The 112,305-nt window shown below is 58.6% G+C and carries 108 protein-coding genes, 1 tRNA gene, 5 pseudogenes and 1 riboswitch (1 of these 115 only partly in view); of the genes and pseudogenes, 56 read left to right on the forward strand and 58 right to left on the reverse strand.

Annotated elements, in window-relative coordinates; all coding sequences use genetic code 11:
• Positions 1-361 precede the first annotated feature (361 nt).
• Together NE547_RS01860 and NE547_RS01865 are read right to left on the reverse strand one after the other, a co-directional pair.
• Positions 362-1,474 carry a PT domain-containing protein gene (locus NE547_RS01860; protein ID WP_256174586.1) on the reverse strand — a complete coding sequence of 371 codons (1,113 nt, stop codon included), beginning with the start codon at positions 1,472-1,474 and terminating at the stop codon, positions 362-364.
• Positions 1,475-1,729: 255 nt separating this feature from the next.
• Positions 1,730-2,722 carry a lipoate--protein ligase gene (locus NE547_RS01865; RefSeq protein WP_256174587.1) on the reverse strand — a complete coding sequence of 331 codons (993 nt, stop codon included), beginning with the start codon at positions 2,720-2,722 and terminating at the stop codon, positions 1,730-1,732.
• Positions 2,723-2,879: 157 nt separating this feature from the next.
• On the opposite strand from NE547_RS01865, the gene NE547_RS01870 reads away from it, so the two are divergent.
• Complete coding sequence (locus NE547_RS01870; RefSeq protein WP_256174588.1) at positions 2,880-3,131, forward strand: hypothetical protein; 252 nt, start codon at positions 2,880-2,882, stop codon at positions 3,129-3,131.
• A 25-nt stretch (positions 3,132-3,156) separates the two neighbouring features.
• Positions 3,157-3,282 carry a hypothetical protein gene (locus tag NE547_RS01875; RefSeq protein ID WP_256174589.1) on the forward strand — a complete coding sequence of 42 codons (126 nt, stop codon included), beginning with the start codon at positions 3,157-3,159 and terminating at the stop codon, positions 3,280-3,282.
• Positions 3,283-3,659: 377 nt separating this feature from the next.
• Here the strand turns inward: NE547_RS01875 and NE547_RS01880 are convergent, their stop codons facing one another.
• From NE547_RS01880 to NE547_RS01925, 11 genes and pseudogenes are all read right to left on the reverse strand, one after another.
• Entirely contained in the window at positions 3,660-4,316 is a 657-nt protein-coding gene (locus NE547_RS01880; protein ID WP_256174590.1) for a M15 family metallopeptidase, read from the reverse strand.
• Positions 4,309-4,674, reverse strand: coding sequence for a hypothetical protein (locus NE547_RS01885; RefSeq protein WP_186906672.1), 366 nt, complete (start codon positions 4,672-4,674; stop codon positions 4,309-4,311). The genes NE547_RS01880 and NE547_RS01885 overlap by 8 nt, the downstream gene beginning before the upstream one ends.
• 356 nt (positions 4,675-5,030) lie before the next feature.
• The gene (locus tag NE547_RS01890; RefSeq protein WP_186906673.1) at positions 5,031-5,273 is read right to left on the reverse strand and encodes an RNA-binding S4 domain-containing protein; all 243 of its coding nucleotides are present in this window, start codon (positions 5,271-5,273) and stop codon (positions 5,031-5,033) included.
• 109 nt (positions 5,274-5,382) lie between these two features.
• Positions 5,383-5,658, reverse strand: coding sequence for an HU family DNA-binding protein (locus NE547_RS01895; RefSeq protein ID WP_186906674.1), 276 nt, complete (start codon positions 5,656-5,658; stop codon positions 5,383-5,385).
• Positions 5,659-5,725: 67 nt separating this feature from the next.
• A complete protein-coding gene (mazG, locus tag NE547_RS01900) occupies positions 5,726-6,514 on the reverse strand; it encodes a nucleoside triphosphate pyrophosphohydrolase (RefSeq protein WP_186906675.1) in 789 nt (262 codons plus the stop codon).
• A 37-nt stretch (positions 6,515-6,551) separates the two neighbouring features.
• Positions 6,552-8,309, reverse strand: a complete 1,758-nt coding sequence (locus NE547_RS01905; protein WP_186906676.1) for a polysaccharide biosynthesis protein — start codon at positions 8,307-8,309, stop codon at positions 6,552-6,554.
• 13 nt (positions 8,310-8,322) lie between these two features.
• Positions 8,323-9,624, reverse strand: a complete 1,302-nt coding sequence (locus tag NE547_RS01910; RefSeq protein ID WP_256174591.1) for an amidohydrolase family protein — start codon at positions 9,622-9,624, stop codon at positions 8,323-8,325.
• Positions 9,625-9,644: 20 nt separating this feature from the next.
• Positions 9,645-10,472 (reverse strand): purine-nucleoside phosphorylase, encoded by an 828-nt coding sequence (locus NE547_RS01915; RefSeq protein WP_256174592.1) that lies wholly within the window; start codon positions 10,470-10,472, stop codon positions 9,645-9,647.
• A gap of 31 nt (positions 10,473-10,503) precedes the next feature.
• On the reverse strand, positions 10,504-10,896 hold the full coding sequence (locus NE547_RS01920) for a zinc ribbon domain-containing protein (RefSeq protein WP_186906679.1): 393 nt from the start codon (positions 10,894-10,896) through the stop codon (positions 10,504-10,506).
• Positions 10,897-11,114: 218 nt separating this feature from the next.
• Positions 11,115-11,189, reverse strand: a pseudogene (gene rpsI / locus NE547_RS18505) (30S ribosomal protein S9); the annotation flags it as partial.
• An 85-nt stretch (positions 11,190-11,274) separates the two neighbouring features.
• On the reverse strand, positions 11,275-13,068 hold the full coding sequence (locus NE547_RS01925) for a WG repeat-containing protein (protein WP_256174593.1): 1,794 nt from the start codon (positions 13,066-13,068) through the stop codon (positions 11,275-11,277).
• A gap of 150 nt (positions 13,069-13,218) precedes the next feature.
• Between NE547_RS01925 and NE547_RS01930 the strand changes: the two genes are divergently transcribed.
• On the forward strand, positions 13,219-13,830 hold the full coding sequence (locus NE547_RS01930; protein WP_256174594.1) for a hypothetical protein: 612 nt from the start codon (positions 13,219-13,221) through the stop codon (positions 13,828-13,830).
• A 19-nt stretch (positions 13,831-13,849) separates the two neighbouring features.
• Here NE547_RS01930 and NE547_RS01935 read toward each other — a convergent pair whose 3' ends face one another.
• A complete protein-coding gene (locus NE547_RS01935; RefSeq protein WP_256174595.1) occupies positions 13,850-14,941 on the reverse strand; it encodes a hypothetical protein in 1,092 nt (363 codons plus the stop codon).
• 86 nt (positions 14,942-15,027) lie between these two features.
• Between NE547_RS01935 and NE547_RS01940 the strand changes: the two genes are divergently transcribed.
• Complete coding sequence (locus NE547_RS01940; RefSeq protein WP_256174596.1) at positions 15,028-16,233, forward strand: MBL fold metallo-hydrolase; 1,206 nt, start codon at positions 15,028-15,030, stop codon at positions 16,231-16,233.
• A 151-nt stretch (positions 16,234-16,384) separates the two neighbouring features.
• On the opposite strand, the gene NE547_RS01945 is transcribed toward NE547_RS01940, so the two are convergent.
• Entirely contained in the window at positions 16,385-17,584 is a 1,200-nt protein-coding gene (locus NE547_RS01945; protein ID WP_256174597.1) for a site-specific integrase, read from the reverse strand.
• Between the two features lie 456 nt (positions 17,585-18,040).
• Between NE547_RS01945 and NE547_RS01950 the strand changes: the two genes are divergently transcribed.
• The gene (locus NE547_RS01950; RefSeq protein ID WP_256174598.1) at positions 18,041-18,643 is read left to right on the forward strand and encodes a sensor histidine kinase; all 603 of its coding nucleotides are present in this window, start codon (positions 18,041-18,043) and stop codon (positions 18,641-18,643) included.
• Positions 18,644-19,428: 785 nt separating this feature from the next.
• Here NE547_RS01950 and NE547_RS01955 read toward each other — a convergent pair.
• Positions 19,429-19,680, reverse strand: a complete 252-nt coding sequence (locus NE547_RS01955) for a hypothetical protein (RefSeq protein WP_256174599.1) — start codon at positions 19,678-19,680, stop codon at positions 19,429-19,431.
• Positions 19,681-19,816: 136 nt separating this feature from the next.
• Positions 19,817-19,922: riboswitch (TPP riboswitch) on the forward strand.
• A gap of 215 nt (positions 19,923-20,137) precedes the next feature.
• Here NE547_RS01955 and thiW point away from each other — a divergent pair.
• From thiW to thiC, 5 genes and pseudogenes are all read left to right on the forward strand, one after another.
• Positions 20,138-20,659 (forward strand): annotated as a pseudogene (gene thiW / locus NE547_RS01960) (energy coupling factor transporter S component ThiW); the annotation flags it as partial.
• Between the two features lie 202 nt (positions 20,660-20,861).
• The gene (gene thiM, locus NE547_RS01965) at positions 20,862-21,674 is read left to right on the forward strand and encodes a hydroxyethylthiazole kinase (RefSeq protein WP_256174600.1); all 813 of its coding nucleotides are present in this window, start codon (positions 20,862-20,864) and stop codon (positions 21,672-21,674) included.
• Positions 21,661-22,296, forward strand: a complete 636-nt coding sequence (thiE, locus tag NE547_RS01970) for a thiamine phosphate synthase (RefSeq protein ID WP_256174601.1) — start codon at positions 21,661-21,663, stop codon at positions 22,294-22,296. Before thiM ends, thiE begins: the two co-directional genes overlap by 14 nt.
• Before the next feature lie 78 nt (positions 22,297-22,374).
• On the forward strand, positions 22,375-23,187 hold the full coding sequence (gene thiD / locus NE547_RS01975) for a bifunctional hydroxymethylpyrimidine kinase/phosphomethylpyrimidine kinase (protein WP_256174602.1): 813 nt from the start codon (positions 22,375-22,377) through the stop codon (positions 23,185-23,187).
• A 14-nt stretch (positions 23,188-23,201) separates the two neighbouring features.
• Positions 23,202-24,383 (forward strand): annotated as a pseudogene (thiC, locus tag NE547_RS01980) (phosphomethylpyrimidine synthase ThiC); the annotation flags it as partial.
• Between the two features lie 155 nt (positions 24,384-24,538).
• Here thiC and NE547_RS01985 read toward each other — a convergent pair.
• The 5 genes from NE547_RS01985 to NE547_RS02000 form a co-directional block, all read right to left on the reverse strand.
• Positions 24,539-25,339 (reverse strand): AAA family ATPase, encoded by an 801-nt coding sequence (locus tag NE547_RS01985; protein WP_256174604.1) that lies wholly within the window; start codon positions 25,337-25,339, stop codon positions 24,539-24,541.
• A gap of 5 nt (positions 25,340-25,344) precedes the next feature.
• The gene (locus tag NE547_RS01990; protein WP_256174605.1) at positions 25,345-26,670 is read right to left on the reverse strand and encodes a DDE-type integrase/transposase/recombinase; all 1,326 of its coding nucleotides are present in this window, start codon (positions 26,668-26,670) and stop codon (positions 25,345-25,347) included.
• Positions 26,671-26,691: 21 nt separating this feature from the next.
• Complete coding sequence (locus tag NE547_RS18510) at positions 26,692-27,285, reverse strand: DUF6431 domain-containing protein (RefSeq protein WP_370866808.1); 594 nt, start codon at positions 27,283-27,285, stop codon at positions 26,692-26,694.
• Positions 27,286-27,372: 87 nt separating this feature from the next.
• Positions 27,373-27,768, reverse strand: coding sequence for a hypothetical protein (locus NE547_RS01995; protein ID WP_256174606.1), 396 nt, complete (start codon positions 27,766-27,768; stop codon positions 27,373-27,375).
• Between the two features lie 13 nt (positions 27,769-27,781).
• The gene (locus NE547_RS02000) at positions 27,782-28,615 is read right to left on the reverse strand and encodes a hypothetical protein (protein WP_256174607.1); all 834 of its coding nucleotides are present in this window, start codon (positions 28,613-28,615) and stop codon (positions 27,782-27,784) included.
• A gap of 321 nt (positions 28,616-28,936) precedes the next feature.
• Here NE547_RS02000 and NE547_RS18515 point away from each other — a divergent pair.
• Positions 28,937-29,065 (forward strand): annotated as a pseudogene (locus NE547_RS18515) (phosphomethylpyrimidine synthase ThiC); the annotation flags it as partial.
• A 615-nt stretch (positions 29,066-29,680) separates the two neighbouring features.
• Here the strand turns inward: NE547_RS18515 and NE547_RS02005 are convergent.
• The 15 genes from NE547_RS02005 to garD form a co-directional block, all read right to left on the reverse strand.
• Complete coding sequence (locus NE547_RS02005; protein ID WP_256174608.1) at positions 29,681-30,913, reverse strand: glycerate kinase; 1,233 nt, start codon at positions 30,911-30,913, stop codon at positions 29,681-29,683.
• Positions 30,914-30,948: 35 nt separating this feature from the next.
• On the reverse strand, positions 30,949-31,848 hold the full coding sequence (locus NE547_RS02010) for a dihydrodipicolinate synthase family protein (RefSeq protein WP_256174609.1): 900 nt from the start codon (positions 31,846-31,848) through the stop codon (positions 30,949-30,951).
• Between the two features lie 32 nt (positions 31,849-31,880).
• Positions 31,881-32,759, reverse strand: a complete 879-nt coding sequence (gene garR, locus NE547_RS02015; RefSeq protein ID WP_256174610.1) for a 2-hydroxy-3-oxopropionate reductase — start codon at positions 32,757-32,759, stop codon at positions 31,881-31,883.
• A gap of 220 nt (positions 32,760-32,979) precedes the next feature.
• Positions 32,980-34,098 (reverse strand): C45 family autoproteolytic acyltransferase/hydolase, encoded by a 1,119-nt coding sequence (locus NE547_RS02020; RefSeq protein ID WP_256174611.1) that lies wholly within the window; start codon positions 34,096-34,098, stop codon positions 32,980-32,982.
• Positions 34,099-34,126: 28 nt separating this feature from the next.
• Entirely contained in the window at positions 34,127-35,572 is a 1,446-nt protein-coding gene (locus NE547_RS02025) for an amidase (RefSeq protein ID WP_256174612.1), read from the reverse strand.
• 57 nt (positions 35,573-35,629) lie between these two features.
• Positions 35,630-36,664 (reverse strand): oligopeptide/dipeptide ABC transporter ATP-binding protein, encoded by a 1,035-nt coding sequence (locus NE547_RS02030; RefSeq protein ID WP_256174613.1) that lies wholly within the window; start codon positions 36,662-36,664, stop codon positions 35,630-35,632.
• Between the two features lie 2 nt (positions 36,665-36,666).
• Positions 36,667-37,683 carry an ABC transporter ATP-binding protein gene (locus NE547_RS02035; protein ID WP_256174614.1) on the reverse strand — a complete coding sequence of 339 codons (1,017 nt, stop codon included), beginning with the start codon at positions 37,681-37,683 and terminating at the stop codon, positions 36,667-36,669.
• A 15-nt stretch (positions 37,684-37,698) separates the two neighbouring features.
• A complete protein-coding gene (locus tag NE547_RS02040; RefSeq protein ID WP_256174615.1) occupies positions 37,699-38,550 on the reverse strand; it encodes an ABC transporter permease in 852 nt (283 codons plus the stop codon).
• A 13-nt stretch (positions 38,551-38,563) separates the two neighbouring features.
• Entirely contained in the window at positions 38,564-39,493 is a 930-nt protein-coding gene (locus NE547_RS02045; protein WP_256174616.1) for an ABC transporter permease, read from the reverse strand.
• A gap of 213 nt (positions 39,494-39,706) precedes the next feature.
• On the reverse strand, positions 39,707-41,305 hold the full coding sequence (locus NE547_RS02050; protein ID WP_256174617.1) for an ABC transporter substrate-binding protein: 1,599 nt from the start codon (positions 41,303-41,305) through the stop codon (positions 39,707-39,709).
• Positions 41,306-41,515: 210 nt separating this feature from the next.
• Positions 41,516-42,874: an enolase C-terminal domain-like protein gene (locus tag NE547_RS02055; RefSeq protein WP_256174618.1), complete on the reverse strand. Its 1,359-nt coding sequence runs from the start codon at positions 42,872-42,874 to the stop codon at positions 41,516-41,518.
• A 309-nt stretch (positions 42,875-43,183) separates the two neighbouring features.
• Entirely contained in the window at positions 43,184-45,067 is a 1,884-nt protein-coding gene (locus tag NE547_RS02060) for a PrpR N-terminal domain-containing protein (RefSeq protein ID WP_256174619.1), read from the reverse strand.
• A gap of 139 nt (positions 45,068-45,206) precedes the next feature.
• Positions 45,207-46,541: an enolase C-terminal domain-like protein gene (locus NE547_RS02065; RefSeq protein ID WP_256174620.1), complete on the reverse strand. Its 1,335-nt coding sequence runs from the start codon at positions 46,539-46,541 to the stop codon at positions 45,207-45,209.
• Positions 46,542-46,729: 188 nt separating this feature from the next.
• On the reverse strand, positions 46,730-48,064 hold the full coding sequence (locus tag NE547_RS02070) for a lactate racemase domain-containing protein (protein ID WP_256174621.1): 1,335 nt from the start codon (positions 48,062-48,064) through the stop codon (positions 46,730-46,732).
• Positions 48,065-48,082: 18 nt separating this feature from the next.
• Positions 48,083-49,603: a galactarate dehydratase gene (gene garD, locus NE547_RS02075; protein ID WP_256174622.1), complete on the reverse strand. Its 1,521-nt coding sequence runs from the start codon at positions 49,601-49,603 to the stop codon at positions 48,083-48,085.
• A gap of 229 nt (positions 49,604-49,832) precedes the next feature.
• On the opposite strand from garD, the gene NE547_RS02080 reads away from it, so the two are divergent.
• Positions 49,833-51,734, forward strand: a complete 1,902-nt coding sequence (locus NE547_RS02080) for a sigma 54-interacting transcriptional regulator (RefSeq protein WP_256174623.1) — start codon at positions 49,833-49,835, stop codon at positions 51,732-51,734.
• A 272-nt stretch (positions 51,735-52,006) separates the two neighbouring features.
• Here NE547_RS02080 and NE547_RS02085 read toward each other — a convergent pair whose 3' ends face one another.
• Positions 52,007-53,305, reverse strand: coding sequence for a nitrate/nitrite transporter (locus NE547_RS02085; RefSeq protein WP_256174624.1), 1,299 nt, complete (start codon positions 53,303-53,305; stop codon positions 52,007-52,009).
• Positions 53,306-53,841: 536 nt separating this feature from the next.
• Between NE547_RS02085 and NE547_RS02090 the strand changes: the two genes are divergently transcribed.
• The 5 genes from NE547_RS02090 to NE547_RS02110 all read left to right on the forward strand — a co-directional run bounded on the left by NE547_RS02090 (position 53,842) and on the right by NE547_RS02110 (position 57,036).
• Positions 53,842-54,678 carry a cyclase family protein gene (locus NE547_RS02090; protein ID WP_256174625.1) on the forward strand — a complete coding sequence of 279 codons (837 nt, stop codon included), beginning with the start codon at positions 53,842-53,844 and terminating at the stop codon, positions 54,676-54,678.
• Positions 54,679-54,827: 149 nt separating this feature from the next.
• On the forward strand, positions 54,828-55,280 hold the full coding sequence (locus NE547_RS02095) for a hypothetical protein (protein ID WP_256174626.1): 453 nt from the start codon (positions 54,828-54,830) through the stop codon (positions 55,278-55,280).
• Positions 55,281-55,458: 178 nt separating this feature from the next.
• Complete coding sequence (locus NE547_RS02100) at positions 55,459-55,788, forward strand: CpXC domain-containing protein (protein ID WP_256174627.1); 330 nt, start codon at positions 55,459-55,461, stop codon at positions 55,786-55,788.
• On the forward strand, positions 55,785-56,618 hold the full coding sequence (locus tag NE547_RS02105) for an NYN domain-containing protein (protein ID WP_256174628.1): 834 nt from the start codon (positions 55,785-55,787) through the stop codon (positions 56,616-56,618). The genes NE547_RS02100 and NE547_RS02105 overlap by 4 nt, the downstream gene beginning before the upstream one ends.
• Positions 56,619-56,646: 28 nt before the next feature.
• The gene (locus NE547_RS02110) at positions 56,647-57,036 is read left to right on the forward strand and encodes a hypothetical protein (RefSeq protein WP_256174629.1); all 390 of its coding nucleotides are present in this window, start codon (positions 56,647-56,649) and stop codon (positions 57,034-57,036) included.
• Positions 57,037-57,216: 180 nt separating this feature from the next.
• On the opposite strand, the gene NE547_RS02115 is transcribed toward NE547_RS02110, so the two are convergent.
• Positions 57,217-57,891 (reverse strand): helix-turn-helix domain-containing protein, encoded by a 675-nt coding sequence (locus NE547_RS02115; RefSeq protein ID WP_256174630.1) that lies wholly within the window; start codon positions 57,889-57,891, stop codon positions 57,217-57,219.
• A gap of 111 nt (positions 57,892-58,002) precedes the next feature.
• Here NE547_RS02115 and NE547_RS02120 point away from each other — a divergent pair, with 111 nt between their 5' ends.
• Positions 58,003-58,512 carry a hypothetical protein gene (locus NE547_RS02120; RefSeq protein ID WP_256174631.1) on the forward strand — a complete coding sequence of 170 codons (510 nt, stop codon included), beginning with the start codon at positions 58,003-58,005 and terminating at the stop codon, positions 58,510-58,512.
• A gap of 235 nt (positions 58,513-58,747) precedes the next feature.
• Here the strand turns inward: NE547_RS02120 and NE547_RS02125 are convergent, their stop codons facing one another.
• The 6 genes from NE547_RS02125 to rplM all read right to left on the reverse strand — a co-directional run bounded on the left by NE547_RS02125 (position 58,748) and on the right by rplM (position 62,377).
• Positions 58,748-59,050 (reverse strand): hypothetical protein, encoded by a 303-nt coding sequence (locus NE547_RS02125; RefSeq protein WP_256174632.1) that lies wholly within the window; start codon positions 59,048-59,050, stop codon positions 58,748-58,750.
• 11 nt (positions 59,051-59,061) lie between these two features.
• A complete protein-coding gene (locus NE547_RS02130; protein ID WP_256174633.1) occupies positions 59,062-59,700 on the reverse strand; it encodes a helix-turn-helix domain-containing protein in 639 nt (212 codons plus the stop codon).
• Positions 59,701-59,853: 153 nt separating this feature from the next.
• The gene (locus NE547_RS18520) at positions 59,854-60,063 is read right to left on the reverse strand and encodes a helix-turn-helix domain-containing protein (RefSeq protein WP_370866809.1); all 210 of its coding nucleotides are present in this window, start codon (positions 60,061-60,063) and stop codon (positions 59,854-59,856) included.
• Between the two features lie 590 nt (positions 60,064-60,653).
• Entirely contained in the window at positions 60,654-61,016 is a 363-nt protein-coding gene (locus tag NE547_RS02135) for a hypothetical protein (RefSeq protein WP_256174634.1), read from the reverse strand.
• Between the two features lie 507 nt (positions 61,017-61,523).
• Positions 61,524-61,928, reverse strand: coding sequence for a 30S ribosomal protein S9 (gene rpsI, locus NE547_RS02140; protein ID WP_186906680.1), 405 nt, complete (start codon positions 61,926-61,928; stop codon positions 61,524-61,526).
• Positions 61,929-61,945: 17 nt separating this feature from the next.
• The gene (gene rplM / locus NE547_RS02145; RefSeq protein WP_186906681.1) at positions 61,946-62,377 is read right to left on the reverse strand and encodes a 50S ribosomal protein L13; all 432 of its coding nucleotides are present in this window, start codon (positions 62,375-62,377) and stop codon (positions 61,946-61,948) included.
• 223 nt (positions 62,378-62,600) lie between these two features.
• Between rplM and NE547_RS02150 the strand changes: the two genes are divergently transcribed.
• A complete protein-coding gene (locus NE547_RS02150; protein WP_186906682.1) occupies positions 62,601-63,392 on the forward strand; it encodes an ATP-binding protein in 792 nt (263 codons plus the stop codon).
• Between the two features lie 68 nt (positions 63,393-63,460).
• The gene (locus NE547_RS02155) at positions 63,461-64,282 is read left to right on the forward strand and encodes a 4Fe-4S binding protein (RefSeq protein WP_256174635.1); all 822 of its coding nucleotides are present in this window, start codon (positions 63,461-63,463) and stop codon (positions 64,280-64,282) included.
• A 180-nt stretch (positions 64,283-64,462) separates the two neighbouring features.
• Here NE547_RS02155 and NE547_RS02160 read toward each other — a convergent pair whose 3' ends face one another.
• On the reverse strand, positions 64,463-64,651 hold the full coding sequence (locus NE547_RS02160) for a hypothetical protein (RefSeq protein WP_186906684.1): 189 nt from the start codon (positions 64,649-64,651) through the stop codon (positions 64,463-64,465).
• Positions 64,652-64,767: 116 nt separating this feature from the next.
• Here NE547_RS02160 and NE547_RS02165 point away from each other — a divergent pair.
• Positions 64,768-64,962 (forward strand): annotated as a pseudogene (locus NE547_RS02165) (helix-turn-helix domain-containing protein); the annotation flags it as partial.
• Positions 64,963-65,031: 69 nt separating this feature from the next.
• Here the strand turns inward: NE547_RS02165 and htpG are convergent.
• Positions 65,032-66,954, reverse strand: coding sequence for a molecular chaperone HtpG (gene htpG, locus NE547_RS02170; RefSeq protein ID WP_256174636.1), 1,923 nt, complete (start codon positions 66,952-66,954; stop codon positions 65,032-65,034).
• Positions 66,955-67,188: 234 nt separating this feature from the next.
• On the opposite strand from htpG, the gene NE547_RS02175 reads away from it, so the two are divergent.
• Positions 67,189-68,616, forward strand: coding sequence for an aspartate ammonia-lyase (locus NE547_RS02175; RefSeq protein WP_186906687.1), 1,428 nt, complete (start codon positions 67,189-67,191; stop codon positions 68,614-68,616).
• Between the two features lie 42 nt (positions 68,617-68,658).
• On the opposite strand, the gene NE547_RS02180 is transcribed toward NE547_RS02175, so the two are convergent.
• A complete protein-coding gene (locus NE547_RS02180) occupies positions 68,659-69,699 on the reverse strand; it encodes a hypothetical protein (RefSeq protein ID WP_256174637.1) in 1,041 nt (346 codons plus the stop codon).
• Between the two features lie 250 nt (positions 69,700-69,949).
• On the opposite strand from NE547_RS02180, the gene NE547_RS02185 reads away from it, so the two are divergent.
• The 13 genes from NE547_RS02185 (at position 69,950) to NE547_RS02245 (ending at position 80,153) form a co-directional block, all read left to right on the forward strand.
• Positions 69,950-71,689: an ABC transporter ATP-binding protein gene (locus NE547_RS02185; protein WP_256174678.1), complete on the forward strand. Its 1,740-nt coding sequence runs from the start codon at positions 69,950-69,952 to the stop codon at positions 71,687-71,689.
• 9 nt (positions 71,690-71,698) lie between these two features.
• The gene (locus NE547_RS02190) at positions 71,699-72,496 is read left to right on the forward strand and encodes an RNA-binding protein (protein WP_186906692.1); all 798 of its coding nucleotides are present in this window, start codon (positions 71,699-71,701) and stop codon (positions 72,494-72,496) included.
• The gene (locus tag NE547_RS02195) at positions 72,496-72,702 is read left to right on the forward strand and encodes a DUF896 domain-containing protein (protein WP_186906693.1); all 207 of its coding nucleotides are present in this window, start codon (positions 72,496-72,498) and stop codon (positions 72,700-72,702) included. The genes NE547_RS02190 and NE547_RS02195 overlap by 1 nt, the downstream gene beginning before the upstream one ends.
• Before the next feature lie 244 nt (positions 72,703-72,946).
• The gene (locus NE547_RS02200) at positions 72,947-73,423 is read left to right on the forward strand and encodes an LURP-one-related/scramblase family protein (protein ID WP_256174638.1); all 477 of its coding nucleotides are present in this window, start codon (positions 72,947-72,949) and stop codon (positions 73,421-73,423) included.
• Between the two features lie 227 nt (positions 73,424-73,650).
• Positions 73,651-74,427, forward strand: coding sequence for a zinc transporter ZupT (zupT, locus tag NE547_RS02205; RefSeq protein WP_186906695.1), 777 nt, complete (start codon positions 73,651-73,653; stop codon positions 74,425-74,427).
• A 15-nt stretch (positions 74,428-74,442) separates the two neighbouring features.
• Positions 74,443-75,213 carry a threonine/serine exporter family protein gene (locus tag NE547_RS02210; RefSeq protein ID WP_256174639.1) on the forward strand — a complete coding sequence of 257 codons (771 nt, stop codon included), beginning with the start codon at positions 74,443-74,445 and terminating at the stop codon, positions 75,211-75,213.
• Between the two features lie 3 nt (positions 75,214-75,216).
• On the forward strand, positions 75,217-75,669 hold the full coding sequence (locus NE547_RS02215; RefSeq protein ID WP_186906696.1) for a threonine/serine exporter family protein: 453 nt from the start codon (positions 75,217-75,219) through the stop codon (positions 75,667-75,669).
• A gap of 17 nt (positions 75,670-75,686) precedes the next feature.
• Entirely contained in the window at positions 75,687-76,400 is a 714-nt protein-coding gene (locus tag NE547_RS02220; protein ID WP_256174640.1) for a YjjG family noncanonical pyrimidine nucleotidase, read from the forward strand.
• A 10-nt stretch (positions 76,401-76,410) separates the two neighbouring features.
• On the forward strand, positions 76,411-77,367 hold the full coding sequence (locus tag NE547_RS02225; protein WP_186906698.1) for a GDSL-type esterase/lipase family protein: 957 nt from the start codon (positions 76,411-76,413) through the stop codon (positions 77,365-77,367).
• Positions 77,364-77,822, forward strand: a complete 459-nt coding sequence (locus NE547_RS02230; RefSeq protein WP_186906699.1) for a DUF4358 domain-containing protein — start codon at positions 77,364-77,366, stop codon at positions 77,820-77,822. Before NE547_RS02225 ends, NE547_RS02230 begins: the two co-directional genes overlap by 4 nt.
• A gap of 203 nt (positions 77,823-78,025) precedes the next feature.
• On the forward strand, positions 78,026-78,529 hold the full coding sequence (locus NE547_RS02235) for an RNA polymerase sigma factor (protein WP_186906700.1): 504 nt from the start codon (positions 78,026-78,028) through the stop codon (positions 78,527-78,529).
• Entirely contained in the window at positions 78,522-79,379 is an 858-nt protein-coding gene (locus tag NE547_RS02240; protein ID WP_186906701.1) for a DUF3298 and DUF4163 domain-containing protein, read from the forward strand. The genes NE547_RS02235 and NE547_RS02240 overlap by 8 nt, the downstream gene beginning before the upstream one ends.
• Before the next feature lie 288 nt (positions 79,380-79,667).
• A complete protein-coding gene (locus NE547_RS02245; RefSeq protein WP_186906702.1) occupies positions 79,668-80,153 on the forward strand; it encodes a pyridoxamine 5'-phosphate oxidase family protein in 486 nt (161 codons plus the stop codon).
• 212 nt (positions 80,154-80,365) lie between these two features.
• Here the strand turns inward: NE547_RS02245 and NE547_RS02250 are convergent, their stop codons facing one another.
• Both NE547_RS02250 and NE547_RS02255 read right to left on the reverse strand, forming a co-directional pair.
• Positions 80,366-82,990, reverse strand: a complete 2,625-nt coding sequence (locus NE547_RS02250; protein ID WP_186906703.1) for a cation-translocating P-type ATPase — start codon at positions 82,988-82,990, stop codon at positions 80,366-80,368.
• A 255-nt stretch (positions 82,991-83,245) separates the two neighbouring features.
• Entirely contained in the window at positions 83,246-83,506 is a 261-nt protein-coding gene (locus NE547_RS02255; protein ID WP_256174641.1) for a helix-turn-helix transcriptional regulator, read from the reverse strand.
• A gap of 337 nt (positions 83,507-83,843) precedes the next feature.
• Between NE547_RS02255 and NE547_RS02260 the strand changes: the two genes are divergently transcribed.
• The 12 genes from NE547_RS02260 (at position 83,844) to NE547_RS02315 (ending at position 94,151) form a co-directional block, all read left to right on the forward strand.
• On the forward strand, positions 83,844-85,052 hold the full coding sequence (locus NE547_RS02260; protein WP_256174642.1) for a BTAD domain-containing putative transcriptional regulator: 1,209 nt from the start codon (positions 83,844-83,846) through the stop codon (positions 85,050-85,052).
• A 20-nt stretch (positions 85,053-85,072) separates the two neighbouring features.
• The gene (locus tag NE547_RS02265; protein WP_256174643.1) at positions 85,073-85,825 is read left to right on the forward strand and encodes a sortase; all 753 of its coding nucleotides are present in this window, start codon (positions 85,073-85,075) and stop codon (positions 85,823-85,825) included.
• Positions 85,826-85,834: 9 nt separating this feature from the next.
• A complete protein-coding gene (locus NE547_RS02270; RefSeq protein WP_186906706.1) occupies positions 85,835-86,767 on the forward strand; it encodes a transglutaminase family protein in 933 nt (310 codons plus the stop codon).
• Between the two features lie 70 nt (positions 86,768-86,837).
• Positions 86,838-87,887: a type II secretion system F family protein gene (locus tag NE547_RS02275; RefSeq protein ID WP_256174644.1), complete on the forward strand. Its 1,050-nt coding sequence runs from the start codon at positions 86,838-86,840 to the stop codon at positions 87,885-87,887.
• A 3-nt stretch (positions 87,888-87,890) separates the two neighbouring features.
• Positions 87,891-88,202, forward strand: a complete 312-nt coding sequence (locus NE547_RS02280) for a hypothetical protein (protein ID WP_256174645.1) — start codon at positions 87,891-87,893, stop codon at positions 88,200-88,202.
• Between the two features lie 35 nt (positions 88,203-88,237).
• A complete protein-coding gene (locus tag NE547_RS02285; RefSeq protein ID WP_256174646.1) occupies positions 88,238-88,702 on the forward strand; it encodes a DUF4860 domain-containing protein in 465 nt (154 codons plus the stop codon).
• The gene (locus tag NE547_RS02290; protein WP_256174647.1) at positions 88,699-89,016 is read left to right on the forward strand and encodes a hypothetical protein; all 318 of its coding nucleotides are present in this window, start codon (positions 88,699-88,701) and stop codon (positions 89,014-89,016) included. Before NE547_RS02285 ends, NE547_RS02290 begins: the two co-directional genes overlap by 4 nt.
• Positions 89,009-89,509: a hypothetical protein gene (locus NE547_RS02295; RefSeq protein WP_186906711.1), complete on the forward strand. Its 501-nt coding sequence runs from the start codon at positions 89,009-89,011 to the stop codon at positions 89,507-89,509. The genes NE547_RS02290 and NE547_RS02295 overlap by 8 nt, the downstream gene beginning before the upstream one ends.
• Positions 89,424-90,488, forward strand: coding sequence for a PilT/PilU family type 4a pilus ATPase (locus NE547_RS02300; protein ID WP_256174648.1), 1,065 nt, complete (start codon positions 89,424-89,426; stop codon positions 90,486-90,488). Before NE547_RS02295 ends, NE547_RS02300 begins: the two co-directional genes overlap by 86 nt.
• A 15-nt stretch (positions 90,489-90,503) precedes the next feature.
• On the forward strand, positions 90,504-90,947 hold the full coding sequence (locus NE547_RS02305) for a hypothetical protein (RefSeq protein ID WP_186906713.1): 444 nt from the start codon (positions 90,504-90,506) through the stop codon (positions 90,945-90,947).
• A gap of 350 nt (positions 90,948-91,297) precedes the next feature.
• Complete coding sequence (mnmE, locus tag NE547_RS02310) at positions 91,298-92,668, forward strand: tRNA uridine-5-carboxymethylaminomethyl(34) synthesis GTPase MnmE (RefSeq protein WP_256174649.1); 1,371 nt, start codon at positions 91,298-91,300, stop codon at positions 92,666-92,668.
• A 127-nt stretch (positions 92,669-92,795) separates the two neighbouring features.
• Positions 92,796-94,151, forward strand: a complete 1,356-nt coding sequence (locus NE547_RS02315) for a short-chain fatty acid transporter (protein ID WP_186906715.1) — start codon at positions 92,796-92,798, stop codon at positions 94,149-94,151.
• Positions 94,152-94,207: 56 nt separating this feature from the next.
• Here NE547_RS02315 and NE547_RS02320 read toward each other — a convergent pair whose 3' ends face one another.
• Positions 94,208-94,603, reverse strand: coding sequence for a hypothetical protein (locus NE547_RS02320; RefSeq protein ID WP_256174650.1), 396 nt, complete (start codon positions 94,601-94,603; stop codon positions 94,208-94,210).
• A gap of 184 nt (positions 94,604-94,787) precedes the next feature.
• Here NE547_RS02320 and NE547_RS02325 point away from each other — a divergent pair, with 184 nt between their 5' ends.
• The gene (locus tag NE547_RS02325; RefSeq protein WP_186906717.1) at positions 94,788-95,285 is read left to right on the forward strand and encodes a deaminase; all 498 of its coding nucleotides are present in this window, start codon (positions 94,788-94,790) and stop codon (positions 95,283-95,285) included.
• A gap of 26 nt (positions 95,286-95,311) precedes the next feature.
• Here the strand turns inward: NE547_RS02325 and NE547_RS02330 are convergent, their stop codons facing one another.
• From NE547_RS02330 to NE547_RS02365, 8 genes are all read right to left on the reverse strand, one after another.
• Positions 95,312-96,976, reverse strand: a complete 1,665-nt coding sequence (locus NE547_RS02330; protein WP_256174651.1) for an acyl-CoA dehydratase activase — start codon at positions 96,974-96,976, stop codon at positions 95,312-95,314.
• Positions 96,973-98,247 (reverse strand): 2-hydroxyacyl-CoA dehydratase subunit D, encoded by a 1,275-nt coding sequence (locus NE547_RS02335; RefSeq protein WP_256174652.1) that lies wholly within the window; start codon positions 98,245-98,247, stop codon positions 96,973-96,975. The genes NE547_RS02330 and NE547_RS02335 overlap by 4 nt, the downstream gene beginning before the upstream one ends.
• 169 nt (positions 98,248-98,416) lie before the next feature.
• Positions 98,417-98,492: transfer RNA gene (locus NE547_RS02340), tRNA-Gly, on the reverse strand.
• Positions 98,493-98,530: 38 nt separating this feature from the next.
• A complete protein-coding gene (locus tag NE547_RS02345; RefSeq protein WP_256174653.1) occupies positions 98,531-99,649 on the reverse strand; it encodes a hypothetical protein in 1,119 nt (372 codons plus the stop codon).
• Positions 99,650-99,668: 19 nt separating this feature from the next.
• Positions 99,669-100,259, reverse strand: coding sequence for a lactate utilization protein (locus NE547_RS02350; protein WP_256174654.1), 591 nt, complete (start codon positions 100,257-100,259; stop codon positions 99,669-99,671).
• A 120-nt stretch (positions 100,260-100,379) separates the two neighbouring features.
• Positions 100,380-101,249: a YitT family protein gene (locus NE547_RS02355; protein ID WP_186906722.1), complete on the reverse strand. Its 870-nt coding sequence runs from the start codon at positions 101,247-101,249 to the stop codon at positions 100,380-100,382.
• A gap of 47 nt (positions 101,250-101,296) precedes the next feature.
• Positions 101,297-103,543 (reverse strand): DNA topoisomerase (ATP-hydrolyzing) subunit A, encoded by a 2,247-nt coding sequence (locus NE547_RS02360; protein ID WP_256174655.1) that lies wholly within the window; start codon positions 103,541-103,543, stop codon positions 101,297-101,299.
• Positions 103,544-103,796: 253 nt separating this feature from the next.
• On the reverse strand, positions 103,797-105,788 hold the full coding sequence (locus NE547_RS02365; RefSeq protein WP_256174656.1) for a type IIA DNA topoisomerase subunit B: 1,992 nt from the start codon (positions 105,786-105,788) through the stop codon (positions 103,797-103,799).
• A 447-nt stretch (positions 105,789-106,235) separates the two neighbouring features.
• Here NE547_RS02365 and NE547_RS02370 point away from each other — a divergent pair, with 447 nt between their 5' ends.
• The 8 genes from NE547_RS02370 to NE547_RS02405 form a co-directional block, all read left to right on the forward strand.
• Positions 106,236-106,493, forward strand: coding sequence for a DUF2508 family protein (locus NE547_RS02370; RefSeq protein ID WP_186906725.1), 258 nt, complete (start codon positions 106,236-106,238; stop codon positions 106,491-106,493).
• A gap of 57 nt (positions 106,494-106,550) precedes the next feature.
• Entirely contained in the window at positions 106,551-106,820 is a 270-nt protein-coding gene (locus tag NE547_RS02375; protein WP_186906726.1) for a pro-sigmaK processing inhibitor BofA family protein, read from the forward strand.
• A gap of 162 nt (positions 106,821-106,982) precedes the next feature.
• The gene (locus NE547_RS02380; protein WP_186906727.1) at positions 106,983-107,624 is read left to right on the forward strand and encodes an S-layer homology domain-containing protein; all 642 of its coding nucleotides are present in this window, start codon (positions 106,983-106,985) and stop codon (positions 107,622-107,624) included.
• Positions 107,625-107,645: 21 nt separating this feature from the next.
• Positions 107,646-108,080 carry a MarR family winged helix-turn-helix transcriptional regulator gene (locus NE547_RS02385; protein ID WP_256174657.1) on the forward strand — a complete coding sequence of 145 codons (435 nt, stop codon included), beginning with the start codon at positions 107,646-107,648 and terminating at the stop codon, positions 108,078-108,080.
• Between the two features lie 92 nt (positions 108,081-108,172).
• Positions 108,173-109,261, forward strand: coding sequence for a putative glycoside hydrolase (locus NE547_RS02390; RefSeq protein ID WP_256174658.1), 1,089 nt, complete (start codon positions 108,173-108,175; stop codon positions 109,259-109,261).
• Positions 109,262-109,668: 407 nt separating this feature from the next.
• Positions 109,669-109,983 carry a hypothetical protein gene (locus NE547_RS02395; RefSeq protein ID WP_186906730.1) on the forward strand — a complete coding sequence of 105 codons (315 nt, stop codon included), beginning with the start codon at positions 109,669-109,671 and terminating at the stop codon, positions 109,981-109,983.
• A complete protein-coding gene (locus tag NE547_RS02400) occupies positions 109,983-112,007 on the forward strand; it encodes a V-type ATP synthase subunit I (RefSeq protein ID WP_256174659.1) in 2,025 nt (674 codons plus the stop codon). Before NE547_RS02395 ends, NE547_RS02400 begins: the two co-directional genes overlap by 1 nt.
• Position 112,008: 1 nt before the next feature.
• Positions 112,009-112,305: the 5' portion of a V-type ATP synthase subunit K gene (locus NE547_RS02405; RefSeq protein ID WP_186906732.1), read on the forward strand. 198 nt of this gene lie beyond the right edge of the window; the window shows 297 of its 495 coding nt (coding positions 1-297); its start codon is at positions 112,009-112,011; its stop codon lies off the right edge, out of view.

Consider the following 112,305-nt stretch of genomic DNA (forward strand, 5'->3'; position numbering starts at 1 on the left):
ACCAGCGCATTCAATCAAAAACAAAACTGACGCCTCTGGAATTGCGCCGCCAGTTTGCTGCTTGAAAATCTCATAGTCCTATATTAGGGGCGTTTTTGTGCTGTCCGCACAATCGGGGGCGGTTCAATGCCGCAGGGCGCTTTGTTTGCTGCAAATAAAACGGGCAGCCTTGTTGTGCAGGAGACGGCCCGCGGTTGCGCGGGAGCATTTTGCATCCGCCCTCAGACGGGAGAGAACTCCGTGCCTCCAGTCCCGCGCCGCTGTGGACGCGAGAGGGGAACGCACGCCCGGGCCTTGATGGAATTATATGTTGGACCACGGGAAAAAGCCCGCTGCAACCGATCATTGCAGCGGGCTTTTTTTATTCAGCGTCGTCGTTCTTTTTGCCGGTGCGCTTAATCAGCAGACCAATGGCGGCCAGGCTGGCGGCAATGGCGGACAGGCCTGCGGTCACGGTGGGATCCGCCGGCGTCATCGCCGTACCGGTCTGAGGCAGGTCGCCCAGAGGAACGGTTTCCTCCTCAATCTCAATGGTCTCCTCGGGAAGGTCGGTCAGCGGGACCGGGGACTCCTCCAGAACGACTTCGGGCACGGGAGCCAGCGGAGTGGGGTCTTCCAGGATCTCAACCTCAGCAGAGGGCTCGGCGGAAGGCTCGGTGGAGGGCTCAGCGGAAGGCTCGGCGGAAGGCTCAGCGGAAGGCTCGGTGGAAGGCTCGGTGGAGGGCTCGGCGGAAGGCTCGGTGGAGGGCTCGGCGGAAGGCTCGGTGGAGGGCTCGGTGGAGGGCTCGGCGGAAGGCTCGGTGGAGGGCTGAGTGGAAGGCTCGGCGGAGGGCTGAGCGGAAGGCTCAGTGGAAGGCTCAGCGGAAGGCTGAGCGGAAGGCTCGGCGGAGGGCTGAGCGGAAGGCTGAGCGGAAGGCTCAGTGGAGGGCTCGGCGGAGGGCTGAGCGGAGGGCTGAGTGGAAGGCTCGGCGGAGGGCTGAGCGGAAGGCTCGGCGGAGGGCTGGGTGGAAGGCTCGGCGGAGGGCTGGGTGGAGGGGACTGGATTGGGCTTGACTTCACCCTTGAAGTTGTTCAGGCCCTTATCGTGTTCCGTTCCAATGTTGGCGCCGTTGCCCTCTTGGTGTTTGATGAGGATCGTACCGCTCCCGTTGGCAGTTTTATATCCGATCTCCAGGGACTCGTCCTTGCCAAAATCGAAGCCATTGTCGGTGCTGCCCATCTCAATGGTAAGTTTGTCACCCTTCAAGACGCCGGTATAAGACTTGTCGCCCACGGTGATGGTCACTTCGTCCTTGTTGCCGGCAATGTCCTTGACGCCGTGAATATGGACCGCCGTCTGACCCGCCCCGGTGGATCCCTTGTCCTTCCCGTTGTCTTTCCCGTTCCCGTTTGCCAGGGCGGAGGGAGTCAGGAGGGACAGGGTCAGAGCGGTTGCGCAGGACAGGGCGGCAATTTTCTGAAAACGTTTGTTCATGGGATGTTCCCCTCTCAACAAAAAATTTGAAGCTGATACCGGGCTGCAGCGGCCCGGTGTTCTCTTGTTGAGTATAGGTTACATCGCAACGGTTACAAATCGGTTATATTTTCAAAAAATTACTCACAAATAGTACAGCAAAGAAAAAGCTGGAATCGTCTGCCGCGGCACAAGCGGCATATGGCCTGTCGCACGCAGGGCGCTTGGGCTGTTTTCAGGGGGGCGGCCTGCCGCCGGGCGCCTGCGGGGGAAGCCTTATTGCAGGAGGATGGAAAGGAAGGTGTCCAAATCCAGGCGGCTGAAATAGCGCCCGATGGCGCAGCCGTCCAGTGCGGCGCGGAGCGCGCCCTCTTCCAGCGCGACCCCCAGCAGCCGTTGGACCAGCGCACCGCTGTCTTCCAGGGAAAAGTAGTCCCCGAAAAAGGCCAGCGCGGCGATGCATCCGTGCTCCACCTCCATGTGGACCTGGATCACGCCGCAGCCCTCCACCCGGCGCTCCTTGCGGATGCGGCAGGCGGGGGAGGCGCCATAATTCCATTCCCAGCGGCGGTACACATCCCGCCGCAGGCGCTCGACCGCGTCCAGGTCCGCCGGCGTGAGAGCATAGGCGGTCAGCGGATAAGCGCGGAACATAGAGCGGCGCAGGATCTCCCGGAAGCCGTCTACCGTCAGGGCCTGGTCTGTGACATAAGGGCGGATGTTGGTCACACGGCTGCGCACCGATTTCAGACCTTTGGATTCGATCTTGTCCGGCTTAACGTTCAGCGCCCGGCTGACCGCCTCCAGGTCGGAGTCATACATCAGGGTTCCATGGTGCATGATGCGGCCCTTCTTCATGTACTGCGCGTTTCCGGAAAATTTCCTGCCCTCGATGGTCATGTCGTTGCGGCCGTTGATCTCCGCGGGAACGCCGAGGCTGCGCAGCGCGTCCACCACGGGCCGGCAGAAGGTGGAAAAGTCAAATTCACTGCCGAAGCGGTTCTCCGCCACAAAGGTAAAATTGAGGTTTCCCAAATCGTGATAGACCGCTCCGCCGCCGGACAGGCGGCGTACCACCGTCACGCCGTGCTCCTTCACATAGTCGGTATTGATCTCCTCCAGTGTGTTCTGGTGCTTGCCCACCACGATGGTGTTGTCGTTCTGCCAGAGCATGAAACAGTCGTCCCGGGGGCCCAGCACGTCAAACACGTACTGTTCCAGCGCCAGGTTCCAGCTGGGGTCTGTCTTGGTGCTTTCCAAATAATACATAGGCGCTCCCTCGCTTGATCGGTATGCGCCGTGCGGCGCGGCACGGCATGCTTGTGCGGTGTTGCCTGAACGTTATCGTATCAGAAAAGGAGGTACGATACAAGCCCCGCCGCAGCGCCTTTTTTACGAGAAGTATATCAATCGTTTTGGACGGCACATGGTGGATCAGACGCCGGTCACCATACGCGATTGCTTTGACGCGCACGGCTACTCCACGGGAACCGGGCGGAGCGGCACCCGCAGCACCTACGGCGTGATCCGTACCATCTGCGGGGATGCGGGACATTATGGAGCTGTTGACAAAGTCTGTTTTCAAAAATATGGCCTTGCAAAAAGTTTATCAAATAGCATATATTTGATAGTAAATAACAACAAACAAGCAAGAAAAACCTATTTGCTTTTTCGATAAGGGACTTTGTCAACAGCCCCATTATGTGATCATGCTGGACCGCCGCCGGGGGTTCGTGCTGGACAAGTCCCGCTTCCTCAGCGGGGACCCGGAGGCGTTTGCCTCCTTTTTGGAGCGCTGTACGGGAAAGCGGATCCAAATGGCGCAATGAGCGTACCCCCCACTGGGTACAAACAGAACGGGCCGGACGTCTGCTCCATGACGTCCGGCCCGTTCTCAGGAAAGAGGATACAATGAAATGAAAAAGAAACTGTCTCTTGCAAGGATTAGAATACGCGGAAGATGTTAAGGGGAAAAGCGTAAGATGTTACGGGAAGATTAAATCTTGCGCAGAGTTTGTACGCTTATGGTAAATGCAGAACGCGGGCCCGCCGAAAACCGGCGGACCCGCGTTCCTGGTGTTTGAGAGGGAAAGAGAAGAGAGAGGAGGGGTGGTGTGTGTTGATCAGTCGCTTCATCCTGACGGGATTATCATAGCGCGTTTTGGAGCGCGGTTGGTGAACAAGATATGAACGGAGCGTGAAGGTTTTATGAAAGAAGGGCTTGGGAGGGTTCCGCCTCCAGCAGGCCCAGCCGGTCCAGCCATACGATGGTCTGCAGGCTGCACTCATAGACGTTCACGGCTCCGCTGTCCGCGTCGGCCTGGAGGATGCCCCGGCGGTACGCCTTCTCCGCGCTCCCCCTCGCCCAGTCCGGCATGTCCGAAAACCAGTGGTACAGCTTCATATCCTCGTCCTCCTCTTCGGCCGCCCCTGCGGTCTCCGCGGCACGGTACAGCGGCATGGCGGGCGGATACCGCCCGGCCAGGATCATGCTTCCGGTGTATTTCCCGCCGCCGCTCCATTGCAGATGCGGGCGGTCGGGAAAGGACTTCCACCGCCCGCCCCATTCGAAGCCGACCCGCTCCCCAAGCTCCCCGGCCCGCTGGAAAAACACCGGGTCGGAGTATTCCTGCCCCTTGACGTTCTTACAGAAATCGAAGGCCAGCCCCACGCCCTGGGCGTGGAAGGTAGGCACGCGCCCCTTGCTGGTCCCGTTCCGGTAGCAGTATTCCTGGTATGCCCGGTCCCGGACCGTGCCGGTGATGCAGACTGAAAGGCCCGCATCCCGGCACAGCTGCATCCAGACCCGGCAGTTGGCCGCCACGTCCGCGCGCAGGTCGTCGATGTCCCGGCTGTTAAGCATCGTCCGTGTCCGGCGTCACCAGAGCGGTCATCATCCGGCAGCGCAGGTTGAGGCTCTTGTCCCCGTCGCTCCACAGCTGGCACAGCTCCTGATAGTGCTCCTTCATGCGCTGGAGCCAGGCGTTGAATTCGGTGTTGACGGCCTGACGCTCCGCCTCGGTGCAGGCATCCCACAGGGCTTTGAGGGCCTTGTAATCCGGGGTGTACCCGGGGCCCAGCGCATAGGACCCGGCATGGACGCCCATGCCCGTGCGGATGTTGTGGAAAAGCAGGTCGGCGGCCACGCCGATGTCCTTGTCCTCCTGTGTTGCGATGCTGTAGCACACGGGGGTGAGCTCGCTCCAGTTGATGTGTTTCATATCGTTCCCTCCTGACTGTATTTGGGGGGCGGTGCGTCCCTCCCGTTGCTACCGGCAACGGGCGCTTTTGTTGCAGGAGCGGATACAACAAAGGGCGGCGCAGCCTTCGGAAAGGCTGTGCCGCCCCGGTCTGCCGAAAAACGCAAAACCCATACAAGAGGAGAACGGGTTCCGGTATGGGGCCGGCGCCCCCGGCAGGATTTCGCCGCCCGCAGGCGGCGAAATAAGATGAAATACCATTTCCAAGGACATGCGCCTTGGAAGAAACACCGCTCGGCCCGCAAGCGTATGAGCGCGGCGAGTGCGCGCCGGGCTGTATCGCGGCTCAAAAATGCCTGCCTTTTTGAGCCGCGGGGTCAGAGCAATTCCCGGTACAGCGCGGGGGCCTCGGCCTTGTTGGCGTGTTCGTCCACAGCCAGGACCTCCACCCGGACGGTGCGTTCGCCAAAGCGCAGTTCCAGCACATCCCCGGGCTTCACGTCGTAGCTGGCCTTGACCGGGCGGCCATTGGCGCTTACCCGGGCGTTGTCGCAGGCCTCGTTGGCCACCGTACGCCGCTTGATGAGTCGTGAGACCTTGAGCCATTTGTCCAATCGCATAAGCTGCCTCCGGAAAAGACGCGGCCCCGGGAGAGCCCGGAGCCGCATGGATTTCAGAAACGTTCCCCCTGCGCGCCCTTTCGCGTCCCGGGCGCTCGGCGCTCCTGTTTTACTTGGAGACGGTGTCCTTCAGGGCCTTGCCGGGCTTGAACACGGGCACCTTGGAGGCGGGGATCTTGATCTCCTCTTTGGTCTTGGGGTTGCGGCCGGTGCGCTCGGCACGGCTCTTGACCTCGAACGCGCCGAAGCCGACCAGCTGCACCTTGTCGCCGTCGGCCAGGGCGCCGGCAATCACATCGATGGTGGCGTTCACAACGGTCTCGGTATCCTTCTTGGACAGGCCGGCCTTCTCGGCGACGGCATTGATCAATTCAGCCTTGTTCATAGTACTTATTCCTCCTATGTTTTTGCGGCGCGGATGCGCCGCTGATATACTTAAAGCGTTGCCGCTTTTAAGTACGTTTGGCACGCTCCCACAGCTTGTCCAGCTCGTCCGGCGTCATGCCTTCCATGCTCCGCCCTTCTCGGACGGCCAGCGCTTCCACCTTGCGGAAGCGGGAGATAAATTTGTCGGTGGCGGCGTTCAGGGCCTGCTCCGGGTCGGCCTTGACAAAGCGGGAGACGTTCACGGCGGAGAAAAGCAGGTCTCCCAATTCCTCTTCCACATTGGTGCCTTGGGCCGCCGCGGCCTTCAGCTCCTCCAGCTCCTCAGACAGCTTGTCCAACGCGCCGGAGATGTCCGGCCAGTCAAAACCGGCCTTTTTCGCCTTTTTCTGCACCTTTTCCGCACGCCACAGGGCGGGCAGAGAGCGGGCCACCGCCTCCAGAGCGTCGGTGTTGGTCTCTTGGCCCTTTTCCACGCGCTTGAGGGCCTCCCAGTTGGACAAAACCTCGCCGGTGCCGGATACGCTCACGTCGCCGAACACATGCGGGTGGCGGTAGATCAGCTTTTTGCAGATGCCGTCGGCCACGCCGTCCAGATCGAAGCGGCCCTCCTCCTGCTCCATACGGGCATGAAGCGCCACCTGGAGCAGCACGTCGCCCAGCTCTTCCTGAAGGTGTTCGGAGCTGCCCTCGTCGATGGCCTCCACGGCCTCGTAGGCCTCCTCCAGGAAATTGCGGCGGATGGAGGCGTGTGTCTGTTCCGCATCCCATGGGCATCCGCCGGGGGCGCGGAGCAGGCGGACGATCTCCTCCAGATCCTTGACGCCATAAGCGTCCTTATACTGAAAATCTACCATATTTCAAGGCCTCCTGCAACCCATATTTCCAAAAAACTCAACGGATATGCAAAATTTTTGCGATTTTTTCACCCTTGGGCATCAGTTCCAGGTCCTCTCTGGAGATGACCCGCAAAGCCAGCACTAAAATTGCATATACCACTACGGCCGCCAGGATGGCGCCGCCCGTGGCCATGGCGTCTTTCAGGAAGCTGCCGCTGAGAAAACGGGCGAACAGCCCGTGGCAGGCCCAGGCCGCGACCGCCATGATGGCGGAGGCGACGAAGGGCTTGACGAAGACCCTGGTATACCGGGGCGGCTGGTGGACCATCCGCTTGATGATGCCCAGATTGAGGATGGAGATCACCGCAAAGCACAAAAGCGTGCCCACCGGCGCGCCGAAGATCATGATCTTCGGGTTGCCCACCAGCGTGTAGTTGGTGGCCAGCTTGATGACGCCGCCGATGACCATGGTGATAATGGGCAGATTCACAATGCCGTTGGCCTGCAGGATGGCGGCGGCCACCACCTGGATGCACACGAAGATGGAGGCAATGCCCAGGATCGAGAGCAGCGGTCCGGCGATGGAGGCGTCCACGTTGCCGACGGTCAGCAGCTGGATGATGGGGCCGCCCAGCGCGAACAGGCCGAAGCCGCAGGGCAGGGCAATGAGGGCGGAGATGCGCATGGCGGATTCGGTGACCCGCTGGGCGCCCAGCCGGTCCCGCCGGGCAAGGCACGCCGAGATGCCGGGCACGATACAGGCGGTGAAGGGCACCATCAGGTTAAAGGGCAGGTTATAGATGCTCATGGTTTTCTGATAGGCGCCGTAGAGGGAGCGGGTGGAATCCAGAACGGGGTTGAGCTCTGTCAGCGGGTTCAGCGCCGCAGCCTCCTGCCAGGCGGTCAGATTGTTCTGGAAGATCGTCACCGACTTGGGGAAGATGTCGAGAAAGCTGTTGGAGATCCCGGACAGGCCGCCCTGGATGGAGGTAAAGACGTTCTGGAGCTGGCCGTTGACCAGGTTGGTGTCGATGAGGGTGACCAGGGACATGGTACAGGAGCTCAAGGTGATGGGGATGGCCAGTTTGAGCAGCCGGGCCAGGATCGTGCTGCCCGGCTCCGGTACGTCGGCGGCGGTCTTCTGCCGCTGCCTGGTCCGCCTGTGGTTGAAAAAGAGGTAGATCACCGACAGGATGCTGCCGATGGACACGCCCAACAGGGCGCCCGCAGCGGAGAGCCGGTCGCGCAGATCCTCCGGCTGGATGGCGGAGCGGAGGATCAGCAGGGCCAGGCCCAGGCCCAGCAGCAGCTTGCACAGGGCCTCGATGATCTGGGAGATGCCGGTGGGCACCATGTTCATGTGGCCCTGGGCGTATCCCCGGAAGGCCGAACAGATGCAGGTGCACAGCACCGCCGGAGCCAGCGCCAGTACGGCATAGACGGCCTTCTCATTTTGCAGGACGTGGGTGGCCACGAACTGGCTGAATACCGACATGCAGATAAAGCTGAATACGCCCATGAACAAAAAGGCGCAGAAGGCCATCCGGAAGACCCGCTCCTTCTGGTTCTCCCGGCCCAGCGCGTTGCACTCGGATACGGTCTTGGACAGGGCCACGGGCAGCCCCGCCGTGGAGATGGTCAGAAAAAAGCTGTAGATATTGTATGCCGCGCCGAAATCGCCGTAGGCCTCGTCGGGCAGCAGGGCGGTCAGCGGGATCTTGTAGATGGCGCCGATGATCTTGACCACGATGGTGGTCACAGTCAGCAGAGCGGCCGCCCCATAAAAGGTGTTCTTTTTCGATTGGCTGGACAAGTGGCAGTCCCCCTTATTTCGTTCCGAAGAGCAGGGGCACGGCATAGTTTGCCACTTCCCGCTTTACTTGCTCGAGATCAATGGTGAGGAAGTCCCCATCCTTGTATATGACCCGGCCGCGGGCCATATTCATGCACACGTCGCCGCCGTGGGCGGCGTAGACCAGGTTGGAAACCGGGTCATGGCAGGGGAACAGGTTCAGGTGGGAGAAGTCCACCAGGATCAGGTCGGCGTCGTAGCCGGGTTCGATCCGCCCGGTCTTTCGGCCCAGCGCCGCCGCGCCGTTGACGGTGGCCATGCGCAGCGCATCCCAGCTTCCCAGGGCCAGAGGATCGCAGGCGGCGCCGTTGTGGAGGATGGCGGCCAGCTTCATCTCCTCGAACATGTCGTGGTTATTGTTGGAGGACACGCCGTCGGTACCCAGGCACACGTTCACGCCCGCCGCATTCATGGCGGGCACAGGGGCGATCCCGCTGCCCAGCTTCAGGTTGGAGCAGGGGTTGTGGACGGCGGAGACTCCCTTGGCGGCCAGAATGGCCCAATCCTCCGCCGTGGTATAGACGCAGTGGGCGGCAATGCCCCGCACGTCCCAGACGCCGTACCGGTCCAGCGTCTGCACGGGGGTCTTGCCGTGGCGCTGAATGCACTCGGCATGCTCCTTCCGGGTCTCGGAAATGTGTACATGCATGCCCAGGCCGTTGGCCTTGGCAAAATCCGCCGTCCACTTCCAAAGCTCGCTCCGGGACGTATACTCGGCATGGATGGAGGCGTCAAACCGGATCTGCCCGTCTCCGTAGCCGTGCCAGCGCTGGGCCAGGGCCTCCTGGGCCACGCAGTCGTGGCAGGTCTTGGGGTCGAAGACGGGGTCGAAGAGCACCCCGCCGCAGGACAGGTTGGCGCTCAGCCCCGCGGATACCACTTCCTGTGCCACCGCGTCGGTAAACATATACATATCGGCGATGCAGGTGGTGCCGGTGGCGATCATCTCCGCCAGGCCAAGGGCGGTGCAGCAGCGGATGGCCCGCTCGTCCCATCTGGCCTCCACCGGAAAGATATAGTGGTGCAGCCAGTCCTGAAGGTCGTGCCCGTCGCCGTAGCCGCGCATGGCGGTCATGGGCACATGGGTGTGGCAGTTGACCAGGCCCGGCAGCAGCACGTTGCCCTTCCCGTCGATCTGGCGGCCGGTAAAGCCCTGGGGCCGCTGGTCGCCCACGGAGACGATCTTGCTGCCCTCCACCAGAACATAGGCGTGGGGCAGCACGGTCCCGGCCTCGTCCATGCGCACGGCCGTGCAATTATAGATGAGTATAGCCATTTCATGCTCCTTTTATGATGTCAGTCGATCTTGCGCAGGCATGCCAGCACCAGCCGGGAGAACTTGTCCCGACAGCCCTCGGCGGCGTCCAGCACCTCCTGTTCGGTCAGCGGCTGGTCCAGGATGCCGGCGGCCATGTTGGACAGCAGCGTGAAGCCCAGCACCCGCATGCCGCAGTGTCCCGCCGCGATGACCTCCGGCGCGGTGGACATGCCCGCCGCGTCGGCTCCTAAAATACGCCCGGCACGGATCTCCGCCGGGGTCTCGTACTGGGGCCCGGGGAAATACATATACACGCCTTCCTTCAGATCGATGCCCAACTCGCCCGCGGTCTCCCGGGCCAGCGTGCGCAGGGCGGGGGTGTACAGGTGGGACGCGTCGGGGAAGCGCACGCCGAATTCCGGGATGTTCTCTCCGCGCAGCGGGGATTCCAGAAAGAATTTGATGTGGTCGGAAATGAGCATCAGCTCCCCGGCCTTCCAGGCGGTGTTGATGCACCCGGCGGCGTTGGTCACGATCAGAGTATCGCAGCCCAGCAGCCGCAGCACCCGCACGGCATAGGCGACCTCCTCGTAGGAGTACCCCTCGTAGTGGTGCATCCGTCCCTGCATCACGGCCACCGGCTGGCCCTCCAGCGTGCCGAAGACCAGCCGGCCCTTATGCCCGGGGGCGGTGGAGGTCTTGAAGTGCGGAATATCTCCGTAGGGGACCGCCGCCGCGTCTTCCACCAGGTCGCCCAGATAACCCAGGCCGGAACCCAGGATCATGGCGATCTTGGGGGAAAAGCCGCCCAGGCGCGCGCGGAGAAAGTCGGCGCTGTGCCGGTATTGTTCAAATGTGTAATTCATTGCGTCTGTCCTCCTGACCGCGGCGCTTTGCTCACAACGGGCGGCCGCACGCCTTGCAGAACTTGTCCTCCCGGCCGCAGGCGCACCCGCAGTCCGGGCAGGAACGGACGTTTTTCAAAAGACGGATGCGCTGCTTGAGCTGGGCGATGGCCTCGTGCTTTTCATCGATCTGGCTCAAAAGCGGGGCCAGGGAGGCGGCGTCGGGCTCCGCCCCCCGATGGGTGTCGTACACCATCCGGCCTATGGATTTGAGCAGGTCGTTGATTTCGCCGTTCAGGTCAAAGATGCGCATGTTCAGTTTGGCCACATCGACCATCTGACCGGCGCATTTCCCGGCGTAGCGCGCGGTGGTCCCGGCCGCCTCGCCTACCGTGACGGCGGTCTCGCGCACCCGCTCCAGCAGCTCTCTTACGCGTTCGTCCATGGCGTAAGCCCTCCTTAAATCCAGGATTTGCAGAGAATACAAGGTATTCTACACCTGTCATGCAAAAAAAGCAATTGAAATGCGGCAAATTGCGGCGCTTCGCGGCGCGGGGGGCCGGCAGGCCATGGGCGGGCGCCTGCCCGGTGCGGCAGCCCCAAAAGACACAAAAAATTGCCGCCCGAATCGGGCGGCAATTTTCGGAAACGGAAAACGTGGACTCAGCGCTTGGAGAACTGGGGCGCGCGGCGGGCGGCCTTGAGACCGTACTTTTTGCAGTCTGTCGTCTGAAACCCTTGAAAACACTGACTTTTTTCACTCGCAGCACTCAAATAACCTCAAATGTAACCTCAAAAATGGCGATACTCTGTTATCTTACACTTATTCAGACAGCCATTTCTGAAAGCGCAGTACCGTGCAGGCGGCATGATTGGCAAGTTCCCACGCATCCTTTAAGGGGACGGGCCGGGCGGTGAGCAGCCGGCCATCGCCGCAGGTGAGGGCGAACAATCCGTTTAGCTCCGCCAACAGATAGGTGCACACCCTCTCCGGCCCGGTCATGAAGCGGCTTTGGGCGCACCAGATAGACTGCGCACCCTCAAACACCGGCACTCCCCGGCAGAAAAAGGTCCAGAGACCGTCGGACATTTGGGCCAGACCGGATGCCTTGTCCATCGGGACAAACCGCTGAAAGGAGATGGGATATATCGCGATCCCTTTCAAATCCAACATACCCCAAAGGCCGTCTTTTTGGACCGTAATCCACTCCTTGGCAACCCGGAGTTCGTCATAGACAACAGGCAAAACAGTTTCTCCATCCAGGCCTACACAGCCAAACTGCTTTCCCCTGCGCACAACCGCCAGATTTGTTGCGGGGACGCCCAAATACCACAGTTCGTCATATTGAACGTCAATGACCAGGCGTCCGGACTTGTCGATACACCCCCACTTGCCGCGCTCCGGCAATACAAAGCCCGTTTCCTCCGCACTGACCGGCGCACAGCCAATGCAGACGCGGGCATAGCCGCCATGAAAGTCATCGGCATAGTCCCAGACTGCGGGAGAGATAATCTCACCCGTCAGGCGGTCCGCATAGCCCCACTTGTCCCCGGCACGGAACGCGATACACAGTTCGTCGGAGTCATATACCAGGTCTCTGCACTCCGAGATCGGCCGAGGCTCGTTGTCTTTCCCCAACACACGGATCACATGGCCTTCGACCGCAGCATCGAATATCATGTTCCGGCTCCTCAGGGGAATGGAATATTTACTCATTGTGACCTCCTTATTACCGGGCTGCACCGGCTGTTCCTGTACTCCGCCCTGGACCGGACAGCGGATCGCCGCCGTGCCTGTGGGAGAAAACTCCTCTCCGGGACACAGTGGGTCAGGGGGCAGAAAGACAACGCCTATTTCCTGCGCCGATTCGCAGGCGCGATAAAGATCGAGCCGGAGGTTGTCTGCCGCCTGCTCCGCGAAGAACAGCCTGCTCTGCTCATCCGCACGTGCTTTCCGGCAGACATCCAGCCCCTGCCCCATACGTTCAAAATCAAAACGGGACAGGTTTTGAGGAAGATTGAGATAGGCAGAAAAGAATTTCGCCGGAACGGTGCGGGCCGCATTGTCCGCATCCATGTAGTCGGCGGCCAGGATCCGCGCCTGGGCGAAGGATATGCCGCGCATTTGATGCAGCAGATCTGCCAGTTGCTCCAGAGTCAGCACCCCGCTGCGCAGAGCGGCGGTTTCCTCCGCCTCGGTAAGCGTCAGCGGGATGTGGCCTGCATATGACCAGGAGGCAGTAAGCGGAGTCTGAACGGCCGGGGCGTCACAAGCTTCCATCAAAGCGTAAAGCGCCGAACCGTAAATACGTAGCGGTGCACCACCTTGCTGGGTGGGATGCAGCACGAAGGCAGAGCCACGCATGGCATAACACTCGATCAGATCGTCGCCCGCAAGCTCATGAAGTGCCTTGGTAAGCCTGGGCTGGACCGTGTCGCTGACACGGATCCATGTGAGACCTGTAGGTTCCTGGCCATCCACAGGGCAATACCGGGAGATGCCAAGCTCCCAGCCAGTCTGCGTTCCCTCAAGGGAGGTGGTAAAACGGTGTTGACCCTCGCGGCACGTTTCGCAGAGGGCCCGCAAAACGCGATACTGCTCTTTGGGCTTTCCCATCTCTATCACTCCTATTTCTTCCGATTGCAGTTCCCAGTATAATAGATGCCGGCAAAATGAAAGACAAACTGCTGTCGTAAAAAATGACAGCAGTTTGTCTTGCAGCATTTAAGCTCCGTGCTATAATGAGGAAAAGAGGAGCGTGGAGCCATGAAATTTCCAAGGAAGCCAGAGGCGGAGAAGAGCGGCCTGTCAAAGCTGGAAACTCAGCTTCGGCTGTTTTACGCCCTTTATCTCAACGCCAGGCTTACCGCGTCGGAGGCGTGCATCCCTGAGAACGGCCGAGACCCCGGCGTACCGCTGAGGGACATACGGCGGTTTACCGATCGTTCCCGGCGCACATTGAGCCGGTATCTGCGGGAACTGTGTGATATTGACGCTATCAGACGCGTCTGCGTTCACACCGTGGGGCAGGAGCTGTACTACCGGGCGGAGGTGCCGCCGGATTATCTGGAGGCCCGACATGAATCCGCCTTTCGGGTCCGGTACGATCCGCAGGGAAGGAAGGATCCCTCGGATGTGCACCTGCTGCACCTGGAACGGATGGTGTGCCTGTTGCGCAAGTACCTTGAAGAGGACGATATTCCCGGATACAGTAGCGAGAGCAGCAGCACCAGCCGCTTCTTTCAAAGCCGCGCCGCCGCGAAGTTCTGGTATGAGAGCCAGTTTTATGACTCGTCAGGAGGCGGGGATGCTGCGCAGATCCGCATGATCCAGCGGGACGCCAAAACGGTGTGGGCAGTCCTGTCCGGCGCGGAATAGGGCATCTCACATTTATTCATCAATCAGGTTTTTCCGGCCAGTCGTGAAGTGTGCTGGTGAAATTCCGGAGTTGGTTGGGGTGCCCGTCGCCCGGGTCCACATCATCGAAGAAAATGGTGTGCAGCTCCACACAGTCGCCCTCCGGTTCCTGGGGGTCAAAGGGTACGGTAACGCCCCTGCCGCAAAGTCCATCCAGATTGTCCGACACGCCGGAAGTGCACTGGCGGGGCATGGCACTGGCAATGCGGATCACAAGCCTGTCGGGGATTTCTCCGCTGAATCCGAACAGTCGCCACCAGTATCCGGCGCCGGCTTCCCCGCTGCGCAGGAGCCTCCGGAGGAACACGGCGTATGCCGCAGCCTGACGCAGCGCCGCTTCAGGCGCTTCCAGGGATGTGTTCTGATCCTTGACCTCTATGACGGTCAGAAAAGTGCCTCGTCCGTTCCCTGTGCGGGCGAGGATGTCGATGCCGCCCCGGCCGGGGCGCGGATTTCCATGGTCACTGGCCGTGATCCCGGTGGTCATGGGGAAGCGACAGTTCAGACCGGGGAGCATGACGGGCCTTATGTACCGGACAGGCTTATTGCTTCCGCCGGCAAACGCGGCAATGAGCGCCGATTCCACGCGGTGCTCCTCATTTCCGGCCGAGGCGCCGCTGCGGCGGGGGTGCATTTTTCTGAAATAGCTGCGGAATTCGGAAGCGGAGCTACTGTCCCAAGGAGCCGTCAACGGCGCCGCAAGTATTTTCGACTCCGGACTGCCGTCACTGAAATCTCTCAGATTCTTGGCGGCCTTCACCGGCGTGATTTCCAAAGTCACTTCACCCGTGTCACCCACAAGGATAGTCCCCACTGACTGCCCCAGATAGCGGAGATCGAATGCCACATTGCCGGATGCCTTCTTTGCCTCTCCGATGGTGATGTAAACTTCAAACGGCGCCCAGCCGCGAAATTTTGCGCGGACCGCCCGCAGATGCGCGGCACGTTTGGGATTGCTGATTTTTGCAGCGTACGCCAGATAATCCTGAATGAACGACAGTTCAATATTCCTGTCTGCTTTATCAATCTCGCCGCGAATCGCCTGCGTGAGTTCGCTCTGTGTCAGCATCAAAGTTATCCCCCCATCCTGCTCGTCTTTTGGAATTGGACTTAATATAGCATATTTTCAATATAGACACAATCGGTCAGGAGGAAGATATGAAACTCACCATACACCGTGGTACCCATCAGATCGGCGGCTGCGCAACCGAAATCAGCACCGCTGACACCCGCATATTCATCGACTTTGGCAGCGAACTTCCCGGCCCGGACGGGGAGACACGGGAGGAGACGCTCTCCATTCCCGGACTGACCGTGGGAGCCCCCGACTGCGACGGCGTGTTCTTTACCCACACCCACGGCGACCACATTGGTAATATTCACCGGATCCTGCCGGAGGTACCGCTATACATGGGCGCAGCCTCCCGCGAAATTAGCAAGGTGCTGAATGAGGAACTGGCCCGGCGCTGCGACCGCAGCGCGGAGCTGGCTGCCATTGAGCGAGCGAGAATCTTTTCTCCCGGCGAGGCAATTCAGATTGGTGATGTCAAAATTACGCCGCTACGGGTGGACCACTCGGCGTTTGATGCCTATATGTTCCTTGTGGAGGCCGACGGCGTGCGCCTGCTCCACACCGGCGACTTCCGCGACCATGGATACACAGGCAGGAAGCTGGCTGGCGTTTTGGAGAAATATGCCGGTCAGGTGGACTGGCTGGTCACCGAGGGGACTATGCTCTCCCGCGACGGCGAGGGGGTCATGACCGAACAGGAGCTTGAAAAAAAGGCGCGGCGCATTATGGCGGAGAACGAGCGGGTGTTTGTCCTCTGTTCCTCCACCAACATTGACCGCATCCGGGCCTTTTACCGCGCAAAGCCCAAGTCGCGCCCGGCTGTCTGCGATCGCTACCAGAAGAAGGTGCTCAACACGGTGGAAGCCAATGCACCCGGATGGTTAAAGGGCTACGATTTCAGGTATGTAATCCCCAATACCCGGATGAACCATCTCCTCCACGACTGGATGGAAGAGCAGGGCTTTTTGATGTTTGTCCGTGTGAACCGCTATTTCCGGGAGTTTATGAGACCGTATCAGGGGAACTGCAAAGTGATCTACTCCATGTGGAGAGGCTATCTGGAAGGCCCGTGTAGGGACAGCCGCCTCGCCGATTTTCTCGCGGGATACGATGTTGAGTATCTCCACACCAGTGGTCATGCCACACGGAATGCTCTGCGCAAGGTCTATGAACTGGTACAGCCTCGCCAGGGTGTCATCCCCATGCACAGTGAGGCGCCGGAACAGTTCAAGGATCTTGTTCCGGAGAACCGACTCGTCTTCCTCCAGGATGGTCAGGCGTTCAAGTTGTAGGCCCCTGCCTGACCATACCGGACTTATCTTGGCTGACATTGTATCTCTTCTTTTCAAATAGTCGTGGGTGCCTATGGGACACCCAATGCAGAAAGACTGTCTTATGAAACGCTCTGCGTGTTCATAAGACAGTCTTTTTTGCTCAATCCGCTTACTGATTATTAGTGGGTTTAGGCGCAAAGACCATATTTATCTTTTCGAGGATATCTTCAGGGCGGTTGTATGTGAGGTGAGTATAGATATCGAGTGTAATTTTGGCGCGCTCATGGCCGGCGAGGTATTGGACAGTTTTTACATCTACACCCTTGAGCAGCAGGTTGGTGATGTAGGTATGCCTAAGAATATGGGGCGTCACCTCGAAGTCAATAGAATACACAACATCTGGATTATGCCTCGCGTGCTCACCTTTGACTGCCTCAAATGTTATCTTAGTTTTCTTTCCATTAGCATAGCGGACGTAAGTCCGTGTTCCCACAGTCCGCTTATCAATGTACTTCCACAAACGCTGAAACTGGGATTCCGCCAATGCTGTTCCATCTTCGTTTCCAATGACAAAGTCCGACTTGGATTCTTTTTTAGCCGCCATCAGGCATTCGACCAACTGCGGTGGAATCGGGATTATTCGCTTGCTTGCCTTTGTCTTCAACCGCTCTTCCACTACAGGCCGATTATGAACAAAGCGGCAGGCTCTCTTAACCATGATTGACGGCGTACCAGAGAGAGTAACACAGTCCCATTTCAGGCCAAGGATCTCCTCCCTCCGCAGCCCGGCATATATTCCAATCATGCAGAAGACATATGCTCTTGTACCCTTAACTGCATTTAGAAGCGTTTCGACTTGCTCGTCCGTCAATGCCTGCCTTTCTTTTGGTTCACGGCCACCGGCGTGCATTCGAGGACATGGATTCTCACAAATTACACCATTTTCAAAAGCATTCGTAAATATTTGCTTGGTGAGCATATAGGTTTTGTCATGTATCGATTTGCTAAAGGTTGCGACGCATTTCATCATACGTTTGATGTCATCTGGCCTCACGTCACGCATCCTGAGCCCTTCCATGGAAGGCTTTATGTGGCAATTGATGACGCTCTTGTAATCGACAAACGCACCGTAGGTCAGGTGGCCCTCTTGAAGGTCGATCCAGTAATCGGCATAGTCACAGACAAGGGGATTTTCTCGATTATCACCATAGACTCTCAAATCCTCCATGAACTCCTCAATCTTCGATTCAAGTTCCTGAGGAGTTTTTCCATAGAGTGCAGAATACTTCCCATCTCGCCCCTTGACCCTCTTGCGATAGAGCTGCTTGCTCTCTACAAATTCATAGATTGGTTTTTTAGGCCTTGCCATCTCAAGTCCTCCTTGTGTTTCGCTCCATTCTGGTGTACGGAGGAGCACAAGAAGTGACAACACCTGAGATGCGGAAAATATTTTGAAAAAATACAGCAAAGGGGGGCGAACAGCCCCCCCCCTTTTTCTCCATTCATTATGAGAGGCAAATTTCCGGGGGTTTTATACCGGCCCAACAAATACCTCTCCTACGCATGCCCCTATCCTCAGTGCCGGGGTCATCTGGTTTCTGGTTCGATTTCTGCGGCCACTGTTCCTCCAAGCTCTAATGGAACTGCGCCGGGGCTGGTGGCTCATGTGCCTGGTAATGGCGATATACTATGTCATCATCATATACCTGATTCCTGGCTATGTCGGTTTCGAGCGGAGCAGCACGATTCTTAAACCCGCCATTTCCCTGCTTATGGCAGGGGTCTATTCCATCCTGATGTTTCACTTCACCAGCATCAAAGGGAGATGGAGGCACGGCACAGCGCACAGCTGTCGGCCTTGCAGCTGTCCGCTCTTCAGAGCCGGATGGAAGCGGTGAAGGCAGCGGAGGACGCCATCCGTACGGAGCGCCACGACCTGCGCCACCGGCTTCAGGCCGTTACAGAACTGGTATCGCGTGGAGACAAGAAGTCCGCGCTGGAGTTTCTGGACGCTGCCCAAAAGCGGCTGGATGAGCACAAGGAGATCCGCTGGTGTCGCCCTCCCGTGCTGGACGCGGTGTTTTCCTCTTGCTTTGACCAGGCTCAAAATCAAGGGATCTCCGTGGAGGCAAAGCTTTCTCCGCCTAGCACCCTGCCGGTGGATGAGGGCGAATTGGCCATCGTCGTGGCAAATGCCCTGGAAAATGCCATTCACGCAAATCTCTCGTTGCCCCGAAAACAGCGAAAGATCCGGTGCAAGATGGTGGGGACGCCTGGTGTCATGCTGGAACTCACGAATCCTTGTACTGCCAATGTCACCTTTGACAGCAACGGTCTTCCGGTAGCACAAAAGGAGGGACACGGTCTGAGGTACATTCCATCTCTGCTTTTTGCCAGAAAAACGGAGCCGTCTGCCAGTTTGACCTGACAGACGGTTGGTTCCGGTTGAGGTTGGTGCTCTAATGTACAAAGTTTATGTTTATCATCTAATATCCTGTTTTTAGCTACGATGGGCATTTTGTCATTCTTTTTCTCGCCCGGCCAACCCGAACTGCGAGCAACTGGTGCAATTGAGCCAGATGCTCTCCGAGGACGAAGGCTATAGCACTACGCTGCCGCCTTTATATGTTCGGGGCTATTTCTGCTGCTTGGCATTCTCGTCGCGTTGCTGTCCCTGGAAGCCAGAGCAGCCATTGGAACGCAACAGCTCCGGATGCTGCGGCATCTCAGCGCACTGGTGGTGAATGTGTGGATGTCTATGGATTTGGCGGTGCTCTAGATGGTACATATCAGCGGCGCAATATGCATGTATTGGCCACGCCGCTTTTTATGGTCCAGTTCTAGCGCAGTATGATGGGCAGGGATAACCGTCTGCTGCAGATTCTAATAGCCTGGCCCCATTCCGAATTTGATCAGGAGACATGGCTGATGCCAGGCAGGTTTGGCGTACTTGACTTGCGATGTGTACTTTATTGTCCATCCCCTATCTTTGTCTACAGCGTACTAAAATCGCCTTCGTTCACTAGTTTTCCCAAATAGAAATCAGAGGGCATACGGCTTTCTAAGTTGACCCAGTTCACAATCCAGTTTGACAATTTCTTTGACCACACAGCCAGCCACAGACAGAGCTGGAACAACCGGAAAGTCTGTGCTTCAAACGCATCAAAAAGCAACCTAACTAAAAGAGAAACAGCTGTAAACCGCCAAAAAGTGTTAGAAAAAATCATTTTTCGATGTTGACGTGCGGGAGGTCACAGGTTCAAGTCCTGTATCGTCCACCAGAAAAGCCGCTGTTTCCAAAAGGAAACAGCGGCTTTTTGCTGTCTTTTCCCCCTCCGGCTCCCGGACCCTGAGGGACTTACTGCCCGAGACATTGGGTTGGATCTCGGCCCCAGGACCATCAAAACCGGCAGTTATATGCGCACTGGCGCCCTCAGCATCCGTGTTATCGGAAATAAAGGCCATGATATGCGGTTTCCTGTCTGATATTTTTCCCGCGTGGTATTTCCCCCTCAATTATGGATTCTGCTTTCCCGCTGAAATGCCGCGGCGAAAAAGCTTGCATTTTGCCGGAGAAGGGAATATACTGTACCCCAATAACAGAATAAAAAACGGGAGCTTGTGTGACAGGCTGAGAGTAAGGTATGACCTTAGACCGATAACCTGATTTGGGTAATGCCAACGTAGGGAAACAGCGGAATTCGCTTTATGGCGGGGATTATCCAGCGGGATAATCCCCGTTTTTTATGTGCTGAAAGGAGGGAAAGGGGTCGAAAAAACCGGCGGGTGGAAGGGGAGCGCCTTGCGCCTGAGAAATGCTGCGATGGGAACCCGTGTTTCGGGGTGAGAGGAGGCTAGGGAGCCTCGACCGTGCGAAAGCTGTCTACTTTCGTAATCTGATTTACGAAAAGAGTGTCAAGCCATGAACCAATCCAAAAAGATCTTCCGTATGGTATTTCTGGCCATGATGGTGGCCATCGGCGTGGTGATCTCCCCCATCCTCCGGGTGGAGGGGATGTGTCCCACCGCTCACCTCATCAACATCGTGTGCGCGGTGCTCATGGGGCCCTGGTACGCCCTGCTGTGCGCCACCCTCATCGGGATCATCCGCATGAGCACCATGGGTATACCGCCCCTGGCCCTCACAGGTGCGGTGTTCGGCGCCTTCCTGTCCGGCGTGCTCTACCGGGCGTCCAAGGGCAAGCTGATCTGTGCCGTCATCGGGGAGGTGGTGGGTACCGGTATCATCGGCGCCATCGTCTCCTATCCGGTGATGACCCTGCTGGTGCACCGGGAGGGACTGAGCTGGCTGTTCTACGTGCCCTCCTTCCTGTGCGGCACCCTCATCGGCGGCTCGGTGGCCTTCATATTCCTGCGGCAGCTGGCCCGGGCAGGGATGCTCCCCCGGTTCCAGCGGATGCTCTCCGACCGGAGCTTTGAGGAGGGGAGCAGCCCTCTGTCCAATGCCATTGCCATCGCCGCCCTGGGGGTGATCGGCTACCTCATCATCAAGATCCTCACCGGCATGGTGTTCCAGACCGCCGGCCCCCTGTGGAACTGGGCGGCCTGGGGTATGATCGCCATCTTCGTGGTCATGGCTCTGGTCTATTACCTGCTGTATGCCCAACGAAAGGGGGCGGAGGCCGGTGAGTGAGAGAATCTCCCAGATGCTCTGCACCCTGCGGGAGGCGGACCCGCTGATCCACGCCATCACCAATCCCATCTCCATTACCCAGTGCGCCAACGCCGTGCTGGCCCTGGGGGCCCGGCCCATTATGGCGGAGCACCCCCGGGAGGTGGAAGAGATCACCGCCACGGCTGCGGCCCTGCTGTTCAACCTGGGCAACATCACCGATGTGCGGATGGAGGCCATGGAGCGCTCCGCCGGAGCGGCCCGGAAGAACGGGGTGCCTGTGGTCCTGGACGCGGTGGGGGTGGCCTGCTCCCGGCTGCGCCGGGACTACGCCAACCGGCTGCTGGAGCACTTCCCGCCGGCGGTGCTCAAGGGCAACTACGCCGAGATCAACGCCCTGGCCCGGCCGGACTACACCGCCTCCGGCGTGGACGGAGACAAAGCCCTCACCCCGGCGGCGGCGGCCCGGGCCGCCGGTGAGCTGGCCCGCCGCTACGACTGCGTGGTGCTGGCCAGCGGCGCGGCCGACCTGGTGGCCGACGGGACGGGGACCACGGCCATACACAACGGCACCCCGCAGCTGGGGAGCGTCACCGGGACGGGCTGTATGCTGGGTGCCCTGTGCGCCTGCTTTCTGGCCGCCGCCTCCCCTTTGGAGGCGGCGAAGGCGGCCTGCGTCACCCTGGGGGTAGCGGGGGAAAAGGCGGCCACACCCAAGGGCAGCGGCACCTTTCTGGTGAACCTGCTGGACCAGCTCTCCACCCTGGATGGGGAGACCATCCAAGCCTGTGAACGGACGGAGGAATTTTGCAATGAAGAACCTTGATACCACCCTCTACCTGGTGACCGACAGCACCGGCCTGTCTGAGGCGGCATTTCTGGAAAAGGTGGAGCAGGCCCTCCAGGGGGGCGTGACCTTCCTGCAGCTGCGGGAGAAGGAGCGGTCCACCCGGGAGTATATCCATCTGGCCCGGAAGGTCCACGCCCTCGCCAGGCGCTACCAGGTGCCGCTGGTGGTGGACGACCGGGTGGACGTGGCCCTGGCGGCGGAGACGGACGGGGTCCATGTGGGCCAGTCCGACATGCCGGTGGAGCTGGCCCGAAAGCTCCTGGGGCCGGACAAGATTGTGGGGGCCACCGCCAAAACGGTGCCCCAGGCTCTGGAGGCCCTGGAGCAGGGGGCGGACTACCTGGGAGTGGGGGCCATCTACCCCACCACCACCAAGGTGGTCACCGTCATCACCTCCACCGAAACCCTGGGGGAGATCTGCAAAGCGGTGCCCATCCCGGTGAACGCCATCGGCGGGCTGAACCGGGACAACCTGGGGGTGCTGAAGGGCATCCCCATCGCAGGCATCTGCGTGGTCTCCGCCATCATGAAGTCTGCCGACCCCAGGGCGGCTGCGGCGGGGCTGCGGCAGGCCTTTGACGAGTTGAGAAAGGAATAACGTATCCAGCGGCACATTGGGGGCACCACCTTATGCCGCTTAACAAAACAATGCTGAACCACAAAGGAGGCCTATCCCATGAAAACAGCATTGACCATTGCAGGCAGCGACTGCAGCGGAGGCGCCGGAATTCAGGCTGATCTGAAAACCATGACCATGAACGGGGTGTACGGCATGAGCGCCATCACGGCGCTGACGGCCCAGAATACCACCGGCGTCACCGGGATCATGGAGGTCCCGCCCGATTTTCTCCGGCAGCAGCTGGACATGATCTTTTCGGATATCCGCCCCGACGCGGTGAAGATCGGCATGGTGTCCGGCGGGCCGCTCATCGAGGCCATCGCCCAAGCCCTGACGGACTGGAAGGCGGAGCATATCGTGGTGGACCCGGTGATGGTGGCCACCAGCGGCTCGGCCCTGATGGAGACGGAGGCTGTCTCCGTCCTGAAGGCCAGGCTGCTGCCCCTGGCCGACCTGGTCACCCCCAACATCCCGGAGGCGGAGGTACTGTCCGGGCTGACCATCCGGAGCCGGGGAGACATGGAGGCGGCGGCCAGGGCCATTTCTCAGGCCCACGGCTGCGCCGTCCTGGTGAAAGGCGGCCACAGCGTCAGCGATGCCGACGACCTGCTGTACGCCGATGGTCAGGCCAGATGGTTTCCGGGGAAGCGGATCGACAATCCCAACACCCACGGCACCGGCTGCACCCTGTCCTCCGCCATCGCGTCCAATCTGGCCAAGGGCTTTACCCTGGAGGAGTCCATCCAGAGAGCCAAGGACTACATCTCCGGCGCTCTGAGCGCCATGCTGGATCTGGGGAAGGGCAGCGGACCTATGGCCCATAACTTTGCTTTGCGCGGAATTTTTGCCGAAGAAAAAGAATCAGTCTGAAAGGAACGATCACTATGAGAGAATATGCCACACAGATGGAAGCGGCCCGGAAGGGGATCGTCACCCCTGAGATGAAGGCGGTGGCCGCCAAGGAGTACCGCACGGAGGAGGAGATCCGGGACCTGGTGGCCCGGGGCCAGGTGGCCATCTGCGCCAACAAGCTCCACACCTGCCTGGACCCCAACGGCGTGGGCTCCATGCTGCGCACCAAGATCAACGTGAACCTGGGTGTGTCCCGGGACTGCAAGGACTACGATGTGGAGATGGAGAAGGTCATGGCCGCCGTCCGCATGGGGGCGGAGGCCATCATGGACCTGTCCTCCCACGGCAACACCCAGCCCTTCCGCCAGAAGCTGGTCCGGGAGTGCCCGGCCATGATCGGCACCGTGCCGGTGTATGACAGCGTCATCCACTACCAGCGGGACCTGGCCACCCTGACCGCCCAGGACTTCATCGACGTGATCCGCCTCCACGCCCAGGACGGGGTGGACTTCATCACCCTCCACTGCGGCATCACCCGCAAGACCATCGACCAGATCAAGACCCACAAGCGGAAGATGAACATCGTCTCCCGGGGCGGCTCCCTGGTCTTTGCCTGGATGAGCATGACGGGGGAGGAGAACCCCTTCTACCAGTATTTTGACCAGATCCTGGACATCTGCCGGGAGTACGACGTGACCATCTCCCTGGGGGACGCCTGCCGGCCCGGCTGCCTGGCCGACGGCAGCGACGTGTGCCAGATCGAGGAGCTGGTGCGGCTGGGCGAGCTGACCAAACGGGCCTGGGCCAGGGACGTGCAGGTAATGGTGGAGGGTCCCGGCCATATGCCCATGGACCAGATCGAAGCCAACATGAAGCTCCAGCAGACCATCTGCATGGGGGCCCCCTTCTATGTGCTGGGCCCCATCGTCACCGACATCGCCCCGGGCTACGACCACATCACCTCCGCCATCGGCGGGGCCATCGCGGCGGCCTCCGGCGCGGCCTTCCTGTGCTACGTCACCCCGGCGGAGCACCTGGCCCTGCCCAACGTGGAGGACGTGAAGCAGGGCATCGTGGCCTCCAAGATCGCGGCCCACGCGGCGGATATCGCCAAAAAGATCCCCCACGCCCGGGACCTGGACGACGCCATGGCGGATGCCCGGCGGAGCTTCGACTGGGAGAAGCAGTGGGAGTGCTCCATTGACCCGGAGACTGTCGCCGCCGGGCTGTTCTGTCGTAAAATAGACGGGCTGTTTTGTCGGCCGTAGCCGGGCGGCGGTGTCCGGCGGCCGGTGCGTTTTGTTGCCGCCGGGCTGTTTTGTCGCATAAAAGAAGGGAGAGGCCGGAGCCACTCCCTTCTTTTCAGTATTCAGGAAACCTCGCCCTCCAAGACGAGCTGCACCATCCGGTCATCAATAATAGCCCGGCGGTTTTGGTATGCGTAGACAAGGGACTGGGTACAAGCCCGGTTAATCAGCCGTGGGATGCCGGAGGAAAAAGAGTGGACAGCTTTCATGGCGTCCTCGGAAAAGATTGCGTTGGGGTGTCCGGCATAGGCCAGTTGCTTCTCAATGTAGGCTTTTGTCTGGGAAAAGTCATACGGGATTAGGAAACACTGGATATCAACCCGGTGTAGAATAGCCCGGTATGCGTGCAGCTTCAGCTTTTCCCAGAGTTCAGTCTGCCCGGCCAAGATCAGCGCAAGGGGATTTTCAGAGTCCATCCGGTAGTTGAGCAGGAAGCGGATTTCCTCCAGCATCTCTTTGGAGAGAAGGTGGCCTTCATCCACAATCACCACCAGCTTCCTGTGCTCCACGCCCCGCATAATTTCAATCTGGTGGTGCAGCAGATTCCGGGCATCGCCCCGGTAAAACCTTGTTTCACACCCCAGTTGTTCCAGCAGTCCATTGTAGAAATGCCGTGGCGTGAGCTTGGATTCAGAGAGATACAGGACGGAGTATTCCTGCCCATCCAGAACACTTTTCAAGCGGCGCAGGGCGGTCGTTTTGCCTGTGCCTGGGTCTCCAATCACAAGGGCAAAAAGCTGGCGGCTGGCTGCGTAGAGAAGGCGGTTGTGGATTTCCTCGGTGTCCTGGTCCGTGTAGAGGTCGCCCACCGGGATGCCTCGTATAAACGGCGTCTTTTCCATCTCAAAAAATTCTTCGTACACGCAGCTCACCCTTTCTCAATTTCGGAAGTATAAGAAATAGCCCTCCTGCGCTGCTTTTCTCGGTGCTGCTCAGCGAGCGCGTCCAGAAGCCGGGAATGCTCAACAGGGATACGCTCAACCTCTTTTCTCTTTGGCCTGGGGGCCACATGCTCACCAACTACAATTTGGTGTACCTGGAACGGTGAGCAGGTCGAGCTTTCAATCGTGAGCACATCTGTGCAGGCCGGGTCGTAGACCACATCCACCTGCTGCCCGGCAAAGACTACGCCCAAATCATACCGCTTCCCGCCAAAACTAATCACGCCGCTCTTGTCTGCCTTGCGGGTTTCGCAGCGGAGGAAGGCCCTTGCCATGAGTGCCTTGTCCACAAAGCGGGGAGGCATGGAGTCAGACTTAAAAGCAATCTCCGGGGTCGTACCCAGGGCGCTGTGGGGCCTGGAATGGTAGCACTCGTTCAGCCATGCGTTAAACTGCGTATTCAGCTCCTGCAAGCTCTCGGGAGGGTGTAGAGCAGCCTCGGCCAAAAAGGCATCCAAAGTCTGGTTGAAACGCTCCTGCTTGCCCTTGCCCTGCGGGTTTCTGGGTTTCGCATATAGTAACCGGATACCAAGAAGTCCACAGGCTCGCTTCATCCAGTGGGTGCGGTACTGGGTGCCGTTGTCAAAGTAGAGCCGCCTGGGAAGCCCAAATTTGGTCATGGCCTTTTGCAACGTGTCCTCCACAATGCCCTGCTCCATGTTCCCATAGAACTCACCGTGGAGGATATACCGGGTGGCATCGTCAATCAGGCAGGAAAAATAGGTCTGCGTGGGCCTCCCTCCCAGGTTAAGGGTAAGGCCATACTTAATGTCCCCCTGCCATAAATCGTGCCGGTGAGTACGCTGGAAGCGTTGGGAAGCATAACCCTTGTCGTTGTAGAGGCTCATCATGGCCGCAGAATACCCGGCCCTGCTCAGGGCATCCTGCAAAGTGGTCCTCTTTAGAAAGCCGGGCTCCGCTTTCCCCTCCAGCTCCAGGATTTTAATAATAGTCGGGATGCTCCGGCTGGGGAGTTCTCTGCGGAGCTGTATGGCCTCGTCAAGCAACTCCTGCGGGATTTTGTATTTGTACTCGGCGCTCTTGCTCTGCGGTTTCAGGGCCTCAAATCCGCCTCTCAGGTAGGAAGACAGATAGCGTTCCAGCGTCCTGGGGGAGATTTGGTTTCGCTCACAGATTTCAGATCGGATTAGCCGTACACTGTCTTTGTCCAAGTTTTGGGACAAGAGGGGCGCAATCAGTGTCATCCGTTCCTCGGCAATCTCTGTGGCGAGCTTTTGGTCTTTCATATCCATACCGGCGTCGCCTCCTGTACTTTAGGATGGCATCAGTATAGACGGGATGTATTCCCTTGTCATGGCGGAACGATGCTGTTCCCAATTTCCGCTGTTTGCCACCAGCCGGACAAAACTCGCCGTCCGTCGGCGCAGGGAATGGCCGGGGTAAAATGTCGTTGGAACCTGTCCTGCTGCAATCAATCCTTCCATAATATTTTGGGCATACCAAAGAAACCACGCAAACCAGAAACGGGTGCGCAGCCAAGTCGAGGTTTCGCAAATGTGCTGGGTTTCTGTGGCCTCAGCAATCTCACAAAGGGAGTTCAGTCCATGCCGCTTGTACGGGACAATGCCTTCTGGTAACTCCCTGTGGGTCTTTCCACAACATCGGCACTCCATTACCCTCAGATGGTATTGGCGCGTATGGTCTCCATGCCGGACCTTGCGGGTACAAGTTCCATGGACCTTGAGCGGCCCTCCACAAACTGGACAGATACTGTCCTCTTTGCTAAAAATTTTAGTTTTGTCCCCATTGCGGGACATTTCAAATCGTGCTATGCTAATCATGTCTTTGGTAGACGAGAGGACGGCCCCCATAATGTCTATGAAGTGTTGCAACCACTTCATAGACATTATGGGGGCCGTCTTCACTTGTATCGGACTCAAATCAAAGAGAGCCAAGCCGTCTTCGGCCTGGCTCTCATATGAATTACTGTTTCATTAAATTGATTTCTTAGATTTTTTCCCCAAAGCAATTCCAATTAACAGGCCAATTGCAGAGGAAACAAGACCAATAAGAAAATCAAAAAATTCAGGGACAGACATAACCTCGGCAAGAAGGTATTGACTAAGTGAGAGGGTAAGTAGCCCGTAGAGTAGATATGCAACAGAAAAACAAACCGGCATCAACCAAACATATTTAGCTGGTAAATGCGCCCTACCTACAAAAATAGACGAGATAAGGGTCACAACTGGCATAACCACATATTGGACTACAATAACATGAAGCATCGCCATTTGAGAATTTTTGTAGAACAACCAGAAGGTAATTGCTGACAAGGCCCATATTATACCGTATAGCCCTACAGCTATACGCAAATGGCGATTAGCTTTCATATCTTATCACCCTTTATTCTACATCCCTGTAGGTAAGTTTGGAGCTGCTTGCAAGCTCATCCGGCATATAAAGATGGTTGGGAATGGTGCTACCATTCAAGTTAATACCTTCACTATAATACGCAGCCCATACCAACTCGGAGCAGTACCAATTGGGATTGTCTTCGTCGGCATTCAATTTAGACACTATGTTGAGATCAGGCCGCCAAGGCTTTCCAATCTGTCCAATGCAAAAGTCCACAGCCCCGCTTTTTTTCGTGCTGGATGCGTTGGTAACATAGTAGACATTGACGCCACGCTCGTCATACCGCTCATCGTCCAGCGCACCATGCGTAACCGTCGGCCAAGTAGCCTCAACAGTCCGGATATAATACAGCTTGTGAGTCGAGTCCCAATACTTACCTTCCACAATGGCGATATGGCCTACGATTGTAGCAATCCCGCCACTGGTTTCCTGAACAATGTCGCCCTTCTTCACAGTAGAGAGAATATTGTAGGTACTATAATCCGCTCTCTCAGAAGGCTCAGGGTCGGTTTCTCCAATGTTGTCGTACCACTCGCCACGGACGCTGGCACGAGTTTCAGGCTCGGGCGGGTTGGCTGCATAGAACTCTGCTGCAGCTCGTAGATTGGCATTTATTCCATCTTCCAGTTGAGGGGCAAGCTGAATTTCATACTCAACGAGTTCATCGACATACTCCTGGACGCTTTCACCAGCAAACGACTCGTACCCCGAAACAAAGTCTTCATAACAAGTCTGTACCGTAATGTCCATATCTGCCAGTTGCTCGGAGAAACCGATATAGGCATCGCTAAGGTCAGCCTCGTCCGGGCCAGAGGTAGCCATTGCGGGGAGGCTCAGGGATAAACAAAGGGAAGAGGAACTAATCTTTTCTTCATGCTCAATTTACACCCGTTCCTTTTTCGCAAGACCGATATTACCTGAACATGTTCATTTGTATAGGGTTGGGTCCCCCCCTCATGGCCAGTAAGGGGGCAACAGACAAAACCTCCAACTATACATAGAAATTATATCAGAAGATTGTGGAAATTGCAAATACAACTTATTGAGATTATGACATTTCAAATCGGCGGCACAGACAAAACACCCCGGCTGGCCGACAAAACAGCCCGGCTATTTCCCGTCAAGTTAGGTCGGCGCTAACAGGAGACCGCCAGGGCCATCCGGGCGGACCGGGCCCCGGAGCATGAGGACAGCTGCTCCATGTGCGGCAAGTTCTGCGCGGTGCGCAGCATGAACAAGGCCCTCAGCGGGGAGTATATTGATATCCTATAAAGCGTCAGCACTCAGCGTGCTTCCATGCAGGAGCCGCGGGAGCGGGGCAAGGCATATTGCTGACCGGTCCTTTTTGATAACAGTGTGCCAGAGGGCAATATCAGAAACGTCAAAATTCGGCCCTGACTTGCAAAGGGTCACAGGTCTAAGTCCTGTATCGTCTGCCAAAACAATCCCCCGAAGTCCTGCGGCTTCGGGGGATTGTTTTGCCCAAGGCCCGGATAGAGCCTCCAGTCAGTTGACAGCACAGACTTTCCGCTTGAATACCGCACATGTACACAGAACATTTTCTCCTGCAGTTCATATGCCTGAGCAGACACAACGGGCAGCCACTTTCGGCAGTTTGGCCTGGCAATCCGCTTGCTCGGCACTGGCAGCCTTATAAGATAAAACTGCACCCTGCCTGTTATTCGGAAAACGTTTCAACAAGCAGGGTGCAGATTTTTCGTTCTGTCTCTTGGGCTGTTTAAATCTCCTTTATAGCCGCATTGCACATGAAAGGGCCGTGACCTAGTTTAAGTGCGGCTTTCAGAGCGAATTTTCTCACTTTCTTATTGTCTGACCAAACTTACTATGGATTGCGGCCGGTCTTCGGAGTATCATAGAGGCGCTTTATTAACGGCGGATCAGGAGAACCGCCACGTCATTCACATTGGTTCCCGTCGCACCGGTATGCAGCAGGCCATCACATAACTTCAGGGCATGGTAGGAGTCATTATTTTTCAACACGTCAAAAATCTGTATCCCCTTTTTCCCCAAATCATCTTTTGTTTGCCCGGTTACGAATCCCCCCGCCGCATCGGTCGGACCATCTGTCCCATCGCTGCCTATAGAAAACACCGCCGTATCGCGCAGTCCAGCAATGCCCTCTGCAGCGGATAAGGCTAGTTCTTGGTTGCGCCCGCCCATACCGGAACCAGTCAGGTGAACCACCGTTTCCCCGCCGGCTAAAAATGCCAAAGAGCGATCAGTATTTTGGTGCGCCCGCGCAATGGCTGCCAAAAAGGCTCCTGCTTCTCTGGCTTCACAGTTTAAACTGTCTGTAAGAATATAGGGCATATAACCCAACGCATTACAGGCCTCCGCCGCTGCCGCACACAGTTCCCGTACACTGCCAGTAACTATTGTTTCCACATTCCCCAGGGTTTTGGGTGTCTCCATTCTAAAGCAGGCTTCAATTACAGGGGAAAGGGAAATGCTATACTTGCCGGCAATCGCTTTGGCATGACTGCTGGTGGACGAGTCAGGGTAGGTTGGGCCCGAGGCAATCATGTCCAGCGGATCTCCAAGAATATCAGACAAAACTATAGACAGCACAGAAGCCGGAGCGCAGTGCTTGGCAAAACGTCCGCCCTTAACGGCAGAAAGCCGTTTGCGAATGGTGTTTATCTCCACAATATCTGCTCCACAGGCCAGAAGTTGGCGAGTGATGTCCTGAAGCTCTCCCTGGGGCACTAAAGGAGCCTCAAATAGGGCCGAGCCCCCGCCTGACAAGAGGAAAAGCACCAAATCATCCTTGCTCAGTCCTTCGGTAAGGGCGAGAGCCTCCTCTGTGGCAGAGAAAGATTCCTCATCCGGTACGGGGTGCCCCGCCTCACGAATACGCAAGTTTCCGATAGGCCCGTGAGAATACCCATACTTGGTAATCACAATGCCTCCGCTTAACCGTGCTCCTATACAACTATAGGCCGTATAGGCCATGGACCACGCCGCTTTGCCCACTGCCACCAATATAACTCTCCCAGGCGGAAGTTTTCTCCCTGACAAAGCACGACGGACTGCAGCATCGGGCTGAACAGCAGCAATAGCCTGACGAACAATTTGGTCGCAGTCACTTCTCAGCCTCATATAATCTGTCTCCATTCTGTCCCACTGTTCAGTGTCTAAAGCAGCCCTGCAGAAGCCATGGAACGGCGGAATCCTTCTTTGACTGCCCCTTCTGGCGTGGGCAACGTGGGCCGATAGGGCAGACCCATGTCCCGCCCGCGCAGCATGGACATATCCTTGGCCGCAACAGGGAAGCTCGCCGGATCCATAGCAAGGCGAACCGGGTTAAGTTTAAACTGGGCCTCCAAGCTGCCTCTCAGATCACCGGCAATAAACTTGTTGTATACGTCCGTGATTAACTCCGGCATGAAATTAGCCGCAGTACATACCCCACCCACTGCACCGTAGCACAAGCTGGCATATAACAATGTATCCTTTCCGCCAAACACTTTGAATCCTGTATCCCTTGTTCGGCAGATAAATTCAGAGGTAAGCGTAATGTCTCCGCTGGTGTCCTTCATTCCCACAATATTGGATACCGTATGAGCCAGCTCATCCACTAAATCCGCAGTAAGTGTGTAACCCACCCGTCCTGGATTATTGTAAAGTAAAACCGGCACATCAGGCACACTCTCGGCAATGGTTTTAAAATGGAGATACAGTTCCTGATAAGTTGGTTTTAGAAACATAGGCTGGAGCACACTGATGCCGGCAGCAGCATTTGCTACCGCCATCCGGGCCAGATGGCAGCACTTCTTGGTGCTGATAGCGCCAATGCCGAAGTAAACCGGAACCCGCCCTGCAGCCTGGTCCACCATGATTTTCAGGCCTCGCTCCATCTCGTCTTCTTCCACCATGTAGAATTCTCCGTTACTGCCGAAGGCCAGGATGCCGGACACGCCGCCGTTAATAACGTAGTCCACTTGGTCCCGAAGTCTGGCCTCATCAATACGCTCCATTGCATCGATCGGGGTCAAAATGGGCACCACCACACCCTTGATAAAATCCGTATTCATGGCAGTTTCCTCCTGCTCCGCCGGGTCGGCCCTTACAAGGAGTCGATCCCGGTGAGCTTTTTATAGTACTTGATGATGGAACTGTGGTCATCCTGACCGCAGCCGTTATTATGGAGCCACTGAAAAATTTCCTGAACAGCAGCTGTCATAGGCAGCGGGGAGCCCACGGTATGGGCGCAATCCAGCGCATTGTTCAGGTCTTTGATGTGCAGATCGATCTTAAAGCCAGGCTTATCGTTGCCCTCAATCATCATCGGAGCTTTGGCGTTCATGACGGTGGACCCGGCTAATCCGCCTCTGATCGCTTCAAACACCAGCTGGGGCTCCACGCCGGCCATTTTGGCCAGAGTCATGGCCTCGGAAAGCGCTTGGATGTTGCAGGCAACAATAATTTGGTTGGCCAGTTTGGTGGTGTTTCCGGCGCCCACATCTCCACAGCGCACTACGGAAGCGCCCATGGCGCCCAGCAGACTTTTATACTGGTCAAAGACCTCCTGCTTGCCTCCCACCATAAAGGACAGCGTGCCGTCAATAGCCTTGGGCTCACCGCCTGAAACGGGAGCATCCAGCATTTCGATGTTCTTCTTGGCTAACTCGGCAGCAATTTCCTTAGAAGCTACAGGGTTGATGGAGCTCATGTCAATAAATACAGACCCAGGCTTCATATGGGCCGCTACCCCATCCTCGCCTAACATTATGGACTTTACCTGCGGGCTGTTTGGTACCATGGTAAGTACCACGTCACAATTCTCGCCGATCTGGGCATTGGTGGCGGATTTGGCACCAGCAGCTACAATTTCATCCACAGCGGCCTGGTTCAAATCACTGACAGTCAGGTCATATCCCGCCCTCAGCAAATTCTTTGCCATGGGCTTGCCCATAATACCAAGTCCGATTAGTCCTATTTTCATTATAATTCCTCCTTACCGTACTGCTGCAAATTGCTTGACAGGCCTGAAAACAAACTGCTTATTCCCTCATTGCGCACGTTTGGCTGCAGACGCTGCTCCGACCCTCCAGATATGGCGCCGGAATCACAGCCTTACCCATCAACTTCTCAGCAGGTATAGGTCAATACCCGCAGCACGTCTCCGTTCGGATCAGGCGTGCACTTCAGTGCAGTTAGCTTTTTTATTCTTCAAAAGGATGAACCGTAATGTAGCCCCCGCACGGATTCCCTACCGCTACATGCATTTCCTTGGTGTCGAGATCATTGACTGTAGAAAAATTGGTGGCACAATGGGGCAGATGCTGACAAACAGAAGCAGGATAATTGACTTCATGGTCGGACAGGATATTCATAATATCCTGGACGCCCAACGCATTACCCTGGAGATGTTCGGCCAGATAGTCCAGCCGGAAAGAACGCAGTTCATCCTGAGGATAGATATCCATTTGCCGATAAGGCGCACGGGGCATATGCGGGTGCTTATAATGATTGGCATGAGAAATAATCCCATCCTTCATGTAAAGCATGGCATAACTCTTATATTCCATCTCCAGACAGACCATCTCACCTTCCGTACTGCAGACCATCAAATTGTTGCAGGTGGCCACTCTGCTCATGGCAGCGGCCTCTACTGCAGCGGGGAAATTATCCTGGTCCATTATAGAACGGTAAACAAACTGAAGAGGCAGTCCGTCAAAATCGATGGGAGAATTGCAGAAGAGGGTATTTCCTCCCAACCCGATTCCGGCAGAATTTATACCTGCCATGCGGCAAATTAGTCCCGCTTCTCCAATCCAGGCAATACTGGGCTTATCAATTTGATGGGCAATAACAAAGACCATCGCATCTCTCTGCTCAGGGGGCGCATCCCAATTCTGCCCATAAATAGTTGTACCTGTGGCTGTGCGGGTATGGTTGATTCCAACCACAGAGCAGCCGCCGCCCAACCGCAAAGCGCGGCCAAGGTTCTCTCCCTGGCAGCGGCCAAATTGCTGGCCCAGTTCTGTGCGGCAGTTCAGCGTAAAGATATCCTCAAAGGTATGGCCGGAGCCATCTGCGATACCCTGAATTTCTTCCAGATAAGCAGGATAGCGGTCTTTTACCGCCGGAAGAAACGCTGCGGCTACTTTTACGCAGACATCCCACTCCTGACCTACAGTTGTTTTCACGCTGTTCTTTAAATTCTCCAGCATGATATTGATTTGTTTTTTGGCGCCTGACCCGTGGGCAAACCCAATTTCATAGTTTGAACCCTTGGCTCTAATAACCGGAATCTTTTCTTTGAGTTCTTTCAAAGACATGATTCATTCCTCCCTATATCTACCGTCATTATTCTCCAGCGTAAATCCTGGGGCGCCGGTCCATCCAAGGTTTTGCCCGCTCGAGCTGCGCCGCCAGGCACAATACCAAGCTGTCCTCTCCAACTCTGCCATCCAGTTCAATCCCGATCGGCAGTCCGCTCTCGCTTTGCTCCAGCGGGACGGTAATGGAAGGTTGTCCCGTTACGTTGCACATTGCTGTGTTCCCGGACCATCTTCTCCGCTCCAGAACCCAGTCATGCACAGACATATTGGGTCTGGAAAAAGGATTGTAAATGCCTGCCTGCAACGGAAGAATTCCCATTGTGGGGCTAACCAGGATATCATATCCTTCCATAAATCGTCCTACATCCCGCATAACCTTTGTCAGCTCATTCCTGGCAGACACGTATGCTTCAGCCGTTACGCCCTTGGCCTCCAGATAGGCCTTATAGACCAAGGGCTCCAGGGTCTTTTCATTGACAGGCAGGCCAGAGCCCCTTGCAATGCGCTCAATCCAGGCGTTGGTACCAACCGACTGAATGAGAATTCGCGCCTCATGGTAGTGAATATCCAGCGGAGGGTAATCCTCTATACAGGTGTGTCCCAGGCTTTCAAGCAGTCCTACAGCATCTTTGACCGCACGTACGCACTCTGGGTTCTCATACTCTTCCCCATATGGTGTGCGGGTCATATAGGCTATGCGCAGCTTGGGCGGGTCTCTTTGAATGACCTGGCTGTATGGTGTCTGCGGCCGGGGAGCAGTACCATACCAGCCAGGGTCGGGGCCCTCTACTGCGTCCAGCATAGTCGCCGTGTCCCGTACAGAACGAGTCATGACAAAATCCACCGCCTGGCCGGGATCACCGCCGTCCGGCCCAGTTGGAATACGGAAGCGCGTCGGCTTCAGCCCCACCAAGCCGCAGGCCGCTGCAGGCATACGGATTGAACCGCCCCCATCGCTTCCCTGGCCCATCGGCACTGCACCTGCCGCTACAATCGCTGCCGTTCCGCCGCTGGAGCCGCCGGAAGTCAGGTCCGGATTCCAAGGATTTCTTGTCACGCCATTCCGGATTGTCTCCGTGGCGTTATTCCAGCAGAATTCAGGACAAGCTGCAGTAGCAATCACAACCACACCAGATTTTTTTAGACGGGCGCCCAGTGTGCTGTCATGATCGGTCACAATACCATTGCCTGACAGACGAGTTCCCAGCGTACAGGGGATCTCTTTCATAAGTCCCCCTTCATCCTTGATCACAAAAGGCACGCCACAGAAGGGGGCCTCCAGGTCAATCCCTTTTTCCAGCTGTTTTTTTGCGAGTGCATAATTTCTTGTCACGATTGCGTTAAGTTGAGGGTTAACCTGTTCAACCGCCATAATCGCAGCATCCAGCGCTTCTTCTGGTGCAATCTCTTTTTTCCGAATAAGCTGGGCCAGGCCTGTAGCGTCCAGCTGTGCATATTCAGATACTTTCATACTCGTATCTACCTTTCTGCATAACAGGTATTTTCAAAAATTGAGTAACACTCAAGTTTAGCCGTCAATGCCAGTTACCGTTGCGTCTTTCATCCTTTCGCGGGATTTGTCAGCAAAATGGCACGCTACACAGTGGCCCGGAGATACCTCTTGCAGAGGCGGAGCCTCCTGGAAGCAAATCTCCTGGCTCATCCAGCACCTCGATGCAAAGCGGCAGACCGGTTTGGGATCAATAGGACTGGGAACATCGCCTTTGAGCACGATACGCTTCACCTTATGGTCCACATCCACCTTTGGAATCGCAGACAGCAATGCAATAGAGTATGGATGCCGGGTGTCGCTGAAAAGGTCTTCCTTGCTGGCCAGCTCCACAAGTTGTCCCAGATACATCACTGCGATACGATGAGAGATGTGCTTAACCACACTTAGATCATGGGAGATAAACAGGTAGGAGAGGTGCATCTGCTCCTGAAGGTCCATCAGAAGGTTGATAATTTTGGCCTGTACCGAAACATCCAAAGCAGAAACCGGTTCGTCACACACAATAAACTCCGGATGCAGGCTCAGTGCCCGGGCAATTCCTACAACCTGTCGTTTGCCCCCGTCCAGTTCATGGGGGTATTGCAACAACATATCCGTTGAAATACCCGTTGTCTCACAGAGTTGGTTGATGGTATCAGACAGTTGCTGACGGGTACAGGTTTTGTGGATTTTATATGACTCCGCCAAAATATCCTTGATCCGTTTCTTTGGGTTCAGCGAGGAATAGGGGTCCTGGAAAATAATTTGCATCCGCTTACGCAGTTCCATATCTTCGCTTCTGCCCCGGGTCTGAAAAATGTTTTTTCCATCCATCAGCACCTGTCCGCTGGTCGGGCGCTGCAAGCGCATCATAACTGTTCCAACAGTACTCTTTCCACAGCCGGATTCACCAACCAGCCCCAGGGTCTCACCATGTTTGACCGAAAAGCTCACGCCATCAATAGCATGAAGGAAGCTCTTATCTCCGACTTTGAAGTATTTTTTAAGATCTTTTACCTGAATGAGGTCGCTCTCCTGGCCTTCAGCGGCCTTCGTGCTGATCTGCTCCACGCCTATCCCTCCTTGTGACACCAGCAGGCAACGTAGTGATTTTCTGTAATCTTTGTCAGCGGAGGATAGCCATTTTCACATTTCTCGCAGCATCTATCACACCGCGGCCCAAAGCTGCACCCCTGCGGCAGATGGTAAGGGTCCGCCACCGCGCCGCGAATAGCCATCAGCCTGTCCTTGCTGTCCTCCAACGTGGGAATTGCCCCCAAAAGTCCTCTGGTGTATGGATGCAGCGGATTTTTAAATACCTCTTTTACGGAACCATATTCGATAATCGTGCCGGCATACATAACCGCTACGTTGCGGCACAACTCGGAAATAATACCCAGATTATGAGTAATCATCAGCAGCGAGGTATCATATTTCTGTTCCAATTCTTTTATTAGCTCCAATATCTGGGCCTGAATGGTTACATCCAGTGCTGTCGTAGGTTCGTCGGCAATCAGCAGTTCCGGGTTACAGGCCAGCCCAGCCGCAATACCAATGCGTTGGCGCATTCCGCCAGAAAACTGGTGAGGAAAATCTTTGATCCGGTCGGCTCGGATTCCGACCATTTCCATGAGCCTGCCCGCCTCCTGGAAAGCCTCCTTGTTCCGCATATGCTGATGCTTCCGCAGAACCAGTGCCAGTTGTTCGCCCACCGTAAAAACCGGATTAAGCGAGGTAAGCGGATTTTGAAAAATCATGGAGATATTGTTTCCCCGCAGATTTTGCATCTGTTTTTCGGAGTAGGTAGCCATATCTACGCCTTTGTAATAAATGCTGCCGGATACAACTTTCGACACTTTCGGCTGCAGAAGGCGGAGGATCGCCAAAGCCGTGCTGGTTTTTCCGGCCCCCGCTTCACCTACCAAGCCAAGGGCCTCGCCCTTGCGAATCGTCAGATTCAAATGATTGATCGCTTGTTTGACACCCAGCTCTGTCCAAAACTCAACGCTCAGGTCTTTGATGTCAAGCAAAATATCGTCAGACGCACTGTCTGCTGCCGGCGTTGGTGCAATTTTGTTGAGCTTCACCATTCCCGATACCTCCCCTTATCTCGCCTGTTTGGGGTCCAAAACATCGCGCAGACCATCGCCCAGGAAGTTGAAACCCATAACCGCCATCATCAGCGCCACGCCGGGTACAATGACCGTCCAGGGCGCCACCGCCATAAAGTCTTTTCCGGCTGCAATCATGTTACCCCAGGACGCTGTCGGAAGCTGCACACCCAAGTACAGGTAGCTCAGCGTAGACTCCGTAAGAATAACGCTGCCAAAGCAATTACTGGTACAGATAATCAGGGAAGTAGTAACATTGGGCAAGATCTGAGTGAACATAATGTGAAAATTGGTGGCACCCAGCGCGCGGGATGCCTGAACAAATTCCCGGTTGCGAATAGCCATAACTTCATTTCGGGCTACCCGGGAAAAATTCATCCAATAGCTGATAACCATAACAATCAGCAGATTGAGCATACTCGTTCCGAATATTGCCATAATGACCACACCCAAGGTCATTGTGGGTACTGCCATGGTTACTTCCGTACTTCGCATAATGATGGCGTCCAGGATTCCTCCTTTGAAGCCAGCTACAATTCCCAGAATTGTTCCAATCACAAGCGAAAGGAATGTACTGAGCAAGGCCACCTGCATGGAGGATTTGGCTCCAATGATCATGCGGGAAAGGATGTCTCTGCCCGTGGAATCTGTACCCAGTATGTAGCCCTCGGTTCCCCGAGAAAACCACTCCGGAGCCTGCAATCTGGCCTCTGAATATTCATTTGGATCATGGGGTGCGAGCTGGTCCGCAAAAATTGTTACAAAGCACAGGATCAAAACCAGCACTAGCCCCAGGATAAACTGTTTGCTGTGCAGGATTCGGCGCAGCATAATTTTTCCTTGCATAATAAGCGCCTCCTTACACTTCCCGAATTCGGGGGTCAATGAATGTAATGGCAATATCCACGATCAAATTGACCAGCGAGAACATAGCGGCAGTTACGACCAAGGTCGACTGGACAAGCGGATAATCCCGGTTGTTTACGGCGGTAACCAGCATGGTTCCAATTCCCGGAATCGAAAAAATCTGCTCAACAACCACCGCTCCAGACAGCATCGCCGCCACCTGAAGGCCATAGATGGTAATCACCGGGATCATGGAGTTGCGCAAAGCATACTTCGAGTAAACTTCCCGCTTGGAAAGTCCCCTGGCGTAAGCGCAGGTAATGTAATCCTCATTAAGCACGTCAATCATGCTGGAGCGGCCCATACGAGCTACTTGCGCACACATACGATAACCCATGGCAATAATCGGCATAATTAAGTAGGACGGTTTTGACAATCCGTAATAGCCCATAGAGGGAAGAATATCCAGCTTAATAACAAAAATCAGCAGAAGTAACACGCATACCCACACAACAGACATGGATTGCAGAATGACCACAAAGAACATCAGGGAGAAGTCCACCATACTTCCTCTTGTCACGCCGGAAAGCACACCGATGGGTACGCTGATCAGCAGTACAAATACTGCAGATATCAGAGAGACACAGATGGTTGCAGGCAGCCGTTGCGCAATGACATCTGCCACAGGCGAATTATATAGGGTCGAATGTCCCAGATCTCCTGTAAGCAGGCCGCCCAAATACCTGAAATACTGGACAACATAGGGCTGGTCCAGACCAAGCTGCTCATAGAGGGCTTGTCTCTGTTCTTCAGTCGCCGTATCCGGCAGCATTGTTGCCGTTGGATCACCTGGTGCGCAGCGCATCAGTACAAAGGACATAACGGATACGACCCAGACCACAATAAGCATATAAAGGATTCGCTTAAGTATGGATTTTAACATTGATCTTCCTCGCTTTCGTAAAACCCATTAGGGCTTGCCCCCCATCCGGCGGCAGTCTCGCCAGTACAGGCTTGGAGTTAAAACACGCCCTGGTCCTTAAATACAACGATGGGAAACAGAGCGGCCATATTCACGGAACATGGCCGCTCCGTTTTTCCTGCAAAGGCTTCCGCAAATGGTCAGGTTAACGGTAAATCAGCAGGCGGTACGCCATTATTTCCCCCAGACAGCCTCGTCCACTCGGGCATACCGGAAGTAGGGGCCAGCGCCCTTGGTTACCAGGACATTCTCCAGCCCTTCGCGGATAACGCAGTAGCTGTTGGTTGCATAGAGGCCCAGTACCGGCCCGCACTCATCATAAACGATGTGCGCCGCTTCTTTCAGCATGGCCTCCCGCTCATCGGGATCCACGGTAGTATAAGAAGTCATGATCAGATCATTGAGCTCATCATTCTGATAGTAGCTGTTGTGCGCATCATCCACAATGCGGGGAACAATGTACAGCGTATAGGGGTCTGCATCGAAAGCGCCGAGGTTGACAAAGAAGATATCATAAGCAGAGGGATCCTGACGGATTGTAACAAACTCCGCGCTGTCACAAATCTTGGTTGTAATGTTGAAGCCCACATCGGTCAGGTTCTGAATAAACACAGCCATAACATCTTCGATTGTTACAAGATCGTTGCGAGTGTACAGAACCAGTTCATGTCCGTCATAATCGGTTTTGGCCAGGTAGTCTTTTGCCAGTTCAGGGTCATAGTTGTAGCCAGGGATGGTCTCGTCATAGCCCAGCAGAGAGGGAAGGAACATACAGTTCATCTTTTCGCCGCCGCCGGCCAGGCTCAGTGCCGTATCCGTATCCAGAGCATACGCAACTGCCTTACGGGCATTGGGATCACTGAAAATCGAATCTTCAGCACAGTCAAACTGCATATAGTACATAACATCAGAGGTATAGTCGATGACCTCAACACCATCCAGCCCTTCCACCATAGGAAGCATATCGGAACGCAGGCTCTGGGCATAATCCAGGTCGCCGGAGGTAATGCCGGATACCTTAGCATTCTCCTGGTTGACAAACCAAACGTTCAGTGTGTCAATATTGGAGATAGAGTCCGGATCCCAGTAATTTTCATTGGGCGTATACCGGGCATACTGGCCATCCTGCCACTCCACAAACTTCCAGGGGCCGCTGCCGTTAATGACCCGCTCCGCAGACTGGAAGTCATCGCCATACTGCTCAATATCCTCATTGGAAAGAATCCAAGTATAAGTCAGAGAGTTCTCGAAGGTGGCAAAATACTCGGACAGGGTAATTTTACAGGTATTTTCATCAATAAGCTCTACACCTTCCAGGTTGACCCACACAGCGCTGGCCAGGCCCAGGGTATCCATGTTGCGGAGAATGAACTCAAACGTAGCAACTACATCCTCGGCATTCAGATCCGTACCGTCATGGAACTTGACGCCCTCTTTAATATGGAGTGTAGCCTCTGTACCGTCTTCATTGAGCTCATAGCTGGTGCAGATACAAGGACTGTTATTGCCCTGCCGATCTCCATAGTAAAGCGGGTCAAAGACCAGATCTGCATATAGGAACTCGCAGCTGTTGTTGTTAGCGTATACTTCCAGGTTGATCAGCGTGACGTTATCGCTTACGTTTACAACAATTTCACCGTCACTTGTAGTCGACGTACTGATACCGCCAGTCGCATCCGCGCCGGGATCTTCTTCACCGTTTCCACATGCGGTCATGCTTAGGGCCAACAGGCCCGCCAACAACCCGCTGGCTACCCTTTTAGACAGTTTCATCTTCTGCTCCCTCCTAATAATAAAATCTAGCGTTTTGCGTATGCAATGTCATTTTCAGAATGTCCGTCCCATCCGATTCACTATTTCTCTGCACACATATAAGCCGGATTTGTTCCGGTTCAGTCCAATCGGCAGGATCTGCAACATCTCATTTCCCCTGCGGCGAGCTACATGCGGTCAATTTATCACCTCACTCTCATCCGCAGATTGTCAGCGTACCAAGCAGGGGCGCTTGGAATCATAGACCCAGTTTGGAACCAGATATTGCATGGCTATCGCGTCATTCCGATCCCGAAAGCAAGATGGGATGGCGCAATAAAGCCGGTTTGCTTGCTCCACCGCTTCCAAATTTACCTCCACCCCTAAACCCGGCGCGCTCGGGACCTGAATAGACCCATTTTGTATAAGCAGGGGATTATGGGTAAGATATTGTCCATCTTGCCAAATGTAGTGGGTGTCAATGGCCGTAATCTTTCCCGGAGCGGCAGCAGCACACTGGACAAACGCAGCTAATGTAATATCAAAATGGTTGTTGGAATGGATTCCCCATGTCAATCCCCAGTCGCTAAGATCCTGTGCTACCCTCAGGCTTCCGCTCATGGTCCAAAAATGTGGATCCGCCAGGACAATGTCCACGCTTTTCTGAATCAGGCTATGGTATAACTGCCGGAAGTTTACCGAAAACATATTGGTAGCCACAGGAATTCCAGTAGCCATTTTAAACTCCGCATGAATTTCGCGGCTGGAAAAACCTGCTTCCGGGCCAACCGGATCTTCAGCGTAACTTAATGCCCATTTGGCCTCTAAACACGCATCAACAGCCTCTTGTAAGTTCCATGCTCCATTGGGGTCAATATTGATTCTCGCTTCGGGAAAGCGACGCTTCAGTTTTTTAACGGCTTCCAGTTCCTCCCGGCAAGGGAGAACGCCGCCCTTCAGTTTAAAGTCCCGAAACCCATACTTGGCCTGCAGGGTCTCAGCCTGCAGTACAATAGCCTCTGGTGTCAGGGCCTCTCTGCCACGCATACGGAACCAGGGATCGTCGCTGTTCTGCTCATCCCGGTAGGAGAATTGTTGTCTCGTCCTGGAACTATCCCCCACATAGAACAGGTACCCCAGCACCGGAATGGAGTTCCGCTGCTGACCATTCGCCAGAAGCGCACACATCGGCATTCCCAAAAACTTTCCAAGCAGGTCTAACAAAGCGATCTCAATAGCTCCTTCAGAGCGGACTACGTATTTTAAGTTGCTGATATTCAGTTTCTGGATGCCTTCTCCGTCACCCTCTGATTGTCTGCCCCGGTTAAAGCGGAATATATTCTGCAGAATGGCCCGGTACTTGACGATAGGCTGTCCCACCACAAGGGGAATGACCCGCTCCAGTTCCATACGGGTATGCTCTCCGCCATGAATTTCACCCACCCCTGAATTCCCGGAGCTATCGGTTAGCAAAACCAGATTTCTGGTAAAAAACGGTGCATGAGCCCCCGATAACGTCAAAAGCATACTGTCGTAGCCAGCTACCGGAATAACGCGCATCTCAGTAACAACCGGAGAATCTATTGGCATATCAGCTCACCTCGTTTCCCCTGACCTGTTGATATTCTATAGGAATCGGTCGCCCCTTTCTATTTGCAAAAAGCCTAAAAAAGCAAGGGGCAAATTCACAAAGATGTGATTGAACCAAATTGTGAAATAAATCATTTCAAATCAGGATGTCTCTGAAATATTTCGATAAAATAAGTCCGTATTTTCTGTAAAATTTTTCCTCTTTTTTGGCAGCATTGCACAAAATAGCGCTGTAAAATTCCAGCAAAACAGGTGTTCCCGAACAAGTAAGCCGGAAACACCCGTTTAATGCCTCAGCGCTGGGACTTCCTATACATCACCGTCTTTTTTGCCGGTCAACCCATATTTCCTCATCCGCCGCCACAGCGTGGTTTTGCTGATACCCAACTCAGCTGCAGCAGCAGTGCGGCTTCCCTTGTGGCGCTGCAAAACCGCTTCCAACGTAGATGCGTCTTCGGCAAGGCTCTCTGATTCCATACATGGCGGATCGGTTCTCGCAGACGCGGGGTAGAGCTGCTGCAACAGGTAACGCACATAACCGTCATGGACAGTCCGGGTTGACGCAGTGAGCGCCATCCGCTCGATGAATGCTCGGAGCTGAACGTAGTTCCCCGGCCACGGATATTCCAGTAAAACCCGCCGGGACTCTTTGGTAAGTACCACATACCTGTCCAGCCTGGTCACGCAATCGTCCAGGCACATATCAATGGCCTGCTCCAGATCCTCTCTCCGGGTGCGCAAAGGCGGTAATTCTAACAACATGGGTGAGAGCAAATAATAGAGATCCCATCGAAATAGCCCCATCTCCGTCAAAGGGAGAAGGCTGCCGTCCATTGAAACAATAACCCGCACAGACACCGAGACGGGCATTTCATCTATGCGCACCTGGACAACCGCGTTTTCCAGTATGTAGAGGAGAAGTTCCTGGCTTTCAGGCGTCAATGTGTTCACCGCGCTCAAATAGAGCGTTCCCCCATCTGCGTCCTTTGCCGCAGCAGCAAGGGCTTCTGTCTGGTTGTCCCAGCCTGCAGCACATCGAAACGTAACAAACGGCCCTTGGGCATACGCGCTGGAATTATGAATGCTCTGGGCAAAGAGAGACTTCCCGCTGCCCACTTCTCCCTGGAGTAAAATAGGTTGGCTTGTTTCTGCAAACAGGCGCGCCATGCGGACTACCTGCTGCATGGTACGGCTGGTATGACTGATGTCCTCAAAGCGGCCATGTGCCAGGTAGCGGTACAGGCGGTATCGCTCCCGCAGCGCCCGGGCTCCCTGCCGTTCCATTTTGTTCAATTCATAAAAGGAAAAAACTATCTCTCCCAGCGCATCTCCGCCAGGCACCGGGGCGGCATTAGCTACTACGTGAATTCCGCCTATTTCCAATAAAGAGTAGTAAAGCTCTTGTCTCTGGGAAAGAGCATCCCGCCATAGCTCCGCATCCTCAGGGGGCATCATATCAGTTAAGCAGCGCCCTACAAGGGATTCTTTGGACTGATCCAGTAATTTGCAGGCCATGTCGTTGGTTCGGACAATGACGCCTGTGCTGTCTAACTCAATGATTCCGTTAAATGAATAATCCAGCAGCACTTGCAAATGCGCAGTATTCCTGCGTTCCGTGTCAGCGGCAAACCCCATGCTTCTGGCGGTGTAAAGTGCCTCCCGGATGGATTCTTCCGTTCCGTCAAAGAACAGGGTGCGCTTACCAAGGCGGCGGCAATATGCATTGACAAGGTCGCCTCCCAGAATTACATCCATGCCATCTGCTACGGCCCTCTCCGCCCCGGACTCCATTTCTGCATTATCTTCTACAAAGTAGGTGTGCAGCTCAATTCCCAAAATTTCCTCAAAGTCCTGGATACGACCTACCATATTGGGAATGGTGACCACGCCTACTTTAGGCCGGCTTTTGTGAGGAACCAAGCCATGTGCCTTATAAAGCAGCCTTGCAATCTCTAAACCGGTCAGGCGAATTTCGACCACCGGAAAACTCGTATTTTCCTTGAGAATGCGAGCCTGCCGTCCCCGGGCCACAACAATATCTGCCCCCGCCCTCCTGGCGGCAGCGGCATCCTCTAGGATACGTTCAGCTGTGGTCAGCCGATTCAATATGACATCCATGCCCAATTCCCGGGCAATCCGGCCTGCCTGCTCCACCATTTCTTTCCGCGGAAAAAACAATGCAAACTTTGCCATATGACCTCCAGTTTTCACTTATCTGCATAAAAGTTTCTCTCTCGCTTTTCGGTGTATCGGTTGTTTATCTGGACCATACAGAGGAAAGGACCGAAGCAGTCTTGTTCCGCTCCAGCCCTTCTCTCAAATGTCATTCTTGTCACCGCACCAGACAGGGTCGCTTTGGATCAAATTCCCATCCGGGTATAAGGTACTGCATACCCGCCGCGTCATCGCGTCCGCCTAAACAGTTATCCAAATACAGCCGATTGGCTTCAAGCAATCTATTGCGATCAAGCTCCACGCCCAAGCCGGGGCGTTCCGGCAGACTAATGCAGCCATCTACAATCTGAAGCGGCGCCTTTGTAAGCTGTTCCAGCCCTTCCTGCCAAATCCAGTGGGTATCAATGCCATTGAGTTTGCCGGGTACCGCTGCAGCACACTGGGTCATCATGGCCAGGGAGATATCAAAGTGGTTGTTGGAATGGCAGCCCCACATCAAGCCAAAATCATTGCACATCTGGCCCACGCGAACAGACCCAGACATCGTCCAAAAGTGAGGGTCAGCAAGCGGGATATCTACACTGTGCAAAGCAATGCAGTGGCGCATCTCCCGCCAGTCAGTGTCAATCATGTTGGTAGCAGTCGGGATCCCGCTTTCCTGCCGGAATTCAGCCAAAATCTCCCGGCCGGAAAACCGGCCTTCTGCACCGCAGGGGTCCTCACAATATGCCAAAACTTTTTTTAGCTCAGGGGCCAAAGCCAATGCGTCTTTCAGCAGCCAACCGCCGTTTGGGTCCAACGTGATGCGCGCTTTGGGGTAAGTCTCTTTAAGCGCCTGGACCGCCTTCAGTTCCTCTTTCCCTTCCAATACGCCCCCTTTAAGTTTGAAATCCTCAAACCCATACTTGTCGTAGGTGGCTTTGGCAAGCGCCACAATAGCATCGGGGGTCAGTGCCTCCTCATGACGCAGTCGATACCAAGCGCACTGGGAATCGGGCTCAGCATAATATGGCAGGGCGGTTTTCTTCCGGTCGCCTATGTAAAACAGATAGCTTAAGAAACGTACCCGTTTCCGCTGAATACCGTCACCCAGCAGGGCCGCCATAGGCACCTCCAGATATTGCCCAAGCAAGTCCAAAAGAGGCGTTTCTACAGCAGTAATCACATGCACGCCTGTGCGCAGGTCAAAGGTTTGCTGGCCGCGAACATCATCTTTAATATTATCAGACAGCCATTCCTTAATGTTATGTAATGTCATCTTATAATCAGCAATCCTGGTATTCTCAACCAGGTGCTTGATACTTTCCAGTGCACGGGTGATCTTTTGGCCACCGGGTACTTCACCGATACCGGTGTTGCCTCTGTTATCAGTGAGTACCACCACGTTACGGGTAAAATAAGGGGCATGGGCGCCGGAAAGATTGAGCTCCATACAGTCTTTCCCTGCCACAGGGAATATCTCCATAGTAACCACTTGCGGAGTATTGGTCATGGAAATCAGCTCCTTTTCTGCTAAAATAGGCCGTTTGTCCAACCAGCCGAAGGTATCTGGATGTTGTATATTTTCTCAAAAAACACTTATTTTGCAAAAAGTTTACCACGAAGAATCATCAATATCAAATGGAATAAATTGAGATCCATTTAATGGAAATACAGCAGGTGCGTCATAGCGCCAGGGGATCAGGGCACGTGGTATGCCGATTGCGGGGGACTGCATGGCGTAATCAATGTCCCGTCAGCATCAAATATCAGGGGTTTCGGAACGGAACACGCCTCAATGCCAGCCCATCTCCCTTCCCTTACATCCTCATAATAGGCCTGACTCAGCATAATGTTTTCAATATGCAGGCTGTTGGAAATCCGGATAAGTCGGGGACTGGCCCGGTCAATGCCATTGCAAGTCCGAATGCACATCTGAATGGCTTCTCTATCGCTGGCAACCACACAAGGAATTCTGGCAGATGAGAGCACGGTGGAAGTAATGCAGTTGGGATACATCGTCTCTGGGTCAATTTTATGGTAAAGCCGCTTGGTAATTACATTGGCCAGGCCTACACCCAGAGCGTTGCCATGGCTGACCTGACTCAGGTCCAGGAAGCAGGTGCGCTGTACTTTTACACCGCCGTGAGCATATTCCGTAGAAAAAGTTCCGGTAATATTGGGATCTACCCCAGTGCCTGAATAGTTTTTCCCTATTTCATCTACGATAAGCACGTCTCCCTCCCCCACCAGGAGGGAGGGCATCCGGGCAAATGCTTCCTTCAGCAGTTCCGGTTCCCGCACAAGGATCTCATCTTTATCGATAGCCTCAAGTTTCCAGGTCTGATCACAGGCGTTCTCCAGGCAGGGAAGCGCAAACAGGATGGGCGCCTTTTCCAGCACCACCTTTGCCATAGAAAAAATATTCTGAGATATTTTTCCCATACCTGCAGCATGAACCCGCTCAGCTCCCTTTTGTTTGCCCAGGCCTACCGTCATCATCTTGCAGGGTCCGCTCTCATAAGTCCCGCGGAAGGCGTTGTGAGGCTTTAATCGGCAGGAGATAATAATTCCATCCGCATGGTAAGCGTTTTTATCCATATATACCGGCATTCCGGTATCGGATACGCCCAGTTTTACCACTTCCATACTGGATCGTATTTCACAACCCATGGTTTCGGGGGTAATACCGTAGCCCGCCAACACCGCCGACTGTCCTTCTGCAGTGGCCCCGCCGTGGCTGCCCATTGCAGGAACAATGAAGGGAGCGGCCCCCTTACACTTTACGAAATCGACTATCGTTTTAATTATGATATCTATGTTGGCAATCCCCCTGCTGCCCGCCGTAATGGCAATCTCCATACCGGGGCGGATTTTAGAACAAAAGGGTTCCTGCCGGAGCTTTTTTATGATTACAGATGGAATCTCTGACGGTGCAATATGTTCTGTATCAAATCTCTGCCTGGCATAAAACATTGGCGGCACGGATACGTCGGCTAATAGTTGCGAAACCGCACCGCCCGATTCAACCTTCATAGAGAAAAACCTCCCGCGTCAGGTAATAGGAGCAGGGTTAAAAATACATAGGTCATTGTGAAGCCCATACTGCTCAGAATAGGGTTTCTTTCTTCCGCTGGCCACGTCTAGAATAAAGTGAAACAGTTCTATACCTACTTGTGATACGGTCTTTTCTCCCGTAGCGATCGGTCCGGCGTTGATGTCAATAATATCAAACCAATGCTCTTTCATCTCATTGCGGGAACACACTTTGATAACAGGAGCAGCAGCCAAGCCATAGGGCGTTCCCCGTCCCGTCATAAATACCTGCAGTCCAATACCGCTAGCCAGCTGGCAAGGTCCGCAGACGATATCACTGGCGGGCGTAGCGGCATAAATAAGGCCATGCTTGGTAGGCTTTTCTGCCGGAGACAGCACTTCCTCGATGGGTGCACTGCCAGACTTAGCGATTGAACCCATGGCCTTTTCTACGATATTGGCCAGTCCGCCTTTCTTATTGCCAGGGGTGGGGTTGGCATCCCGGTCTACTCCTGCGGCCTCCAGGTAATCGTCATACCATTTCATTTCAGCCGCCAATCTATCCCGGCTCTCCCGGTTTCGACAGCGCGCCGCCAGCAGGTGGACCCCATCCCGCACCTCGGTGACCTCACTGAACAGAACAGTGGCGCCCCCTTTTACCAGCATATCAGAAGCATAACCGGCGCTTGGGTTGGCGGTAAGCCCGGAAAAAGCATCCGAACCGCCGCACTGCATCCCAATGAGCAGTTCGCTGAGAGGCAATTCTTCCCGCCGGCGTCGATTCAGATTCTGCAGTTTTTTGTCCGCCATTTCCATAAGTGCATCTATCATGGCGTTATAGCCTTTATAGTCCTGGAGCGTAATCGTATTCTCCGGGGTAATTTCGTCGGCAGACAGCACCATATCAAATGTGAGTTTTTCGCAGCCCAGAGCTACTACCATTAGTTCCCCGCCAAAATTGGGGTGCCGAATAAGATTGGATACCGCCCGGATAGGGATGCGGGCCTCTTTTGCCTGGATTGCCACACCACAGCCGTAAGGGTGGTTTACCGCTACCACTCCATCGACATTTGGATACTTTGGCAGCAGTTCCTTGTTGATGCGCTCTACCGCTACATTGACCACCCCGGCTGCACACTGGACAGCAGAAACAATTCCAAGCAAATTGCGAGTACCAGCCGGCCCTGTTTTGTTGCGATAACCCATCCAGGTAGTACGAGGCGGGTCTGGCAATTTCTCTTTGGGCACCAGGTTGGTCCCGTAGGGCATATCCGCAAGTCCGGGAGACTTGGGCAATTCCAGCATATGCTCGTTAATCCATGTACCTACAGGAATGTGAATTCTGGCATAGCCAAGCACCGTTCCATAACGTATCACCTCGCCGCCCGGCGGAATCTCTGCCAAGGAAATCTTGTGCGCCTGGGGAATGTCCTCTTTGGCGATAATTCCGGGCATGAGTTCCGTGCCCTTGGGGATAGCATGGACCGCAACAGCCACATTGTCACAATCTTTTACTTTAATATACTGAATCTCAGGCATGAGTCTCACATCCTTCCCTGTCTTATAGTTTGACCCATAATAGCAGACTTTTTCCCTGTCCGCTATGTTCAAAATACCTTAAATCTATTGTTCGAAATTGTAGCAGGTGTAATTTTTTCGTTAAATTAAATATTGATTTCATTTTTTGAAATGAATATTTCTTATTTAATGCTTATCCTTGATTTTAAGGGGAACACGCTGCTATAATAGCAAAAAGAGGTGCATAGAGATGGCAAAAGTGGCAATGCTTCTTCCCTTCCCTGAAATGTGCGAGACTGCCCGTACACTTGTGGGGCACTATCCTTACATCCGCACCATGTGTGTGGAACACCTGCCCACGCACGCAATCGCCGCTCGAGCCAGAGAACTAGAGCGGCAGGGCTGTGAGTTAATCATTGCACGAGGTGTACAGGCCCGGATCGTTAAGGAAAGTGTAAAAATTCCGCTGGTGGAAATGCAGGTTACGACCCAAGAATTAGGCCTGGTAATTTTAGCTTTAAAACAAGAGCTGGGTCTGGAGCGGCCTCAGATAGGGCTCATATCCACCAAAGGAGTCGTGGGAGATACTTCTCAGTTCGACGAACTGTTTGGTGTCCGGCTTCGCCGCTATTCCCTGTCCCATCAGTCTCAGCAGCCTGAATTCGTCGTGCGCGCAATAGAGGATGGGTGTCAGGCCGTCGTGGGCGGCGAATTGGTGTGCGAGCAAGCGCAGATGCGGGGACTGCCCTGCCGCTTTCTTCGTTCCGGCCGAGAGAGTATGAGCCGTGCCCTTGACGCCGCCGCCCGGGTTTGTTACGCCATCGACCTGGAAAAACATAACAGTGCAGAAATGGCCGCTATGCTGGATAATGCCTTTGGCGGTATCATGCAGTTGGACCCTGCCGGGATAATTCGCCGGGTCAATCGGGAGTCCTGCAGCCTATTGGAGCAAGCGCCTGCCGAGTTATTGGGGAAGCGGCTTTCCGAAGTAATGCCCGGCATAGCCAAGCAGGTTCTGGATGATGTATTTGTCCTCGGAAAGGAAGCCTACGCCTTTGTTATGGACATCCAGCATCGGGCAGTTGTAGCCAATTTAGCTCCCATTCGTATTGATGACACCCTGGAAGGAGCCATCCTCACTTTTCACGAAGGACAGCGCATTATTGAGATGGACAGTGAACTGCGGCGGGAACTTTATCAAAGAGGTTACATTGCCAAATTCAGTTTTGAAAAAATTATGAACCGCAGTAAAGATATTTCCGCTATACTGACCCTGGCCAAGCGCATTGCCAAATACCCCGCTCCCGTTCTGCTGTCTGGGGAACCGGGCAGCGGGAAAAGTATTATCGCTCAGTGCATTCACAACGAGAGCCTGGCCAGGCGCAATGCCTTCGTTTCTTTGGACTGCAGTGCCTGGCTGCCTGAAAATTTGGACAACATACTTTTCGGAAACTACAGCACCCGGAAAGACAGTCCTGCCTGTCTGGCCGAATTGGCTCAGGACGGCACTCTCTACCTCAGCCAGGTAGAGGCTTTGCCTATGGAAACCCAGTATAAACTGCTCAGTTTGATCCAGGGCAAGTTTTTCCACAACGGCTCCAACCGGCCGGTGGCTGCCAATGTGCGGGTGATTGCCGCCACTGAAACTAATTTGGCTTCCCGCGTCGCCCAGCAACGCTTTCGCGGAGATTTGCATTACGCTCTCAGCGCTCTCACTTTGGAGCTGCCGCCTCTCCGTCGTCGGAGGGAAGACATTCTGGGCTGGGTCAAATTTTACTTGGGAGAGTGGCAGCAGCGGTACAACCGCTATGTTCATTTAACCAACGGTGCCTGCCGTTTTTTGCGGGAATATGATTGGCCAGGCAATCTGGAACAGCTAAATAATATCTGTGAACGCATTGTACTGCTTACCGAAAAGCGCAATATTGACGAGTCCTTTGTCCGCAATCAGTTGGACCAGTCGGTTCCTCAGTCTCTGGAAGGTACGGAATCGTCAGCATCCTTTAAGGATCAAAAAGCGGCTGAGGTGGCAGCGGCACTTTGTCGTCACGCAGGAAACCGCAGCAAGGCAGCGGAGGAATTGGGAATCAGTAAAACCACTCTGTGGCGATATATGAAGAAATATAATATTAAAGCGGATTTTTCCTGCTAATACGCAACAGTACTCCTTTTAGAAATTTCTTAAGAAGATTTCTTCTTCCGTTTTTATTTCTCCTCACATTTTCACCCTTTATCAGGCGCATATGCCTGCAGCAGCCCCTGGCATCTGACCTCTCTTTCCTCGCCTGGGGATACCGGAAGATGCACAGTCTTTTGGTCTGAACTGCCCACAGGGTCCATCCACAACCCCCTGGAACCGAAAAAGCCTGGACGCAGAACTGCGTCCAGGCTTTTGTCTGACAGGGGATGTCGCTTGAGCAGAGGTTACTTCAGCAGCTCCTGCTCGGTAGCCACGTCCTTGTTGAACTTGGTGGGGTTGATGATCTTGGTGAGGACCATGTTGACGATCAGCAGGCCGATGTAGAAGATGTAGGCGCCCCGCAGGCTGCCGGTGACCCGCAGCGCAAAGGCGTTGACCTGGTAGTTGGTCATCAGCACGATCTGCATCAGGGGGAAGAACACGGAGTTGACCATGGTGAAGCCGTGGCGGCCGAACACCGAGGCGGGCAGGGAGACGATGAAGTTGGCGGCGGCGCCCACGGCGATGCCGATCATGGCCACGGACACATACACGCCCACGGTGGTGTCGGTGCAGTTGACGGCCAGGGCCACGCAGTACCACGCCAGGAAGAGGAGGATGGCCTTCTTGACGCCGAACTTCTGGTCAATGGCGCCGAAGAGGTAGGAGCCGCACACGCCGATGAGGGCGCACACGGTCATCAGGCCGGTGGCGGCTTCCTGGGTGAAGCCCAGGCCGGTGTTGCGCACCACCAGCTGGCTCATAACGCCGGTGGTCACCAGCTGGTTGATGCCGATGATGAGGGCGCACAGCCACAGCTCCCGGGTCTTGAGCAGCTTGCCCACGGTCCAGCCGCCGTTATTCTCGCTGCTGCCCTGGAAGTACTCCCGCTCGTAGACCTCCTTGGTCACGTTGTCGGGATACATACCGCACTCCTGGGGCGTATTGCGGATGAAGATCAAGCCGATGATGCCCAGCACAATGGCGCCCACCGCCACGTAGCTCATGCCGTTGGCAAAGCCGAAGGCGCCGATGGTAAAGCCGATGAGGGGCACGTAGAAGGCAGAGCCGCAGTTGTGGCCCATGGTGGTGAAGCCGTTGGCCAGGCCCTTCTTCTTGGGGAACCACTGGGCAATGAGGGTGTTGCCGGCAATGTAGGCCGCGCCGTTGATGAAGCAGGTCACCAGGGTCAGCCCGATGAAGTAGGTGGTCAGGGTGGTGCTGTGGCCCTGGTAGATGTAGGACAGGCCCGCGCCGATGAGACAGATGCCGCTGAGCAGCCGGGGACCAACCTTTACATTGATGCGGGCAATAAAGATGTAGGCCACCACGCCGATCATGCCGGCCCAGGTAGCCACGCCCAGCACCTGATCATAGGCAATGCCGGTGGTCTCGGAGAAGGCCGGCGCCACAATGTTCAGTCCGTCAATGGAGAAACCAATGAGGAAGAAGAACATGAGGGCCTGGTACAAAATGATGCCCCAGCCTTTGGAGAAGTTCATGCCCATGTTTTCGCTGGCAATCTGAGGATTTTTTTTGCTCATAAATCTCTCACTCCTTTTACTCTTTGCGGAGCCCCCCGGCGTCCCTCTGGGCGCCCGGACAACCCCGCAGGTGTTCACCGCGCAATTATTTATGCAAGCCCCATGCCAAATATTTTCTTATGTCTTTACAATATATTTTTATAGCTGACCCTGTGATTCGGGCCGGTTTATTGCGCTCCTGCAACGGATATGTGGGCAAATCGGCAATTTCCCCCCTTTTGTTGCAGCCGTGAATGTCAGAAACTGGGAGTTCCCTTTTTGCCCGCCTGCCGCCGTCCGTTGCGCCTGTGCAATCGTGTTGCACAGGCGCCGGTCCGGCGCGTATCTTTTCTGCAACGAAAGGGCCGCTTTGGGCCTTCCGGCGGCGGGGAGGGGAACATTTTCCCCCGGACGGGCCCTGCTTTCTCCGGCAGCCGGGGGAATTCCGGCTGATTTTTTTGCTTTTTCAAAATTGGCACGGGAATTGCTCTCTTGTTTTGCAAATTCTTCAGGCGAGGGATTTAATCAAAATTTTATTAAGAAAAGGAGTCATCATTATGAGCAAGACCGTTCTTGTCGACCTGTCTCACCCCTTCGGCCGCGGCAATCCTCTGTGGCCCTCCAACGGCGACTTCCACATTGACCGCGTGCAGCATATGCCCATGCACTATCGTCTGCTGCAGACCTTCAACGACTTCCACATGCACAACTCCACCCACGCCGACTCCCCCTCCCATGTAATTCCCGAGGGCGCCTTCACCCATGAGCTGCCCCTGGAGAACTACTACGGCCCCGCCGTCTGCCTGGACATTCCCAAGAAGCACTGGGAGCTGATCACCGTAGAGGACATCGAGAAGGCCGCCGCCAAGGTTGAGGGCGGCATCCAGGAGGGCGACTGGGTCCTGATCTGCACCGGCATGAACAAGCGCTGGGGCGAGAACGACGACTACTTCATGTACTCCCCCGGTATGTCCATCGAGGGCGCCCACTGGCTGGTGGACCACAAGGTGAAGGGCGTGGGCTTCGACCTGCAGGCTCTGGACCACATCCTGTACACCTATGCCGCCCAGCACGGCCCCGGGCCCTACGTGCCCCGCATCGTGGACGAGTACAAGAAGGAGTTCGGCCACGAGCCTCTGGAGGACTTCCCCGAGTGGGAGCCTGTCCACACCATCCTGCTGAGCAACAACGTCATGGGCATTGAGAACCTGGGCGGCGACATTGAGAAGGTCAAGGGTCAGCGCTTCACCTTCTGCGCCTTCCCCCTGCGCTGGTACATGGGCGACGGCACCATCGTCCGGGCCGTGGCCTTCATCGACGAGGACAAGATCAACAAGGACGTGCCCGACCGCGTTTACAAGTACGGCGTGTATTATGGCCATTCACAAGAGTGATGTGGACAAGCGCAATACCATCCTGTCCGATCGGATTGTGGCCTACTAAGTAGGTATTCGGACCAGATTCCCGAGTATAATTATGTTTTAGACGATGTCCTGGCCAAGGAGCCTGATGGCGTTGATATAATGCTGGAGGCAGGGCCCAAATGAAGATGAAAAACATATCTTTCCAGGGCTGTCTCTATAAACTTCAACTGACTGCAAGCGACATTGCATATGGCCCTTGCCCAGCTCCTGACGAAGAAGTTGAGCAGCGGCTTACCATCACACGCAATGGAATGGTATGGTTTTCGCGTTGGGCCTTCGGTTGCGGAATCAAGCCCTCTCTGATCTGCCGTGAACGGTTCCGCATTGATAGTGATGCTGTAGCGACACTGTTCGGGCAAGTGGAGGCCTTCTTTTCTGGGAGCTTGAACATGGTATTAGTTGTAGACACCGATGTGTGGAATTTGGAATTGACCAACACAGATAGGGCGGTATATCATTATTATGGATCTGTTTGCAGGTCCCTGGTTCCGGAGCTGGACATGATTTCTGACCAACTGAGGTTGTTAGTCGGTCGGAGCGGGCTAATTGCATTCAATGGCAGGCCAGAATAGGCCGAGCAATTCAGATATAAAACCACTTGGCAGCGAATCAGGGTTTGGAAAAGCGGAGAAAACTGAAGTGCTCCTTATGTCAGGAATCTATGTTACCATAGGACTTGACTATGGTGGGATCTGGCTCCGATGCAGCTGCGGATTTATTGCCACATAATGATTCATAGGGGGATTTCCTATGTCCATGCCAATGGAAGTGACGTTTTCTTGCCCCGCATGCAAGGCGACGATAAAGTCCACAGCCTGGCGTAGCATCAATACCGACTATCCGAATGCTGTGGAGTTGATTCTTTCCGGAAAACTCTTTGAAGCTAAATGCCCTAAGTGTGGTTTCGTCGCGCATTTGGCCTATGATCTGTTATTTAATGATATGATTCATGGGTTCTATATCTGGGTGGTCCACCCTGATGAAAAGTATGGCGCTAAGCTTGATAGTGTCCTGAACCAGGAAAACATTCTTGGATTTAGCACCCGAATAGTCAATAGCGTGGATATCAGGTCTACATGAACTGGTCTGCACCTGCTTCTGTGGGCAATATCCTGTTCAACGACAAAAAATTTGTACGACTTCTCTATGAACACCACGAGGACTACTTCACCGACATGAGCAAGGTCACGGACGCCGGGCTCATCGCCAAGAATGGAATCTACGACTTTCTGGAACGGAGCAATCGAACGGCGATTGTCGTGGACTGTGAGAATGCAGATCCCTATAAACTCTATGCTACACTGAACAATCTGGATCAGGCAGCACTTCTGGGAAAGATCGGTAAGATCATCCTCTACGACGATGTTCACACCACAACCGCATGGAGCATCCTGGAGAAGTTCACCCAGATCCCCATCGAGCACAACATGATCGAACGGATCAAGGAGAACAAATCTCTGGTGGATATTCGCCTTACCACCGGAACCTGCCGTGAATTCTTCCAGAATGACACAGACTCCTTCATCCTGGCCTCCAGCGACTCGGACTACTGGGGGCTAATCTCCGCCATGCCGGAAGCCCACTTCCTGGTTCTGGTGGAGTCGGACAAGTGTGGTCCAGATATTAAGCGTGCCATGATAGACGCCGGCATTACATACTGCTACATGGATGACTTCTGCACCGGGAACAGCGACGAGATTCGCATCCAGGCGGTGCTGAACGAAGTCAGAAAGAGCCTGGACGAAGCGGTCCATTTCAATATCCAGGAATTGTTTCAAGAGGCCATCCGTCGCACCAGGGCTGAGCTCACCACCGGTGAACAGGCTCAGTTTTACAATCGATATCTCAAGCCCATGCGGCTGAATGTAGACAAAGATGGCAATGTAGAGGTTCTGCTTGGTCCACTCTGAGGCAATCGCAGATTGGAGGAATGGTGACATGAGCACAGAATATCAGTTCTCAGATCTTAAGCTTACTGAAAAAAGCCGAAAATTTAATGAGGGTGTGCAGCAAATCTTCAAACAGTGCATCCAACAAGTGAAAGACCTCACAGATGACCCTGACCTGGAAAACGCCAAAGAGTTCATCTTATACAACCTCCAATGCCAAAATCCATTTGTCGCCTGGTATCCGGACGAAGAGAATTTGGTCATCGGAACCTGCACTATGAAAGAGTTCCACTGGCGTCGTGATAACGGTTTTTCCGACATAGACTCCGTGCAAGAATTCCAGGAAGAGCACCCTCATCTAACTTTGGTAGATGAATATGATCGACCAGTCACAATCGAAGAACTTGAGCAGTTGATCCAAAGCCGCAATCAGAAGTGAGCGATGTGTTTCCTGGATGAAAATTGCTGATTGGACTGATAGAAGGCAGATCAGACACCTCAGTGTGGGTGTTTGACCTGCCTTCTGCTGTATGAATGGAACCTGAATAGTATGCTACTGGACAACGCTTGCTTCAAACTGAATACACACATGGAATAGAAACGCGGGCTCTGATTTTCTTCATTGTATATTTCGAATCAACACCTCAAACGCCTCCCGCAACTCATAGCGTGCCACTTTTAGTGCATACTCTTGGTTTCGGCTTGCATCTATAGCGGATTCGATTTCACTGGAAATCTCTTGAAACTTTGGCTCTTTTGCCTCGAAATCGGAGATAGCATCACTCAAAGCACAGTAAATTGTGGCCCGATTGACGAGCTCCTCTCCATAACGACTGCGCAGTTCCTCATAGACATCATCGGAGCGCGTTTTTAGATCCTTGCTTATATTGACAGTCTCAACCAGACAGTCAATGAATCCTTGAAAATAGTGCGATTCAAAGAAGCTGTTTATGGCTTGCTGTCTCGCCTCAAGCTCTCTCGTCAACCCTTTATGTGTTGCGACACGAAGCGATTCAACGCTTCGGCTGGATAGTCCCAATGATTCACATACTGCGGTGGTCAATTTCGAACCATCTTTGTAGCTTTCCTCGCCGAGCAGATACCCGTATTCGCAATTAAACAGATCGGCCATTTTCAGCAAAATGTCTTGGGGCGGAAGCAATTTCCCGTTTTCATAATTTGATATTTGCTTTCCCGTAACGCCAAGTATTTTACCAAGTTTATCCTGCGTCCACGTAAGTTTATTTCGTTCCTGGCGGATTGTCTTACCTATTTTTTCGAGATCATACCGCATTTTATCACAACTCCTTACCCACAAAGTAAGTGATTCTGCAATAAATCTATTTACGATTCCTACACAGCAAAGTATAATATAGGCAAAGGCAAGGGTCAAGGAGGTTTTCATATGAGTCTGCCTATTTGTGATTTCCTTTCAGATAAACTTCCCTCCGCATACGAGATCAAAGAAAAGCTTACGGAGGCGGGCACCTGGGTCTGGGAACATAAAAAATGGATTATCATTGCTGCTTGTGCCACTGGAGGTTTAGTTTTAGTAGTAAATAAACGAAGTGATATGAGCAGGATCCTCGGCTCCTTTGTTCAGACATGTCCCGAAGGCGATCGGGTTTTAGAATCGGTGGCGGAAGAGAAGATTCCGCTTGTTCCCAATAGTATTCTGGAGCGCCGGACGGGCGTGATGCTTACCGCCACAAAACTCGGCAGCAAGGCGGGAGTGTCTAACCGTGAAATCAACAGGCGTTTGGTTGATGCTGGCCTGTGCACTCGTCTTCCCTGCGGTGACTATGTACTTACTGAAGAGGGAAAGCAATTAGGCAGTATTGACCTAGTGGTTAGGTCATGGGGAAAAACAGTTCCGCTTGTCCAGTGGGATAAGGTCGTGTTAGATATTAGGTAGACATACGGCATCATGGTAAAACAGTCCATCCGTACAACGGAAGAAAATCGCATGTGCATCCTTGTCTTCAATGATCTCCAGGACGCTAGTAGGTTTATAATTCTGGGTTTTTCTTAAAAGTATGCTCCCACTTTTTACTTTTTTAGCCTCTCTATAAGTCATGCGTGCGCCTCCAACGTCTTAGATCATAGTTTATGCGCGATCCAGACACTTTGCAGTCTCATAGGATCATCGTTTATTTGGATTTCCCAGCGTTTTTCCCTTTTGATATGACATCTAGGCCTTCCAACCAAATACCGTTATGGCTCACATGAGTATTTGATAAAGGCATACCAACGATTTTCGAAAGATTTGGCAACGCATCGTAATCGGAGAGGCTCAAGCATTCACCATCTGAATTGTCCGGATAGAAGTTAATTTTCCAGAAATACTGGTCCTTCACCTCAATGTCGAAATCTTCGCCATGAGTAAAGCAGCAGCGCCGTAACAGGTCTTCCATCTCTTCAAAAGTGTAAAACAAGGCATATATTTTTCTCATGAGCAATCGCCTTATGTCCGAATCACAGTAAAATCTGCGTGGGGTGGCTCAAGGCCAGAATAAATAGCAGGCGCACCAGCGATAGCATATTTATCCTCTTCCATTTTTTCGCACGGATACACATTGATGTCGCGCTTATCGAGCCCAAGTTCTTCAGACATTTCTTCACGGATGGCATCGGCGAGTTTATCATAAACATCGGCTATACTGGTACCATATTCAACAGTTATGATGTCCTTGCAATTCCCCTCTGCATCGGTTGTATAGAGCACGTACTTTTGGCAACTATTAGCCTGGACATGTCCACCGCAGTCCTCGTCGAAAACCATGCTCACATCAGTTGCTTGCTTGTGCGACTGAATTGTGCAGTAGTAGAAGGGATCGATTTTTAGAACATAGCAAATATTAAGACCAATCCGTAATGTTGTACTGTAGAAGCTGCGTTCACCGCTCTCGAATCTTTGGTACTGGCGGATGTTGATTCCAGCCTTATCAGCAACTTGCTGCTGTGTCATACCAAGAGCTTCGCGCTGCTTCTGTAACTCCTCGCCAGGAGCCAGAAGAGTTTCGAGAGGTCCTATCCCGGGCATTTCCTCTGTTTCCACATGAAATAAAAATCCGTATTCTTTCAAATAGTCATTGTATCCCATAAAAAGTTCCTCCTTTACGACCAGCTGGCCGTATTGACGATATTATACGGCCAGCTGGTCGTAATGTCAATCCTATATATGATATAAATAAAACAAGGCCAGAGAATTCAGCGGTGAGATTCTCTGGCCTTGTTGCGGAATCCTTAACTCCAATCATGTACCCCGCTTAACCGATGTTTTTGCGGGCCTTGGTGACTTTTCAATACGCTGTAAATACTTTTCTAAATGAGCCTCCGAGAACTGTACCTTGCCTCCTCGACAGCTTTGATAGTAGCCGATTAGACGCTGCGCCCGAATTTCATCAAGTTTTCGAACGGTGATACCGAGCATTGCGGCAGCCTGACTCCTTGTATATAATTCCAAACCATCTCACCTCCATTTATCTTGGGAAAACCCTCCTATAATAAATGGAGAAAAGCGCAGGGTGATTTCGCCCCCCAAAAGAAGCTACTCTTTGATTTCGAGCTATCTGGCTTAATCCTGGGAGTAGCCTGTTGCTCTTTTATGCTACTTTCTTGGTCCCATATGATGAAATCTAAATCAGATGCGGAGGCTTGGTTTCTCAGCTATTCTTCAATTATCGTTGTCATGCTTCATTTTGGGGCAAGAGTGTATAGTTGAGAAATGTGATGACTGTGTGTCCATTTTGAGCGCATCCAACATTCCTGCTTCTTCTCTCGTGGGATCAATAACAATGATTTCAGGTCTTTGTTCGGAACACCGTGACCAGAATTCCTCCATTGCTTCCGCTTTGCCACAAGATCCCGAGTTCTTCCCAATGGGAAAAGACAGGTGCAAATCTTTTCGGTGATTCATCTGACTATTGCCTCTTTACTCAAAAACTATTGATGCCTACATTTGCCTTTTCCACTATTCAAAAATCTCCGTGATTCCTCATATGTGCATGGAATTTTATCGGCTTAGTACAATGACACAGTGCCCGACGTTTTTTATTATTCGGAGAGAGAGACACCCAACCGCTCAGCAATTTCCTCCGGCTTCATTCCGCTTTTTTGCGCTTCCTTTAAGATCTCCTGAATCTTCTGCTTTTTCGTTTTACGAGGCTTGCGAGGCGGTTTCGGCGAAAGGATTTCCTGCTTTTTCGCCTCTAACCCCTTAATCCGCTCCTGGGCAGCAGCAATTTTTTCGTCAAAAGAGGCAGCCGCCGCATGCTTCTTTGCTTCAAGCTCCTCTATGCTCTGATTGACTGCTCCAATTTTAGCATCGATTTCGGCAATGCGTTCTTCGGGTGTGCGGCGAATACGCTTGGTCCCGTTTTCGGACATTAAAATCACCTTTCCTTTGTAGTCCATCATTCGTAACTTATTAACTTATAACTTAGTATAACACAGGCAATTTGAACCCTCAATAGTCTTTAGCTGCGCTCACACCTTCAAATCAAATATCCAGTAGAAAACCAAAGATGTTGTAAACGGGTACCACACACATCTTTGCGATTGGGATGGTATTTCTGGTGCCGTCCCACTCACCGTTATACGCTGCCATTACCAAACTGGAATGAGTCACCATCTTCTTGCGTTAGGCTATTTAGTTCATACCCAAAAGAATGATTATGCCGCAATTTATGAATGAAGCCGGCCACAAAATAGTCCATTATATGGGACAACCTGTAACCTCAAATGTAACCTCAAACGCACAAATAACCTCAAAGTAACCCCAAATATTGTGTCTAAAGTTCGTCTAAACCACTATATATTGCGTCTCATTTCAAAGGGGAATTCTTCATACCAAAAACCGTAAACAGAACTAATTAAAAGGAAAACCCCGGAAAACCGTAGTTTTCCGGGGTAAAATGCAACATTTTAACGCTTGGAGAACTGGGGCGCACGCCGCGCAGCTTTCAGGCCGTATTTCTTGCGCTCCTTCATGCGCGGATCGCGGGTCAGGTAGCCGGCGGCCTTGAGGGCGGCGCGGTACTCAGGATTGACCTCCAGCAGGGCGCGGGCCACACCGTGGCGGATGGCGCCGGCCTGGCCGGTGACGCCGCCGCCGGTGACGGTGGCGGCGATATCCACCTTGCCCAGCAGCTCGGTGGTGACCAGGGGCTGGCGGACGATGAGCTTCAGGGTCTCCAGGCCGAAGTAATCGTCGATGTCGCGGCCGTTAATGGTGATGGCGCCGGTCCCGTTGGGGAAGAGATGCACCCGGGCCACGGAGGACTTGCGGCGGCCGGTGCCGTACAGATAAGGCTTCTTGCTCTTATACATCAGTTCCTACCTCCTGCTTAGTTGGCGGCCCAGGCTTCGGGCTTCTGGGCGGTGTGGGGATGCTCGGCGCCGCGGTAAATATGCAGGCGGGTCAGAGAATCCTTGGTGACGATGTTACGGGGCATCATGCCGCGGACGGCCACGCGCATGGCCAGCTCGGGCTTCTGCTGCATCAGCAGGCGGTACTTGGTCTCCTTCAGGCCGCCCACCCAGCCGGAGTGGGTGCGGTAATACTTCTGCTCCAGCTTCTTGCCGGTCAGAACGGCCTTCTCGGCGTTGACGATGACGACAAAGTCGCCGCAGTCGGCATGGGGGGTGTACTCAGGCTTATGCTTGCCGCGCAGCAGGGTGGCCGCAGCGGCGGCAGTCTTGCCCAGGGGCTTGCCCGCCGCGTCGAGGATATACCACTTGCGGACGATGTTCCCCTTGTTGGCCATAAAAGTGGACATGGTGAAACCTCCAATTTCGCTTTCTATCTTCAAAAATTGCTTAAACACAATAGTCGCCCCAATCTGGACGATTGGAGCGTTTTGTATTATAATACGGTAGTTCCGGGGTGTCAACCTTCTTTTCGGAATTTTTAATTTAGAAAGATAAAATCTCTTGAAATCGCTGTTTTTCTCATCGATACGCTTGAATGCTCTCTTTCAATTTTTGAATTTTGAGGTGCCTATGAACAAGATCCTGAGCTATGTCCGCCGCTGTGTGGAGGATTACGACATGATCCAGGCCGGGGACCGGGTGGCCGTAGGGGTGTCCGGCGGGAAGGATTCCCTGACGCTGCTGGTGGCGCTGGCCAAACTGCGGGCGTTTTATCCCAAGCCCTTCACGGTGGAGGCCTTCACCCTGGACATGGGCCGTGTGGACGGGGGAGAGGGGATGGACTTCACCGGTGTGGCGCAGCTGTGCCGGACGCTGGACGTGCCCTTCACCCTGCTTCCCTCCGAGATCCATCACATCATTTTTGATCTCCGGAAGGAGAAAAATCCCTGCTCCATGTGCGCCAAAATGCGCCGGGGCGCCCTCCACAACGCGCTGGCCGAGCGGGGCATCCGGAAGATCGCCCTGGGCCACCACTTCGACGATGCGGTGGAGACCTTCTTCCTTTCCCTGATCTATGAGGGACGGCTGTCCTGTTTTCAGCCGGTGACCTATCTGGACCGCACCGGCATCACTCAGATCCGGCCCCTGCTCTACTGCGGGGAGGGAATGCTGCGCAACGCGGCAAAGCGCGGCCGCCTGCCGGTGGTCTTCAACCCCTGCCCGGCGGACGGGAACACCAAGCGGCAGGAGATCAAGGAGCTGATCCGGGCGCTGGACGGGCGCTATCCGGGCCTGAAAAACCGGGTCTTCGGCGCGATGCAGAACCTGCCGCTGCCCGAGTGGGGCCCGGTGGAGCACCGCCGGGTGCCGCTGCCGGAGGACCCTGCGGACGGGGAGGCTTGGCGCGGGGCGGCCCCTTAGCCGGCGCGGCCCGATTTTGTTTTATGCCGCGGCGCGGGACGCCCGCGGAAAAAAGGGAGGCGGTTTTCATGGAATGCAAGCAGGTGTGGGGCGTGTACTGGAGCGCCACCGGCAATACCCGCAGGGTGGTGGAGCGCCTTGCAGCGGGACTGGCGGACGGACTGGGGCAAAGCTGCCGCATGGTGGATCTCACGCCGCAGAACGCCCGCGCGCAGCCGCGGCGGTTCCGCGCAGGAGATCTGGTGGTCGTCGGGCTGCCCACTTATGCGGGCAAGCTGCCCAACAAGATCCTGCCCGATGTGCAGACGAAGCTGCAGGGCGGCGGCGCGCTGGCGGTGGGCGTGGTCACCTTCGGCAACCGCAGCTTTGACAACGCCCTGGCGGAGCTGTGCGTCACGCTGGAGACGGACGGGTTCCACACCGTGGCCGCCGCCGCCTTTGTCGGCCGCCATGCCTTTACCGACCGTCTGGCGGCCGGCCGGCCGGATGGGGACGACCTGCGGCAGGCGGACGCCTTTGCCCGATGTGTGGCGGAGCGGGTGCGCGCCCTGGCGGCGCCCCCCGCCCCGGCGGCCGTGCCCGGGGACGCCGCCGCTGCCTACTACGTGCCCAGGGGGACGGACGGCCAGCCGGCCAAGTTTCTCAAGGCCAAGCCACAGACCGATCCGGGCCGGTGCTGCGGCTGCGGGGTCTGTGCCCGGGTCTGTCCCATGGGGGCCATTAACCCGGCCGACGTCACGCAGGTCACGGGGACCTGCATCAAGTGCCAGGCCTGCGTGCGCCGCTGCACCCGCGGAGCCAAATACTTTGACGACGCGGCCTTTCGGTCCCATGTGGCCATGCTGGAGCAGAATTTTTCCAAACCCGCAGAAAACAGCGTTTTCCTGTAGCGGAAGACGCCCGCGCGGCTGCGGCGGCGCCGCCCCTTGCGGGGAAGGCTGCCAGGCGCTCTGCGGGAGCTTTTTCGACAAGCTGAGCCAAAGCAGGGGGCTGCCGCCCCCTGCTTTGAGTGTTTTATGGGGGTGGCGCCGAAAGGCGGGGCGGGGCCCGGCGTTCCGGCAGGCTTGCGTCTAGGTTCGGCCGGACGTAAGCAGGCCTTTGGAGGGGGCTGCGTCGTCCTCCGGATAGCATTGCTCGGTATGCCGCTGGGCGTCCTGGAGGGTATTGCGCATGGCGATCACGTCTCCGGCTGCCAGCAGCTCCAGCGCATCGGTGATGGCGTTGAACAGGCCGGAATATAAATGTTTGTAATTGACCATACGATTACCGCGTACCTATATATAGGTATATGCCTGTTTAACTATATCCATTAAGCGGAAGATTGCCAATAGCAAAATAGCCATTGTAAGATATATACCAATAAGAGGTGATTGCAATGGCGAAAACAGTCCGCCTGAAGCTGAACCGCTACTTGGATGAACGCAGGATCTCCCGATATGCGCTGGCAAAGATGTCGGGGATTAAGTATCAGACAATTGACCACTATTATAAAAATTGGGTGGTTCGCTATGACAGTGCGACCCTTGGTGAGATCATTACTGCCCTGGATTGCGGCATCGAGGATATCCTTGAGGTCGTAGAGGAAGAGGAGCCCGAAGAACCCGGAGGCCCGCGCCATATGGTGCGGGCCTCCGGGTTCTTATTTCATCAGTGCGCACACCAGCTCGGTGTATCCGGCGGGATCCTCCAGGGGCAGCCCGGCGATGAGCAGGGCCTGGTGATAGAGCAGCTCGGCATACTGCTTGGCCTTGTCCGGGTCGGTCTCCACCGCGTCGCGCAGGGCGGCGAACGCCCCGGAATCCGGGTTGAGCTCCAGCACCCGCTGGGCCTTCATATTTCGGGCGTTTTCCGGATCCACCTTCTGGAAGTACTTCTCCATTTCCAGGGTGATGGGGCCGTCGGCGGTCATGCACACCGCGCCGGATTTGAGCAGTTTGGATACCCGGGCTTCCTTGATCCTGTCCCCGAGGGTCTGCTTCACGAAGTCCAGCACATCCTTGTTCTCCTGGGACTTCTTCTCGATCTCGGCCTTCTCCTCGTCGCTCTCGGGCAGGGCGTCGTCAGAGTCCACCGACTTGAAGCTCTTGCCGCCCATCGCGCCCAGCGCGTCCACCACGAACTGGTCGGGCTCCTCGGTGAGGTAGAGGATCTCGTATCCCTTGTCCCGGATGCGCTCGGCCTGGGGCAGCTTCTCCAGCTTGCGGACGTCCTCGCCGCAGGCGTAGTAGATAAACTCCTGCCCTTCGGCCATCCGCGCCTGATACTCGGCCAGGGAGACCAGCTTGCCCTCCTTGGAGGACCAGAAGAGCAGCAGATCCTGCAAAAGCTCCTTGTGGGCGCCGTAGTCGCTGACCACGCCCACCTTGATCTGTGTGCCGAAGGCCTTCCAGAACGTCTCGTACTTCTCCCGCTCGTCCTTCTGCAGGCGCAGCAGCTCGCCCTTGATCTTCTTTTCCAGGTTGGCGGCGATGACCTTGAGCTGGCGGGTGTGCTGAAGCATCTCCCGGGAGATGTTCAGGGAAAAGTCCTGGGAATCCACCACGCCCTTGACGAAGCGGAAATGCTCCGGCAGCAGGTCGGCGCACTTGTCCATGATGAGCACGCCGGAGGAGTAGAGCTGCAGGCCCTTCTGGTACTCCCGGGAGTGGAAGTCGAAGGGCGCGTGGGCGGGAAGATAGAGCATGGCCTTATACTCCACGGTCCCCTCGGCGGAGACGTGGATCACGCTCAGGGGGTCCTCCCAGTCGCCGTACTTCTCCTTATAAAAGTCGTTGTACTCCTCGGTCTTGACCTCGCTCTTGGGGCGCTGCCACAGGGGCACCATGGAGTTGAGGGTCTCCCACTCCCGCACGGTCTCGTATTCCGGCTTGTAGTCCTCCCCTGCGTCCGCGGGGCGGGGCTTTTCGTGGGAGTGCTCCACCTCCATTTTAATGGGATAGTGGATATAGTCGGAGTACTTCTTGACCAGACGCTCCAGCGTGTACGTCTTCAGATACTGGGAATAGTCCTCCTCGTCGGCGTCGGGCTTGAGCTTCATGACGATCTCGGTGCCCACGTCGGCCTTTTCGCAGCTCGTCAGGGTGTACCCGTCCGCGCCGGAGGACTCCCAGCGCCACGCCTCGCCGCTGCCCCAGGCCCGGGAGGTGACGGTGACGGTGTCGGCCACCATAAAGGCGGAGTAGAAGCCCACGCCGAACTGGCCGATGATGTCGGTGTCGCTCTCGGGGATGCCCTCGGCCTGGGCCATGTCCTTCTTGAACTGGAGGGAGCCGCTTTTGGCGATGGTACCCAGGTTCTGCTCCAATTCCTCCTTCGTCATGCCCACGCCGTTGTCGCGGACGGTGAGGGTGCGCGCGGCCTCGTCGGGGATGAGGGTGATCTGAAGCGCGCTCCGGTCCAGCGCCGTGCCGCCCTCGGACAGGGCCTTGTAGGTCAGCTTGTCGATGGCGTCGCTGGCGTTGGAGATGATCTCACGGAGGAAGATCTCCTTGTGGGTGTAGATGGAGTTGATCATCAGATCCAACAGACGCTTGGACTCCGCCTTGAACTGCTTCTTTGCCATGTGGATGCCTCCTATATGAACTCATTTGTAATAACATAGCGTTAGCACTCCGAAGTTTTGAGTGCTAACGCTATGATAATCCTTCGTGCCCTTATTTTCAAGAGGTATTCATGGAAAGTTTACAAACAGCGGGCGTACGTGCAAAAATTCTTGCACGAGCGCTTGCATAATAGGGGCGGCAGTGGTACAATGCAGCTGTAATATGAAAGAAAACTTGCAAAGAGGTGCCGATCCATGTCCGATAAGCAGCAGCTTTACCGCTCCGAGCACGATTCCGTGGGGGAGCGGGCCGTTCCCAAAGACGTCTATTACGGGGTGCAGTCCCTGCGGGCGGCGGAGAACTTTCCCATCACCGGCCTGGCCATGCATCCGGAGCTCATCAACTCCATCGCGGAGATCAAGAAGGCTTCGGCCATCACCAATTACGAGATCGGCCTTCTGGAGAAGCGGGTGGCCGACGCCATCGTGGCCGCCTGTGAGGAGATCGCCGCGGGCAAGCTCCACGAGGCGTTCATCGTGGACCCGATCCAGGGCGGAGCAGGTACCAGCCTGAATATGAACGCCAACGAGGTCATCGCCAACCGGGCCATCGAATTGCTGGGGGGCGAGAAGGGGGACTACCGCCTAGTCAACCCCAACGACCACGTGAATTACGGCCAGTCCACCAACGACGTGTTCCCCTCCGCGGGCAAGCTGGCGGTGCTCAAGCTGCTGGTGCGGGCCCAGATCCAGCTGGAGCGGCTGTACCAGGCCCTGGTGGAAAAGGCGGAGGAGTTCGACGGCGTCATCAAGATGGGCCGCACCCAGATGCAGGACGCGGTGCCCATCCGCCTGGGTCAGGAATTCCGGGCCTACAGCGAGGCGGTGCGCCGGGATATCGCCCGCTTCGAGCGGGCCAAGGACGAGATGCGCTGCCTGAACATGGGCGGCACCGCCATCGGCACCGGCATCAACGCCGACGAGCAGTATCTGCGCCGCATCGTGCCCAATCTGTCCAAGGTCACCGGGCTGAGCCTGGTGCAGGCCTTCAATCTGATCGATGCCACCCAGAATCTGGATGAATTTGTGGCGGTCTCCGGCGCGGTGAAGACCTGCGCCGTCAACCTGTCCAAGATGTCCAACGACCTGCGGCTCATGTCCTCCGGACCCCGGTGCGGCTTTGGGGAGATCAACCTGCCGCCCCGGCAGAACGGTTCCTCCATCATGCCGGGCAAGGTCAACCCGGTCATCCCGGAGGTGGTCAATCAGGTGGCCTTCAACATCATCGGCAACGACATGACGGTGACCATGGCGGCCGAGGCGGGACAGCTGGAGCTCAACGCCTTTGAGCCCATCATCTTCTATAATCTCATCCAGAGCGTGGAGACCCTTACCTACGCGGTACATACCCTGGTGGATCACTGCATCGTCGGGATCACCGCCAACCGGGAGCGCTGCCGGGATATGGTGGAGCACAGCGTTGGCATCATCACCGCCCTCTGCCCCCATGTGGGCTATGAGAAGGCGGCCGAGATGGCCAAGCGGGCCATCGAGACCGGCGCCCCGGTGCGTCGGCTCATTTTGGAGGAAGGGCTGCTGGACGAGGCGTCCCTGGACAAGATCCTGGACCCCTATTCCATGACTGAACCCGGGATCTCGGCCAAAGAGCTGCTGGCACGGTGAACTTCAGCAGGCTGACGGCGGGCGGCGTATGGCCGCCCGCCGTCAGCGTTCATCCTGTTCCCAGTCGTACTCCCGGAAGACCAGCCGGAAGGAGGGGATGGCGTCGCCCCCCAGGTTGGAGCTTCTGACCGTAAAGCGCCAGGCCCGCTCCGTCAGCTTGGCGGTGACCACCGCGTCTTCCCCGTCCTGCCGGATGCTTACCTCCCGGAGGAAGTGGCTGTCCCGGCCCAGGCCGCCCTCCGGGAAGGCGTAGGGGTAGAGACCGTCGTATGCGCCCGTCCCGGCCCAGTCCAGATCCTCCTGACCGATCCCGCCGCTGGCCAGACTGGTGTTGTAAAGCCGCAGGGTGAACGCGCGGTCAGCCGGGTCGTATTGGGTGTCGAAGCAGGGGATGGTGGTGCAGGCGGGGAAAAAACTCTGGAAGCGCTCCGCACTGTCCCCGTTGGGGATAAATGAGAAGGAAAGCCCGTCGGCGTCGATGCGGGCGTCATAGAGCTGATACCAGCGCCCCCCGGGGGCGAGTCCGCCGTCGGACCAAAAGCCCATGCTCAGCGGCTGCTCCGGGTCCAGCCAGGCGGGCTCGGAAGTCTCCGCAAACTCAATAAAATGGGGGGATACCTGTCCGTTTTCGTCCCCCAGCACCAGGACGGCGCGGGTCTCCGGCAGGCCCTTCCAGGGCGTGCCCGCGTCCAGGCCGGAGGTGCTGTAGCGTACCTGGCCGGGTCCGGTGATCTCGTAAGAGGTAAATTCCGTCATGCCGCACAGCTGCACCCGGCGGCCGGTATTGCCGAACACCCAGCTCAGCAGCGTAAACGTCCCCGCCCCGTCGTTGGGGTCGTACTCCACCAGATAATCCTCCTCGAACGGGGTGATCCTGCGCACCTCATATCCCTCCCAGCCGTAGAGGGTGCGGATGCCCTCCTCCGTGACCGGCAGGACCTTGAAATCGTACCTTGCCGCCGGCTCGGGCGTGGCCGGAGGCGTTTCCGGGGCCTGGGATGGGGCTGGAGCCTGCCGTGTGCAGGCCCCCAGCCAGAGCAGCAACGCCAGGGCGCAAAGCAGCGGAAGCGATCGCGTTCTCATGAAAGACCCTCCTTTTGAGCGTTTGAGACGTCCTGCCCGACGGTACGGCGGCGTTCCGCCGCCCGAGCGGGTACGCCTTGATTCTATCACACGGTCCCGGCGAAGGGGTTAATAGGCGGTTCCAATCCGGTAACAGGAAGTTTCCGCAAACGGGCGCCGGCCGTTGACAAAGCCGGGGCGGGGGGCTATACTAAACTGCCGGATCGTCGATCTGTTTTTGAGAGGAGGCGTGGAGTTGACCACCCAACAGATGAAAAAGAGCGGATATCTGCGTATTTTCGTCTCCTATTACAAACCCCACTGGAAGCTGTTTGCGCTGGACATGGCGTGCGCCCTGTGCATTTGCATGGTGGACCTGGCGTTTCCCATCGTGTCCCGCAGCTCGATGCAGACCCTTTTGCCCCAGAAGCTCTTTTCCGCCTTTTTTGTGGTTATGGCGCTGCTGGCGGGGGCCTATGTGCTCAAGAGCGTCTTTTACTTCATCGTCACCTACTGGGGGCACCTGCTGGGCGTACGCATGGAGGCGGATATCCGGCGGGACCTGTTCCATCATATGCAGGATCTCTCCTTTTCCTTTTACGACAAGAACCGCACCGGCCAGCTCATGAGCCGGGTCACCGGCGACCTGTTTGAGATCACGGAGCTGGCCCACCATGGCCCGGAGGACCTGTTCATCTCCACCGTGACCATTCTGGGCGCGTTCTGCATCATGCTCACCATCCGCTGGCAGCTGGCCCTGGTGGTGTTTGCGGTGATCCCCGTTTTTGTGATCTTTACCGCCGTTTCCCGCAAGCGGATGATGGACGCCTCCACCGAGGTCAAGGCCAAGCTGGCGGGCATCAACGGAGAGGTGGAATCCTCCATCTCCGGCATGCGCACGGCCAAGGCCTTCGCAAACGAGGACGCGGAGAGCGCCAAGTTCAACGCCGCCAACGACCAGTTCCGGGGGGCCAAGCGGGGGTATTACAAGGCCATGGCCCGCTATCAGTCGGGGATGGAATTCTGCATGGGGATCCTGTCCGTGCTGGTCATTGCCTTCGGCGGCTTTCTCATCATGCGGGGGGAGATGGATTTTATCGATCTGACCACCTTTGCGCTGTACGTGACCGCCTTTATCACCCCCATCCGCAAGCTCTCCGCCTTTGTAGAGCAGTTTATGCAGGGCATGGCGGGCTTTCGGCGCTTTGTGGAGCTGATGCGTCTGGAGCCCGATATCCAGGACGCCCCCGACGCCCGGGACCTGACCGGTGTGAAGGGCGACATTCTGGTGGACGACGTGACGTTTCGCTATGAGAGCGCCGGGGAGAGCGTGCTGGAGCATGTGAAGCTGCATGTGCGGCCCGGGGAGACCGTGGCGGTGGTGGGTCCCTCCGGCGGCGGCAAGTCCACCCTGTGCCAGCTCATCCCCCGCTTTTACGACGTGACCGAGGGCCGCATCCTGGTGGACGGGCAGGACGTGCGGGAGCTTAAGCAGCACTCCCTGCGCGCCCAGATTGGCATCGTGCAGCAGGATGTGTTCCTCTTCGCGGGGACCATTTACGACAATATCCGCTACGGCAAGCCCGACGCCACCGAGGCTGAGATCGTGGAGGCCGCCCGGAGTGCGGAGATCTACGATGATATTCTGGAGATGCCCGACGGCTTCCAGACCCAGGTGGGCGAGCGGGGCGTCATGCTCTCCGGCGGACAGAAGCAGCGGGTGAGCATTGCCCGCATTTTCCTGAAGAATCCGCCCATCCTGATCCTGGATGAGGCCACTTCCGCTCTGGACAGCGTGACCGAGGCGCGGATCCAGAGCGCCTTTGACGAGCTGGCCAGGGGCCGCACCACGCTCATCATCGCCCACCGCCTGTCCACCATCCGTTCGGCCAGCCGCATCATCGTCATCGACGGCTGCGGCATCCGGGAGGAGGGCACCCACGAGCAGCTCATGGCGCGGGACGGGGCGTACGCCCAGCTCTATCGGGCCCAGCGGTCCACGGCGGTATAGAGGACGAAGATGACAAAGACGGAACTGTTGAACAAGGCCGCCCGGAACGGGGAGGAGCGGCTGCTGCTGGCCCGGGTGCTGGACAAGCTGGAGCTGGCCCGGCGGCGGAACATTCCCAGCCACACGGGCTTCCTCTCCCCCGGGGAGCGGGCCTGCGTGGAGGCGCTGCTGGCCGCGGCCGGACATCCCCGGCACCTGTTTTTCGGGGGCTACGAGGGAGCGCAGCGTAATATCTGCGTCTTCCTGCCCGACTGGCAGGAGCCGGAGGACTTCCAGACGGGCGGAGATTGTCCCGTCTGCGCGCTGCGGGCTTCCTTCCCGGCCGACGGGGCGCTGACACACCGGGATTTTCTGGGCAGCGTACTGGGCCTGGGACTGGACCGGGAAAAGGTGGGGGATCTGCTGGTGGGCGAGGGGGCGTGCGACCTGATCGTCCTGGAGGAGATCCGGGACTTTTTGCTGCTCCATCTGGAGCAGGCGGGGCGGGTACGCCTGCGGCTGGCTCCGGTGGCGCTGGAACGGCTCTCCCCGCCGCCGGTGCAGGGGAAGCTTATCCGGGATACGGTCTCCTCCCTGCGGTTGGACGCGGTGGCCGCCTCCGGCTTTTCCCTGGCCCGGAGCAAGGCCGCCGACCTCATTTCCTCGGGCCGCTTCCAGCTCAACTACCGGGAGTGCGTCAAACCCGACCGGGCGGTGGCCCAGGGGGACGTGATCTCCTGCCGGGGCCTGGGGAAATGCGTGGTGCAGGAAGTGGGCGGAACGTCCCGGAAAGGACGCATCCTACTGGTATTGGAGCGATATGTGTAATGGAACAGACGAAGATCGACCGGATCAACGCTTTGGCGAAAAAAGCAAAGAGCCCCGGGGGGCTCACCCCGGAAGAGATGGTGGAGCGGGACCTGCTGCGGCAGGAGTACGTGGCCGCCTACCGGGACAACCTGGTCGCCCAGCTGGAACACACGGTGATCGTGGAGCCGGACGGGACCAGGCACCGGCTGCCCCGGAAGCCGTAATACGAAGGCGGTACCCCTGCGGCGATGCACAGGGGCCCAAAAGCACCGGCCGCGGCCGGTGCTTTTTTGGGTTCGCGGCGTCCCGCTTCTGGACACAGGGCAAATTTCGTGATACGATAAGGTCCGCTGAACCGGCCGTATGGCTGAGAAACAAAGCGGCGCCGCTTTGCGGCGGATTTCGTAAAAAGACCGCAACTTTTCCCGCTTCTGCTCCGTCTGAGAGAGGACGGAGAAAGGAGGTCTTATGCAGCTTGTATTCAAGCAGCGGTTTTTCTCCTGGTTTGACAGCTATGATATCTACGATGGGGAAGGCCGCACGGTCTATACGGTGGAGGGCAGACTGGCCTGGGGCCACCGGCTGGAGATCTACGGTCCGGCGGGCGACCACCTGGGCACGGTAAAGGAGGAGCTGCTCACCCTGCTGCCCCGGTTCGCCCTCTATGCCGGAGGGGTGTGTTTGGGTTGTATTCGAAAGGAATTTACCCTGTTTCGCCCCCGCTTTACCCTGGACTGCAACGATTGGCAGGTAGAGGGCGACTTTCTGCAATGGGAGTACCGGGTCGCCGACGGGGCCGGGCGCACGGTCATGCAGGCGTCCAAGCAGCTGTTCCGCTGGACGGATACCTATGTGCTGGAGGTGGCGCGCGCGCAGGACGCCCTGCTCTGTCTGATGATCGTGCTGGCCATTGACGCGGCCAAATGCTCCGCCGGAAACGGCTGACCGGTGTCCAGGGCCCAAAGACCCGCCGGCCGGGCGCTTTCGCAAGTTTCCGGCAGGGACTAAAGCGCCGCTTTCGCGGCACACTACCCTATGGAACCAGAGACGGCCCGGCGGGGCCGTAAGCATCGGCGTGGCCCGCGGTTCAACGTTCCGGGCGGAGCCCCTCCAAAACGTATGGTTCCTGATCTGCGGGCCGTGCCCCATCCCAATCGAAGAGGTATGCATCTATGCTGGAACATCCTGCCGTCCGCGCCCTGCTGCTCTCCTTTGCAGCGGGCCTGTCCACCCTGCTGGGAGCGCTGGTGGTCTTTTTTACCAAAACGAAAAGCCAGAAGCTGCTGGCCATCTCGCTGGGCTTTGCCGCCGGGGTGATGCTCTCGGTGTCCTTCACCGATCTGTACCCTAACGCACGGGACCTGCTGGACCAGGCCCTTGGGGTGCGGCCGGGAACGCTGGCCGCGGTAGCGTCGCTGGCCGGGGGCGTATTGCTGGCCATGGCGCTGGATCACTTTGTGCCCCATGAGGGCTTTGATTCCGTCACCGGCGAGGCTCCCCACAAGGACCTGTTCCGGGTGGGGTTCGTGTCCACGCTGGCCATCGGGCTGCACAATTTTCCCGAGGGCGTGGCCACCTTCATGGCCGGGTACGAAGACGCGGCGCTGGGCGTGTCCATCGCCATTGCCATCGCCATGCACAATATCCCCGAGGGCATTTCCGTGGCCATGCCGATTTGGTACGCTACCGGGAGCCGCCGCCGGGCCTTTCAGTATACGCTGCTCTCCGGTATGGCCGAGCCGGTAGGGGCCCTGCTGGCCTTTTTGGTGCTGCGGCCTTTCATCAATGGGCTGGTGCTGGGGGTGCTCTTCGGGCTGGTGGCGGGCATCATGGCCTATATCACAGTGGAGGAGCTGATCCCCTCCTCCCGGCAGTACGGGCATGACCGCGCTGCCCTCTGGGCCACGCTGGCGGGGATCTGCGTCATGCCCCTGACGCATCTGCTGTGAACGGGGAGGCGCGTTGTGGAGCTGGATTACAACAAACTGCTCAGCCTGACGGCGGAGATGGGGCTTTGCCTGATGGAGAGCGGAGCGGAGACCTACCGGGTGGAGGAGTCCATGCACCGGCTGCTCTCGGCCTACGGCGTTGCCGGTGAAGTCTTCGCCATTCCGAACTGTATCATCGCCACCCTCACCTCCCCGGAGCGGCGTCCCCTGACCCAGATCCGCCGCGTGCCCGCCCATGGCACCGACATCGACCAGCTGGAGCGGTACAACGACCTGTGCCGCCGCCTGTGCCGGGAAGCGCCGGAATTGGACGCGGCCCTGGAGCAGGTGGCTCAGATCGGACGGGAGCGCCGCAGCTACCCCCTGTACATCCGCCTGGCCGGGTACTTCCTGGGCTGCGGCATGTTTTCTCTGTTTTACGGCGGCACGCTGCGGGACGGCCTTTGCGGCGGCGTATGCGGGGTCGCCATCGGGCTCTGCCTGGCCCTGACCGGCGCCTTTGGCGCCAACCTCTTTTTTAAAACGGTAGCCGGCGCGGCGGTATCCGCCCTGACGGCGCTGCTGCTGACGGCGGCGGGTCTGGGACAGAGCCTGGATAAGATCATCATCGGCGCCCTCATGGCCCTGGTGCCCGGCATCGCCATCACCAACGCCATGCGGGACATTATGGCCGGAGATATGGTGTCCGGCATCAGCAAGGGGGCCGAGGCTCTGCTCATCGGCGCGGCTATCGCGCTGGGTACCGCCATTGCCCTGGGGCTGGCGGCCCTTACCGCGGGAGGTTGAGCCATGGAACTGATCAGCGGTTACGTTTTGCCCTGCCTGTATGCCTTTCTGGCCTGCATCGGCTTCTGCTTCCTCTTCAACATCCACGGCATCGGCATGTTCATCTGTGCCGGAGGTGCGGGGCTGGGGTGGCTGTGCTATCTGCTGACCGCCCCGCTGGTGGGCAGCGATATCATCCAGGCCTTCCTGGCGGCCCTGGTGATCTCCGCCTGGTCCGAGATCATGGCGCGCCTGCGCCGGTGCCCGGTCACCAGCTATCTGCTGGTGGCGCTGTTCCCGCTGGTCCCGGGCGGCGGGATCTACTATACCATGGAGCACGCCGTGAGCGGCGAGGTAGACCTGTTTCTCTCCACGCTGCTGCATACCCTTGGCCTGGCTGGGGCTCTGGCAGTGGGGGCGCTGCTGGTGGCCTCCTTCGTGCGGCTGTTTCAAAAGCGGCGGGAACACCGGAGCTAGACGGGAAAGGAACCAATATGCCCAGATATGATGTCGTCCTCTTCGACGCCGACAATACATTGTTTGATTTTGACCGCTCCGAGCGGGAGGCGCTGGCGGGACTGCTCCGCGCCCACGGCCTGCCCGGCGGTGCGGCGGATGTGGCGCTGTACCATAAGATCAACCAGGGCCTCTGGGATCGGTTCGACCGGGGGGAGGTGCGGCGGGAATGGCTGGTGGTGGAGCGCTTTCGGGCCTTTTTGGAGGCGGCGGGACGCCAGGGCGATCCCCGGCAGCTCAACCGGGAGTACCTGCGCCGCCTGGGTGAGAGCGGGCACCTGCTGCCCGGCGCCTATGATCTGTGCCGCAGCCTGGCCCGTTGCTGCACCCTGGCTATCGTCACCAACGGCGTAGCCGTGGCCCAGCGGGGACGGTTCGAGCGTTCCCCCCTGAAGGAGCTGATCCCCTGGCTGTTCATCTCGGAGGAGGTGGGGGCCAGCAAGCCCGACCCGGCCTTTTTTGCGCCGGTGCTGGCAGCGCTGGGGGTGACCGACCGCAGCCGGGTGCTGATGGTGGGAGACAACCTGCTCACCGACATACAAGGCGGCGCCAACGCAGGGCTGGACACCGCGTGGTACCGCCCCGGCCATGCCCCCCGCACGGCGGGGATCGTCCCGACCTATGAAGCGGATTCCTATCGGGCCCTGGAGGCCCTGATTCTGAACCAGACCCCTGAATATCGAAATAAATGAGGTGTCCCCCGTGTCCCCATCTGTTTATGATTCCGTCCGGAACGACCGGCATTCCCGGCACCGGAAACAGCCGCCCCGCCGCTGGAAGCTCCCCTTGCTGCTGGCCGCCGGTGCGGTATGCCTGTGCCTGATCGTAGCGCCCACCCTGGGCAAGTCGCCCGCCCCCGGCACGCCGGCTGGGCAGGCGGCCCCGCCCCCGGCCACCCCGGACTTTGTGCCGACGCCGGAACCGACCCCTACCCCGGCCCCTACGCCCACGCCGGAACCCACGCCCACGCCCGTCCCGGCCTTTGACTTTTCCCAAAGCGCCCCCGAGCGCGAAACGGTGGAGATGGATTACTTCGCAGACGCCCTGTTTATCGGGGATTCCCGCACCGACGGGCTGCGGCTCTACAGCGGCGTCAAGGGCGCGGATTTTTACTGCTATAAGGGCCTGACCATCTTTGAGATGAACAGCCGCAAAGTGGCGGAGATCGACGGGACCAAATACAGCGTGCTGGACGCCCTGGGCCGGGGCAGGCAGTACGCCAAGATCTACATATCCCTGGGCATCAACGAACTGGGCTATTTCGACGACCAGGTCTTTGCGGACACGTTCGCCGCCTTCCTGACGCAGGTAAAGGCCCTTCAGCCCGGCGCGGTGATCTATCTGGAGAACCTGGCGCCGGTGAACCCCGGCAAATGCAAGGCCAACCGCCAGCCTTACTATGTGAACAACGACCGGGTGGCAGACTATAACGCCATCTTCCCCCGCCTGGCGGAGGAGCAGCAGGTGGTGCTGCTGGACGTGGCCGCCGCCCTGAGCGACGCGGACGGGGTCCTCCCCGCCGAGGCCACGGTGGACGGAGTACACTTTACCAAGGATTGGTACAAGACCTGGCTGGCCTATCTGATGGACCATACGGTGGATGCGGAGGAATACGCGGCGGGACAGACCGGCGCGGCGGAAGGAGAGAGCGGATCATGAAACGAGTGCTGTTACTGCTGCTGGCGGGGGTCCTGAGCGTGGGACTGGCTGCCTGCGGGGGCGGCTTTGCCGGGTATGACCCGGAAACGACCGCCCAGGCGCTGCTGGATTCCGGCGCATTTGAGGACGCCCTGGACACACTGGACGAGGAAAGCGCCTGTATGGTCTACGGCCTGGACCCGGAGCAGGTGGAGGACTGTGTGGTCTACGCCTCCATTACCGCCGGGGCGGAGGAGATCGCGGTGCTCCGCATGACCGATGAGGATGCCGCCAAAGCCGCCCTGGAGGCCCTGAAGGGCCGGGTGGAGGACCAGATCGCCGCTCTGAAGGATTATCAGCCGGAGGAAGTGGGCAAACTGGACGGAGCCATCCTGGACCGGCAGGGAACGACGGTGCTGCTGGCTGTGCCGGCCAGCCATGACCTGGCGCAGGCCGCGCTGGACGCGCTGCGGTGAACTGCTTAACCATCCCCGCATTTTTGCGGGGATGCCGTCCGCTGCACTTGTACGCTTCCCCGCAGGGGGAGCGCGGCGGCCATAAGGCGGCAGCGTAAAAAACCGGGCCGGGCCGCTGGGCCAGGCCCGGTTTTTTCACGCCGGCGGAAACTTTTTGCCGTCCCCGGCCGTCTCAGGAATCAGAAAAGGAGCGCTGTACAGCCTTGGAGCAGACCGAAGGGATCATCCACCGCCAGCTGGTGGACTATATCGTGGCGGGGCAGGGGGATTTTTACCGTCTGGCGTACAGCTATGTCCAAAACCGGGATGCGGCCCTGGATGTGGTGCAGGAGAGCATCGTCAAGGCCCTGTCCAAGTCGGACTCCCTGCGCCGTCCGGAGTATATGAAGAGCTGGTTCTACCGGATCCTGCTCAATGAGAGCATGAACCACTTCCGCCGGGGCAGAAGGCTGGTCCCGCTGGAGGATACCCTGGCCGACCGGGCCGCCCCCGAGACCGACCCGGGCCTGCGGCTGGACCTGTACGACGCGCTGGAGCGGCTGGACCTCAAAGAACAGACGGTGATCCGGCTGCGTTTTTTTGAAGATATGAAGCTGGAGGAGATCGCTCTGGCGACCCACACCAATCTGAATACCGTGAAATCCCGGCTCTACAAGGGCCTGCGGAAGCTGCGGGAACTGACGGGGGAGGAACTGAACGATGCATGAGGCATGGGAGCGCGCACGGGCGCGCTATCAGGCGGCCGCGCTGCCGGAGGAGCTGGCCTTTGCCGTGGCGGGCGCGGTGCGGCGCGGGGAACGTCAGCGGAAGGGGCGGCGGGCACTTCGGCGGGCGGCGGCCACCGCGCTGGCCGGCTGCGCCTGCTTCGCGCTGCTGCTCAACGTCAGCCCCACCTTTGCCGGGGCGGTATACCAGGTGCCGGTGCTGGGGCAGCTGGCCCGGGTGATCACCGTGAAGGAGTACTCCATCAACGACCGGGATCACCTGATCGACGTGCGCCTGCCCGCCCTGGAGCTGGCGGCCAATACCGATCTGGAGCAGCGCGTCAATACGGAGATCCGCACGCGCATCGACCAGGTGCTTCAGGAGGCGGAGGACCGGGCCCGCGAGACCCGGGAGGCCTATGTGGCCACCGGCGGTGCGCAGAGCGATTTTATTCCCATCATCATCACGGTGGACTACGAGATCAAGTGCCAGAACGGGCAGTACCTCTCCTTTGTGCTGACCAAAACCGAGACGCTGGCCAGCGCCTATACAGAGGTGTACACCTACAACATCGACCTTCCGGCCGGGCGGGAGGTCTCCCTGCGGGATTTGCTGGGGCCCAACTACAAACAGCTGGCCAACCAGGCGATCCGCGCGGAGATCGCCCGGCGGGAGGCGGAGGACCCGGACAACCGGTACTTCCACGGCGAGGACGGGGTGGAGGGCTTTACCTCCATTGCCGACGACCAGCGGTTCTATCTCAACGGGGACGGCGTACCCGTGGTGGTCTTTGAGAAATATGAAATTGCACCCGGCTACATGGGCGAGCAGGAATTTGAGATAATACCCTGAACCGCAGGCAAAGGGGGGCGCGGCTGCCTCCCGGGACGGCAGGGCCGCGGTATCGGCCGGCTGTCGAAACACGGCCCGTTCCGCCCGCCGGACGAGGGCGGCTCCCGCCGCGCGGGAACGCCGGAAACGGTATGCCCGGCTGGGCGTTTGGGAAAAGAACGCCAAGACGATCGCCTTTTATCAAAACCACGGTTTTTATCAGACCGGCGCCCGCTCCTTTTTTGTGGGGGACGCCCGGCAGCGCGATTCCATCATGCGGAAGGACCTGTAAACAGGGGAGGTATGTTTATGTTTCGGGAGATGCGCAGAAAGCGCCAGGCGTTGACGCGGGAGGCGTGTGAGGCCGTCCTTTGCCGGAGGACCTGCGGCGTGTTGGCGCTGTCCGGGGACGATGGGTACCCCTACGCGGTGCCCATCAGCTATGTGTACGATGGGGGCAGGATCTATTTCCACTGTGCCAAGGACGGCCATAAGCTGGACGCCGTCCGGCGCTGCGGCAAGGCGTCCTTCTGTGTGGTGGATCAGGATCAGGTCGTCCCGGAGGAATACACCAGCTATTTCCGAAGCGTCATCGTCTTTGGGCAGATGCGGGTGCTGGAGGACGAGCGGGAGAAGCGCGCCGCCATCGAAGCGCTGGCCCTTCGCTACGCCCCGGAGGACGGCGCGGACCGCCGGAAGGCGGTCATCGACCGGGAATGGGCGCCGCTGTGTATGCTGGAGCTGACCATAGAGCACATGACGGGGAAGCAGGCCATTGAATTGGTGCAGGCCTGAAAGGCTGCGCAGGAAGCGGAAAACGGAGCGGTGCCCATCGCATGGCATGACCCATGGAGGCTCTGCATGGTACGACAGGCCCGTGTTTACAACACGGGCCTGCTTTTTATCGGGGAGAAGGGCTGCGCGCCCTGTACCGGGAAAGACCGCACGCGCTCTTTGATAAAGCCGCCCCCCGGCGCAATCTGACGCGCCGGGGGGCGGCTTTATGCTTATTTACCGCGCCGCAGGTCGCAGAGGACCTTGACCAGCTGGATGACCAGGGTGGGCAGAAAAGCCAGCAGCACGATCTCCCCGAGGTTGGCCGGGCGGAAGGAGGCCGCCACCAGAAACAGGCTTTTCAGGCCGGGGATAAAGAGGACCGCCAGCAGCAGCACCACGCCGGCGCAGAACGCCAGGATGGAATATAGGTTGGTGGACAGCTTCAGACGGAAAACGGACTCGTCCCCGCGGCAGTTGAAGCCGTGGAACAGCCGGGCCAGCGTGAGGGTGGCAAAGGCCATGGTGCTGGCCAGGGCGGCGCTCTCCTGATAGCCCAGATAAAAAGCGATCATCGTGACCACGGCGATCAGCAGGCCCTGAGCGCCGATGCGGGAGAGCAGGCTCTTGTTGAGGATGGGCTCCTTGGGGTCCCGGGGCTTCTGCCGCAGCAGGCCCTTGCGGGCGGGTTCCATGCCGATGGCGATGGCGGGCAGGCTGTCGGTCAGCAGGTTGATAAACAGCAGGTGGACCGGCTGGAACGGCACGGGAAGGGCCAGCAGGGAGGCGTACAGTACGCAGAAGATGCCCGCCGCGTTGCCCGAGAGCAAGAACTGGATGGCGTTTTTGATATTGGCGTAGACGCTGCGGCCGTTGACCACGGCCTTGACGATGGTGGCGAAGTTGTCGTCGGCCAGGATCATGGAGGCCGCATCCTTGCTCACTTCCGTGCCGGTGATGCCCATGGCCACGCCGATATCGGCCTTTTTCAGGGCGGGGGCGTCGTTGACGCCGTCGCCGGTCATGGATACGATGCTGCCCCGACGCTGCCAGGCGTTTACAATGCGTATTTTATGTTCGGGAGATACCCGCGCGTAGACCGAAATGCCGGCCAGCCGCTGATCCAGATCGGCGTCGGTCATGTTATCCAGCTCCACGCCGGAGACGGCCTCGTCTCCCTCCCGGAAGATGCCCAGCTGCTTGGCGATGGCGGAGGCGGTGACCTTATGATCGCCGGTGATCATAATGGTACGGATGCCGCCCTCCCGGGCGTCGGAGACGGCCTGGATGGCCTCAGGCCGGGGCGGGTCGATCATGGAGATCAGGCCGATAAAGGTGAAGCCGTCCTCATCCGAGAGCGCGGGGGGGCGGAAGCCGGGCAGCTCCTTATACCCGAAGGAGAGCACCCGAAGTCCCTCCATGGACAGCTCCATATTGATCCGGGAGATGGCCTCCCGGCGTTCCGGGGTCATCTCGACCGGGCCCTCCCGGGTGAGCAGGTAGTTGGAGCGCTGGAGCAGCACGTCGATGGCGCCCTTGGTAAAGAGGGTGGGGACGCCGTCGATATCGTGGAGAGTGCTCATGAGCTTGCGGTCGGAATCGAAGGCCAGCTCGCCCAGCCGGGGGTGCTGGGCGCGGTAGGCCTCCTCGTCCACGCCGAACTTTTCTCCCAGCTGCACCAGGGCCACCTCGGTGGGATCGCCGATGGAGGCACCGGTCTGCTGATTGTTGGTGGCGTCGCTGGCCAGCAGAGCGGCCTTCAGCAGCAGCCGCTGTACGTCGTTGACCAGGTTCAGGTCGTCTCCCTCCAGCAGGGAGCCGTCGGCGTACACCTTCTGGGGGGTCATTTTGTTCTGGGTCAGGGTCCCCGTCTTGTCGGAGCAGATGACGGATACGCTCCCCAGGCTCTCCACGGCCTTGAGGTCTTTGATGATGGCGTTTTGCCGGGCCATCTTCTGCGTGCCCATGGCCAGCACGATGGTGACGATGGAGGAAAGCGCCTCCGGGATGGCGGCCACGGCCAGGGCCACGGCAAACATCAGGGAGTCCAGCACGCCCATGCCCGTACGGAAGATGGAGAGCAGAAACACCGCGGCGCAGATGATCATGATGACGGTGGCCAGCTTGGCGCTGAATTTGTCCAGACTTTCCTGGAGCGGGGTCTTGCGCTGCTGGGTCTGGTTCATGAGCGCGGCGATCTTGCCCAGCTCGGTCTCCATGCCGGTGGCGGTGACCAGCACGGTGGCCCGGCCGTAGGTGACCAGGGAGCCGGAAAAGACCATGTTTTTCTGGTCGCCCAGCGCCACCTGCTCGGCGGTGATGGCCTCGGCGGTCTTGTCCACGCCCTCGGATTCGCCGGTCAGGGAACTTTCGTTGACCTTCAGAGAGAAGTTCTCCAGAATGCGGCCGTCGGCCACCACCATGTCCCCGGCCTCCAGCAGCACGATGTCGCCGGGCACCACGTCTGCAGAGGGGATCTCCAGCCGCACGCCGCCCCGCAGCACTTTGGCCGAGGGAGCGGACATCGCCTTCAGGCTCTCCAGGGATTTTTCCGCCTTCACGTACTGGGCGGTACCCAAAATGGCGTTGAGAACGAGTACGGCAAAGATGACGATGGTGCTCTCCACGTTTTCCGAAAGGGCGGAGATGACCGCGGCGATGAGGAGGATGACCACCAAAAGATCCTTGAACTGCTCGAAAAAGATCTGGGATACGCTTTTCTGTTTGCCCTCGGAGAGCTTGTTGGGACCATATTGCCCGGTACGGCGGCGCACCTCCTCCCCGCTCAGGCCGGCGGGGGCGGCTTTTTGCGCCTCCAGCGCCTGCTGCGGGGTCTTGCGGTAATAGGCCTCTGCCATTACGATTCCTTCCTTCCACATATTGTCTCACAAGCGGGAGAGGCAATAAAAAAAGACCTCCCGCCAACTGCCGCCCATAGCGACAGCTGCCGAAAAGTCTTGTTACCACGACGGGCGCATACCGCCAGGTCCGCAGACGGACCGTGATGTTGACGGCATGACTTTCAAACTACTCCCTTTTCAACTGCCGATATGATATCACAGCCCCGAACGCAAGTCAAACGGTTTTTCTCAGGATGTGCCATTTTCCGGTTTTTATGAGCGCGGCTGCGCGGGCTGCTCCCGGTAGACCAGCAGGTCCCCCACCCCGCAGCGCAGGACGAAGCAGATGCGGGCCAGAATGTCCGCGTCGATCTTCTCCACCTGGTTTTTATACCATTTGTCAATGACCTCGTAGCGGGTGTTTACCAGCCGGGCCATGCGGTTCCGGGAGATCCCGCGCTGGTCCATCAGCTCGCGCAGCCGGAGTTCCACCCGGCCGTACTCCTGGATCAAAAGGACGCCCTGCTCGTTCATCTCATCACCCCGGGATAATACTACAAGCGCCGTTATCAAATTATAATATCCATATAAAACGTTACTATACAAACAGTAAATAATGTGCTATAATACCTGCGGTTCCGGTGCACCGGGGGGAATGCGGCCGATATCGGGCGGCGTACCCTGCGGGACCGGGGTGGAGCGGATGGGCCGGATGGCCGGGAAAATATGCATCCGGCCGGAGACCGATTGCGTAAAAGTCCTGTAATTGTCTGTGAAAAGCAAAAAAACACTACCCAAATGAAGGAAGTTACGCTATAATTATCTTGAATCGGTATCCCCAGGCGCCGGGAAGGAAGAAGGAGGGGCAGCGATGGGCAAAAACGCACCCGTGACCGTGGTCAAAAGGGTCGCCGTCACTATGCTGGGCGGCTTTCGCATTCGGGTAGACGGTAATGTGCTCACCGATGAGATCAATCGCTCCCAAAAGCTGTGGAACGTGCTGTGTTACCTGATTGCCCATCGGGAACGCACCGTGCCTCAGTCGGAGTTTATCGAGCTGTTCTGGCCGGAGGAAAACAGCGCCAATCCGACCAATGCGCTCAAGACCCTGCTCTATCGGGTGCGCAGCCTGCTGGAGCCGCTGTTTGGGGAGGGGCTGGAGCCCATCCTTTCCCAGCGGGGGGCCTACGCCTGGAATCCGGCCATCGCCTGTGAGATGGACGTGGACCGATTCGAGCTGCTGTGCCGCCGGGCCCAGGATACCGCCCTGCCCGCCCAGAAGCGCATGGCGCTGTATGAGGAGGCCGCCGAGATGTATCGGGGCGATTACCTGCCCAAGCTGGCCAACCAGATGTGGGTGGTACCCATCAGCGCCCACTATCATGCCCTGTACCTGGAGGCGGTAAAGGAGTACGCCGATCTGCTGGAGCACGCGGAGAAATTTGAGGCCATGGCCGAACTGTGTACCCGCGCCAGCCAGCTCGACCCGCTGGACGAGAGCCTGCACACCCTGATCGTCCGGGCCCTGCTGCGCCAGGGAAAGGATTCCGCCGCCCTGAGCCATTACGAAAAGGCGACCGATCTGCTCTACCGGAATCTGGGCGTGCGTCCCTCTGAGGAGCTGCGGGCTCTCTACCGGGAGATTATGGACGTGGAGGAGCGCCTGGAGACCAATCTGGAGGTCATCCAGGCCAATCTGCGGGAAGCGGCCCAGCGGCCCGGGGCCTTTGTGTGCGAGTACGGCTTCTTTAAGGAGGCCTACCGGCTGGAGGCCCGCCGTTCCGCCCGCAGCGGGGCCTGCGTACATATCGCGCTGATCACCGTCTCCCTGCCCGACGGTGGAGTTCCGCCCCTGGGCGTGCTCAACACCACCATGGACCAGCTGCTGGAGGTGCTGGTGCACAACCTGCGCCGGGGGGACGTGGTCTCCAAGTACAGCGGCGCCCAATACGTCGTCATGCTGCCGGCGGCCAATTTTGAAGATTCCACCATGGTCGTAGAACGGATCGTGAACGCCTTTTACCGCCAGCACCGGCGGAATTTCCTCAAGCTCACCTACCGGATCCGTGAGCTGTCTTGAAACAATAGGAGCTTATCTCTATGAAAAAACGCACCGCCACTCATTTGGGTACCGTCCTTGTGTGCCTGGCCTGCGTCTGCCTGGGCGCAGTCCTGGCCCTGGTGTGGCAGGGCAGGCAGTCCGTCCTGCCCGCCGCCCCCCAGATATCAGCCGCGCCGCTGCCTGCCGCCACGCCGGAGCCTACCCCCAATGCCACCGCTGCGCCGGAGCCGACGCCGGAGGCCGAGGCGGGCGGCGACCCGGCTCTGGTCGAAGACAACGGATTGCCCAAGGATCAGCTGTATGTGACCGACGCGCGGAAGGGCTATGCCGACGGCGCGCTGCGCCTCATCATCCCCAAGCTGGGAGTGGATGTGCCGGTGCTGGACGGGGTGGACGCCCAGACCCTCCTGCGGGGGGTGGGACTGTACGATTACGCCCAGCTGCCCGGCGAGGGCGGGGCCAACACCTCCATCGCCGGCCACCGCAACGGCCTGCGGGGCGGCAAGATCACCGACAATATGCCCTTCTACTACATCAATACCCTGACCGAGGGAGACTACCTCTACCTCCAGGACAGTGAGCAGATCTACCAGTACCTTTGGGAATGCACCGAGGTCATCGAGCCCAGCAACTGGGGCCCCATCTACAATCAGGGCTACGCCTGCGTCACCCTGACGACCTGTACGCCCATCGGCGTGGCGGACCACCGGCTGGTGGTCCGGGGGGCGCTGGTGGACACCATTCCGCTGAGCGGGGATTACGATTATCCCGCCAGCACCACTGAGGAGTGACCGATCGATATGAAACACAGCAAGCTCAGGCGTGCCGCCGCCGCTCTGCTGGCACTGGCGCTGGTGCTGGGCGCGGGTGGCGTCCTGCTGGCCGCGTCGGAGGCCAAGGCGGCCAAGCCTGCCTCCCTGCCCGTCAAGGCGGAGACCAAGACCGGCGTTACCGTATACGCCAACGCCAAGGCATCCATCGACGCCTCCAACCTGGCGGAAGGCTACCTGCTGGTGACGTATACCGGCGGGAGGAATGTGAAGATCAAGGTACAGATCACCAAGGAGGGCGGCGTCACCTACACCTATAACCTGAACAACCAGGGCGGTACGGAGACCTTTCCGCTGACCGAAGGAGACGGCAAATATACCGTCAAGGTGTTTGAGAACACCACCGGCACCAAATATGCCGTTGCCCACAGCGCCGCGGTGGAGCTGAAGCTGCGCAACGATTTTCTGCCCTTCCTTTACCCCAACCAATTTGTCGATTACAACGCCAAGTCCGCCGTGGTGTCCAAGGCCGCGGAGATCGTCTCCGCCGCCGGGGCGGCGACGGACCTGTCCAGGGTGCAGGCGGTGTTTGATTTCGTTACCAAGAACTTTTCCTATGATTATGAGCTGGCCAAGACGGTGCAGAGCGGTTATCTGCCAGTGGTGGACCGTGTGCTGGAGGGAAAGAAGGGGATCTGCTTCGATTATGCCGCGGTGATGTGCGCCATGCTCCGCAGCCAGAACATCCCCTGCAAGCTGGTGGTGGGCTATGCCGGGACCACGTATCATGCCTGGATCAACGTATATATCGACGGCGTGGGCTGGGTGGACAAGGTGATCTATTTTGACGGAGAGAGCTGGACGCTGATGGACCCCACCTTTGTTTCCACCGGCAAGGCAAGCCAAAGCATCATGAAGTACGTGACCGACGACACCAATTACACGCAGAAATACGCCTATTGACATAATTATGCTGGAAAGCGGGGGTCCTGCGGCACGCCGTGGGGCCCCTTTCCAAAGGGAGGGTGGCCGGATGGAACGGGATCGGATGCGGCGGGAGACGCTGGACGACGACACGCTGTCTTTGTTTTGCAGTCAGCTTTCCCTGATGCTCCAGGCGGGTATCGGCGTGGAGGAGGGGGCGGCCCTGTTGGCCGGCGATGCGGACGAGCCGGGGCAGCGGACCCTGCTGGCCGGCCTGCGGGCCGGCCTGGACCGGGGTGAGCCCCTCTCGCAGGCGCTGGAAGCGACGGGCGGGTTCCCGGATTACCTCCTGCGCATGGTAGAGATCGGCCAGGCGTCGGGGCGCCTGGATCAGGTGCTCGCCGCGCTGGGGCGCTATTACGCCCGCCAGGCGGATACCCGCCGGGCCCTGCGCAGGGCGGTGGCCTACCCCGCGGTGATGGCGGTGCTCATCGCCGTGATTTTCCTGGTGCTGGTGGCCCGGGTGCTTCCTGTGTTCCAACAGGTTTTCGTGCAGCTGGGGGTGGAGCTCTCCCCGGTAGCCGCCGCGCTGCTGCGGTTCGGCAGCGCGGGGCAGGCGGTCACCGCTGCGGCCGCGGTGGTGTTGGCCCTGTGCGCGCTGCTGCTGGTATGGCTGCTGCGCGCCCAAACGGGCGCGGCGGCGCTGAGCGGCCTGTTTGCCCGCACCAGGGCGGCCCGGGCGCTGGGCCGCAGCTGGTTTGCCTCCGCCATGGCGATGATGCTCTCCAGCGGCGTGCCGCTGGACGAGGCCATGGAGCGCACCGCCGGTCTGTTGGCAGGCTCCCCTCTGGCCGCGCCCCTGGCCGACTGCCGGGCGCGGATGGAGCAGGGGGAGCCCTTCCGCAAGGCGGTGGAGCAGGCGGGCGTCCTCTCCGGACTTTCGGCGGGACTGCTGTCCGCCGGCGAGCGGGCCGGGCGCACCGACCAGGCCATGGAGGAGCTTTCCCAACGCTGCCGGCAGGAGGCCGACGAGGCGCTGGAACAGCTGCTCGGCCGGTTCGAATACGCTCTGGTGGCGGCCCTGTGCGCAGCGGTGGCCCTGGTGCTTTTGTCGGTGATGCTCCCCCTGCTGGGGGTGCTCTCCGCGGTGGGGGGGTAGCCTATGGCGCGCAGAGGGCCTGTCCTGCGCCGGGGATTGCCGCTGGCCCTTCTGTTGGCGCTGGTCCCCCTGGCCCTTCTGCTGGCGGCCCGCAGCCTGGGCGGGCGGGCCGGCCGGGAAGGACTGGAACTGGCGGAACAGTCCATCCGCCGCGCGGCGGTGCAGTGTTATGCCCTGGAGGGCTTCTACCCCGCGGGGGTGGATTATCTGGAGGAATACTACGGCGTATCCGTGGACGAAGACCGCTATTTTGTGGATTACCGGTATATTGCCTCCAATCTGATGCCTGATATCACCGTGCTGCCCACAGGGTAAGCCGGATCGGTTTGGAACGGAGGGGGCGTAATCGGATGAAAGCGTTTGGCCGCAGCGCCCGGTCCAGCCTGGTGCTGGTGCTGTGCGCCCTGTTTTTCCTGCTGGCCATGGGGCTGACCCTGCTGTCCAGCGGGGTATACCGCGCCGTTGCGGCCCAGGCGGATGAGACCTATGCCCAGCGTACCGCGCTGTCCTATCTGGTCAATCAGGTCCGCCGGAGCGACGCGCCCGGGGGAGTGTCCGTAGGGCGCTTTGGTGATTCCGATGCCCTCTTCCTGCGGGAGGAGGGGTATGTCACCATCCTCTACTGCTATGAAGGGCAGCTCCGGGAGCTGTATATGGAAGACGGGCTGGAACTCTCCCCTGCGGACGGAGTGGACGTGCTGCCGCTGGAGCGGCTGGAGCTGGCGTGCGGCGGGGGACGGCTCACCATCGCGGCGGCGGGGCGTACCGTCACGTTGTATCCCCGCTGCGGGGTGGAACAGGAGGGGGCGGTATGAGGCGGACCCACCTGTTTCTCACCGAGCTGGTGCTGGACCTGTTCCTCTTCGCCGTGTGCGCGGCGGTGTGCGCAGGACTGCTGCTCCGCGCCAGAGGCATGAGCCGGGAGAGCCGGCGCCTGACCGAGGCGGTCTACGCGGCCCAGACCATCGCAGAGCAGTGGCGCGCCACCGGCGTACGGCCCGCGTGGCCTGCGCAGGACGGGAGCGGTCTCACCGGTGTCCTTACCGTGTCGGGGGACGCGCTGGATATCGCCGTCTATGCCGACGGCGCGCTGGTCTACACGCTGGAGGGGGTGCGCTGCCTTGGATAAGCAGACCTCGCCCATCGGCGTGGGCGTCATCTCCATCTTAACGGTACTGCTGGTACTGTGTCTGGCGGTGTTCGCCGCCCTGACCCTGTCCAGCGCCCGGGCGGATCTGGCCCTGTCCCGCCGCAACGCCGACACGGTCCAGGCCTATTACGCCGCCGACGCTCAGGCAGTCCGTTGCTATGAGGCGTTCGCCGCCGGGCAGGAGGATATGCTGGAGGCCACGATCCCCGTGACGAAATATCAGTCCCTGTACCTGCGCCTGGCGCGCCGCGCAGACGGGGAGGTGGAGATCCTGGACTGGCGCACCGTGGCCGCGGAGGCGGAGCTGGACGAGACCCTGCCGGTCTGGGACGGGATACCGGAGGACGGACGGGCTCATCCGAGAACCTTTGGAAGGAAGAGGTGCCATGGAACTGCTGCAGCTGCTGCGGCAGGCGGTGGAGCGGGGCGCGTCCGACGTGCTGCTCATCGCCGGCCTGCCGGTGGCCTATAAGATCAACGGGGTCATCCTCCGGGAGGGGGAGCGCCTGGGCCCGGCGGACACCGCCGGACTGCTGGAGGGGCTCTACCGCCTGGCGGGGGAGCGGGATATGGCCCTTCTGCTCCAGACCGGGGACGACGACTTCTCCTTTGCGCTGCCCGGCTTGTCCCGTTTTCGGGTCAACGCCCTCAAGCAGCGGGGCAGCTTGGGGGCGGTGGTGCGGGTGGTCTCCTTTACCCTGCCCGACCGCACGGCTCTGGGCATCCCGGACAACGTGATGGCCTTCGCCTCCTGCCCCAGGGGGCTGGTGCTTTTTACCGGTCCGGCGGGCAGCGGCAAGACCACGACGCTGGCCTGTATCGTGGACCAGGTGAACTCCACCCGCAACGCCCATGTGATCACCATCGAGGACCCCATTGAACACCTCCACCAGCACAAAAAGAGCGTGGTCACCCAGCGGGAGCTGTCCACCGATACCCGCAGTTATGACGCCGCGCTGCGGGCGGCGCTGCGGGAGGCGCCCGATATCATCCTGCTGGGGGAGATGCGGGACGCGGAGACCATCCGGGCCGCCGTTACCGCCGCCGAGACGGGGCACCTGGTCATCTCCACCCTGCATACCATCGGCGCGGCCAACACCATCGACCGCATCGTGGATTCTTTCCCGCCGGAACAGCAGGGGCAGATCCGTACCCAGATCGCGCTGGTGCTGGAGGGGGTCGTGTCCCAGACGCTGATCCCGGCTGTGGACGGGACGCTGGTGCCGGCGTTCGAAGTGATGACGGCAAACAACGCCGTGCGCAATCTGATCCGGGAATCCAAGGCCCACCAGCTGGACAACGTCATCGCCCAGAGCGCGGCCCAGGGAATGATCACCCTGGATCAGAGCATCCTGAAGCTGGCCCAGGCCGGACGGATCGCCCCGGCCGAGGCCCTGCGCTATTGTATGAACCCTGAGTGGCTGCAAAAGCGGCTCAGTGCCCAAGTCTAAAAGGAGGCGTGCCTTATGTCCATCCGACTTAACCATAACTCCGCCGCCCTGCGGGTATGCGTGGACCGTGCCGAGCAGGGCCGCATCAGCGGCCGGGTCTTTGGTCAGCGGCTGGTCCGCCCCATCGTGTTCACCGATATCGGAGATTTGCTGCTCCAGGTGGAGGCGGTGCTGGACGCCCAGAATTTTCCCCAGGCCTTTCAGCGGGTGCGCACTTTTGTGCCCGGCAAAATGGAGCAGCAGCCCCCTGCCGCCCTGGGGGTGGAGGACGGGATCCCGGCCGGGGAGGTAGCCGCCGCCGCCGGGCAGGTGACGACCTTCCTCCTGTCGGTCGTCACACGCCGCAATACCACCTGGCAGGGCTATCTGGAATGGCTGGACAGCGGGGAGCGGCAGGAATTCGAAAGCGTTTTGGAGCTGCTCAAGCTTACCGACCAGCACGTGTTCCGGCAGAATTAGAAAACAGGATCCCTGCGCCCCCGCGCCCTCCCTTCGGGGACGGGAGGACGCGTTCGACTCCTGCCAGTCATAGGAAAAAACGTAATATTCTTTTGACGGGCATTATACAGGGGAATATGCAGCGCCTTATTTTGGTAAAATTTTTGTAAATCCACCGTTCATGAGGTTTTCCACATTTTCCACAGGGTTTTCCACAACGGTGCAGACCCTGAAAATTCCGGCGGTTATGCAAAGATAAGTTGACATAAAAGAAGTCAAGAAAAAAATCAACGGCGGAATCCACAAAGTTTTACGTCTACCAGTCCCTGGAAGATGAAGAAGCACGACGGGAAGAGAAAGGGGTGTTTCCCATGTCCGATACCATTGCCGCCATCGCCACCGCCCCGGCGCCCGGGGCCATCGGGATCCTGCGGCTGTCCGGCGACGGCGCCATTGCCGCCGCCTCGGCGGTCTTTCGCCCGGCCAGCGGGCTTCCCCTGGCGGAGCAGCAGGACCGCAGGCTGATCTACGGAGCCCTGCTGGGGCCGGACGGGTCGGTCATCGATCAGGCCCTGGCCACGATTTCCCGCGCGCCCCACAGCTATACCGGGGAGGATACCGCGGAAGTACAGTGTCACGGCTCCCCCATGGTGCTCTCCCTGGGGTTGGAGTCCCTGTTCCGCCAGGGGGCCCGGCAGGCGCTGCCGGGGGAGTTTACCAAACGGGCCTTTCTCCATGGCCGGCTGGACCTGACCCAGGCGGAAGCGGTGGCGGACCTGGTGGATGCGGAGACGCCCGCCGCCGTGCGGCAGGCTGCCGGACAGCTCTCCGGCGTGCTGGGGAGGCGGGTGCGGGCCGTCTACGACGGCCTGGTGGACGTACTGGCCCACTTTCACGCGGTACTGGACTATCCGGACGAGGAGATCGACCCCTTCCGTTCTGAGACCATTGGCGGCGCGCTGGACCGGGCCCGGGAGGCGCTGGAGGGCCTGCTGGCCACCTATGACCGGGGGCGGTATATCTGCGGCGGCGTGCCCTGCGTGCTGGCGGGGCGGCCCAATGCGGGGAAATCCTCTCTGCTCAACGCGCTGGTGGGCTACGAGCGGGCCATCGTCACAGACGTGCCCGGCACCACCCGGGATACGGTGGAGGAGCGCTGCCGTCTGGGCGGCGTGGTGCTCCGGCTCATCGATACGGCGGGACTGCGGGAGACGGAGGATACGGTGGAGCGGTTGGGCGTGGAGCGCAGCCGCTGCGCCCTGGCCGCTGCGGAGCTGGCGCTGCTGGTGCTGGACGGCTCCGCCCCCCTGACCGTGGAGGATGAGCAGGCCATGGAGCAGGCGGCCGCGGCGCCCCGGGTGATCTGCCTGGTCAACAAGTCCGACCTGCCGCTGGCGGTGGATCTGGAGAGGCTGAAGCGGCGGTTCGGCCGCCTCTGCGTGGTCAGCGCCGCCACCGGGGAAGGGCTGGACCGCCTGGCCGGGCAGGTCGCGGAGCTGTTCCCCACCGGCGGGGATCAGGGTGCGGGAGAGCTGCTGACCAACGCCCGGCAGGCCGCCGCCGCCCGGCGGGCACTGGAGAGCGTGGAACGGGCGCAGACCGCCTTGGCGGCGGGCGTGACGGCCGACGCCATGCTCACCGATGTGGAGCAGGGCCTTTCCGCGCTGGGAGAGCTTACCGGCGCCAGCATCCGGGAGGATGTGACCGCGCGGATCTTCGAACGGTTTTGTGTGGGCAAATAGGGAACATGTCTGGAAATAATTTTCACGTTCACAAAATATTCAAAATATATTGACAAAATTTTAACAATGGATATAATAGGACCGTAGCTTTTTTCATCCAAACATGTGAAAGGCAAGGGGGAGTATTATGTTCAAGAAATTCACCAATGGCTGCGTCCGTATCGTCAACCGGTGGCTGCCGGACCCGTTCCTGTTCGCCATTATCCTGACGATCGTGGTGTTCATCGCCGCCATGATCGGCACGCAGCAGGGGCCTGTGGCGCTGGTCAACGCCTGGGGCAACTCCAAGGGGTTCTGGGGCCTGCTGTCTTTCTCCATGCAGATGGCGCTGGTGCTGGTGCTGGGTTCCGCCATGGCTTCCGCCAAGATCTGCAAACGGGCGCTGGGCGCCATCGCCAGCCTGGCCAAAGACAAGAAGAGCGCGATCCTGATCACAACCTTCGTCTCCACCATCTGCTGCTGGCTCAACTGGGGCTTCGGCCTCATCGCGGGCGCCCTGCTGGCCAAGGAGGTGGCCCGCCGCGTCCGTGACGTGGACTATCCGCTGCTCATCGCCTCCGCCTACTCCGGCTTCGTGATCTGGCATGCGGGCCTGTCCGGCTCCATCCCGCTGCAAATGGGCGCCGAGACCGGTACCGAGATCCTGGGGGTCGTGTATCGGGCACCTACCAGCACCACGATCTTCCACCCGATGAACCTGCTCATGGTAGCCGTGATCCTGCTGGTCATGCCGTTGGTCAACTACGCGATGCATCCCGACACGGCCCATACCATTACCGTGGACCCCTCCCTGCTGGTGGAGGACGAGGAGCGTACTTACGCGATCGACACGCCCGCCGAGCGGATCGAGCACAACAAGGTCCTGTGGTTCATCACTCTGGTGCTTGGCTTCGCCTACATCGTGTATCACTTTGCGACCAAGGGCTTCAATCTGGACCTGAACATCGTCAACATGATCTTCATGTTCCTGGGCATCCTGCTGCACGGCGACCTGCGCAGATATGTGGACGCCATCGCCGATGCCGCGGGCGGCGCCGCGGGCATTTTGCTGCAGTTCCCCTTCTATGCCGGCATCATGGGCCTGATGGTGGCCGAAAACCAGCTTGGCGTATCCCTGGCCGGTATTATCGCCGACTTCTTCACCAACATCTCCAACAACGTGACCTTCCCGGTGCTGACCTTCCTGTCGGCCGGCATCATCAACTTCTTCGTACCCTCCGGCGGAGGCCAGTGGGCGGTGCAGGCCCCCATCGTTATGCCCGCCGCCACCGAAATGGGCGTGGAATACGGCCGCGCCGCCATGGCCATCGCCTGGGGCGACCAGTGGACCAATATGATCCAGCCCTTCTGGGCCTTGCCCGCGCTGGGCATCGCCGGTCTGAAGGCGCGCAACATCATGGGTTACCTGGTCATCGTGCTGATTTTTACCGGTGTGGTGGCCTGCCTGGGCTTTTTGGGCTGGGGCCTTTTCTTCCACGGCTGAGCCGAAGCAAAACAAATCCGGGGCCGCGCCATCGCGCGGCCCCGGATTGTTTCGTTTCAGCTGGTCTCCTCAAAGCTTACGCCGCAGTTGCGGCAGTTCACGGTGATCTTTCCCTTGCCCCGGGGCACCCGCAGGTATTGTCCGCAGTTGGGGCACTTGAAGTAGCGGTGCTCCTTGTCCCGGCAGATGGTGCGGCGCATTTTGCACCAGCGGATGACCGGCCCGGCAAACTGCAGAAATCTGGCGTTCTCCGCCCGGCGCTTGTCAATCCTGCGGGAAAACATCCGGTACAAGTCCCATGCCAGCACCGCCAGGGCGATCCATTGCAGGAACGCCAGATAGCGCAGGCCCGACAACAGACTCAGGATCAGATAGACCACCAGAAGGAAAAAGGAGAGCTGGTCGCCGCCGTATCGACCGTACATCAGCCTTCGCAGCATATTCATGATCATGAAATACAGCTCGTCTCCTTCTGTTTATTTGCTATGGTGTTTCTTACGGAATCCTTAACAGGACAATGATAGCGCCAGTTTGCCCCGCCGTCAAGGAAGAAAGCGTAAACAAAATGTGAATTGTGCTTGCGCAGCGGAAGAAAAGCCGCTATACTGAGAAAAAAAGTAAGCATGGAGGTCCGCTATGGGACGTATCGACAAGGAAAATTACTATCTGGACATCGCCGAGACCGTGGCCGAGCGCTCCACCTGCCTGCGCCGGTGCTACGGGGCCATCATCGTGCGCAACGACGAGATCATTGCCACCGGCTACAACGGCGCGCCCCGGGGCCGGAAAAACTGCGTGGACCTGAACTACTGCACCCGGGAGGCCCTGAAGATCCCCTCCGGCCAGCGGTATGAGCTGTGCCGCTCCGTCCATGCGGAGGCCAACGCCATCATCTCCGCCGCCCGCAGCGAGACCATGGGGGCCACGCTGTATATGGCCTGCAAGGATCCGGCCACCGGCGCGCTCATCGCCGGGTCCACCTCCTGCTCCATGTGCCGCCGCCTCATCATCAACGCGGGCATCCAGCGGGTGGTCATTCGGGATACCAAGGCCGAGTACAATGTGGTCCATGTGGAGGATTGGGTGCGGGAGGACGACTCCCTGCCCACCATCCCGCCCCGGCAGCAGGAGTAACTGGGAAAGCAAGGCGGTCCGGCCGGTCAGGCCGGGCCGCCTTTGTCCGTGACATGGTCCAGGGCAAACAGGGCGGCGCCCAGAGCGCCGCACAGGTCGGGGGTATCCCCGATCCACAGCGGCGCGCCCAGACGCTCCTCCAGCGCCTGCACCACGCCCTGGTTGCGGGCCACGCCGCCGGTCATCAGATAGGGCCCGCATCCTCCGGCGCGCTGGACCAGGGCGGCGGTCTTGACGGCCACCGACCGGTTGAGCCCGTGGACGATGTCGGCGGCGCTGTGGTTGTCCGCGATCAGGGAGACCACCTCAGATTCGGCAAAGACCGTGCAGATGCTGGAGATGGTCAGGTCCGTTTCCCAGCGCAGGCCAAGCGTCCCCATCTCCGCAAGTTCCACCTCCAGCACACGGGCCATCATCTCCAGAAAACGGCCGGTGCCGGCGGCACATTTGTCGTTCATGACAAAGTTTTTCACCCCGCCGTCCTCGTCCAGGCAGATGACCTTGCTGTCCTGCCCGCCGATATCGATCACACAGCGCGCCTGGGGGTGTAGATGATGGGCCCCCCGGGCGTGGCAGGTGATCTCGGTGACCTGACCGGTGGCAAAGGGGATGTGGCTGCGGCCATAGCCGGTGGCCACCACGGCGGCCAGATCGTCCAGACCGATCCCCTCCAGGGCGGCCAGCGCCTTTTCCGCCCCCTGCCGGGCCTTGGGGCCGGTGCGCACGATGGCGCTGGCACGGAGGCTGCCCTCCAGGTCCAGGACCGCCAGGTTGGTGGTGGTGGAGCCGCTGTCGATGCCCGCCACATAGCGGCGCCCCCGCCGGGCGGTATGCACCGCCGGGGCGCCCCGCAGGTCCAGCTGTTCCGCAAAGGCATCCAGACGGGTGGAGAGCTGTCCGTCCCCCTGTCGGGTGAAGTCGGTCTCCAACTTGAGCAGGGGAAGGGACGTCCGGCTGCGCAGGGCCTCGTACTCAAAGGAGTAATAGTCGCAGAATTTGACGGTATGATAAAGGATCCCCCGCAGGCGCGGCTGCTCCAGCAGTTCGCTCCGGCGGCCGATCTCGTTCATGCGCATACAGGGCAGCTGTCCCAGCAGAGCCCCGGCATACCAGTCCGGCAGCTGCGGACCCTCCAGCCCTTCGGGCGGCGGGGGAAGGCTGCGGTGCCCGCCGCAGGTCAGGTCGGCCACCGGAAGGGGAGAGCGGCGCCGCAGCGTCTCCAGCAGGCCGGCCCCGGCCCGGGCCCCGGTCACCGCCAGAAAATCCCCCTCCGGCAGCGCAGGGGCGGGAGAAAAGGCGGCGCGGAACGCGGCGGGGTCGAACCGGGTCCCCCGGTAGGCGGCGTAGGCCGCCGCCAGGCGCTCCAGCCCGTCCTTCAGCAGGGCCCGGGAGCAGCCGTCTGCGTGATGGGGCAGATCCAGCAGATAGAGAAAGTCCAGCTCCCCCGCCGCCTCCAATACGTCGTATACCCGGCGGATGCAGTCGCAGCAGTTGACCAGCACCAGCTCCCGGAGGCCCGTCCGGCGGCACTCCTCCAGCACCGCCTTGGCGTGACAGCAGAACTGGTTGTGGGTCACGCGCTCGGCGTATGGAAAGCCACAGGACTCCTGATTCAGCAGCACGGGATGGCCGCCCAGAGCCTCCAGCAGCTCCAGGGGCGTGTATTTACAGGTGTATCCAAGCGGTTTCATGCTCTGCCCTCCAACTGTTCCAAAAAGGCCTGGAGCCGGGTGACCATCTGGCCGTCGTTGGCGTTGCCCGCGTCGCAGCCGTCCCCGTCCAGCACCAGGGTGGGAAAGCCCGCCGCCTCCAGCGTCTGCCGGGCCAGCTGAGACGCGCCGGAGGTCTGCTTGCAGCCCCAGTGGCAGAACCAGACCACCCCGTCGGCATGCAGGCGCCGGGCCAGCTCCAGCACCCGCTCCACCCGGCGCCGGGCCCCTCCGTTGAAGCAGCTGCCCAGCAGGCGCCGGGCCATGGATTCATAGGGGTGCGCCGGGTCGGGCGCTTCCCAAAAATCGCAGGCCATGTCGCAGGCGACGATCTCGACCCGGTCGCTGAAATTCAGGATCTCCCGCAGCGCGTCCTGCCAGTGGGGCAGCGTGTGGGCCCACACCAGACGCTTGCCGCGGAAGGCGCGGGGCAGGGCGGCCACCTGGTCGGCCAGGCGGCGGGCGTATTCCTCCGCCTCGGGAGAGCCCAGCATGCTGTGCAGGGCGAAGACGGAGAGCATCTCGGAGGTCATCTCGTCAGAGACATGGCGCACGGCCCGCTCCTCCAGGTAGCGCCGGTAGTGGGCCAGGGTGCGGCCGGAGCGCTCCAGCGCCTGGCGGAGGGCCTCCTCCGACAGGGCGCGGCCGGTATGCTCCGCCACAAAAGCGGCCATCTGCCGCAGCTGCTGCGCCACATAGGCCACCGCCTGAGGCGAATCCTCCCAGGGCACATCCACGGTGAAGTGGGGCACGCCCCACCGCTGGGCCGCCCGGCGGAAGGAGAGCTGATTGGCGTCGCACGCCAGAGAGGTGCTGAGCACGAAGCGGGGCGGCGGCATCACGCCGCTCTCCGCCAGGCCCAGCAAAATCTTATGATAGGAGCAGTAGCTCTCCGGTACGCCGTGGTCCTCGGCGGCGGCGATAAACGGGCGCTCGGCGGCGGTGGAGACCAGATAGCAGGACAGCCCCTCGGGCAGCACGGGGGGGATCCCCAGGGCGTGGAGGATCTCGCAGGGCAAAAAGATGCTCACACAAGCCGCCTGGCCGGGCTTGTCCAGGGCGCAGACCATGGAACGGGCGGTGGCCCCCTGCATGTAACAGCGGGCGCCCGGTACCGTTTTGGGCGGCAGATGGCGCATCTGGAAGCCAACCAAACGATAGGCCGTGCGCAGCAGCGCCCGCGCCCGCTCCGGGTGCTCCGGCACCTGGGCCGCGACCGCAGCGCCCAGCGACTGGACCAATTTGCTTGCCATGGGACCGCCTCCTCGGAATGGAATGGGCCGGCGGCGCTCCGCCGGACGGATGCAGGGGAGAAGCGCGGTACCGCGCCCCGCCCGCGGGAGAGACCCGGCTTTTGGATGCGCCCTCCGGGGCCGTCGCTTATGAAAAAAACCTCTCCGCCGAATGCGGAGAGGTTTTTTATGGAGCAGGTGACGAGGCTCGAACTCGCTACCTCCACCTTGGCAAGGTGGCGCTCTACCAGATGAGCTACACCTGCGGCGACGAAAAATATTATAGCCAATACCGCCGCCGCTGTCAAGTCTCAATTTTAGAATTTTCTGCGGGAATGGTCCCGCCTGCTTCCGGCTGGCCCTCCCAGGCGTAGCCGAGGGCGGCGAAATCCGTGCTGCTGCGGGGCGCGGGCTCGTCCGCAAAGGCGTCCAGCTGGTATTCCACGGCATTGACGGTGATGGTGTTCCAAAACCGTGCCTCCCCGGCCAGCGTCCCCTCCGTGACCGCGCAGGGCAGCTCCATCTGGTCGCACAGAAGCTGTACCGCAAGGGCCAGCCCCTCGCTGTCCGCCCCGCCGCCGCACAGGGCGTCCCAGGCGGTGCTGTGGGCGGAGCCGTCCGCCCCCGAGGGGGCACGCTCCGCCGCCAGCTGAGGCAGCAGATCCATCAGCAGGCCCAGACGGCCGTTCTGGCTATAGCGCTGGGCCTGAAGCGGAAGCACAAGGGCCTGGGCGGCGTCGGTCAGCTCCGCGCTTTTCCGCCGGAGGGCCTCCGCATCTCCGGGATAGGTCAAAAGGATCTCCACGATACGCTGGATCCCCGTGTCCGGATAGAGGGCGATCTCCACCGCCGGCATGCCCAGGGCGGCGGCGGGGGTGTCATAGTAGGCCTGGTGCACCAGCTCGGCGATGGAGGCGGCGTCTCCGACAAAGTATGCCACCCGCAGGGCCAGCTCGCCCTGGAACGCGGAGAGCGCCTCCCCCACCTCCCGGCGGATGGCGCTGGCCCCGGTGACGTTCACCAGGGCGCGGATCTGTTCCGGGGTGCGGCGGTAGGAGATATAGATGTTGGCCTCGTAGGTGGTGAGGATGCGGGTGTAGTCGTTCTTGATGAAGTCCACCGCATAGGCCCCCAACGGGTCTTCCCGCGCCACCTCCAGGCAGGCGCGGTTCAGGGCGTCTTCCACGTCCCCGTCGTAGTCCACCAGCTGCACCCGCCCCTCCTCCTGGCACTGGGAGACCAGGTACAGCACGGCCCCTACCAGCTCGGAATAGCTCTCCACCCGCAGGGTGGAGGGGTCCTCGCCCACAGCGGGCTGCTCGGTGTGGGGCTCCACCACGGTATAGGGGCGCTCCAGCAAGGAAGCGCAGCCGGAGAGCAGCAGGCAGAACGCCAGCAGCAGCGCCAAGATCCGTTTCTTCATACCCGCTCCCTTCTTCGGTTCAGAAGCCCAGGGCCTCGTTTACCAGGACCACCTCCGCCCGGCCAATCCCGCCGGGCTTCTCCCACAGCACGACCAGGGCCCGGCAGATGCGCTCAGGGCTGCTGCAGTCGTAACAGCGCTCCCCCCTGGCGGCGCAGGGGGTCTTCTTGTGCAGCCGCCGTGCGTTTCTGGGGGAGGCAATGTTCCGGGCCCGCCAGAGGGCGGAGTCGTAGTCCGGAGCGATCTTGTTGGCCCCCACGATAAAGTAGACCTCCTCATGGCCGAAAAGGGTGGAGGCCACCCGGTTGCCGGTCCCGTCGATGTTGACGAGTTCCCCGGTCTCGGCCAGCGCGTTCACCGAGGTCAGGTAGATGGGCGCGGCGGCGGCCTGCTGGAAGGTGCCGCCCGACCAGTGGCTGAACACGGCGGCGTGGGAGGACAGCCGTTCGGGCAGGCCCATTTCCGTCAGGGTCAGCGCCCCGCCGTGGCCCACGGTCTTGCCGTCGAGTTTCCGGTCTAAGTAGTCGGCGGCCTGGGCGGCCGTTTCAAAATACGTCACGTCAAAACCGCGCCGCTCCAGATTGGCGCGGAGCGTTTCATAGTCGGGCATAAACAGCGCTCCTTTCCGATGGGCCGGTTGTGCGGGCAGGGCCGTGCCCTTAGCCGCCCCCTGCGGCGGCGATTCGTTCAGACAAGGGGGGATCGCGGCCCCTGTGCTCCCCCCGGACCGTCAAAGATCGTTCTGCTTGTACTCCCGGAATCCATCCCCCAGCACCTCGTGGGCCTCGCAGACGATGAGGAAGGCGGCGGGGTCGATCTCCTTTACGGCCCGCTTCAGGGCCACGATCTGCTTTTGCTTAAAGGCCACCAGCAGCACCTTTTTCTCCGTGCCGGAATAAGCCCCCACGCCCTGCAGGATGGTCACGCCCCGGTCGATGTCATGGATGATGGCGTCGCAGATGGCCTGATACCGGTCGCTGATGATATAGGCCACCTTGGCGTTGTCCAGGCCGTAAAGCACTCCATCCATCACGATGGAGGAGATATACAGGGCCACCAGTCCGTACAGAGCGGAACCCAGGCTGCGGAAGGCCAGAGCCACCGCCACGATGACCACCAGATCGATGGCCATGAGCAGCTTGCCCATGGGCAGCCAGGCAAATTTCAGCTTCAGCAGCCGGGCGATCAGATCGGTGCCGCCGGTGGTGGCGCCCTGAAGGAAGACCACGCCCAGAGAGGCCCCCATGAGCACGCCGCCGAAGATACAGGCCAGCAGCGGCTCCATGGGCTGGAAGGTGTAGAGCGCCGTGAGCAGGTCGATCATCAGCGAAGAGACCACCATCGCAAACAGCGAGGATACCAGCAGATGCCCGCCCAGCAGCTTCCAGCCCAGCAGGAACAGGGGGATGTTCAGCAGGATGACCACCGTACCGATGGGGGCCCAGGGCAGCAGGTGGTTGACGATCTGCCCCACGCCGGTGATGCCGCCGAAACCGATCTGGTTGGGCACATAGCACCAGTTGAAGCCCACCGCATACACGGCGGAGGCCAGGGTGATCCAGAGATAGGGGATGAGATACCGCTTAAGCGCCTTCTTCATACAAGACCTCCCTTGAACGGCGAACGGTTGGAACGGGCAGATGCGGATCAGTCCAGCAGCGTCATCTGCTGCTCCCCGCGGTCCTCCTCCCGGAGCAGGGCCCCGGCTACGGGGAGGGAGCGGGCCCGATAGCGGGCGGCGTTGACGATGGGGGTCTGATCCAGGGGCAGGGCGGACTCCACGCGCCACTTGGGCTTGAGGGTCATGATGTTCACGCCCTGGGTGCTGCGGGTGGACTTGGGGTTGAGGCAGGCGGTGTGGAAGATGACCGCGCGGCCCTCGGTGGAGTATACCGCCATCTCCATGTCCTCCTGGAGCAGGTAGGCCGCCGCCAGCGGGGATTTGTCGCAGTAGGCGCCGGTCAGGCGCTTGCGCCGGGTCTGGGTCTGGTAGGCGGAAAGCTCCACCCGGGCGGCCTTGCCGTTTTGGAAAAAGAACAGCAGGTGCCCGGAATAATCGGCGGTGATGCAGGCCCAGAGGAAGGTTTCCTCCGCATCCATGCCCAGCTTGGTGGGCAGGTAGTCGCCCAGCACGCTGGCCTTGGCGTCGTCGAAGTCGCTGAGGCGGGCCTTGTAGCACTGCTGGCGGTCGGTGAAGACCAGCAGCTCGTCCCGGTTGGAGGCCTCCCACTGGAGGAAGGGGCCGTCCCCCTCCTTATACTTCTGCTCGCCGCTCATGCGCAGGGACTGGGGGGTGATCTTCTTGAAGTATCCCTCCCGGGAGCAGAAGACATGCACCGGATAATCGGGAACATCCTGCGCGTCCTCCGCCTCGGCGGCGGCCTGGAACTCGTAGACGATCTCGGTGCGCCGCGGCTGGGCATATTTCTTCTTGACGAGCTCCAGCTCGGAGACGATGATCTGTTTGATCCGGCCGGGGTCGCTGACGATGGCCTGGAGATCGGCGATCTCCTCCTCCAGCCCCGCCACCTCCTCGATCCGCTTGAGGATATACTCCTGGTTGATGTTGCGCAGCTTGATGTCCGCCACATACTCGGCCTGCACGTCGTCGATGCCGAAGCCGATCATCAGGTTGGGCACCACCTCGGCGTCCTCCTCCGTCTCGCGGATGATCCGGATGGCCCGGTCGATGTCCAGCAGGATGCGCTTGAGTCCCTTCAAAAGGTGCAGCTTCTCCTGCTTTTTCTTCATCACGAAGTAGGTGCGCCGCCGCACCCCGTCCATCCGCCAGGCGGTCCACTCGTCCAGGATCTCCCCCACGCCCATCACCCGGGGCATCCCGGCGATGAGGATGTTGAAGTTGCAGGCAAAGGAGTCCTGCAGAGAGGTGGACCGGAAGAGCTTGGACATCAGCTTTTCCGGATCGGCGCCCCGCTTCAGGTCGATGGTCAGCTTCAGGCCGTTCAGATCGGTCTCGTCCCGCATGTCGGCGATCTCGCGGATCTTGCCCGCCTTGATGAGCTCGGCTACCTTGTCCATTATGGCTTCCACCGTGGTGGTGTAGGGGATCTCGTAGATCTCGATCAGGTTTTCCTTGGGCAGATGCCTCCATTTGGAGCGCACCTGGAAGGAACCGCGGCCGGTGGCATAGATCTGCCGCAGGGCGGCCTCGTCATACAACAGCGCGCCGCCGGTGGGGAAGTCGGGGGCCTTGAGGACCCCCAGCAGATCCGTCCCGGGATTGTTCAAAAAGGCTACGGCGGCGTCGCAGACCTCCCCCAGATTGAAGCCGCACAGGTTGGAGGCCATGCCCACGGCAATGCCCTGATTCGCGCTGACCAGCACGTTGGGGAAGGTGGTGGGCAGCAGCGCGGGCTCCTTCATGGAGCCGTCGTAGTTGTCCACAAAGTCTACGGTGTCCTGATCGATATCCCGGAAGAGCTCCCCGCAGACGGGATCCAGCCGGGCCTCGGTATACCGGCTGGCGGCCCAGGCCATATCCCGGGAGTAGACCTTGCCGAAGTTGCCCTTGGAGTCCACCAGGGGGTGCAGCAGGGCTCCGTAGCCCCGGGAGAGGCGCACCATGGTGTCGTAGATGGCGGCGTCCCCGTGGGGGTTCAATTTCATGGTCTGCCCCACGATGTTGGCGCTCTTGGTCCGCGCGCCCCCCAGCAGATGCATCTGATACATGGTGTACAGCAGCTTGCGGTGGGAGGGCTTGAAGCCGTCGATCTCCGGAATGGCCCGGGAGACGATGACGCTCATGGCGTAGGGCATGTAGTTGACTTCCAGCGTCTCGGTAATGGGCTGTTCCAGCACCTCGGGCCGCAGGCCCATGACGTTGGGGTTGTTGACTTTCTTTGCCCCCTCCTCGGGGGCTTTCTTTTTCGCCAATGGTATCAGTCCTTTTCTGAGGGGGAATCAAAAATTTATAAGCGAGAGGCGGGCAAAACCGGTACAAAGACGTCTTTTGGGGGACAGCCCGCAGCAGTTTTACCGCAGCGGCGGGCAGACACAAGGGCCGCTGGGCGCCCGCGCACCTATGGCGAATTGGGGGCCGATCGCCGGCGTTGTGGAGCCAATCGCCCCAATACCGGATCTCGCTGTATTCCTTCCGCGAGGCATTCCGTCCAAATGCTCGCTTCCCTTACGAGATATCCGCCAATTCCAGATACTTATAGCCCTCGTTTGCAATATGGTCCTTGCGGCCCTGGAGGTTGTCCCCCAGCAGCAGGTCGAAGACGGCGGCGGTGTTCTCCACATCCTCGGGCATGACCTTGATGAGGCGGCGGGTGGCGGGATTCATGGTGGTCAGCCACATCATCTCCGGATCGTTCTCGCCCAGACCCTTGGAGCGGTTGATGGCGCATTTCTTTCCGGAAAGCGCCCCGTTCACGATCTCGTTTTTCTCCTTGTCGGAATAGGCAAACCAGGTCTTCTCCTTGTAGTTGATCTCATAGAGCGGAGATTCGGCAATATAGACATATCCCTGCTGGATCAGGGTGGGGGTGAGCCGGTAGAGCATGGTCAGGATGAGGGTACGGATCTGGAAGCCGTCCACGTCGGCGTCGGTACAGATGACCACCTTGTTCCAGCGCAGGTTGCCCAGGTCAAAGGCCGCCATATCCTTGGCGTGGCGGTCGTGCACCTCCACGCCGCAGCCCAGCACCTTCAGCAGGTCGGTAATGATCTCGCTTTTGAAGATCTTGGCGTAGTCGGCCTTGAGGCAGTTGAGGATTTTGCCCCGCACAGGCATGATGCCCTGGAATTCCGCGTCCCGGGAGAGCTTGACGCTGCCCAGAGCCGAGTCGCCCTCCACGATGTAGAGCTCCCGCCGTGCGGTGTCCTTCGTGCGGCAGTCCACGAACTTCTGCACACGGTTGGAGATATCCATGGCGCCGGTGAGCTTTTTCTTGATGTTCAGGCGCGTGCGCTCGGCGTTCTCCCGGCTGCGCTTGTTGATAAGCGCCTGGTCGGCGATCCTGCCTGCGTCCTGAGGGTTTTCGATGAAGTAGACCTCCAGCTGGGCGCGGAGGAACTCCGTCATGGCGTCCTGGACAAATTTGTTGTTGATGGCCTTCTTGGTCTGGTTCTCATAGCTGGTCTGGGTGGAAAAGTTGTTGGAGACCAGCACCAGGCAGTCCTCCACGTCCGCCCAGGTCAGCTTGCTCTCGTTCTTCTGATACTTGCCCTGCTGCTTGAGATAGCCGTCGATGGCGGAGACGAAGGCGCTCTTCACCGCCTTTTCCGGAGAACCGCCGTGCTCCAGCCAGGAGGAGTTGTGATAGTGCTCGATGCGCTGCACCGTGTTGGAAAAGCAGAAGGATACGCTCAGCTTCACCTTGTATTCGGGCTTGTCCGGGCGGTCCCGGCCCCGGCGCTCGGTCTGCCAGAATACCGGCGCGGTCAGGGCATTTTCCCCCGCCAGCTCGGAGACATAGTCGATGATGCCGTTTTCATACCGGAAGTCGGTGGTCTCAAATTTGCCGCCCGCCTGATTGCGCAGGCGGAAGGTCACCCCCGCGTTGACCACCGCCTGCCGTTTGAGCACGTCCCGGTAGTAATCCAGGGGAATGCCGATGTCGGTAAAGACCTCCAGATCCGGCTTCCAGTGAAAACGTGAGCCGGTCTTCTTCCCGGCGTAGGGGGTCTTCTGCAGGCCGCCCACGTTTTCGCCCTTTTCAAAGTGGAGGGCATACTCGTACCCGTCCCGATGGATGACCGCGTCGAAATAGGCGCTGGCATACTGGGTGGCGCAGGAACCCAGGCCGTTCAGGCCCAGGGAGTATTCATAGTTGTCCCCCTCGCTGTTGCCGTACTTTCCGCCGGCGTACAGCTCGCAGAAGACCAGTTCCCAGTTGAATTTCTGTTCCTTTTCATTCCAATCCACCGGGCAGCCCCGGCCGAAGTCCTCCACCTCAATGGATTTGTCCTCATACCGGGTGACGGTGATGAGACTGCCGTGCCCCTCCCGGGCCTCATCGATGGCGTTGGACAGGATCTCGAATACGGCATGCTCGCAGCCCTCCAACCCGTCGGAGCCGAAGATGACGCCGGGACGCTTGCGTACCCGGTCGGCCCCCTTCAGGGCGGAGATGGATTCGTTGCCGTAACTTTTGGGGGAAGTGCTCTTAGCCATGGGCCTCTCCTCATTCACATATTTTAACATCTTATCTTATCCCAATTGGGGGCGGGGTGTCAAGCAAAGCGGAAAAGAGCGTCCGCATTCCGTGGGAGCGGAATGGCGCCGGGCGGCCAAAGACGCTTATACTGAAACGGGACGATGCCCGCGTATGCGTGCCGTCAAAAAGAGGAGGCCGCGCTTTTTGGCGCGGCCTCCTGAAACGGACAGTTGGCGTTGGAGGCTGGTTCAAGTCTTCCTTAAACGGGTTCCAATGCCGCTGTCTCCTTTCGCCTTTCGCCAGAGGGTGAGCTCACCCGGCACCGGCTTAAAAGGAGATGCTTTGCCTGTCCGGGTTCTAGTATGTCCCGGCCGCTCCGGGACATGCCTGGGGATTTTTGGTATAGAGGCTGTCATATTTGTCCAAACTGGAAATAGACTGAAACCAGAGAAGGAGGAGACGCTATGGCAGAAGCGGAAAGGACTTATGTGTTTCGCAGGCGGCGGGAGAGTGAGCGGGAACGGGAGCGCCGGGCCCTGCTGGAAAGCCTGGCCCAGACCCGCACTCTGATCGCACAGGCCTACTCGGGCTTCAACACGGCCCACGACGCCGATCTGATCGAATCGTACGTATTTGAGATCAACGCCCTCCAATCCCGCTACTCCTATCTGCTCCGGCGGGTAAAGGAGCTGGACGGGGAGCGGACGGTCAAGATAAGCTGACGCGGAAGGCGCGCCTGCCAAGGGACTGGCAAATATCCTGACGGGAGGTGGCTGGTCTTGGAGAGCCTGCTGAATGCCCTGCCCTGGATCGTGGGCGGCCTGGTCCTGGTGGCCGTGCTGGCCGCGCTGCGCAAGCCCCTGCAATGGCTGGTCCGGGTTTTGGCGCGGACGGGGGTGGGCCTGGCGGTGCTGTGGTGCCTGAGCGGCGTGGGCGGGGTGCTGGGCGTGAATCTGGGGGTCAACCTGCTCAACGCGTTGGTGCTGGGCGTACTGGGCGCGCCCGGATTCGGGCTGCTGCTGCTCATGAACTGGGCGCTGGCCGTCTGAATCAGATCAAAACAGCAGTCAGTCCGCGTGGCGGGCCTGGGCCCGCCACGCGGATTTTATAACGTTTCCCTAAAATTTCGTTGGATTCAGCGCTTGTTCACAGATTTTTAAAATCCATGTCGTACAATGAGAGGCACTCCATGACGAAAGGGAAGTGTCCCCATGAAAAAACGCCTCTCCGCCCTGACCTGCGCCGCCTGCCTGTGCGCGGCGCTGGCTCTGCCTGCCGCGGCTGCAGGCGCCCCGGCCGCCTCCGTCCCCGCCTACAGCGACGTCGCCGCGGACGCCTGGTATGCCGAGGCGGTGGAGGCGGTGTCTCTGGCGGGATATATGACCGGTACCAGCGAGACTGCGTTCAGCCCCAACGCGGCGGTGACCCGCGCCACCGTGGTGACCGTACTGTGGCGGCTGGAGGGCGCACCGGCGTTTTCAGTGGAAGCCCCCTTCCCGGACGTGGCCGCCGGGGCCTGGTATGAGACGGCGGCGGCCTGGGCCAAGGGGAAGGGCATCGCCGCAGGCAACGACAAGGGACGCTTCAATCCCGACAGCGCCGTCACCCGGCAGGAGCTGGCCGTCCTTCTCCACCGCTACGCCCAGTATAAGGGCGGCGATGTGGCGGAGGGCACCCTGAGCCTTTACAGCGATGCGGCAAGCATCTCCGCCTGGGCGCGGGAGGGCATGGCCCATGCGGTGGGGCTGGGGCTGATCCAGGGCAGCGACGGAAGAATCGATCCCGGCGGCGCGGCAACCAGGTCCCAGCTGGCGGTGATCCTGCAGCGGCTGATGACCCCGGCCATGGGCTAAGAGAGAAAGGAGCGGGCACGCATGGAAGAGCACGACATTTTCCTGTCTTATCTGCGGGTGACCCAGCATATGTCCCAGCAGTTCCGCACGCATTTCGGGCGTCTGGATTTGACGTTTCCGCAGGCTCTGGTCCTCACGGTGCTGGGGGAGGACGGGCCGGTACCCATCAGCACGCTGGCCGAGCGTACCGGCAGCGCAAACAGCACGGTCTCGGGCATCGTGGACCGGCTGGAGAAACTGGGCCTTGCCCAGCGGCAGCGCAGCGAGACCGACCGGCGGGTGATCTATGTCTGCGCGACCGAGAAATACCAGCAATTGCGCCGCCGGGCCGCCACCGACGTCGGGGGTTATTTCCGTTCCTTGATGAGCGATATGACGCAGGAGGACCGGGATCTGGTGGCCGCAGCGCTGAAGAAGCTGGATGCGGCCCTCGCGCTTCAGGAGGACCGGGAATAAAAAAGTGCCCGGCACAGTTTTTTTCCGGGGAAAATCGTGCTATAATATCTGCATCTTGTGATTGATTTGGCTTGCGGAGGAGGTGACGGCGGATGGCGGCCAAGGGGTATGGCACCTATCACGGGCGCAGCCGGCTGCGCACGGCCCTGAAGGTGGTCATCGTGCTGCTGGTCGTCCTTCTGGTGCTGGCGGTAGCCACGCTGTTGCTGATGGACGGGCATATCGTCTACTCTTCCGACGGCATCCGGCTGGACCTGCCCTTCGTTCAAAAAGGGGGCGCTGAGGACCCGCCGGAGCCTGCGGGGAGTGCTCCTCTGGTGATCGACAGCCCGGTTCCCACACCGGCGCCCACGGCCACGCCCGAGCCGGAAACGCTGATGCAGGGGGTACTGCTGCCCCGCGAGGCCCTCTACGACGGCACGGCGGAGGAGCAGGTGCGCCGGGCGGGGGCTGCCGCGGCGGTCTTTGATATGAAAGCCGACGACGGAAGCCTGGGGTATATCTCCAGCCTGGAGCCGGCGCAGGCGGGGGGCGTGTCCGCAGCCGACCCGGCCATCAACGGGGCCATCCGGGGCCTGAATGCGGGGGAGCTGTATACGGTCGCCCGGGTGTCCTGCTTCCGGGACAACGCGATCCCCCGCGCCGACATGAGCCTGGGCATCAAAAGCAGCGCGGGCAACTGGCGGGACGAGGGAGACTGCCGCTGGCTCAGCGCCGCCAATGCGGCCGCCCGGCAGTATGTGATCGGCGTGTGCGCCGAACTGGCCGAACTGGGCTTTGACGAACTTTTGCTGGAAAACTGCGCCTTTCCGGCCCGGGGCCAGGTGGACTATATCGTCGCCGGAGAGAATTATGATCCCGACGGCCTGACCGACGCGCTGGAGACCTTCTGCCGGGAGCTGGAAGAGGCCCTGGCCGATTACCCCCAGCTTAAAGTCTCCTTTGGGAGCAGTCAGGCGGTGCTGACCGGCGAGGCAAACGACCGCAGCGGCCAGACCGCGGCCTGGCTTGCGGAGCATGCCTGGCGGGTCTATGTCGCGGTGCCTGCAGGGGACGAGAGCGCCTATGAGCAGACGCTGCGCGCCGCCGGCCTGCCCGCCGGGCGCCTGGTGCCCGTGACCGAAGCCCCTGCCGGAGCAGGGGAGAATTGGGCTGTGCTGACTCGGACGCCAACCGAATGAACCGAGCAGGGACGTGCTTGCAGACGCGTCCCTGCTCGGTTTTGTTTCTGCAAAAAGGCTCGCCGCAAACTGCACAAACTTTTGCCAAAAACTTTGGCGAGAATGACGCAAGAACCGGGAAAATGTTTTGATTGAAAGGGGATGTACAAAATTTTTGCAGTAAATCTGCACGAAAATGTCGCTGGCCTTGCAAAAAACGAGAGAAGCAAAAAAACTAAACCGACAATTTTAAACTTGAAATTCTGCGCTGTATGAAGTATCATTTGGGTATGATCGGGAGAATTTGTTTTTTGTCAAAATGACGCGGCGTACCCGGTGCTCGGCGGAGTGACGGCTGGCGGCCAAGACCCGCCAGCCGTCCGCTTGATGAGCGCCGTGCGCGCCATTTCGGAAAGGCGGTGAGAATTATGTCTCTGGAGGCAATCAAGCAGGTGACGCAGGCGGAGCAGGCCAACCAGGCCCGCAAGATCGAGGCCCAAGCCCAGGCAAAACGCCTGGTGGCGGAGGCGGAGCGGGCGGGCAGGGCCCGGCTGGAGCAGGCGCGCGCCCAGGCGGAGGAGCAGGCCCGCGCCCTCCTGAAGGAAGCGGAGGAAAAAGCGGCCCGGAATGCGCAGACGGTGACGGCGCAGACCCGGGAATCCTGCGAAGCCCTGCGCGGGAAGGCGGAGGGCCGCCTGGCCGAAGCCGCCCAAAGCATCGTGAGAAGGGTAGTGAATAGCTGATGTCCATCGTCAAAATGAAGCGGCTGCGGCTGATCGGTATGCGCTCGGAGCGGGAAGAGATGCTGCGGCTGCTTCAGCACATGGGCTGCGTGGAGATCGACGAGCCGTCCGATTGGCGGGACGACCCGGATTGGGCGTCGCTGACCCGGCCGGACACGGCGGCGCTCAATCAGGCGCGGGAGGCGAAGTCCGGCGCCGAGGCCGCGCTCAAGACCCTGAAAAAATACGCGCCCAAGGAAAAAGGTTCCCTGTTTAAGCCCCGGCCGGTGATCACGGAGGCCGCGCTCTTTGATAACGAGGCCTACCGCGCCGCACTGGACGATGCCGGACGCCTCAATGCGCTGGAGCGGCAGATCTCCGCTCTGTACGCCGAACAGGGCAAGCTCAAGGCCCAGAAGCTGGCTTTGGCGCCCTGGCTGGCGCTGGACATCCCCCTGGAGACCGCTTCCACCCAGGATGTGGCGGTCTTCTTCGGTACCGTGGCGGCCGCGGTGGATCTGGACGCCCTGGAGGGGGCGCTGGCGGCCGGGACGGACCTGGCGGCGCTTCTTCGGGCGGGGAGCGACGCGGAGCTGCACTATTTTGTGCTCCTCTGCCACAAGAGCCAGGAGGAGACCTGCCAGGCGGTGCTGAAGGAGTACGGCTTTTCCCGCTCTGCCCTGCGGGGCTGGACCGGCACCGCTGCCGAGAACGACCGGGCTCTGGACGCGCGGATGGCCGAGACCGAGGAAGCGCTGCGCAGGGCCAAGGAAGAGGCGGCCGGCTGCGCCCCCAAAGCGGCGGCGCTGGAGCAGTGCCTGGACCGGGCCTGCCAGGAGATCACCCGGGAGGAAGCCCGCTGCCGCCTGCTGGACACGGACCTGGCCTTCTTTTTGGAGGGATGGGTGCCCGTACCCGACGAGGCGAGGCTTCTGGAGCGCCTTGGGAAGTTCACCTGCTGCTGGGAGACCGAGGTCCCGGCGGCGGAGGACTACCCGGCGGTACCGGTCAAGCTCAAAAGCAACGTGCTCACCGAGCCGCTGACGACCATTACGGAGATGTATTCCCTGCCGGCCTACGACGGGGTGGACCCCAACGGCCTGATGGCCCCGTTCTATATTTTCTTTTTCGGGTTTATGTTCGCCGACCTGGGCTACGGCCTGATCCTGGCGGGGGCCTGCGCCTTCCTCCAATGGAAGGTTAAGCCCAAGGGAGGATTCGGCCAGCTGGTGCGGCTGATGATCCTGTGCGGCATCTCATCCGCGGTGATCGGCCTGCTGACGGGCGGTTTCTTCTCGGACTTTCTGTATCAGTTTACCAGCATGCTGGGCCTGCCCCAACCGGCGGTGCCCTTCCTCTCAGTTCCGGAAGGGAGCGGTCTGCCGGCCCCCCTGCTGGACGTGATGAACGAGCCGATGACCGTGCTCATCTTCTCCCTGGCCGTGGGCCTGGTGCAGATCGTGGTGGGCATGGCAGTAAAGTTTTGGATGCTGTGCCGGGACGGTCAGATCATGGACGCGGTCTGGGATGTGGGGACCTGGTGGGTCATTTTCATCGGCATCGGCCTGTTTGCCGTGAATATGGCCGGCATCTCCGGCATCGGAAGCGTGAACGGCATCCCGGTCGTGCTGATCGTGGGCTGCGTCATGCTGCTGGCGCAGGGCCGCAACGCCAAGGGCTTTGGAAAGGTGACCGCCGTGATCGGAGCGGTGTACAACGGCGTGACCGGCTACTTCGGGGATATCCTCTCCTACTCCCGCCTGATGGTCATGATGCTGGCGGGTTCCGTCATCGGTCAGGTGTTCAATATCTTGGGCGCCATGCCCGGCGGCGGCCTGCCCCCTGTGATTGGGATCCCCATTTTCTTCCTGGTCTTCCTCGTCGGCCACGCATTCAACATTGGCCTGAACGTGATCGGCACCTATGTGCACACGTCCCGCCTGCAATATCTGGAGTTTTTTAAACAGTTCTATAAAGAGGGCGGCCGCCCCTGGCGCCCCCTGAACATCGCCACAAAATATGTAGACATCAAGGAGGAACAGTAACATGAATTTCGGTGAATTGATTGCCCAATACGGCGGCCCCTTCTTCGGGTTCCTGGGCGCGGCCCTTGCTGCGGGCCTTGCCTGCGTCGGTTCCGCCAAGGGTACCGGTATCGCCGGTGAGGCGGGCGCCGGCCTGCTGGCCGAGGACCCCTCCCAATTTTCCAAGTGCATGATCCTGCAGGTCATCCCCGGCACCCAGGGACTATACGGCCTGGTCATCGGCTTTCTGGCTTTGATGAAGATGGGCCTGTTTGCCGGAACCGTCGGTGAACTCACGGTGGCCAACGGCCTGTTGATC

Origin of the sequence: Flavonifractor sp. DFI.6.63 (genome assembly GCF_024462255.1) — a bacterium.
In the GTDB taxonomy this organism is placed as follows: domain Bacteria; phylum Bacillota; class Clostridia; order Oscillospirales; family Oscillospiraceae; genus Lawsonibacter_A; species Lawsonibacter_A hominis.

What these genes read in the sequence shown, in the direction of transcription:
- NE547_RS02245 (WP_186906702.1), top strand. Translation starts at nt 79,668, where the DNA reads ATGTTTCGGGAGATGCGCAGAAAGCGCCAGGCGTTGACGCGGGAGGCG.
- mnmE (WP_256174649.1), top strand. Translation starts at nt 91,298, where the DNA reads ATGTCCGATACCATTGCCGCCATCGCCACCGCCCCGGCGCCCGGGGCC.
- NE547_RS02275 (WP_256174644.1), top strand. Translation starts at nt 86,838, where the DNA reads ATGGAACGGGATCGGATGCGGCGGGAGACGCTGGACGACGACACGCTG.
- NE547_RS02280 (WP_256174645.1), top strand. Translation starts at nt 87,891, where the DNA reads ATGGCGCGCAGAGGGCCTGTCCTGCGCCGGGGATTGCCGCTGGCCCTT.
- NE547_RS01995 (WP_256174606.1), bottom strand. Translation starts at nt 27,768, where the DNA reads ATGAAAGCTAATCGCCATTTGCGTATAGCTGTAGGGCTATACGGTATA.
- NE547_RS02300 (WP_256174648.1), top strand. Translation starts at nt 89,424, where the DNA reads ATGGAACTGCTGCAGCTGCTGCGGCAGGCGGTGGAGCGGGGCGCGTCC.
- NE547_RS01950 (WP_256174598.1), top strand. Translation starts at nt 18,041, where the DNA reads ATGGAGGCACGGCACAGCGCACAGCTGTCGGCCTTGCAGCTGTCCGCT.
- NE547_RS02160 (WP_186906684.1), bottom strand. Translation starts at nt 64,651, where the DNA reads ATGGTCAATTACAAACATTTATATTCCGGCCTGTTCAACGCCATCACC.
- NE547_RS02380 (WP_186906727.1), top strand. Translation starts at nt 106,983, where the DNA reads ATGAAAAAACGCCTCTCCGCCCTGACCTGCGCCGCCTGCCTGTGCGCG.
- NE547_RS01990 (WP_256174605.1), bottom strand. Translation starts at nt 26,670, where the DNA reads ATGGATATGAAAGACCAAAAGCTCGCCACAGAGATTGCCGAGGAACGG.
- thiD (WP_256174602.1), top strand. Translation starts at nt 22,375, where the DNA reads ATGAAAACAGCATTGACCATTGCAGGCAGCGACTGCAGCGGAGGCGCC.
- NE547_RS02050 (WP_256174617.1), bottom strand. Translation starts at nt 41,305, where the DNA reads ATGAAACTGTCTAAAAGGGTAGCCAGCGGGTTGTTGGCGGGCCTGTTG.
- NE547_RS02045 (WP_256174616.1), bottom strand. Translation starts at nt 39,493, where the DNA reads ATGTTAAAATCCATACTTAAGCGAATCCTTTATATGCTTATTGTGGTC.
- NE547_RS02400 (WP_256174659.1), top strand. Translation starts at nt 109,983, where the DNA reads ATGTCCATCGTCAAAATGAAGCGGCTGCGGCTGATCGGTATGCGCTCG.
- NE547_RS02395 (WP_186906730.1), top strand. Translation starts at nt 109,669, where the DNA reads ATGTCTCTGGAGGCAATCAAGCAGGTGACGCAGGCGGAGCAGGCCAAC.
- NE547_RS02035 (WP_256174614.1), bottom strand. Translation starts at nt 37,683, where the DNA reads ATGGTGAAGCTCAACAAAATTGCACCAACGCCGGCAGCAGACAGTGCG.
- NE547_RS01870 (WP_256174588.1), top strand. Translation starts at nt 2,880, where the DNA reads ATGGTGGATCAGACGCCGGTCACCATACGCGATTGCTTTGACGCGCAC.
- NE547_RS02290 (WP_256174647.1), top strand. Translation starts at nt 88,699, where the DNA reads ATGAGGCGGACCCACCTGTTTCTCACCGAGCTGGTGCTGGACCTGTTC.
- rpsI (WP_186906680.1), bottom strand. Translation starts at nt 61,928, where the DNA reads ATGTATAAGAGCAAGAAGCCTTATCTGTACGGCACCGGCCGCCGCAAG.
- NE547_RS02135 (WP_256174634.1), bottom strand. Translation starts at nt 61,016, where the DNA reads ATGATGGACTACAAAGGAAAGGTGATTTTAATGTCCGAAAACGGGACC.
- NE547_RS02120 (WP_256174631.1), top strand. Translation starts at nt 58,003, where the DNA reads ATGAGTCTGCCTATTTGTGATTTCCTTTCAGATAAACTTCCCTCCGCA.
- NE547_RS01910 (WP_256174591.1), bottom strand. Translation starts at nt 9,624, where the DNA reads ATGGCTATACTCATCTATAATTGCACGGCCGTGCGCATGGACGAGGCC.
- NE547_RS01890 (WP_186906673.1), bottom strand. Translation starts at nt 5,273, where the DNA reads ATGCGATTGGACAAATGGCTCAAGGTCTCACGACTCATCAAGCGGCGT.
- NE547_RS02320 (WP_256174650.1), bottom strand. Translation starts at nt 94,603, where the DNA reads ATGATCATGAATATGCTGCGAAGGCTGATGTACGGTCGATACGGCGGC.
- NE547_RS02255 (WP_256174641.1), bottom strand. Translation starts at nt 83,506, where the DNA reads ATGAACGAGCAGGGCGTCCTTTTGATCCAGGAGTACGGCCGGGTGGAA.
- NE547_RS02010 (WP_256174609.1), bottom strand. Translation starts at nt 31,848, where the DNA reads ATGAATACGGATTTTATCAAGGGTGTGGTGGTGCCCATTTTGACCCCG.
- NE547_RS01930 (WP_256174594.1), top strand. Translation starts at nt 13,219, where the DNA reads ATGAAATTTCCAAGGAAGCCAGAGGCGGAGAAGAGCGGCCTGTCAAAG.
- NE547_RS02090 (WP_256174625.1), top strand. Translation starts at nt 53,842, where the DNA reads ATGAGCAAGACCGTTCTTGTCGACCTGTCTCACCCCTTCGGCCGCGGC.
- NE547_RS01955 (WP_256174599.1), bottom strand. Translation starts at nt 19,680, where the DNA reads ATGGCCTTTATTTCCGATAACACGGATGCTGAGGGCGCCAGTGCGCAT.
- NE547_RS01860 (WP_256174586.1), bottom strand. Translation starts at nt 1,474, where the DNA reads ATGAACAAACGTTTTCAGAAAATTGCCGCCCTGTCCTGCGCAACCGCT.
- NE547_RS02095 (WP_256174626.1), top strand. Translation starts at nt 54,828, where the DNA reads ATGAAGATGAAAAACATATCTTTCCAGGGCTGTCTCTATAAACTTCAA.
- NE547_RS02125 (WP_256174632.1), bottom strand. Translation starts at nt 59,050, where the DNA reads ATGAGAAAAATATATGCCTTGTTTTACACTTTTGAAGAGATGGAAGAC.
- NE547_RS02250 (WP_186906703.1), bottom strand. Translation starts at nt 82,990, where the DNA reads ATGGCAGAGGCCTATTACCGCAAGACCCCGCAGCAGGCGCTGGAGGCG.
- NE547_RS02070 (WP_256174621.1), bottom strand. Translation starts at nt 48,064, where the DNA reads ATGAAGGTTGAATCGGGCGGTGCGGTTTCGCAACTATTAGCCGACGTA.
- NE547_RS02190 (WP_186906692.1), top strand. Translation starts at nt 71,699, where the DNA reads ATGACAAAGACGGAACTGTTGAACAAGGCCGCCCGGAACGGGGAGGAG.
- NE547_RS02370 (WP_186906725.1), top strand. Translation starts at nt 106,236, where the DNA reads ATGGCAGAAGCGGAAAGGACTTATGTGTTTCGCAGGCGGCGGGAGAGT.
- NE547_RS01920 (WP_186906679.1), bottom strand. Translation starts at nt 10,896, where the DNA reads ATGGACGAACGCGTAAGAGAGCTGCTGGAGCGGGTGCGCGAGACCGCC.
- NE547_RS02365 (WP_256174656.1), bottom strand. Translation starts at nt 105,788, where the DNA reads ATGGCTAAGAGCACTTCCCCCAAAAGTTACGGCAACGAATCCATCTCC.
- NE547_RS02200 (WP_256174638.1), top strand. Translation starts at nt 72,947, where the DNA reads ATGCAGCTTGTATTCAAGCAGCGGTTTTTCTCCTGGTTTGACAGCTAT.
- NE547_RS01925 (WP_256174593.1), bottom strand. Translation starts at nt 13,068, where the DNA reads ATGGGAAAGCCCAAAGAGCAGTATCGCGTTTTGCGGGCCCTCTGCGAA.
- NE547_RS02240 (WP_186906701.1), top strand. Translation starts at nt 78,522, where the DNA reads ATGCATGAGGCATGGGAGCGCGCACGGGCGCGCTATCAGGCGGCCGCG.
- NE547_RS02390 (WP_256174658.1), top strand. Translation starts at nt 108,173, where the DNA reads ATGGCGGCCAAGGGGTATGGCACCTATCACGGGCGCAGCCGGCTGCGC.
- NE547_RS02115 (WP_256174630.1), bottom strand. Translation starts at nt 57,891, where the DNA reads ATGCGGTATGATCTCGAAAAAATAGGTAAGACAATCCGCCAGGAACGA.
- garD (WP_256174622.1), bottom strand. Translation starts at nt 49,603, where the DNA reads ATGCCTGAGATTCAGTATATTAAAGTAAAAGATTGTGACAATGTGGCT.
- NE547_RS01895 (WP_186906674.1), bottom strand. Translation starts at nt 5,658, where the DNA reads ATGAACAAGGCTGAATTGATCAATGCCGTCGCCGAGAAGGCCGGCCTG.
- NE547_RS02130 (WP_256174633.1), bottom strand. Translation starts at nt 59,700, where the DNA reads ATGGGATACAATGACTATTTGAAAGAATACGGATTTTTATTTCATGTG.
- thiE (WP_256174601.1), top strand. Translation starts at nt 21,661, where the DNA reads ATGAAGAACCTTGATACCACCCTCTACCTGGTGACCGACAGCACCGGC.
- NE547_RS02385 (WP_256174657.1), top strand. Translation starts at nt 107,646, where the DNA reads ATGGAAGAGCACGACATTTTCCTGTCTTATCTGCGGGTGACCCAGCAT.
- NE547_RS02005 (WP_256174608.1), bottom strand. Translation starts at nt 30,913, where the DNA reads ATGAGGCTGAGAAGTGACTGCGACCAAATTGTTCGTCAGGCTATTGCT.
- NE547_RS02305 (WP_186906713.1), top strand. Translation starts at nt 90,504, where the DNA reads ATGTCCATCCGACTTAACCATAACTCCGCCGCCCTGCGGGTATGCGTG.
- NE547_RS02060 (WP_256174619.1), bottom strand. Translation starts at nt 45,067, where the DNA reads ATGGCAAAGTTTGCATTGTTTTTTCCGCGGAAAGAAATGGTGGAGCAG.
- NE547_RS02345 (WP_256174653.1), bottom strand. Translation starts at nt 99,649, where the DNA reads ATGAAGAAACGGATCTTGGCGCTGCTGCTGGCGTTCTGCCTGCTGCTC.
- NE547_RS01865 (WP_256174587.1), bottom strand. Translation starts at nt 2,722, where the DNA reads ATGTATTATTTGGAAAGCACCAAGACAGACCCCAGCTGGAACCTGGCG.
- NE547_RS02085 (WP_256174624.1), bottom strand. Translation starts at nt 53,305, where the DNA reads ATGAGCAAAAAAAATCCTCAGATTGCCAGCGAAAACATGGGCATGAAC.
- NE547_RS02185 (WP_256174678.1), top strand. Translation starts at nt 69,950, where the DNA reads ATGAAAAAGAGCGGATATCTGCGTATTTTCGTCTCCTATTACAAACCC.
- NE547_RS02350 (WP_256174654.1), bottom strand. Translation starts at nt 100,259, where the DNA reads ATGCCCGACTATGAAACGCTCCGCGCCAATCTGGAGCGGCGCGGTTTT.
- zupT (WP_186906695.1), top strand. Translation starts at nt 73,651, where the DNA reads ATGCTGGAACATCCTGCCGTCCGCGCCCTGCTGCTCTCCTTTGCAGCG.
- NE547_RS02080 (WP_256174623.1), top strand. Translation starts at nt 49,833, where the DNA reads ATGGCAAAAGTGGCAATGCTTCTTCCCTTCCCTGAAATGTGCGAGACT.
- mazG (WP_186906675.1), bottom strand. Translation starts at nt 6,514, where the DNA reads ATGGTAGATTTTCAGTATAAGGACGCTTATGGCGTCAAGGATCTGGAG.
- NE547_RS02355 (WP_186906722.1), bottom strand. Translation starts at nt 101,249, where the DNA reads ATGAAGAAGGCGCTTAAGCGGTATCTCATCCCCTATCTCTGGATCACC.
- NE547_RS02335 (WP_256174652.1), bottom strand. Translation starts at nt 98,247, where the DNA reads ATGGCAAGCAAATTGGTCCAGTCGCTGGGCGCTGCGGTCGCGGCCCAG.
- NE547_RS01945 (WP_256174597.1), bottom strand. Translation starts at nt 17,584, where the DNA reads ATGGCAAGGCCTAAAAAACCAATCTATGAATTTGTAGAGAGCAAGCAG.
- NE547_RS02215 (WP_186906696.1), top strand. Translation starts at nt 75,217, where the DNA reads ATGGAACTGATCAGCGGTTACGTTTTGCCCTGCCTGTATGCCTTTCTG.
- NE547_RS02055 (WP_256174618.1), bottom strand. Translation starts at nt 42,874, where the DNA reads ATGCCAATAGATTCTCCGGTTGTTACTGAGATGCGCGTTATTCCGGTA.
- NE547_RS02175 (WP_186906687.1), top strand. Translation starts at nt 67,189, where the DNA reads ATGTCCGATAAGCAGCAGCTTTACCGCTCCGAGCACGATTCCGTGGGG.
- NE547_RS02040 (WP_256174615.1), bottom strand. Translation starts at nt 38,550, where the DNA reads ATGCAAGGAAAAATTATGCTGCGCCGAATCCTGCACAGCAAACAGTTT.
- NE547_RS02155 (WP_256174635.1), top strand. Translation starts at nt 63,461, where the DNA reads ATGGAATGCAAGCAGGTGTGGGGCGTGTACTGGAGCGCCACCGGCAAT.
- NE547_RS02325 (WP_186906717.1), top strand. Translation starts at nt 94,788, where the DNA reads ATGGGACGTATCGACAAGGAAAATTACTATCTGGACATCGCCGAGACC.
- NE547_RS02265 (WP_256174643.1), top strand. Translation starts at nt 85,073, where the DNA reads ATGAAAAAACGCACCGCCACTCATTTGGGTACCGTCCTTGTGTGCCTG.
- NE547_RS02180 (WP_256174637.1), bottom strand. Translation starts at nt 69,699, where the DNA reads ATGAGAACGCGATCGCTTCCGCTGCTTTGCGCCCTGGCGTTGCTGCTC.
- rplM (WP_186906681.1), bottom strand. Translation starts at nt 62,377, where the DNA reads ATGTCCACTTTTATGGCCAACAAGGGGAACATCGTCCGCAAGTGGTAT.
- NE547_RS02025 (WP_256174612.1), bottom strand. Translation starts at nt 35,572, where the DNA reads ATGAAAGTATCTGAATATGCACAGCTGGACGCTACAGGCCTGGCCCAG.
- NE547_RS02110 (WP_256174629.1), top strand. Translation starts at nt 56,647, where the DNA reads ATGAGCACAGAATATCAGTTCTCAGATCTTAAGCTTACTGAAAAAAGC.
- NE547_RS01940 (WP_256174596.1), top strand. Translation starts at nt 15,028, where the DNA reads ATGAAACTCACCATACACCGTGGTACCCATCAGATCGGCGGCTGCGCA.
- htpG (WP_256174636.1), bottom strand. Translation starts at nt 66,954, where the DNA reads ATGGCAAAGAAGCAGTTCAAGGCGGAGTCCAAGCGTCTGTTGGATCTG.
- NE547_RS18510 (WP_370866808.1), bottom strand. Translation starts at nt 27,285, where the DNA reads ATGTCTATGAAGTGGTTGCAACACTTCATAGACATTATGGGGGCCGTC.
- NE547_RS02330 (WP_256174651.1), bottom strand. Translation starts at nt 96,976, where the DNA reads ATGAAACCGCTTGGATACACCTGTAAATACACGCCCCTGGAGCTGCTG.
- NE547_RS02220 (WP_256174640.1), top strand. Translation starts at nt 75,687, where the DNA reads ATGCCCAGATATGATGTCGTCCTCTTCGACGCCGACAATACATTGTTT.
- NE547_RS02195 (WP_186906693.1), top strand. Translation starts at nt 72,496, where the DNA reads ATGGAACAGACGAAGATCGACCGGATCAACGCTTTGGCGAAAAAAGCA.
- NE547_RS02315 (WP_186906715.1), top strand. Translation starts at nt 92,796, where the DNA reads ATGTTCAAGAAATTCACCAATGGCTGCGTCCGTATCGTCAACCGGTGG.
- NE547_RS01915 (WP_256174592.1), bottom strand. Translation starts at nt 10,472, where the DNA reads ATGAATTACACATTTGAACAATACCGGCACAGCGCCGACTTTCTCCGC.
- NE547_RS02270 (WP_186906706.1), top strand. Translation starts at nt 85,835, where the DNA reads ATGAAACACAGCAAGCTCAGGCGTGCCGCCGCCGCTCTGCTGGCACTG.
- NE547_RS02000 (WP_256174607.1), bottom strand. Translation starts at nt 28,615, where the DNA reads ATGGCTACCTCTGGCCCGGACGAGGCTGACCTTAGCGATGCCTATATC.
- NE547_RS02285 (WP_256174646.1), top strand. Translation starts at nt 88,238, where the DNA reads ATGAAAGCGTTTGGCCGCAGCGCCCGGTCCAGCCTGGTGCTGGTGCTG.
- garR (WP_256174610.1), bottom strand. Translation starts at nt 32,759, where the DNA reads ATGAAAATAGGACTAATCGGACTTGGTATTATGGGCAAGCCCATGGCA.
- NE547_RS01885 (WP_186906672.1), bottom strand. Translation starts at nt 4,674, where the DNA reads ATGAAACACATCAACTGGAGCGAGCTCACCCCCGTGTGCTACAGCATC.
- NE547_RS02105 (WP_256174628.1), top strand. Translation starts at nt 55,785, where the DNA reads ATGAACTGGTCTGCACCTGCTTCTGTGGGCAATATCCTGTTCAACGAC.
- NE547_RS02230 (WP_186906699.1), top strand. Translation starts at nt 77,364, where the DNA reads ATGAAACGAGTGCTGTTACTGCTGCTGGCGGGGGTCCTGAGCGTGGGA.
- NE547_RS01880 (WP_256174590.1), bottom strand. Translation starts at nt 4,316, where the DNA reads ATGCTTAACAGCCGGGACATCGACGACCTGCGCGCGGACGTGGCGGCC.
- NE547_RS02150 (WP_186906682.1), top strand. Translation starts at nt 62,601, where the DNA reads ATGAACAAGATCCTGAGCTATGTCCGCCGCTGTGTGGAGGATTACGAC.
- NE547_RS02100 (WP_256174627.1), top strand. Translation starts at nt 55,459, where the DNA reads ATGTCCATGCCAATGGAAGTGACGTTTTCTTGCCCCGCATGCAAGGCG.
- NE547_RS02260 (WP_256174642.1), top strand. Translation starts at nt 83,844, where the DNA reads ATGGGCAAAAACGCACCCGTGACCGTGGTCAAAAGGGTCGCCGTCACT.
- NE547_RS02020 (WP_256174611.1), bottom strand. Translation starts at nt 34,098, where the DNA reads ATGTCTTTGAAAGAACTCAAAGAAAAGATTCCGGTTATTAGAGCCAAG.
- NE547_RS02065 (WP_256174620.1), bottom strand. Translation starts at nt 46,541, where the DNA reads ATGACCAATACTCCGCAAGTGGTTACTATGGAGATATTCCCTGTGGCA.